This window comes from Caulobacter sp. GW821-FHT11E11 (assembly GCF_058808315.1).
Genome location: NZ_JBXARO010000005.1, coordinates 328,007 through 442,616, shown reverse-complemented (window position 1 = coordinate 442,616; position 114,610 = coordinate 328,007). Strand labels below are relative to the sequence as shown.

The following is a 114,610-nucleotide window of genomic DNA, read 5'->3' as shown; positions in this document are numbered from 1 at the left end:
ACTTCGACGCCGCCCTCTATGCCAAGTACCTGCGGGCCTATTCCGAGGCGCGCGGCGTCAAGCGCACCGAGGGCAGGATCGCCAAGGTCGAGCAGGACCCCGAAAGCGGCTTCGTCACGGGCCTGACGCTGACGGACGGCCGCCGGGTCGAGGGCGACTTCTTCGTCGACTGTTCGGGTTTCCGGGGGCTGCTGATCGAGCAGGCGCTGGAGGCCGGCTTCGAGGACTGGTCGCACTGGCTGCCCTGCGACCGCGCGCTGGCAGTCCCCTGCGAGAACGCCTATCCGCTGACCCCCTACACCCGCTCGACCGCGCGCGAGGCCGGCTGGCAGTGGCGGATCCCGCTGCAGCATCGCACCGGCAACGGCTACGTCTATTGCAGCAGCCACATCAGCGACGACGCGGCCGCCGACACCCTGCTGGCCAATCTCGACGGCAAGGCCCAGGCCGATCCGCGCCCGCTGCGCTTCACCGCCGGTCGCCGCAAGAAGAGCTGGAGCAGGAACGTCGTCGCCCTGGGCCTGGCGGGCGGCTTCATGGAGCCGCTGGAGTCGACCAGCATCCACCTGGTGCAGACCGGCGCCATGCGGCTGCTGTCGCTGCTGCCGATCGGCGGCTACGACCCGGCGGCCGAGGTCGAGTACAATCGGCTGACAGAGATCGAATACGAGCAGATCCGCGACTTCATCATCCTGCACTACAAGGCCACCGAGCGGGACGATGCGGAGCTGTGGCGCTACTGCCGAGACATGGCCGTCCCCGACAGCCTGGCTCACAAGCTCGAACTCTTCCAGAACCGCGCCAAGATCGCCCGTTTCGACGAGCAGCTGTTCGCTGAGCCCAGTTGGCTGGCGGTGTTCCTGGGGCAGGGGATTGAGCCCCACGACTACGACCGTTTGGCCGACGTGCCGGCCTATGACGATGTGGTCCGGGCGGTGCGCGGGATTGGGCAAACCAACGCCGGAATCGTGGCGCGGCTGCCCACTCACGACGCGTTTATCGCGGCGGCGTGTCGGGCGGATCCGATCGCGATGTAGAGGTGATGTTTCGCCAAACCCACCCCATCCGCTCGTCCCCGCGAAAGCGGGGACCCAAGCCGAGTTCGCGGGTTGGATCTCGGCCGCGCCAAGTCTTGAAAGGCAGCTTGGGTCCCCGCTTTCGCGGGGATGAGCGGTGTTGGGTTTTGTCGAGAAAACAAACGCTCAAACGACATGACAACGCTATCAAAACTGCTTGTTGGTGTGAATTATACGACTATAGTCTGACTAGCTTCGGCGGCGTGGCGAGGGCCTTTTGGTTCTCGGCCTTGCCTCGCGCGGCAGCCTCTCCCCGAGGTCGCGCGACGTCTTATCCCGCGCATCGTCTCCTGCGGCGGTGCGCGGATTTTTTTGACTGAGAAGACCGTTCAACCGGACTTGTCACGGCCCTTCGCCAAGGCAATCGTCCGACAATAAAATTGATAGCGCTAACACCGATTTGGCGCTCGCGTACGGAGGAGGCGGGATGGGACTTTCACGCGTCATAACGACCTTCGGAATGGTCTCGACTCTAGCTCTGGCCAGCAGCGCCATTGCTGCCGATCGCGACATCCCTCGCCTGGTCGAGAAGGATGGTCGCCACGCCCTGATGGTCGACGGCGCGCCGTTCCTGATCCTGGGCGCCCAGGTCAACAACTCGTCCGCCTGGCCCTCGCAGATGCCCAAGGTCTGGCCGGCCGTCGCCAAGATGGGCGCCAATACCGTCCAGGTCCCGATCGCCTGGGAGCAGATCGAGCCCGTCGAGGGCAAGTTCGACTTCTCGTATCTCGACCTGCTGCTCAAGCAGGCCCGCGAGCATGATGTGCGCCTGGTGCTGCTCTGGTTCGGCACCTGGAAGAACAGCTCGCCGTCCTACGCCCCCGAGTGGGTCAAGCTGGACGACAAGCGCTTCCCGCGCCTGAAGAAGGAGGACGGCGAGCGCTCGTACTCCATGTCGCCGCTGGCCCAGTCGACGCTGGACGCCGACCGCAAGGCCTTCGTCGCCCTGATGACCCACCTGAAGGCCAAGGACAGCGCCGAGCGCACCGTCATCATGGTCCAGGTCGAGAACGAGACCGGCACCTACGGCACGGTCCGCGACTTCGGCCCCGCCGCCCAGAAGGTGTTCGACGGCCCCGCGCCCGCCGCCCTCGTGAAGGCCGTCGGCGCAAAGCCCGGCACGTGGAGCCAAGCGTTCGGCAAGGACGCTGACGAGTATTTCCACGCCTGGCACATCGGTCGTTTCGTCGACCAGGTCACGGCGGCCGGCAAGGCCGTCTATCCGCTGCCGATGTACGTCAACGCGGCCCTGCGCGACCCGATCAAGCCGGGCGAGCCCAAGAGCTATTCGGCCGGCGGTCCGACCGACAACGTCATCGGCGTCTGGAAGGCCGCAGCGCCCTCGGTCGACCTGATCGCGCCCGACATCTACATGAAGGAGTCGGTCAAGTATTCGGCCGCCCTGGCCCACTACAAGCGACCCGGCAACGCCCTGTTCGTGGCCGAGACTGGCAACGATCCGGTCTATGCCCGCTACGTCTTCGACACCCTGGGCCGCCAGGGTATCGGCTTCTCGCCGTTCGGCATGGACTACACCGGCTACGCCAACTACCCGCTCGGCGCGGCCAAGATGGACGACGCCACGCTGGAGGCCTTCGCCGCCAACTACCGCCTGCTGGGCGGCATGGCGCGCGAGTGGGCCAAGCTGTCGTTCGAGGGCAAGGTGTTCGGTGGCTCCGAGCCCGACGACCGCAGCCCCCAGACGACCACGATGGGCGCCTGGACCGTCACCCTGCGCTACGGCAAGTGGCAGTTCGGGGCGTCCGACTGGGCCTGGCTCAAGGACCGTCCGCCCGGCCCGCAAGGTCCCGATGGCGGCGGCGTCGTCGCCCAGCTCAGCCCCGACGAGTTCCTGGTCACCGGCCGCAACGTCCGCTTCGAGTTCGGCCGGGCGCTGAAGGACAACAAACCGATGCTGCTGGCCCGCGTGGAAGAGGGTCACTTCGAGAACGGCCAATGGGTCTTCGACCGCCTGTGGAACGGCGACCAGACCGACTACGGCCTCAACTTCACCGGCGGCGCGCAGATCCTGCGCGTCAAGCTCGCCACCTACTGACGGAAGCTCGCCATGCGTATTCTTGCTCTCTCCGCCTTCAGCCTCGCGCTCATGGCCTCCACCTCGGCCCTGGCCCTCGACGGCGGCTTCGAGAAGACCGCCGACGGCGTCATCGTCACCCCCGCCTCGGGCCCGGCCAAGAAGGTCCGTCTGCAGGTGATGAGCGATCGCGCCATCCGCGTCACCGCCTCGCCGACCGACACGATCGACGCGCCGCAGAGCCTGATGGTCATCGCGCAACCCAAGACCAGCGGCTTCACGGTCACCGAGGCCGGCGGCAAGGTCGTGCTGAAGGCCGGCAAGGCCACCGCCGAGGTGACGCTGAAGGACGGCCAGGTCTCGTTCAAGGACGCGGCGGGCAAGACCGTCCTGGCCGAGCAGCCACGCCAGGCGTTCAAGCCGCACACAATCGACGGCAAGGGCTTCTACGCCATCAGCCAGCGATTCAATCCGTCTACGGATGAAGGCTTCTACGGGCTGGGCCAGCACCAGAACGGCCAGATGAACTACAACGGCCAGGACGTCGAACTGGCCCAATATAATCGCGACATCGCCATCCCGTTCGTGCTGTCGACGAAGAACTACGGCGTCCTGTGGGACAACAACGGCATCACCCGTTTCGGCGACCCCAGCCCCTACGCCCTGGCCTCGCGCGACCTGCAGATTACCGACGCCAACGGCAAGCCGGGCGGCTTCACCGCCAAGTACTACGTCAAGGGCGAGCTGAAGCTGACCCGGACCGAGAAGGACATCGACTACCAGCACCTGGACGACCTGCCCAACTGGCCGGCCGAGCTGCAGACGGCGGACAAGAAGCCGGTCAAGGGCGCGACCGTGGTCTGGGAAGGCTTCGTCGAGCCCAAGGCGAGCGGCGTCCAGAAGTTCAAGCTGTACTCGTCGAGTTACGCCAAGATCTGGGTCGACGGTCAGCTGAAGATCGACCGCTGGCGGCAGAACTGGAACCCGTGGTTCCACAATTTCACCGTCCCGATGAAAGCCGGCACGAAGCACAAGGTGCGGGTCGAGTGGGATCCCAACGACGGCTATGTCGCCCTGCTGCACAACGACCCGATCCCGGTCGCGCAGCAGAAGTCGCTGACCCTGACGTCGGAAGTCGCCCACACGATCGACTACTACTTCGTGGCCGGCGACAATCTGGACCAGGTCGTATCCGGCTATCGCGAGCTGACCGGCAAGGCCCAGGCCCTGCCGCGCTGGTCGTACGGCTTCTGGCAGAGCCGCCAGCGCTACAACACCCAGGACGAGCTGGTCGGGGTGGTCAAGGAGTACCGCAAGCGCCAGGTCCCGCTCGACAACATCGTCCTCGACTGGCGCTATTGGAAGGACGACAGCTGGGGCAGCCACAAGTTCGACGAAACGCGCTTCCCCGACCCGAAGAAGATGCTGAAGGACGTTCACGACGAGAACGCCCACTTCATGATCTCGATCTGGCCGAAGTTCTATCCGACCACCGACAACTACAAGGAGCTCGACGCCAAGGGCTTCATGTACCATCGCAACGTCGAGCAGGGCGCGCTGGACTGGGTGGGGCCGGGCTATCTGAACTCGTTCTACGACCCCTATACGCAGGAAGCGCGCGACATCTATTGGCGCCAGGTCAAGAAGAACCTGGGCGGCATCGGCATCGACGCCTGGTGGATGGACAGCGACGAGCCGGACATGCACTCCAACCTCGACATCCCCGAGCGCACCCTGCGCATGGGGCCGACCGCCAAGGGGCCGGGCGCGGAGTTCTTCAACTCGTATCCGCTGCTGCACACCCAGGCGGTGTTCGACGGCGAGCATGAGCGGAACCCGGACAAGCGCTCGTACATCTTCTCGCGCTCGGGCTTCGGCGGCATCCAGCGCCAGGGCGTGGCCCTGTGGAGCGGCGACGTCGTGGCCCGCTGGGACGACTTCAAGGACCAGATCTCGGCCGGCGTGAACCTGTCGATGTCGGGCATCCCCAACTGGACCACCGACATCGGCGGGTTCTCGGTCGAGGATCGCTACATCGCCAAGGAGGCCAAGCACTGGCCTGAGTGGCAGGAACTGAACCTGCGCTGGTTCCAGTTCGGCGCCTTTTCGCCCCTGTTCCGCAGCCACGGCGAGGAGCCCTTCCGCGAGATCTGGAACCTCGCCGACGAGGGGACCGAGGTCTATAAGAGCCTCGTCTGGTACGACGAGCTGCGCTACCGGCTGATGCCCTACACCCTGACCCTGGCGGGCGAGACCTATCACCGCGACGGCAGCATCATGCGCGGCCTGGTGATGGACTTCCCGAACGACCTGAAGGCCCGGGACGTCAATGACGAGTACCTGTACGGCTCGGCGTTCCTGGTCGCCCCGGTGACGGAGTTCAAGGCGCGCTCGCGCTCGGTGTACCTGCCGGCAGGGACCACCTGGTACGACTTCGAGACGGGCAAGGCCCACGCTGGCGGCCAGTCGATCAAGGCCGACGCGCCGCTGGGCCGCATGCCGCTGTTCGTGAAGGCCGGCGCGATCGTGCCGACCGCCGAGGTCCAGCAATATGTCGGCGAGAAGCCTGACCTGCCGATCACCCTGGTCATCTACACGGGCAAGGACGGCAAGTACGAGCTCTACGAGGACGACGGCCTGACCATGGCCTACCAGCGCGGGGCCTACAGCCGGATCCCGATCAGCTACGACAACGCGTCGGGCCGGGTCGTGATCGGTGCCCGCTCGGGCAAGTTCGACGGCATGGTCGGCAAGCGGACCTTCAAGGTCCGGTTCATCGGGGCGGGCGCCAAGCCGACGGACTTCGCCGCGGCGGCCGATGCGACGGTGGAGTATGCCGGTGACACGGTGGTGGTGACGCGGAAGTAAGAAGCAGGGGGCAGGCGCTAGTTCGCCTGCCCCCTGAACCGCTCGATCAGAAACGCCGTCGCCGGTCCCGGCGGCGTGTCGCTGCGATGGATGGCGTGCAGGGTATAGTGCGCCTCGACCACCTCGGCCATTTCCAGTCGCACCAGCCGGCCGGCCGCGATGTCCTCACTTACCATCGGCTCGGGCATGTTGCCCCAGCCCAGGCCCTCCTTCAGCAGGATGTGCTTGGCGCCCAGGTCGGCCAGACGCCACGTATGGGCGCTGGCGACGGCGAAGTCGCGGCCGTCGGTCAGCCTGGAGCGGTCGGTCAAGACGAGCTGGGTGTGGTCGCGGCCCGCGCCCGGCGCGTTGCGGCCCTGGGCCAGCGGATGGCCCGGCGCGGCGACGGGGATCAGCAGGGTGGCCCCGACCGCGATATAGTCCAGCTCGTCGCCGCCATTGACGACGTCCAGCGGCCCGGCCACGCCCAGGGTGGCGCGGCGGTCCAGCACCATCTGGGTCACGGCCCCCAGGCCCTCGACATGCAGGCGCAGGGTCACGGTCGGGAAGGCCTCGCGGAAGGCCCGCAGGGCGTCGACCACGCGCGCCGTCGGCAGCATGACGTCCAAAACCAGATGCACCTCGGCTTCGAGGCCCTGCAGCAGCCCCTTGGCCTGAGCCCTCAGGGCGGCGATGTCGCCGGCGATCACCCGGGCCCGCGCCAGCATCGCCTTGCCGGCCTCGGTCAGCACCGGGGTCTTGGCGGTGGTCCGGTCGAACAGGGCCAGGCCCAATTGGGCTTCCAGATTGGCGATCGCGTAGCTGATCACGGAATTGGCCCGGTTCAGCCGGCGCGCCGCCGCCGCGAAGCCGCCAGCCTCGACGATGGTCAGGAACACGGTCAGCTGGTCCAGGGTCGGCGTGCCGGGCTCGTTCATCGCCAATCTCTATCGTTCGAAAATATCGAACGTAGTAGACGATTTTATTCGGATATCGCGCAAGCCCAAGCGGCGCCAAAACCCACGCCAACGACGAGGACATGACGTCCCCGCCATAAGCATCAAGGCAAGCCGTCATGGCCAAGGTTCTGGTTCTCTACTATTCGTCCTACGGTCACCTGGAAACGATGGCCAAGGCTGTCGCCGAGGGCGCGCGCGAAGCCGGCGCGACCGTCGACATCAAGCGCGTGCCGGAAACCGTGCCGCTCGAGATCGCCAAGGGCGCTCACTTCAAGCTCGATCAAGACGCTCCGGTCGCGGCCGTGGAAGACCTGGCCAACTACGACGCCATCATCGTCGGCGCCCCGACCCGCTTTGGCCGCATGGCCTCGCAGGTCGCGGCCTTCTTCGACCAGGCCGGCGGCCTGTGGGCCCGCGGCGCGCTGCACGGCAAGGTGGCCGGCGCCTTCACCTCGACGGCGACCCAGCACGGCGGTCAGGAAACCACGCTGTTCTCGATCATCACCAACCTGCTGCACTTCGGCACGACGATCGTGGGTCTGGACTATGGCCACGCCGGCCAGATGACCCTCGACGAAGTCACCGGCGGCAGCCCGTACGGCGCGACCACCATCGCCGGCGGCGACGGTTCGCGTCAGCCCAGCGCCAACGAGCTGGACGGCGCCCGCTATCAGGGCCGCCGCATCGCCGAGACCGCGATCAAGCTGCACGGCTGATTTCGGTGAGTTTGTAACCGGTCGCCCATCCCCCACCGGCGACCGGCAGTAGAGGCCGGCTGGCTCCTTCCCCTCCCTCTCTCTTGAGAAGGAATGGGAGCCGGTCGGCCTTTCCTTCGTTCAACCTGAAAAGCAGGAGTCTCTCCCATGCGCCGTCGCAGCAGCCTTCTTGGCGATCTCTGGAAAGGGTTCGTCTTCGTGATCACCATCCGGGCGATCGCCAAACACTATCGTTCGCCCCGCCTCTACCTGGCCGATCGCTGACCTCCGGCAGGTCGCTCTATACCTTGAGGTGTACCCAAGTTGAGTTGAGGTTGTGCCATTTTGATACAGGTATAGAATTGATCTTCATTTAATAATTAACAAAATAATCCGGAATCTTAATTGTAAGATACTGAAATCTCAACGAACGCTTAGTCCTATTGTGTGAGGATGCACGTGAGCAAAACGCTCACCGGCCGTCAAAACGACGCCGGAACACCTCGAATAGGAGATGTTTCGTTATGGCGCTGAACAGCATCAACACGAACAGCGGGGCCATGATCGCCCTGCAAAACCTGAACACCACGAACAACGAGCTGCAAGTCACCCAACAGCGCATCAACACCGGCAAGAAGGTGGGCAGCGCCAAGGACAACGGCGCCATCTGGGCCATGGCCAAGAACCAGTCGGCCACCGCTTCGTCGATGAACGCCGTCAAGGACTCGCTGCAACGGGGTCAATCGACCATCGACGTGGCCCTGGCCGCCGGTGACACCATCACCGACCTGCTCGGCAAGATGAAGGAAAAGGCCCTGGCCGCTTCCGACACCTCGCTGAACACCTCGTCGTTCAACGCCCTGGTGTCGGACTTCAACTCGCTGAAAGAGCAGATCTCGAAGGCCGCTTCGAACGCCAAGTTCAACGGCATCAGCATCGCCGACGGCAAGACCAACAACCTGATGTTCCTGGCCAACACCGACGGTTCGACCTTCACGGTCAAGGCGCAGTCGCTGACCCTGGACGGCCTGGGCCTGGGCACCTCGGTCCCGACGTTCAGCACCGCGGCCGGCGCCAAGTCGATGATCGCCAAGATCGACAGCGCCATCGGCACCGCCACCAACAAGCTGGCCTCGCTGGGCACGGCCTCGACCGGTCTGGACACCCACCTGACCTTCGTCGGCAAGCTGCAAGACAGCCTGGAAGCCGGCGTTGGCAACCTGGTGGACGCCGACCTGGCCAAGGAAAGCGCCAAGCTGCAATCGCTGCAGACCAAGCAGCAGTTGGGCATCCAGGCGCTGTCGATCGCGAACCAATCCAGTTCGTCGATCCTCAGCCTGTTCCGCTAAGGCTGACTTCGACGATCTTGGTCGTCGAGAGGGGCGGGCCTTCGGGCCCGCCCTTTTTCTATGGCTACAATGTTGGTGAAGTAGAATGAGTCTAATCGGACTCACGTTTGAGTCTGATCAGACTCACCGTTAAAAGTACTTAACAGGTTGTTTGGGTTGTTAAGAAAGTAACTACAACTCATAAAGGGTATTGAAAGGTCAGCGTCATAGTGTCGCGGTGGGTAAAACGCCCACCGGCCGTCAAAACGACGCCGGAACACCTCGAATAGGAGATGTTTCGTTATGGCGCTGAACAGCATCAACACGAACAGCGGGGCCATGATCGCCCTGCAAAACCTGAACTCGACCAATGCCGAGCTGCAGACCGTCCAGCAGCGCATCAACACCGGCAAGAAGGTGGGCAGCGCCAAGGACAACGGCGCGATCTGGGCCATGGCCAAGAACCAGTCGGCCACCGCTTCGTCGCTGAACGCGGTCAAGGACTCGCTGCAACGCGGGCAATCGACCATCGACGTGGCCCTGGCCGCTGGCGACACGATCACCGACCTGCTCGGCAAGATGAAGGAAAAGGCCCTGGCCGCTTCCGACACCTCGCTGAACACCTCGTCGTTCAACGCCCTGGTGTCGGACTTCGACTCGCTGCGCGTGCAGGTCGAGAAGGCCGCCACGAACGCCAAGTTCAACGGCATCAGCATCGCCGACGGCAAGACCACCAACCTGATGTTCCTGGCCAACACCGACGGCTCGACCTTCACGGTCCAGGCGCAGTCGCTGACCCTGGCGGGTCTGGGCCTGGGCGTGACCGCGGTCCCGACCTTCACCAACGCCAGCGCGGCCAAGACGATGATCACCACCATCGACAAGGCCATCGGCACCGCCACCAACAAGCTGGCCTCGCTGGGCACGGCTTCGACGGGTCTCGACACCCACCTGACCTTCGTTGGCAAGCTGCAGGACAGCCTGGACGCCGGCGTCGGCAACCTGGTGGACGCCGACCTGGCCAAGGAAAGCGCCAAGCTGCAATCGCTGCAGACCAAGCAGCAGTTGGGCATCCAGGCGCTGTCGATCGCGAACCAGTCGTCGTCGTCGATCCTGAGCCTGTTCCGCTAAGCCAAGAACACCGCGCGGCCGCGTAAAAGGTCGCCTGGAAAGACTGGGGCGAGCCGCGAGGCTCGCCCTTTTTCGTGGCTTCAGGTCAGGCCCGGCCCCTCGATCTTTAGCGCCGGGGTGAACGCCGGCCGCCGCTGCGGCAGGTCCACGACCAGCCCGCCGGCCTCGCGGCGGAAGGGCAGGGGATCGACGCCGCCCAGCAGGGTGACGCGGCGCACCTCGCCCGGCGCATTGGCCAGGCTCTCGATCTTCAGGCTTCCCTCGGGCCAGGCCATCGGCAGGACGTAGAGCGCCCCGGCCTTGGTGGTGAAGCGGATGTCGGCGGCCTCGAACGGCTTGGCGCCGCCCTCGTTCTGCATGCCCTCGACCAGCTTGGTCGGACCCTCGCCGAATACGCGCCAGGGGCGGGTGGCGTAGATCGCCTCGCCATTGACCGCGATCCAACCGGCCATGTCGGCCAGGACCTTCTCTTCCTTGTCGTCGATCGAGCCGTCGCCGCGCTGGGGAATCGACAGCAGCAGGCAGCCGTTCTTGCTGACCACGTCGATCAGCCGCTGGATGACGTCGCGGCCCGACTTGTAGCCGCCGCGTTCGTATAGCGGCCGGCTGTAGTGCCAGTCGCCGATGCAGGTGTCGGTCTGCCAGGGCTCGGGCCGCAGCCGGTCGGAGAAGCCGCGCTCGACATCCTCGACGATGGCCCGGCGTTGCAGCGGCGACAGTTTCTTGCCCGTCACCACCACGTTCCCGCCGTGGCGGTTGTAGTAGTGCGCCGTGGCGTCCAGCCCCGCCTGGCCCAGCGGCAGGCCGTAATTGTCGAAATAGACCAGGTCTGGCCGGTAGCGGTCGACGAGATCGTTCTGGCGATCCAGCCAGTTCTTCACGAAGCCCGGATTGTTCGGCGGCGGGGTCTCGATCCACTCGCCGTCATGGGCGTCGTGCCAGGCGTTGGCGGCCTTGATTGTGTCGATCCCGTCGGGGATGACCATGTTCCGGCCGGTATACAGGTCCTGCGGATCCAGCCCCTGCCACCACTGGCCCCGGCCGCCGGCCTTGGTCAGGTTGAAGGCGTCGTAACGCTGGCCCTGGCGCGGCCCCTCCGCGTCGTAGCCATAGGCCGTCTGCCACCAGTGCCAGGCGTGGGCGCCGTGGTTGGACACCCCGAACTTCAAGCCGTGGGCCCGCGCGACCTTGGCCCAGGTCCCGACGATGTCGCGCCGGGGCCCCACCCGCGTGGTGTTCCAGGCGTGGTGGCGGCTGTCGAACATGTCGAGATTGTCGTGGTGGTTGGCCATCGACATGAAGTATTTCGCGCCCGCCGCGACGTACTTCTTCATCAGGTCCTGCGGATCCCAGCGGTCGGCCTTCCAGCGCGGGATGAACTGCATGAAGCCGAAGTCGGCCGGGTGGCCATAGGTCTTGAGGTGGTGCTCGTAGACCTTGTTGCCCTGCTGGTACATCTGGCGGCCGTACCAGTCGCCGAACTCGGGCACGCACTGCGGCCCCCAGTGCGACCAGATGCCGAGCTTGGCGTCGCGGAACCACTCCGGGACCTGGTAGCCCGCCGCCAGCGAGTCCCAGGACGGCTGGAAGCGCTGGGCGGCGAGGGCGGGGCTGGCGGCGAGGGCGGCGCCCGTGGCCAGCATGTCGCGTCGGGTGAAGGTCATCAGCGCACCAGGCTCAGATGGATGACGCCGCCGCCGCTGGGGGCGAGGCCTAAGGACAGGGTTTGCTTGGCGGTGACGCTCTGGCTGCGAGTCTTCAGCGCCGTCGGCTCCGCGCCATCCTCCCGGATCTCGGCCTTGAAGCCGCCGTTCCCCAGGAAACCCAGCGGGACCTTCACCGTCCGGCCGGTCTCGTTGGTCATCGCCCCGACCCACCAGTCGGTCCCCTTACGACGGGCGATGACGATGGACTGGCCGATCTCGCCAGACAGCACGCGGGTCTCGTCCCAGCTGGTCGGCACGGCGCTGATGAAGTCCAGGCCTGCGGGCGAGGCGGCGTAGGTGATCGGGCTATCCGACACCATGGTCAGCGGGCTGTCGAACACGACATACATCGCCAGCGCCTGGCCGCGCGTGGTCTGCACCGTCGGCAGCAGGAACTGGTCCTTGAAGGCAGCCGGCGCCACGTTCCGGAAGCCGCCGGGCGTGTAGTCCATCGGCCCGACCAGCATGCGCGTGAAGGGCAGGGTGACGTTGTGGGTCGCCGTCACGCGCGAGCTCCACTTGTTGTACTCCGCGCCCAGCACGCCCTCTTGGGTGACGTAGTGCGGATAGGTGCGGACCAGCCCCGTTGGACGATAGGCGCCGTGCAGGTCGACCATCAGCTTGTGCTGGCCGGCCTTCTCCAGCAGGCGGTGGTAGTAGTCGACGATCTGCTGGTCGTCGCGGTCCATGAAGTCGACCTTGATCCCCTTGACGCCCCAAGCCTCGTAGGCCGCCAGGGCTTCGTCCATCTGGGCGTCCAGCGCCTTCCAGTGGACCCACAGCATGATGCCGACGCCCTTGGCGCGGCCGTAGGCGATCAGGTCCTGGATATTGATGTCAGGGATAGCCTTGGTGACGTCCGTGCCCGGAAGAACCTTCGGCGCCTGGCCCGAGCCGGCGTACCAGCCGTCGTCGATCAGCATGTACTCCAGCTTGTTGGCGGCCGCGAAGTCGATGAAGCCCTTCATCGTGGCGTCGTTCATGCCTTCTGCGCCGGCGACCTTGGAGCCGTTCCACCAGTCCCAGGCGGCCTTGCCGGGCTTGATCCAGGAGGTGTCGGTCAAGGCGGTCGGCGGGTTGAGGCTGGTCATCAGGTTCGACGAGACGAGGTCGCCCGGCGTGTCGCCGACCATCACCACGCGCCAGGACGAGACTGTGTCGGTCCCGATCCGCGTGGTCACGGCCGTGGAGGGATCGTCGAGGCGCGGCGACAGCTTGGCTTGCAGGCCCGGGCCGCCGTCCTCGCGGCCGGTCAGGTAGAGGCCGGCCCAGTCCTTCAGGTCGGCTTCGGCCAGCGCGAAGGCTGCCGTCTTCGTCTGGCAGACCACCGGCAGCTCATACAGCGCCGAGGCCCGGAAGCTCTTGGCCGAGATCGGATCGTACTCGCCCTCGTGCGAGGTGCCGAAGCGTCCCAGGTTCAGCGCCCAGCAGCGGTCGTCACCGGCGATCTCGAACTTGGTCTCTTCGCCGCGCACCGCCACGCCGGCCAGATTCGGCTGGTCGGGCAGCACGTAGCGGAAGGCGACGCCGTCGTCATAGGCGCGGGCGACCACTTTCAGCCGCCGCTGCAAGCCGGTCGTTTCGAGAAATTCTACGGTCGTCTCGGTGTAGCGATCCCGCACCGTCCGTGTCTTGCCGACCACCAGCTCATAGGTTTCGTCGACCTTGCGGGTGCTGGCCGAGGCGATCTTGACGTTCCGCGACAGCAGCCCGCCCCTGTCCAGAACCAGGCCTAGGGGCGAGGGTGCGATCAGGGTCTGGCCCTTGAACTTCAACGAGAAATTGGCCTGACCGTTTTGGTCCGAGATGCGAATTTCTGTCTGGCCACTTGGCGAGGCGACGACCTGTTCGGCGGCCTCTGCTGATCCTGCGGCAGCGCCTGCCAGGGTCACGGCTGTTAGCGCTGTCAAAAAGTAGGCCGACGTCTTCATTAGGAGTTCCCAACCCGATCTTCTTCTGTCTATTTGTCATACAAACTAGGCGGCCTATGGATCGGCGTCCAGGGGTATGACAACGTTGTCCCAGCCGTACTTGGCGGCAACGAAAGAAGAGTTGGGGAGTATGAACACCAGGACCCTGTGCGTCGCCCTGTTGGCGTCGACCTTTCTGTCTGGCGCGGCCGCCGCGCAGACTGGCCCGCAAAATACCGCCAACCCGGCCAAGTGGCCCGCGGCCAAGAGCCAGGGCCTGGTCGATCCCGCGACCGAAGCCTTCGTCGACGGCCTGCTGGCCAAGCTGACTCTCGAAGAGAAGGTCGGCCAGCTGATCCAGGCCGACATCGGCCAGATCAAGCCGGAGGAGCTGAAGACCTATCCGCTGGGCTCGATCCTGGGCGGGGGCAGCTCGCCGCCGCTGGGCGCGCCCGACCGCTCGCCGCAGAAGCCCTGGGTCGACACCGCGAAAGCCTTCCGTGATGGCGCGGCGCAGCGCGAGGGCGGGACGCACATCCCGCTGATGTTCGGCATCGACGCCGTGCACGGCAACAACAACGTCGTCGGCGCGACCCTCTTCCCGCACAACATCGCCCTGGGCGCGGCGCGCGATCCCGAGCTGATCCGCCGCATCGGCAAGGCCACCGCGTTCGAGACCTCGGCCGCCGGCTTCGACTGGGCGTTCGGCCCGACCCTGGCCGTGCCCCGCGACGACCGCTGGGGCCGCGCCTATGAGGGCTATTCCGAGGATCCCCTCATTGTCCGCCAATATGCCGGCGAGATGATCCTGGGTCTGCAGGGCGCGGTGTCCCAGGGCGGTGTGATCCAGCAAGGCCACGTGGCGGCCAGCGCCAAGCACTTCCTGGGCGACGGCGGCACCGAGAACGGCGTGGACCAAGGCAATACCAAGGTGTCGGAGGCCGACCTCGTCCGCCTGCACGCCCAGGGCTACGTTCCCGCGATCAACGCCGGGACCCTGACGATCATGGCTTCGTTCAACAGCTGGAACGGCGTCAAGATGCACGGCAACAAGAGCCTGCTGACCGACGTCCTCAAGGGCAAGATGGGCTTCGACGGCTTCGTCGTCGGCGACTGGAACGGCCACGGCCAGGTCACGGGCTGCAAGCCCACCGACTGCCCGCAGTCGATCAATGCCGGCCTCGACATGTTCATGGCCCCCGACAGCTGGAAGGCGCTGTACGCCAACACCCTGGCCGAGGTGAAGTCGGGCGTGATCCCGATGGCCCGCCTGGACGACGCCGTCCGCCGCATCCTGCGGGTGAAGGCCAAGATGGGTCTGTTCCAGGCTGCCCGTCCCTATGAGGGCCGAGAGGGCGTGATCGGCAACGCCGAGCACCGCGCCGTCGCCCGCGAGGCGGTGCGCAAGTCGCTGGTTCTGCTGAAGAACAACGGCGTCCTGCCGGTCAAGGCCAGTGCGAACGTGCTGGTCGCTGGCTCGGGCGCGGACGACATCGGCAAGCAGTCGGGCGGCTGGACCCTGTCGTGGCAGGGCACGGGCAACACCAATGCCGACTTCCCCAATGCGGAGTCGATCTATGCCGGCGTGAAGACCGCGGTCGAGGCTGGCGGCGGCAAGGCTACGCTTGCGGTCGATGGTTCGTTCGAGACCAAGCCCGACGTCGCCATCGTCGTCTTCGGTGAAAATCCGTATGCGGAAGGTGTCGGCGACCTGAAGACCACGCTGGAGTACCAACCGGGCGCCAAGACCGACCTGGCCTTGCTCAAGAGCCTGAAGGCCAAGGGCGTGCCGGTGGTGGCGGTGTTCCTCACGGGGCGCCCGCTGTGGGTGAACCCGGAGATCAACGCCTCGGACGCCTTCGTCTCGGCCTGGCTGCCGGGTTCGGAAGGCGGCGGCGTCGCTGACGTCATCATTGGCGACAAGGCCGGCAAGCCGCGCACCGACTTCCACGGCAAGCTGTCGTTCAGCTGGCCCAAGACGGCTGCTCAGTTCTCGCTCAACAAGGGCGACAAGGGTTACGACCCGCTGTTCGCCTATGGCTATGGCCTGAGCTACGCGCGGCCCGGCAAGGTCGCGAAGCTGTCGGAAGTGTCGGGCGTCAAGCCGGTGGCCGACAACGCCGTGAACTACTTCGTGGCCGGCAAGACCCCGCCGCCGTTCGAGTTCAAGGCCTCGCCCTCGTCGTCGGTGCAGATCGCGCCGATCGACGCCGGCAACGTCCAGGAAGCCGGCCGCCAGATCACCTATGCCGGCGACAAGCTGGGCCGGGCGACGATCGTCGGCGAGAAGCCGCTGGACCTGTCGTTCCAGACCAATGCCGAGATGGCCCTGGCCTTCGAGTACCGCATCGACGCCCTACCGACCAAGCCGGTGATCCTGGCCATCGGCGCGGGCAAGCTGGACGCCACCCCGCCGCCTGGAACCCCGACCGGCCAGTGGGCCAGCGTCAAGATCCCGCTGAAGTGCTTCCAGGCCGCCGGGACCGACGTGACCAAGGTCACGGCGCCGTTTGACCTGGGCACGGCCGGGACCTTCCAGGTCTCGATCGCCAACGTGAAGCTGACGGCCGACCCGGCCGGGGCGGTCTGTCCGCCGAAAGCGCAGTAGGGAAATGGAGCAGGGATGCGGTTGAAAGTTCTGGCCCTAGCGGCCGCGTCCCTGCTTGCCAGCCCGGCTCTCGCCGGTCCGCTGGCGTCCGTCTTCAGCGACCATGCGGTGTTGCAACGCGACCAGCCCATCCGGGTGTGGGGTCGCGCGGCGCCGAACGCGGCGGTGGCCGTCGATCTCTCCGGCGCTGGCGCCAGCGCCACGGCCGGCGTTGACGGCCGCTGGAGCGCGGTGCTGCCGGCCCGCGCGGGCGGTGGTCCGGCCCTGACCCTGACGGTTCAGGCCGGGGCAGAGCGCCAGGTGGTCTCCGACCTCGTCATGGGCGACGTCTGGCTGTGCTCGGGCCAGTCGAACATGGAATATCCGCTGCGCCGCACCCTGGCCGGCGACAGCGAGGTGGCCGCCGCGGCCGACCCCAATATCCGCCTGCTGCAGACCGGCAAGATCAGCATGCCTGCGCCGCAGGAGGCCCTGCCGGCCAGCGTCGTCTGGAAGGCCGCCACGCCGCAAACAGCCGCCGAGTTCAGCGCCGCCTGCTTCTTCCTGGGCAAGGACCTGCGGAAGTCCACCAACGTACCGATCGGCCTGATCGACGCCACCTGGGGCGGCTCGGTGATCCAGGACTGGATCAGCCGCGAGGGGCTGGCCGCGCTGAAGTCCTATGACGAGGGCCTGACGGTCCTCGACGCCTATGCTCGCGACCCGGTCGTGGGCCAGGCCAAGTGGGCGGCGATGCTGGACCGCTGGGCGGCCGCCAAGCTGGGCGCGGCCAATGACGGCATGCGGCCGGACCTCGATGACCGGTCGTGGAAGACCGTGCCGATGGAGAACTTCTGGGAGAACTATCCCGGCCTGGAAGGCTTCGACGGCGTCGTCTGGCTGCGTACGGAGATCACCCTGACCAAGGCCCAGGCCGCCCAGGGCGCGATCCTGGCGCTGGGTCCGGTCGACGACATGGACACCACCTTCCTCAACGGCCGCGAAGTTGGCGCGACCCAGAGCTGGAACGGACCCCGGAACTACAAGATCGCGCCGGGCGTCCTGAAGGCCGGTCGCAACGTCCTGGCCGTGCGCGCCATCGACACCGGCGGTGGCGGCGGGACCTGGGGCAAGGCCGCAGACAAGGGTCTGAAGTTGGACGACGGGACCGTCGTGCCGCTCAGCGGAGCCTGGCGCTACAAGATCGCCGCGCCGCTGTCGCAGACCGCCTTGCCGCCCAACGCGCCGTGGCTGGGGGCCAGCGGCCTCAGCACCCTGCGCAACGGCATGATCGCCCCGCTGGTCCCGTATGGGGTCAAGGGCTTCGCCTGGTATCAGGGCGAGGCCAATGTCACCGAGGCCGGCGAATATGCCCGCCTGATGCCCGCCTTGATCGCCGACTGGCGCCAGGCGTTCGGCGCGCAGCCGTTCCTGCTGGTTCAACTGGCGGCTTTCGGGCTTCAGAAGCCCGGTGTGGCGAACTCCGACTGGGCCGCCTTGCGCGACGTCCAGCGCCGAGTGGCGGCGGCCGATCCGAAGGTCGGCATGGCCAGCGCGGTCGACATCGGCTCGCCCTACGACATCCACCCGGCCGACAAGACGCGGGTGGGGCAGCGGTTGGCCCTGCTGGCGCGGAGGATCGCCTATGGCGAAACCGTGCTGGCGGCCGGCCCGGCCCCACTCTCGGTTCGCCGTGATGGTGCGGACGTGGTGGTGACCTTGGACCAGCCGGCGGTCGTCTACGGCGCGGCCCGCCCGATCGGCTTCGAGCTGTGCGATACGACCTGCCGCTTCGTCGATGCGAGCGTGGAGGGGGCGACCGTCCGCCTCGCCGGCGCCGCCGGCGCGACCAAGGTGCGCTACGCCTGGGCCGACAGTCCGATCATCAACCTGTTCGGCGCGATGGGCCTGCCGGCGACGCCGTTCGAGCTGCCGCTGCCGTAGAAAGCTTCAGCACGATTCCTTGGTTACCCCGCCGTTAACCAGCAACCCCTTGTCGGCACTGACATTTCGATCCCTATAAAGGAGCGTGTCGGTGACCTTCGACGAGCGTCAGGAATGGATCGGTTTGTGGGAGGCGGTGTTCGGCGAGCCGCCGCCCATCGAGGCCGAGTCCGACGTGACCGGCCGGATCCTGATCGAGCACCTCCCGCCCATCCTGCCCTACGAACTCAAGTCCCGAACTGAGTGAACGGCACCCGGTTGAAGAACTCGCGCTCGGCGCCGCGCGGGTCGTCCTCCAGGCGCGAGACGTTGTCGAACACCATCGTCTGGCGACGGGGCAGGGTGTAGGGCTCCCACTTGGGCAGGGTCCCGCCATTGGGATCGCCCGTGGCGGCGAAGCGCACGAAGGCGTCGCTCATCGTGTTGGACATCGCCACCGACTCCGGCCCCGTGCCGACGATCGAGCCCTTGGCGTCCAGCGTGCCGAACACCAGGCCGATGTCGATGGTGTGCGGCGCGCCGAAGATCCCGCCGTCCTTGGGCGACTTCCAATCGACCTGGTAGGCGAAGGCGGGCGCGCCGGCCTTGGCGCGTTCCTCGTCCTGGATGATCGCGGCCTTCCACGAGCGGCCGGCGGTCGAGGCGGCGAAATAGACGTCCGACGGCGAATAGTTCGGATAGGTCTGGCGGTAGAAGGCGACCACCGTCTCGGGATCGATGTCGATGCGGCCGGCGAACTGGCTGGGCAGCCTGGCCAGCACCTCGTCCCAGGTCTTGGGGAAGGCCTTGGCGTCGAAGCCGATGAAGCCCTTGGTCTCGTCGTGGGTGTTCCCGCACATCATCGGCACGGACAGCCCCACCGGCGAGGCGTCGGGGAAGAACGGGTGGCGGGTCAGGCTGCGCTCGTCCAGCACCGGGCCCATATAGACGCTGCCCTGGCCGGCGATCGGGTCGACAGCCCGCAGGCCCTCGACCATCTTGTCGGCCGGCAAGGCGCGCAGGGAGGCCAGGTCCTTGGCGCCGGTCTTGTCCATGAACGCCTTCGCGCGCTTGGTGGCGTTGAACGGGCCGCCGGCGGTGACCTGCTGGCCGCTCATGGTGGCGGCGCGATGCAGCAGGCCCTTGGCGGCCGGCATGGCCATCAGAGTGGCGATCTTGGCGCCGCCGCCCGATTGTCCGAACAGCATCACCCGCTCGGGATCGCCGCCGAACTGGGCGATGTTGTCCCGCACCCACTGCAGGGCCAGGACCAGGTCCAGCTGGCCGGCATTGCCGCTGTCGGCCACCGACGGGTCGTTGAACAGGCGCGCCAGGTACAGATAGCCGAAGGCGTTCAGGCGGTGGTTCACCGTCACGACGACCACGTCGCTGCGCTTGGCCAGCTTCGTGCCTTCGTACCAGGGGCTCGAGCCCGAGCCGGTGTTGTAGGCGCCGCCGTGGATGTAGAACATCACCGGCCGCTTGCCGCCGTCGGCGAGGCCGGCCTTTGACGCCTTGGACGGGGTCCAGACGTTCAGGAACAGGCAGTCCTCGGACTGGACCTCGTCCTCGCCCTTACCCTGCGGGCACGACGCGCCGTAGGTCAGGGCGTCCTTCACATCGGTCCACGGCTCGGGCTTCACCGGCGCGGCGAAGCGGCGCTCGCCGCCGGTGTCCTGGCCGTAGCGCAGGCCCTTGAACACGCTGATCTCGCCGTCGACATAGCCGCGCACCTTGCCAGCGGTGGTCTTGATCACGGGCGAGCGCTTCTCGGCCGTGAAGCCCACGGTCGGCAGGGCGGCGAAGGCGGCCAGGGCGGCGGCCCCGGTGATCAGGGTGCGGCGAGTCTGAACGGTGTCCACGGGGCTTCCTCCGGCGCGTCTAACGCACGATTTGCCGGTAGCGGTAGCACGGGTGACACCGGTGACAATCCACTATTTCAGATGCTTGGGCAGAGGTGTCCGCGCCGGCAGCTGACCGAGGCCGGACCACCCTGGGCGATGATCCGGGCGCGCAGGACCGCCCATTCCGGGGCGAGCTCGGTCCAAGGCGCGCGCCGCCAGGCGGCCGACGCAGCCTCGGTGCGGGCCTGCTGCTTGGGCGTCAGCTGGGCCCAGGCGGCGTCACGCCGCGCGGCGAAGCGGACCGGCTGGTCGCGGGCGAGGTCGGCCAGCAGCGCGTAGTTATCCACAGGGTCGGGCAGGGCGCCGACCAGCTCCTCGCGGCAACCCTTGCCGGTGACCCGAACGCACAGGGCGGCGATCCGCCGGCCCAGCTCCGGATCGATCGGATACTGGTGCGCGCCGCCGCGGATATAGGTCGCCAGCATCGACAGCCCGCCGACCTCGCCGCGCGCGGCGGCCTGCTCGACCAGGTCCAGCGTCCGGGCGCGGTTGCGCTGGATGGCCGCGAAGCTGCCGTCGCCCTTGTCGTGCCAGGTCTCCATCATCAGTTCCAGCTGGGCGCCGGGTTCGCCGAGGTCGGCCGCGCAGTGCATCAGCCGGGTCCACTGCACCGGATCGGCGAAGCCGGAGTCGGCCGACTGGTACTGCCGGGCGACGGCGAAGATGGCGGAGGCATTGCCGTCCTCTGCCAGGGGCTTGAGCACCGCGAACCGCTCCTGGTGATACCGGCGCTGCAGGTCCAGGAAGCCCTGGGTCTGGGCGGCGGTCGTCAGGCCCTTGGCGGCGTCGAAGGTCTTCAGCCGCTCGGCCTGGGCCTGGTCGACCGGCGCCACCGCGCGGGTCAGCTCGGCCCGGTCGGCGGCCAGGTCACGAGGCTGGGCCGGGACGCAGGGGATGGCCAGCGCGGTGGCCAGGATCAGGGCGGGCAGCGGCATGCGCCCTACGCCTTCGGGTCCTGGAACACGATCGGCAGGCGGATCACCCCACCGGCGGTCGGTTTGCCGTCGCGGTCCTCGGGAGCCATCTGGAAGTGGCGGGCCAGCTTGATCGTGGCCTCGCCGAAGCCGTACTGGGCGGGGTCCTCCTGGCGGACCAGGCAGTTCTCCAGCCGGCCTTCGGCGGTGATCGAGCAGTCGACGGTCACCCGAGCGGCGGTGACGCCGGCCTCGTGTGCGGCTTGCGGATAGTAGCGGGCCATGTCTTCGCCGCCCGGACGCTGGGTCCAGACCGGCAGGCGGATGGTCGGCTCGGGAACATTGGCGGCCCACACCGCGCCGGCGGCGGCCAGGCCCAGGGTCCCGACCAGCAGGGCGCCCAGCAGCTTGCGGGCGGGAGGCGTCGAAGCGGTCCGCAGCATCATCAGTCTCTCCTTCAGGGGATGGACGCCGACAGCGGGCCAGTGGCAGCCGAACGGCGCGGACAAGGGGGTAAGGGCGCTGCCCAGCAGGGTCTCGGCATAGAGGCGGGCGGCGGCGGGATGGCGCTCGACCACGGCGGCGTCGCAGGCGATTTCCTGGTCGATCCGCAGCGACTTGGCGGCGACATGGACCAGCGGGTTGAACCAGGCGAGGCAACGCACGGCCACGACCAGGGCGTTCACGGCCGCGTCGCCGCGCGCCAGGTGGACGCGCTCATGGGCCAGGACGAGGTCGCGCGCCGGACCCTGGAAGCGGGCCTCGAAGTCGGCGGGCGCGACGATGCGCGGCCGGATCGCGCCCAGCAGCAGCGGTCCCGCTCCGGTGTGCTGGCCCAGCAGCAGGTCGGGATCGGCGGGCGAGGGGGTGAGACGTCCCAGACCGCGCACGAAATGGGCCTGGCGCAGGGCGAACAACACCGCCGCGCCGACCGCGCCGAAGGCCCATAGGATGGTCAGGATCTCCGACACCTTGTGCACCTGGCGCGAGACCGGATGCACTGACCAGGCCGCGTCGGCCGCCAGCGTGACCACGGGAGCCATCGCGCCGGTTGCGGCGGGCGCCGGCAGCAGGGCCGTGACCACGCACAGCGGCGCGACCAGCCAAAGGGCGTAGGCCGCCAGCGGGCCGAAGGCGCGGCGGACAGGTCGGCGCAGGGCCAGGACCAGCAGGATGCCGACCGCCAGGGCCAGCTCGCCGCGGATGATCAGGGTGAGGATGGTGTCGTTCATTTGCCGATCTTCTCGATCAGCGCCTTCAGGTCGGCGACGTCCTGTTCGCTCAGCTTGTCGCTGTCGGAGAAGTGGGCCACCAGCGGCGCCAGCCGGCCGTCGAACAGGCGGTCCAGCAGGCCCTGGCTCTCGCTGCCGACATAGGCCTCGCGGGTCACCAGCGGGGAATAGAGATAGCGCCGGCCCTCGGCGGTCGCGCCGATGGCCTTCTTCTTCAGCAGCCGGCTGATCAGCACCTTCACGGTGCCCTCGGTCCAGGCGTTGGGTTCGCTGACCTCGGCCATAATGGCCTCGGAGGTCAGGGGGCTGCGCCGCCACAGCGCCTCCATCACCACGCTTTCCGCCGCGCTGATCTTCATGCCTGCCATTGGGTCGCGCCTCATCGATGACAAGTGTCAACGAATCGACGTTGACACTTGTCATCGATACCGTCAACCGGCGTTCGGCGAGGTGGCTAGAGCGCCGCCACCGCCGCGGCGTGGCCCGCGATCACGGCCTTGGTCGAGGCGTCGTTGTCGAACACGCCGTACAGGCCCTGCTCCTCCTGGGGCGGGTCGCCGACGAAGCTCTTGTCGCCGTGCACGAACCAGGCGTCCGGATGCTGGGCGCGGCCTTCGCCGTTCCAGGCCCAGAAGTTGGTGCCCGCCACCGGGCCGCCGGCCTTCATGTCATCGAGCGCCAGGCCGTAGATGGTCTTGTAGAACCGGTCCTTGTCGGCCGTGGCCGAGGCGGGGACGAACGAACGGTCCTCGCGGATCAGGCCGAACTCCTCGATGACCAGCGGCTTGTTCAGTTGCTTGGCCAGGGCGATGTGGCGGGTGACGTATTCGCGGCACTTGGCCTCGCCGTCGGCATAGGTCGCCGGCTGGTTCTTGACGTCGATCCAGCCCCAGTTGTTGGGCCAGACGTGCAGGGTCAGGTAGTCGATGGTCGAGGGCTTGTGGGCCTCGACCACGCAGGCCTCGCTGTGCAGGCAGCCCATGCTGCCTTCGCTGCCGGTGCTGACCAGGTGCTTGGGATCCAGCGTCTTGATGATCGCCGAGACCTCGCTGATCCACTTGTAATAGGTCGGCAGGTTCTTGTTGCCGAACTCGTCCGTGCCGCCGGGGCGCGGTTCGTTGGCCAACTGCCAGGCCATGATGGTCGGATCGTCGCGATAGGCCTTGCCGGTGACGGTGTTCTGGCGGCCGACCAGGCCCAGCAGGTAACGACGGAACAGGGCGTTGGCCTTCTCGTCGCCATAGAAGCGGCCCGAATAGTCCGGGAACTCCGGCCACGGGTGGGCCGGGTCGCCCTGCTGGAACCAGGGGCCGTTGCCGACCCAGTTCAGATAGGCCGGCATGCCGCCCGACCAGTCCCAGAAGTTGTTGACGTAGATCACCGCCTTCATGTCGCGCGCGGCCATCTCGGCCAGCAGGACGTCCAGGCCCTTCAGCAGGTCCTGGTCGTAGACGCCGGGCTTTTCCTGGAAGGTCGGGGCGACGGCGGCCTTGGCCGGCGAGCGCTCGCCCGCGCCCAGGACCCGCAGATTGGTGACGCCCAAGGCCTTCAGCCTATCGAGCTCGCGCTTGAGCCGCTCGCGGTCGCCTGTGGCCCCGGGCGAACCCAGCCATGCGCCGTACCACAGGTTCGCGCCGGTGAAGCGGTAGGGCTTGCCGTCCAAGACGAGGCGGCCGTTCTTGACCGCCACAAAGCCCTTCCGCGGGGCGGGCGGTTTGTTGGTCGCGCCCAGAGCCGGCGCGGCGAGCAGGCCGGCGGCCGCGCCGCCCAAGAGAAAGCGTCTGCTGAGCATCTTCCTGAATTCCCCCGTAGAATTTGTATTTTGCGGGAGGGTAACCGAGCGCGGCCCTTGGCGGAAGCGGATTAAATAAAGATGATGTAGGAAATGGCCGTTCTAGCGCGGCTTCGCGTGGGCGACGGTCCAGTCGACGATCGTCGCCAGCGCGCTCGGGGCGATGGTCTCCTCGATATTGGCGTACTCCCCCGGCGCGCCGGTGCGGGCGGTCTGGAACAGGTGGTTCAGGTCCGGCAGCGCCAGGGTCGTGGCGTCGGCATTGCCGGCCAGGGCCGCCTTGATCGCCGGGATGTTCACCGCCGCCGAAACCTGGGTGTCCTTGGCGCCGTTGATCGCCAGCACCGGCGCGCGGACCTGGGCCAGGGCCTGGGCGGGGTCCACCGTCAGGAAGGTGCGGTACCAGGCCGAGTTGATCAGCGCGGCATTGCCCTCGGCGGCCTGCGGATTGCCGCCGCCGGCGAACAGCTTGAGCAGTTGCGGTTTGGCCTTGGCCGCGTCGGGTTCGGCCCGGACGAGGGCGTTGGCGGTCTCGACCAGCCTGGCCTGCTGGCTGGCGGCCTTCTCGCCGGCCCCGGAGGCGACGTAGATGTCGTGATACTGCCGGGGCAAGACCTGGTCGCCCGGCACGCCCGTGCCGGCCATCAGCACGATGAAGGCGATGCGCGGATCCTTGGCGGCGACCAGTGGCGCGATGATCCCGCCCTCGCTGTGGCCGATCAGGCCGACGCGCGCCGGATCAATGTCCTTGCGGCCGCGCAGATAGGCGACCCCGGCGGCGACATCGGTGGCGAAGTCCAGTGTGGTGGCCTTGGCGAAGTCACCCGGTTGCGAGCCGCCGACGCCGCGATCGTCGACGCGCAGCACCGCCACGCCGCGCCGGGTCAGGGCGTCGGCCAGCACCAGGAACGGCTTGTGGTCGAACAGGGTCTCGTCGCGATCCTGCGGGCCCGAGCCGGTGATCAGCAGCGCGACCGGGAACGGTCCCTCGCCCGGCGGCAGGGTCAGAGTCCCGGCCAGGGTCAGGCCCGAGGCCGGGTTCGTGTAGGCGACGTCCTCGGCGCGATAGGAGAAGGGCGGCTTGGGCGTCTGCGGGCGCTTGGGCGCGACGATGGCCTGAGGCGTGCGCTCCAGCCGCAACGGCAAGCGTCCGCCGTTCTGCACCCACTCGCCCGCGATCGACTTGCGATCGGCGGCGACCTTGCCTTCGTAGGCGGCGGCCGGCGTGGTCAGGGTGACGGTCAGCTGGTCGCCGGCCAGGGTCGCGCTCGCCTTCAGGCCGGTCGCCTTCTGGGCCGGACTGTCGACACTGGCGGTCCCGTCCGCCTGCAGGTGGAACACCAGCGGCAGCTTCACCCCGACGTCCAGCGTCCCGTACCAGTCACCGGCGATCGGCGCGATCTGGGCGGTGGCGACGGCGGGCGCGAGCAAGGCGGCGACGAATGCCGCGCGAGGCAGGAAACGCATGTGGCTGTAACTCCCCGGACTTTGCGCGGGAGGATGGCCACACGTTGAGCGCGTCGTCTACCTATGCTCCAGGCTGTGCCGGATCCGGGTGACGATCACGCGCGAGCCGCGGACCCTGTAGCGGATGATGTAGGCGTGACGGCCGAAGGGGACATTGATTTGCGGGTGGTCGGGCCGGTGACGCGACCGCGCAGCGGCGTCTCGGCCAAGCTGTCGAACGTCTCCAACAACAAAGGGCCCACGCGCGCCGCGGCGTTGAGATCATGCGCACAGAGCCAGGCCTCGAGACGGTCGACGTCTCTTTGAGCGTTCTCCGAAACGGAGACGATGAAGCTCAATCGCGACCGCCGAAGCGGCGCAAGCGTTCGCGGAATTCGGACAGAGGGATCGATGCCATCTCGCCGCGTTCGACGGCGTCGGCGATTGCCTCGTCGATGGCGGGATCTGGATCGGCAAACGCCGGAAGCGCGCCTGCCAGGCCCGCGTCGATCAGAGCCCTGGCGTACTCGGCCACGGACATACCCAGTCTGTCCGCCGCGACTTTCAGCTGAGCAGCCTGCTCATGATCAATGTGGATGTCGACGCCGTCGGCCATGGGCGAAGGGTCTCGCCCATGGCCTTCGAGGTCAAGATCACAGATTCAGCAGCGCCGGATCGCCGCCCTGGGCGGTGATGTTGACGCTGACCGCGCGCTCCACCGCGAAGCGGAGCAGGGCGTGCGGGCCGCCGGCCTTGGGGCCGGTGCCGGAGAGGCCTTCGCCGCCGAACGGTTGGACGCCGACGACGGCGCCGGTCATCGAGCGGTTGACGTAGGCGTTGCCGGCCGGGACCAGGCGCTGAACGTCGGCCGCGAAGCTCTCGATCCGCGAGTGGATGCCCAGGGTCAGGCCGTAGCGGCGGGCCGCCAGGGCGCCGGCCACCTGGTCCAGGTGCTCGGGCTTGTAGCGGACCACGTGCAGGATCGGGCCGAACACCTCGCGCTCGAGGAAGTCGGCGGCGGGGATCTCGGCCAGGACCGGGGCGAAGAAGGTCCCGCCAGCCGGAGCCGCCAGGGCGTGCAGCACCTTGGCTTCCTTCTTGAGGCGGACCTGGTGCTTGTCGAGCGCGTCCTTGGCCTCGGCGTCGATGACCGGGCCGACGTCGGTGACGGCCAGGGCCGGATCGCCGACCACGAGGGCGTCCATGGCGCCCTTCAGGCCGTCGATGATGCCTTCGGCGGTGTCCTCAGGCAGGAACAGCAGGCGCAGGGCCGAGCAGCGCTGACCAGCGGAGCCGAAGGCGCTGACGATGACGTCGTCGATGACCTGCTCGCGCTGGGCGGTGGTGTCGACGAACATGCCGTTGAGGCCGCCGGTCTCGGCGATGAACGGAACGATCGGGCCCTGGCGCTGGGCCAGGGTCTGGTTGATCCGCCAGGCGGTGTCGGTGCCGCCGGTGAAGGCGACGCCGTCCAGGCCCTCGTGGCTGGTCAGGGCCGCGCCGACGGTCTCGCCGCGCCCCGGCAACAGGGCCAGCAGGCGGCTGTCCAGGCCGGCGGCGTGATAGAGCTTCACGGCCTCGAAGGCGATCAGCGGGGTCTGCTCGGCGGGCTTGGCCAGCACGGCGTTGCCGGCGGCCAGGGCGGCGGCGATCTGGCCGGTGAAGATGGCCAGCGGGAAGTTCCAGGGGCTGATGCAGACGAAGACGCCGCGCCCGGCCAGGCGCAGGGTGTTGGTCTCGCCGACCGGGCCCTTCAGCACCTCACCGGCCCCGAACTGATCCTCGGCCAGCACGGCGTAGTAGCGGCAGAAGTCGACGGCCTCGCGGACCTCGGCGATGCCGTCCGACAGGGTCTTGCCGGCTTCGCGGGCCAAGATGGCGATCAGGCGGTCGATGTTGGTCTCGAGCGCGTCGGCCATGGCGCGCAGGGTCTTGGCGCGGGCCGGGCCGCCGGCCAGGTCCCAGGCGGGCTGCGCGGCGCGGGCCAGGCGGAAGGCCTCGTCGATCTGCGGGATCTGGGCTTCGGAGACCGCGCCGACCGTCTTGTGCTCGTCGGCGGGGGCGACCACGGCTAGCGGCGGGCCGCCGGCGCTGATCTTGCCGCCGATCAAAGGACCGGCCGACAGGGTGGCGCCGTCCAGGGTGGCGACGGCGGCTTGCAGGCGCTCGCGATCGGCCTTCACCGAGAGGTCCAGGCCAGCGGAGTTCTTGCGGCGCGGACCATAGACGTCGATCGGCGTCGGGATCTTGGCGTGGCGCTCGGGGTGGGCTTCGACGGTGTCGATCGGGTCGGTGACGACCTTCTCGACCGGCACGCGCTCGTCCAGCAGGGCGTGGACGAAGCTGGTGTTGGCGCCGTTCTCCAGCAGGCGACGGACCAGATAGGGCAGCAGGTCCTCGTGACCGCCCACCGGGGCGTAGGCCCGCAGGGTGATGCCGTCATAGAGGTCGTCGGCGGCCTTGTAGAGCGCCTCGCCCATGCCGTGCAGACGCTGGTGCTCGATCTTGACGCCGGCGTTCTTGGCCATGCGGACCACGGCCGCCAGGGTGTGGGCGTTGTGGGTGGCGAACTGGGCATAGAGGTGCGGGGCGGCCTCGATCAGGGCCTTGGCGCAGACCAGGTACGACAGGTCGGTGGCCGGCTTGGTCGTATAGACCGGATAGTCCGGACGGCCAGCGACCTGGGCGCGCTTGATCTCGCTGTCCCAGTAGGCGCCCTTGACCAGGCGGACCATCAGGCGACGGCCGGTCTCTTCCGACAGCGCCTTCAGGCGGGCGATCACTTCGCCGCAACGCTTCTGATAGGCCTGGACGGCGAGGCCGAGGCCCGTCCACTGGCCCAACTCCGGCTCACGGCACAGGCGGTCCAGCAGCTTCAGCGACAGGGCCAGGCGATCGGCCTCTTCGGCGTCGATGGTGAAGTTGATGTTGTGCTTGGCGGCGATCAGGGCCAGGCGCAGGGTGCGGGGATAGAGCTCCTCCCACACGCGGTCCTCGTGCGTGGCCTCATAGCGCGGGCACAGGGCCGACAGCTTGACGGACACGCCGTGGCCGGCTTCCGGACCGGCGGCCTTGGACAGCTTGCCGACTGTCTCGATGGCGTCGGTATAGGCCTTCTCATAGCGTGCGGCGTCGGCGGCGGTGCGGGCGCCTTCGCCCAGCATGTCGAAGCTGCACATGGTGTCTTCGTTGGCGGCGCGCTTGATGGCGGCTTCGATCGTCCGGCCCAGGACGAACTGCTCGCCCATGATGCGGATGGCCTGGCCGACGGCGGCGCGGATGACGGGCTCGCCCACGCGGCCGGCCAGCTTCTTGATGAAGCCCGGCAGGTCGTTCTTGGCCTCGTCGTCGGGCTCGACGATCTTGCCGGTCAGCATCAGGCCCCAGGTCGAGGCGTTGACGAACAGGCTGTCGCTGCCGCCCAGGTGGGACGCCCAATCCGCCGAGCCGATCTTCTCGGCGATCAGCTTGTCGCGGGTGTCGTCGTCGGGCGTGCGCAGCAGCGCCTCGGCCAGGCACATCAGGGCCAGGCCCTCGCGGGTGCCCAGGCTGAACTCCTGCAGGAAGCTTTCGACCACGCCTTGCTTGCGGACGCTACGGCGCGCGCCGCGGACCAGGGCCTCGGCCTCGGCGCGGACGGCGGCGCGGTCCTCGCTGGACAGGGGCTTGGCGGCCAGCAGGTCGGCGATCACGGCGGCTTCGTCGCGATACTTGCCGTTGTCCAGGCTGTCCCAGTGGGCCAAGTCGGTCATGATCGGTCCTTCGTTAGAATATCATCGGTCTAACTTGGCTTCGACAGAAGGTGCTTCGTTTGTTGATCGGGCAGTCCGTACGTTCTTCGGAGAAAGCGCGAAAAACATTCGTCCGCTCCAGCCCGCGCGACCGCATGGCGCGGCAAGCGCGCGGAGGACAATGCTCTGGAAGTGGGGAGGCCGAAAGTGGGGAGGGAGGAAGGGGCGCGGCTATTGGGGGGAGCGCACACGCCCCTTCCTCTCTTGCGCGACGCCCTGGGGGGAGGGGGATGGGCGTCGCGTAGGTTCCAGACTTCGGTGGCTGACCGATCCGCTCACGCCTTCAGGAGGAGGGGAGCGCAAGCGGCGCTGGAACGATCGAAGGTGTAACGCTAAGCTTGCCGAAGGTGCTCCGTTTGTGAGCGCTACTTTTCGAAGCTTCTTCGGTAAAATCGCGCCATGTCCATTTCTGCTCTAGATGACACCGATCGCCGACTGTTGAAGGTTCTGCAGGCCGACGGCCGCATCACCAACGCCGAGCTGGCCAAGCGCTGCAACCTGTCGCCGGCCGCCACCTTCGACCGCGTGCGACGTCTGCGCGAGCGCGGCTACATCACCGGCTACGCGGCCCTGCTGGATCCGGCCAAGGTCGACCGCGCCCTGCTAATCTTCGTCGAAGTGGTGCTGGAGCGCACGACCGGCGAGGTGTTCGAGGACTTCGCCGCCGCCGTCCGCCGCGCCCCCGAGATCCTGGAGTGCCACATGGTGGCCGGCGGCTTCGACTACCTGATCAAGGCCCGCGTGCGCGACATGGAGGCCTATCGGAACTTCCTGGGCGACATCCTGGTCAAGATGCCGGGCGTGCGCGAGACGCGGACCTATGCCGTGCTGGAAGAGGTCAAGAGCACGGTGCAGCTGCCGCTCTAGCCCTTCTCCCGCTCCCGAAACGCCGCCACCTTCGCCCTATTCCCGCAGGCGCTCATCGAGCACCAGCGGCGGTCGCCCTTGCGCGAGGTGTCCAGGAACAGGATGGCGCACACCGGCCCCTGGCATTGGCGGATGCGTGCGCCGTCGGGGCCGCCCAGGAGCTCGATGGCCTCGCGCGCCACGCTAGTCAGCAGGTCGCGGGCCGAGCCCTTCAGGCGCGGGCGCTCGGCGGCGTCCAGCCAGGGCGCGGCGGCGGGCCGGGCGGCGAAGGTGTTCAGGGCTTCACGCGGCGTTTCGGGCAGGGGGCGGTCTTCGGCGCGAGCCAGGGCCAGGGCGTAGAGCGTCTCGCGAAGCTCCCGCGCGCCCGAAAGATCTTCGGCGGAAGCGCCGGCCAAGCTGTCGGCCAGCCCCGCCGCGACCAGCCAGCGATCGAGGTCGCCCGGCGAGGCCAGGGCGTCGCGATGGGCGCCGCTGACCCGCCCCGCCAGGGTGGCCGGCAGATCCAGGGGCAGGCGGCCGCCCCGGAAGCGGAAGCCGTCACGGGTCTCTTCGAGTTTGGGCGTCACGAACATCTCACGGGAAACCGGATTGACAGGTTAGCGACGTTCGCCGAGTCTGCGCCAGTAACCGATTTAACAAGTTACATAGGGTGCGAGATGCTGACGACCATGACGGTGCTGGCCCTGCTGGCCGCCGATTTCCCGCTGGCTGGAACCTGGACCCTGACGGCCGCCGACCGGATCACCCCGGCGGGCGTGCGCGAGCACGACTATGGCGCAGCGCCCAAGGGCCGGCTGATCGTCGACGCCGCCGGCCGCTACAGCCTGCAGATCTTCAAGAGTGAGCGGACGGGCTTTGCCTCGGGCGACAAGAAGCGCGGGACGGCCGAGGAATATGCCGACGCCGCCCTCGGCTCCTCGACCCACTACGGGACGATCTCGATCGACGAGGCGGCCCACCAGTTGGTGTTCAAGATCGAAGGCGCGTCCTTCAAGAACTGGGAGGGGACCACCCAACGCCGCGCCTATGAGCTGAAAGGCGACGCCCTGGGCTGGCGCGTCCCGGCCGCGCCGGACGGCAATGTGCCGGTCTCGGAGTGGAAGCGGGAGCGGTAGGAGAAATGGGTGGAACGGGCGGCTCCAGGGATGGGGGGAGGAGCACGCCCGTTCCGTTCGCGACCATCGGGGGTGGGGGATGATGGCCAACGAACTTCCCCGGATGGGCCTCCGGGGAAGGGGAGGAGACTTACGAGGCGGCCGGAGCGCCGCCGCCGAGGGTCTTGTAGAGAGTGACCAGGTTGGTGGCCCGGGCCAGGCGCGCGGTGATCAGGCCCTGCTGGGCCGAATACAGCGTGCGCTGGCTGTCCAGCAGGGTCAGGGCGCTGTCGAGGCCGGCGTCGCGACGCTGCTGCGACAGGCTCTGGCTGCTGGTGGCGGCCACGACCAGGCGCTCCTGGGCGGCGAGACGATCGCCGACCGTCTGGCGCACCGACAGGGCGTCGGAGACCTCGCGGAACGCCGTCTGCACGGTCTTCTCGTAGGTCGCCACGGCGATGTCGCGGTTGGCCTTCGAGACGTTCAGATTGGCCACATTGGCCCCGCCGGCGAAGATCGGCAGGGTGATCGAGGGCGTGAAGCTCCAGGCCTTGGTGCCGCCCTTGAACAGCCCGTCCAGCTCGCCGCTGGCCGAACCGAACGAGCCGGTCAGGGCGATGCGCGGGAAGAAGGCCGCGCGGGCCGCGCCGATATTGGCGTTGGCGCCCTGCAGCTGGTGCTCGGCGGCCAGCACGTCGGGACGACGCGTCAGCACGTCCGAGGGCACGCCCGCCGGCAGCTCGGCCAGGATCTGGGCCCGGGCCAGGTCAGCGGACGGAAGCAGTGTGTCGGGCACATTGCCGCCGGTCAGCAGGGTCAGGGCGTTCAGGTCCTGGGCGACCTGGGCGGTGTAGACCGCCATGTCGCTGCGAGCCGTCTCGGCCTGGACCTGGGCGTTGCGCAGGGTGGCCAGCGAGCCGACGCCGCCGTCGACCTGCTGCTGGGTCAGGCGCAGCGTGTCTTCGCGGGTGGTCAGGGTGTCCTTGGCCAGGGCCAGGCGCTCCTGGTCGGCGGCCAGGGTCAGCCAGGCGTTGGCCGTCTCGGCGATCAGGCTGACGCGCACCGAGCGGGCGGTGTCCTGCTGGGCCAGGAAGGCCTGCAGGGCCTGGTTGTTCAGGCTGCGGATGCGGCCGAACAGGTCCAGCTCATAGGCCGTGAAGCCGATCGTGGCAGTATAGGCCTCGATCTCCATCGCTGTGCCGATCTGCGAGGTGGCGGCCGGGGTGTGGCTGCGTTGCTCGCTGAGCGTCCCGTTGATGGCCGGGAACAGGTTGGCGCGCTGAACGCCGTACTGGGCGCGGGCCTTCTCGATGTTCAGGACCGCCACGCGCAGGTCGCGGTTCTGCTTGAGGGCCAGGTCGACCACGCCTTGAAGGCGCGGATCGACCAGCACCTGGCGCCAGTCGAGGTCGGCGGCCGTGACCGAGCTGGCGGGCTCGGCGCTCGGCGTGGACCAGGCCTGGGCCACCGGCAGGGTCGGACGCTTGTAGTCCGGAGCCATGGTGCAGGCGCTGACCGCCGTGGAGGCCAGCAGGATCAGGGTGAGGTTACGCATCATGGTCAGTGAGCCTCGGCCGGAGGAACGGCCGCGGTTTCCTCGTGGCGTTTGTGCTTGGGTTTGAAGACCCGCTCGACGATCACGAAGAACAGCGGGACGAAGAAGATCGCGAGCAGGGTCGCCGAGATCATGCCGCCGATTACGCCGGTGCCGATGGCGTGCTGGCTGCCCGAGCCCGCGCCGTTGGAGATGGCCAGGGGCAGCACGCCGAACACGAAGGCCAGCGAGGTCATGATGATCGGCCGCAGGCGGATGCGGACGGCTTCCACCGTGGCCTCGATCAGCCCCATGCCCTTCTCGTGCAGATCCTTGGCGAACTCGACGATCAGGATGGCGTTCTTGGACGCCAGGCCCATGGTCGTCAGCAGGCCGACCTGGAAGTAGATGTCGTTGCTGAGGCCGCGGAAGGTGGTGGCCAGCAGGGCGCCGACGATGCCCAGCGGGATGACCATGATCACCGACAGCGGGATCGACCAGCTCTCATAGAGGGCCGCCAGCAGCAGGAACACGACCAGGATCGAGATGCCGTACAGGGCCGGAGCCTGGTTGCCGGACTCGCGTTCCTGGGCCGACAGGCCGGTCCACTCGAAGCCGATGCCGGGCGGCAGGGTGGCGGCGATCTTCTCCATCGCGGCCATGGCCTGGCCCGAGCTCTTGCCGGGAGCCGGCGAGCCCTGGATGTTCAGCGACGACAGGCCGTTATAGCGCTCCAGACGCGGCGAGCCGTAGATCCAGTGGGTGGTGGCGAAGGACGAGAACGGGGCCATCGTGCCGCTGCTTGTGCGGACGTACCAGTTGTTCAGGTCCTCGGGGCGCATGCGGAAGGGCGCGTCGGCCTGGACATAGACCTTCTTGACCCGGCCGCGATCGATGAAGTCGTTGACATAGGCCCCGCCCCACGCGGCGCTGAGCGCGGCGTTGATGTCGGCGGTGGTCAGGCCCATCGCCCCGGCTTTCGCCTGGTCGATGTCGATCTTCAGCTGAGGCGTGTCGTCCTGGCCGTTGGGGCGGACCCCGGCCAGGGTCGGATCCTGGGCGGCCATGCCCAGCACCTGGTTGCGCGCGGCGACCAAGGCGTCGTGGCCGACGCCGCCGACGTCCTGCAGCTGGAAGTCGAAGCCCGACGAGGTGCCCAGTTCCGGCACGGCCGGCGGCACGATCGCGAAGACCATGGCGTCACGGATCTGCATGAACTTGCCCATGGCCCGGCCGGCGACGGCCTGGGCCTTGCGCTCGGCGGCCTTGCGCTCGTCGAAGTCCTTCAGGCGGATGAAGGCCAGACCCGCGTTCTGGCCGGCGCCGGCGAAGCTGAAGCCGGCGACGGTGAAGACGGCCTGAACCGACTCCTTCTCGTCTTGCAGGAAGTGGTTGCGAACCTGGGTCAGCACGGCCTGGGTGCGTTCTTCCGGCGCGCCAGGAGGCAGCTGGACGATGGTGAACATCGTCCCCTGGTCTTCCTCGGGCAGGAAGGCGCTGGGCAGGCGGACGAACAGGAAGGCCATGGCCAGCAGCACCACGCCATAGGCCAGCATCCAGCGGCCGCCCTTGCCGAGCAGGTTGCGGACCGTGCCTTGGTAGCGGCCGCTGACGTCGTCGAAGCTGCGGTTGAACCAGCCGAAGAAGCCGGTCTTGTGCTCCTTGTGGCCCTTCTGGACGGGCTTGAGCATGGTGGCGCACAGGGCCGGGGTCAGGACCAGGGCCACGATCACCGACAGGGCCATGGCCGAGACGATGGTGATCGAGAACTGACGGTAGATCACGCCTTGCGAGCCGCCGAAGAAGGCCATGGGCACGAACACCGCCGACAGCACCAGGGCGATGCCGATCAGGGCGCCGGTGATCTCGTTCATCGACTTGCGGGTGGCTTCGACGGGCGACAGGCCCTCTTCTTCCATCACGCGCTCGACGTTCTCGACCACGACGATGGCGTCGTCGACCAGCAGGCCGATGGCCAGCACCAGGCCGAACATGGTCAGGGTGTTGATCGAGTAGCCGAACAGCGCCAGCACCCCGAAGGTGCCGAGCAGGACGACCGGCACGGCGATGGTCGGGATCAGGGTCGCGCGCCAGTTCTGCAGGAACAGGAACATGACGATGAAGACCAGCACGATGGCTTCGAGCAGGGTCTTGACCACTTCCTCGATCGACAGCTTCACGAACGGCGTCGAGTCGTAGGGGATCACATAGCGGAAGTTGGCCGGGAAGTTCTTCTCCAGCGTGGCCATCCGCGTCTTGATGGCGTCGGCGGTGTTCAGCGCGTTCGCGCCCGGGGCCAGGCGGATGGCCAGGCCGGCGGCGGGCTTGCCGTTGTACTTGGCGCCGAAGCCGTAGCTTTCCGCGCCCAGCTCGACACGGGCCACGTCACGCAGGTGGACGATGGCGCCCCCGGGGCTGTTGCGGACGATGATGTTCTCGAACTCGGCCGGAGTCGTCAGGCGCGACTGGGCCGTGATCGTGGCGTTCAGGCCGATGCCCGGCAGGTTGGGCACGCCGCCCAGCTGGCCGGCCGAGACCTGGGCGTTCTGGGCCCGGATGGCGGCGATGACGTCGGCCGGGGTCAGGTTGAAGCTGGTCAGCTGGTTGGGGTTCAGCCAGATGCGCATGGCGTATTGCGCGCCGAACAGCTGGACCTCGCCCACGCCGTCGACGCGGCTGAGGGGGTCTTGCAGGTTGCTGGCGATGTAGTCGGCCAGGTCGGTGTTGGTGGTCTTCGGGTCGTCCGAATACATGCCGACGATCAGCAGGAAGTTCCGCGCCGACTTGGCGACCGTCAGGCCCTGCTGCTGCACTTCCTGCGGCAGGAGCGCGGTGGCCGTCTGCAGCTTGTTCTGGACTTGCACCTGGGCGATGTCGATGTTGGTGCCGGCCTTGAAGGTCAGGGTCGTGGTGGCCGCGCCCGAGCTGTCGCTGGTCGACGACATGTAGTCCAGGCCGTCCAGGCCCTTCATCTTCTGCTCGATGACCTGGGTGACGCTGTCCTCGACGGTCTTGGCCGAGGCGCCGGGATAGATGGCGCTGACCGAGACCTGGGGCAGGGCGATGTCGGGATACTGGGCGATCGGCAGGCTGCGGATGGCGAGGCCGCCCGCCAGCATGATCACGATCGCGACGACCCACGCGAAGATGGGCCTGTCGATGAAGAAACGGGAAAGCATGACGGGCCGGCCTTAGCGTTGAGCTTGAGCGGTGATGGGGACGGCCTTGACCGGCGCGCCGGGACGGACCTTCTGCAGGCCCTCGACGACGACCTTGTCACCGGCGGAGAGGCCGGTGGTGATCAGCCACTTGTCGCCGACCGTCTGCGAGGCGGTGACGGGGCGCGGGGTCAGCCCGCCCTTGGCGTCGACCACCTGGACGATGGCGTTCCCCTTGGGGTCGCGGGTGACGGCGGCCTGCGGGATCAGGATGCCGCCGTTGGCCACGCCCTTGTCGAGCACGGCGCGGACATACATGCCCGGCAGCAGCACGCCGTTGGGGTTGTCGAAGATGGCGCGCAGCACCACCGAGCCGGTGGTCGGGTCGACGGTGACGTCCGAGAACTCCAGGCGGCCGGCGACCGGATAGGTCGAGCCGTCTTCCAGCTTCAGGGTGACGCGGGCCGAGCCCGAGCGGCCCAGCTTGCCGCTGTTGAACTGCGCCTGCAGCTTCAAGAGCTCGGCCGAGGTCTGGGTCAGGTCGACATAGACCTTCGACAGGTCCTGCACCGTGGCCAGGGCGCCCGCCTGGCTGGCGGTGACCAGGGCGCCGGGGGTCACCGAGCTCTTGCCGATGCGGCCCGAGATCGGGGCGGCGACCTTGGTGTAATTCAGGTTGATGCGGGCGTTGTCCAGATTGGCCTTCTGGACGGCGACGGCGGCGGCGGTCTGGGCCGCGGCCGCCTGGGCGTCGTCATTGTCCTGCTTGGAGACCGCGCCGCTCTCGACCAGGGTCTTGTAGCGGTCGGCCTTCAGCTTGGCGGCCGTGGCGCTGGCCTGGGCCTGGGCCAGGGCGGCGGCGGCGCTGTTGACGCTGGCCTGATAGATGGCGGGGTCGATCTGGTACAGCGATTGGCCGGCGCGGACGTACGAGCCTTCCTGGAACAGGCGCGACTTGATCACGCCGGTGACCTGCGGGCGCACTTCCGAGACCAGATAGGCCGAGGTGCGGCCCGACAGCTCGCTGGTCAGGCCGACCGACTGGCTCTGGGCGACGACATAGCCGACCTCGGTCGGGCCGCCCTGGCCCATGCCGCCGGCGCCGCCTTTCTGGCCACAGGCCGCGAGGGTGAGGGCGATGGCGGCGAGCGCCACGGCGGTCGTGGCTGCCGAGCGTTGGAATTGCATATTTGACCCCGGATGCGATGGCTGCGTGAGCTATTGCTCTTGACGAAGCCAGCATGATGAACAATCTGAGAATGAACGTTCATTCTCAAGCGGGCTGGACATAGGTGCGGTACTGGCGCAAGTCAACCTCTGCACCCCACAGCTTGGGCTGACCTAACGGAAATGTAATGCCGACCGGGATTTTCAATGCCTGACGAGACACATTCGAGCCGTCCGTCGCCAGAATCGCGCCGTCAGCAGATTTTGGACGCCGCGTGCGAACGCGTGAGGCAGTCGGGCTTCCATGGCGCCAGCATGGCGGACATCGCCAAGGCCGCCGGTCTCAGCGTCGGGCAGATCTACCGCTACTTCGAGAACAAGGAAGCGATCATCGCCGCCATCGTCGCCCAGGACCTGGCCGAGATGCGCGACAAGTTCGCCGAGATGGAAAGCCGCCCGGGCACCCTGGGCGACGCCATCGACGAGCACCTGCCCGAAGGCGTCGACAAGTGCTTCGATCCGCGCCGCGCGGCCCTGGCCCTCGAGGTCGTGGCCGAGGCGGCCCGCAATCCCAAGGTCGCCGCCATCGTCCGCGAGGCCGACCAGCAGGAGCGGTCCCTGGCCCGCACCATGATGGAACGCGACCGCAAGCCCGAGTGGAGCGAGGAAGAGTTCCAGGCCCGCTGCGAGACCATCGGCCTGATCTTCGACGGCCTGCTGATGCGCGCCGTCAACCATCCCGACCTCAACCGCGAGGCTCTGACGGCGGTCCTGCGCTCGACCATCCGGCACCTGCTGAACTAAGGATTGTGGCGGAAATTCGCCAATGAATTCATAGCTTAAGCATGGATTTTCGCGACGTCCGGTCGCATGGCGGAGGGCCATTAACCCCTCCATATCTGCCGGCCATTGGTTCAACGGCAGAAAGTCACCCATGACCGCATCGATCACGAAGACGTCCGCCGCCCTGCGCTGCGCCCTGGGTCTGACGGTTGTCTTCGCGCCGATGGTGGTGGCGGCCATGGAGCGGCCGGTCTCGCGCCAGCCGACCCGGCTGCCGATCGTCAAGCTGCTGGCCAGCATCGCGCCGGCCAAGGCGACGCCGCCGGTCATGGAGCTGGTCTGGAAGGGCGCCGACATCGACGGCGACGGGGCCAGCGACTTCGCCAATCCCACGGGCTCGGCCCCGCGCGGCCATGACGACTTCGGCGACGGCGAGTTCGGCGCCCGCCGCGACGGCGGAACCCGCGCCCACGAGGGCGTCGACTACGTCGCTCAGGCTGGCCAGGCCGTGCATGCCCCGATGTCGGGCTATGTCACCAAGATCGGCTACGCCTATGCCGGCGACACCGACCTGAAGTTCGTCGAGATCACCAATCCTGCCCTCGGCTATGCCGCCCGCGCCTTCTACGTGACGCCGGGCGTCGAGCTGGGCACGAGCGTCCGGCTGGGCGACACGATCGGCAAGGTCGAGAGCCTGCAGGGCCACTATCCCGGCATCACCAACCACGTGCACCTGGAGATCCTGGCCCCCGGCGGCGACCGCGTGAATGCGGCGGCGCTGATCACCCCGACGATGATGGCCAAGGCCGAGACCGGCGACACCGCCGCCGATTGATCGCGCGGCCCGATCGCGGTCTATCCTAGCGATCACTTGCAAGTGAATATCACATGCAATACTCGAAGCGCTCCGAAATTGGGTGGAGCGATCGATGTCCGGGACAACTTCTTCAAGGCTTGCGTGGGCGCGATCGGCGTCGGTGCTGACGCTGATGCTGGCGCTGCCTGCTGTGGCTTCGGCGCAGGAAGTCGCTGCCGCCGAGGACAAGGTCGCGGTCGATGAGCTGCTGGTCTACGGGCGCGGCGCGACCAAGAACGCGGCGGCCACCGGCCTGAACCTGACGCCGCGCGAGACGCCCCAGTCCCTCAGCATCATCACCCGCGAGCAGATCCAGGACCAGGCCGCCGCCAAGGTCACAGACGTGCTGGCCTACACCACCGGCGTCTCGGTGAAGGCCGTCGACCGGGGCCGCAACGGCCTGTCGGCGCGCGGCTTCGAGATCACCAACTTCCAGCTGGACGGCGTGCCGTTCGAGACCGGCAATATCGGCCTGGAAGAGACCAGCACCGCGATCTACGAGCGGGTCGAGGTGGTGCGCGGCGCGACCGGCCTGATGCAGGGCGCCGGCGAGCCCTCGGCCTCGATCAACCTGGTGCGCAAGCACGCCACCGCCCGCGAGCTGTCGGGCGAGCTGACGCTGGAGGCCGGGTCGTGGAAGCGCTTCTCGGGCACGGCGGACGTGTCGGCCCCGCTGACCCGCGACGGCGCCGTGCGCGGCCGCTTCGTCGCCGAGGTGTATGACGAGGAAGGCTTCATCGACCTGGAGGCCAACAAGGGCTTCACCCTGTACGGCGTGATCGACGCCGACCTCGGCGACCGCACGCGCTTCAGCGTCGGCGTCAGCCACCAGCGCGACGAGCGCAGCGGCGCCCTGTGGGGCCAGCTGCCCTATTGGTACAGCAACGGCGTGCGCACCAACTGGCCGCGCTCGCAGACCAGCGCCGCCAAGTGGAACCAGTGGGACACCACCGAGCAGGCCGCCTTCATCACGATCGAGCATTCCCTGAACGATCGCTGGTCCATCCGGGGCGACGCCGCCTATCACCGCCAGAAGGAAGACTCCAAGCTGCTCTGGATGTGGGGCGACCTGGACGAGAAGACCGGCGTCGGCATGAGCGCCTGGCCCTACTGGTACAAGACCGCCCCCAAGCAGTGGAACCTGAACCTCACCGTCAAGGGGACCTACGACCTGTTCGGCCGCGAGCACGAGCTGGTGCTGGGCGCGATGTACAACCGCCTGTCCACCGGCTGGACCAACCAGGATCCCGTCTCGACCGTGCCGGACTCGGGCGACTTCCGCCTGTGGGACGGCAGCTATCCGGAACCGACCTGGGGGCCGCGCTACGATATGTCGGGCCTGGGAACCACCAAGCAGGGCGCCGTCTATGGCGCGACCCGCCTGCAGCTGGCCGACCGCCTGAAGCTGATCGCCGGCGCGCGTCTCAGCTACTGGAAGCGTGACGAGGAGCTGGCGACCTATACGCCGGTGCCCTTCACCCTCAAGCAGACCAATGTCGTCACGCCCTATGTCGGCCTGATCTACGACTTCACGCCGAACTTGTCGGCCTATGCCAGCTACACCAGCATCTTCGATCCGCAGACCTACAAGGACCGCACCGGCAAGTACCTGGACCCGCTGGAAGGCGACAACTACGAGGCCGGTCTGAAGGCCGACTTCATGGACGGCCGCCTGCGGGCCTCGACCGCGATCTTCCGCGTCGAGCAGAACAACTTCCCGGTCGTCGACGACGGCTTCTTCGTGCCCGGCACCATCGATCCGGCCTATCGCGCCGCCCAGGGCACGGTGTCCAAGGGCTACGAGGTCGAGGTCCAGGGCCAGGTCACGGACGGTTGGGACGTCAGCATGGGCTGGAGCCAGTTCACGGCCAAGGACGCCGACGGCGTCAACGTCCAGGCCCACCACCCGCGCCGGGTCTTCCGCCTGTCGACCAAGTACGAACTGCCGGGCGCCCTGGAGCGCATCAGTGTCGGCGGGTCGCTGCGCTGGGAAAGCCGGCCGCCGCAGACCGGCGTGAATCCCGGCACCGGCAAGACCGAGCCCGTCGGCCAGCCGGCCTATGTGCTCGTCAACCTGATGGGGCAGTACAAGGTCACGGACCGCACCACGGTGCAGCTCAACGTCGATAACGTGTTCGACAAGACCTACTACAGCAACAACGTCTGGTTCGCGGGCTTCGTCTATGGCGAGCCGCGCCGGGCGCGCGTGACCCTGCGCCACGCGTTCTGAGGGTGAAGGCGGCTGCAGCCTCTAAGGCAGCAGCCGCCGCCCCAACTCCGGCACAGCCGCCGCTAGCGCCTTGGCCACGATGGCCGAGAAGACGTCCGCGCCTTCCGCTCCGACGTGGGTGTAGTCGAAGACCGGCTTGAAGCTGTCCATGGCCGAGGGCGGCGTCGGCGGCGCGGCCGGCGGACGGGGCGGGACCACGGCGCCGGGGATGGCCGGTTCGTAGAAGGCCGCGCCGGTGGTGGTGCCGGACTTGGCGGCGGCTGCGACCTCGGCCGGCGGCGGGGCTTCACCCAGCTTCAACGCCTCGACCGGGCCCATGGCCTGGACGGCGTCCTTCGACAGCTTGTGCAGGTCGACCAGCGGCGTCTTCGTCTCGGCCGCCACCTTGCGGATCGCGTCGGCCCAGGGGGCGAGGTCGTCATGGACCTGGCCGTCCTTGAACTGGCGGCGGATCAGCGGGGTGACCAGCACCGGCGTCGCGCCGGCCGCGCGGGCCTCGTCGACGAAGCGCTTGATGTTGACCGGGAACTCGGTGACGAGATCGGTCGAGCGCTCGGGCCGGCCCGGCTGGTCGTTGTGGCCCAGCTGGATCAGGACATAGGTCTTGGCGAAGCCGCCCGACGTCATCTCCTTCAGGGCCAGGGCCCAGGAGCCTTCCTCGCGATAGGTCCGGGTCGAGCGCCCGCCGCGTCCCAGGTTCACGCAGGCGACGGTCGAGCTGACGTGCTTGGCGCAGAAGCTGCCGCCCCAGCCGCTGTTCACGGCCGTGGTCGAGTCGCCCACGAGGACGATCTTCGGGGCCTTGAACATCGGCTCAGGCGTCTGGGCTTGAGCCGCGAACGGCGCCGCGATCAGCGCCGCCGCGAGGAGGGCGCCGCGCATCAGTCGAGCGCCCGGTACTTGAAGTTCTTGAACCGCGCCGAGCCCTTGCCCGCCGCGTACAGGCCCGGCTTCAGCATCAGGAAACCGCCGCGCACATTATGGTGGTAGCCGCTGACTTCCATGCCGCGGTCGAACCGCTTCCAGGTCTTGCCGCCGTCGCCGCTGGTGTGGAAGCTGACGATGTGCCGGGTGTTGATCAGCTTCATCAGCATCTTCGACCCGTGCGGGTTCGCAGGGCGCCCGCGCTCGATGCCGTACTGGTGGGTGACGAAGTTCTTCGCGTCGAAGCCCAGGCCGCAATAGAGCTGGCGGTCGTAGAACAGGATCAGGCCGGCGCGGGTGTCGGGATCGATGTCGATCTCGCACTCGATCTCATAGGCTTGGTCGCCATTGACGAAGATCAGCGGTGCGCCGCTGGACGGGGCCTCGCCCGCGCCCTTCAGGGTCATGACGCCGTTGGCGCGGCTCAGGCGCTGGTGCTCGCCCGGCTTGGGATCGAAGAAGTTCCACTGCACGCCGTACTTGTCGGTCGAGAAGTCGTCCGACAGCGCCATGCCGTGCGGGCCGGCCTTGCCGCCCTTGGGTTTCTTGATGGGCTGGGACAGGTCGCCGCCGCCTACGTCGAACCAGCCGTCGGCGGTCCAGGTGACCGGGGCCAGCAGGGTCTGGCGGCCCAGGGTGTAATAGCCGTTCTCGTAGCCGTGATAGACGGTCCACCAGTCGCCGGGCGTGGGCCCCTCGACCAGCGTGGCGTGGCCGCGCGACCACCACTTCTCGCTGTTGTCGACGGTGCGCACGAGCGGGTTGCGCGGATGGTCTTCCCACGGGCCGGCCAAGGACTTCGAACGCGCCACGATGACCATGTGGCCGGTCGGCGGACCCGCCGTGCCGCCCACGGCGGTGATCATGTAGAAGTACTCGCCGCGCTTCATGACCTTGGGGCCTTCGGGCGAGAAGCCCTCGACGTCCCAGGTGTCGGGATAGCGCCACGGATTGTAGACGTGCTCGGCCGCGCCGACCGTCGACAGGCCGTCGGGCGCCAGCTTGATGCGGTCGCCGCCCGACAGGAACAGCCAGCGCTCGCCCTTCTCGTCGACGATGTGGCCGGGGTCGATGTAGCGGGGAAGCTTGAGATCGACCGGCTCGGACCACGGGCCCTCGATCTTGTCGGCCCAGATCACGTAGCTGGTGTTGTTGTTGGGCATCTTGGCCGGCAGGTAGATGTAGTAGCGGCCCTTGTGCTTGCAGATCTCGGGCGCCCAGATCGAGCCGACATTGGTCTTCAGCGTCGTGGTGACCGGCGTCCAGTTCACCAGGTCCCTGGAGTGCCAGATCAGCAGGCCCGGATAGGCGTCGAACGACGAGTGGGTCATGTAGTAGTCGTCGCCGTCCTTCAGGATCGACGGGTCTGGGTGGTCGCCGGCCAAGATCGGGTTCAGGAACGTGCCGTCGCCCAGGTCGGCCTTGCGCTGGCCCTCGACGCCCTTGACCCAGGTCGGACCCGTGGTCGCCTTGGCGGGCAGCAGGCCCATCTGGCCCGTTCCTGCCATTGAGGCGGCTTCGCTGGTGGCGGGAATGGCGGCCAGGCCGGCGCCGGTCAGCAGCGAGCCCAGCGCGCCGCGACGATTGATATCGACCATGGGGTATTCCTCCCGACGAGTACTTTGGTTGCCGTCACTTAGCGGCAAGCGCGTCGCGCTGTCCACCGGTGTCATGCTTTGTTGCAATTGATTTCTATGACGTTTTTCCAAGGCGTCACAAAGGGCCGTAACAACGATGCGGCCCGGAAAATCCGCACAAAAAAACGCCCGGAGGATGACCCCGGGCGTTCGTTTTGTCGTCGGTGACGGCGAGCCTTAGCCCTCCATCGCCTCCAGTTCCTTGCCACGGGTTTCGTGGATCAGCTTCTGGACCAGGAAGAACGAGACCACGGCGCTGGCGGCATAGAAGCCGTAGGTCGCCGCCAGGCTCAGCTTGGCCATGGCCGGGAAGCTGAACGAGATGGCGAAGTTGGCCATCCACTGGGCGAAGCCGGCGACGGCCAGGGCCGAACCGCGCATCTGGTTGGGGAACATCTCGCCCAGCATGACCCACATGACCGGACCCCAGGAGAGGTTGAAGAAGATCACGTACAGGTTGGCGGCGATCAGGGCGATCGGGCCGACGCTGGCGTCCAGGTGCAGGGCGCCGTTGACCGTGGTGGCGGTCGAGAAGCACCAGGTCAGGACGCCCAGGGTCACGGCCATGCCGGCCGAGCCGATCAGCAGCAGGGGCTTGCGGCCGATGCGGTCGATCAGGGCGATGGCGGCCAGGCAGGCGATGATCGACAGCGCGCCCGACAGGATGTTGATCTTCAGGCTGTCGTCCTCGGTGAAGCCCACCGACTGCCACAGCACCGAGCCGTAGTAGAAGACGATGTTGATGCCGACGAACTGCTGGAAGATGGCCAGCACTAGACCGGCCCACAGGATCGGGCGGATCTTCTTGGTGGTCGGGTCCAGCAGGTCGGAGAATTTCGGCTTGTGGTCGGCGTTCAGCGAGGCGCGGATCTCGGCGACCTTGGCGGCGCCGGCGCCGGCGCCGAACAGGCGCGAGAGGACCTTTTCAGCCTCGGCTTCCTTGCCCTTGGCGACCAGGTAGCGCGGGCTTTCCGGGATGCCCAGCAGGCACACCAGGAACACGCCCGCCGGGATGACCTGCATCCAGAACATCCAGCGCCAGGCGGGCAGGCCCAGCCAGAACTCGGCGGTCGAGCTGCCGGCGGTGTGGGCCAGGATGTAGTTGGCCAGGAACGCGCCGGTCAGGCCGGTGATGATCATGATCTGCTGCACGGACGACAGGCGGCCGCGGATGTTCGCGGGCGTGACTTCCGAGATGTAGACGGGGCACAGCACCGAGGCCGCGCCGACGCCCAGGCCGCCGATCAGGCGGAAGATGACGAAGATCGTCGAGGTGTGGGCCGCGCCGGTGCCCAGCGCGCTGATGATGAACAGGATGGCCGAGATGATCATCACCGTGCGGCGGCCCCACACGTCGGCCAGGCGGCCGGCGGCGAAAGCGCCAATCGCGCAGCCGATCAGGATGGCGGCCACGTTCAGGCCGGTGCCGAATTCGGTGAGCTTGAAGGCGCTGTTCAGGCCTTCCTGCGTGCCGTTGATGACGCCGCTGTCATAGCCGAACATGAAGCCGCCGATCGTGGCGACGGCGACGATGCCGGCGACGAAGGCCATGTTGACCTTGCCCCCATCGGCGCTCATGCCGGCGCTCGGGCCAGCGTTGGAAACTGAAGCCACAGGTGTCCTCCCCGTTGGGCCTGTGCGGCCCGTTTGATGCCCTACGGTCCTTGTCGGACCCTGGTTGCCGGCGACATTAGTGTTACCGGTATCAGCGCGCAAGCGGAGGTTCTTAGGGCCTCCTGAAGCGCACGAGACTCACCCCTGCAGGTCCTTCGATAGCAGGTTCCGCTACGTCGGGGAGTAGGACGCGCGAGGCCGAACATTGCGGAAAAGATATTTGTCTCGCGGCCGGAAGCGGGGCCTAAGTGCGAGACGTTCAACTTTACACATGTACATTTTGTAATGATACCGGTGTCGCCTCTGACGCCGGTTCCGCTTCCTGGGGGACTATCCGTGCGTCTGAAGCTCGCTCTCTTCGCCGCCGCGACGGCGCTGCTGCCGGTCGTGGCGCACGCTCAGGCCACGCCTGCGCCTGCGACACAAGCCGCGCCCAAGAAGGACGCCTCCACCGCCGTCGAGGCCGTCACGATCACCTCGGACTCGACCGCCACCCGCACCTCGATCGACAGCCGCAGCTACAGCGTCACCAACGACCTGTCGGCCAAGACCGGCTCGATCGCCGACGCCCTGCGCAACGTGCCCTCGGTCGAGGTCGACGTGCGCGGCAATGTCAGCCTGCGCGGGGACGCCAACGTCACGATCATGATCGACGGCAAGCCCAGCAACCAGTTCACCGGCGAGGGCAAGGGCGACGCCCTGATGTCGATGCCGGCCGACCAGATCGACCGCGTCGAGGTGATGACCAATCCGTCGGCCGCCTTCCGTCCGGACGGCTCGGCCGGGATCATCAACCTGGTCACCAAGAAGACCATGAAGCCGGGCACCAACGGCACCTTCCGCTTCAATGTCGACACCCAGGGCCGCCACAACGGCGGCGTCAGCGCTACGCGCCGCAACGGCAAGCTGACCCTGTCGGGCGACGCCGGCTATCGCCACGACACCCAGGACGCCCGCCAGCTGATCCAGCGCGAGACGCTGGACACCGCCAGCGGTCGTTTCCTGCCCAGCACCCAGGACGCCGACGTCGACAACACCGGCGGCATGGTCAATCTGCGCGGCGGCGCCGACTACGACATCGACAAGCAGAACCGCATCAGCGGCGAGGTTCGCTATCGCCGCATCGCCTTCGACAGCGACATCCACGAGACCTATTCGGCCCAGAACGCCGCCGGCGCGACGGCCCGCGCCTATGTCCGCGACCTGGACGGCGAGATGACCCGCGACAACGCCGCGGTCAGCGCAGACTGGCGCCGGCAGCTGAAGGGCGCCGACCACCTGCTGACCTCGCACCTCGAGTACGAGGTCACCGACTTCCAGCGCGACTTCGACGCCCGCACCGCCAACACGCCGGGCGGCACGGTCTATGAGCATGTCGGCCTGGGCGTCGACCAGGAGCGGGTCAACTGGAAGCTGGACTACACCAAGCCGCTGCCCAAGAACGTCAAGCTGAAGACCGGCCTCGACTTCGAGCTGGCCAGCAACGACTTCACCAATTTCGGGGCCAGCGGCGCCAGCGCGGGCGGCCTGGTGACCGATCCGGCCCGCACCAACCGCTACCTGTACGACCAGGACGTCTATGCGGCCTACGTCACCTACGAGCGGCCGTTCGGCGACTTCACCGTCCAGGGCGGCCTGCGGGCCGAGCAGGTCCAGATCGACCTGAACGACGTCACCCACGCGGTGAAGGCCGACAATAGCTACTTCAAGGTCTATCCGACCCTGCACACCGGCTATCGCCTCAGCGACAGCCAGAACCTCAGCGCCAGCTTCAGCCGCCGCGTCCAGCGGCCGGGCGCTCAGGACCTGCATCCGTATCGGGTCTATATCGACCCGTTCAACTACCGGCAGGGCAACCCGAACCTGAAGCCCCAGATCACCGACTCGTTCGAGCTGGGCTGGCAGTACCGCAAGGGGCCGACGACCTACCTGGCCACGGCCTATTTCCGCGACGCCAAGGACGGGGTGACCGACGTCGTCAGCAACCTGGGCAACGGCGTCTTCCTGACCACCCGCGAGAACCTGGGCAAGAGCCGCAGCGGCGGCGTCGAGCTTGTCGCCAACGGCCGGCTGACCAAGACCCTGACCTACAACCTCTCGGGCAACGCCTTCTGGAACGAGATCGACGCGGCCAACCTGGGCTTTTCGGGCAACCGCTCGGGCACGACCCTGTCGGGCCGCGCCAACCTGAACTGGCAGGCCACGCCCAAGGACTTCTTCCAGGCCAATGTCTTCAGCTCGGGCAAGCGCATCACCCCGCAGGGCTATCGCGAACCGTTCAAGATGCTGAACCTGGGTTATCGCCGGAAGGTCAACGACAAGCTCTCGGTCGTGGTCACCGCCCAGGACGCGGCCAACTGGTTCCAGGACGTGGTGGTCACCGAGACCCCGACCCTGCGCGACCGCACCCGCCGCAGCGCCAATGTCCGCTCGGTGTTCTTCGGCTTCAGCTACGCCTTCGGTGGCGGCAAGGCGCGGCCCGAGCAGTTCGACTTCAGCGCGGGCGGGCCGGGTTAGGTCAGCCGCTTTTCGTAACGCCAGACCTCGAGCGGGAACAAACCCGCCGAGGTCTCGGTGGGCACGACCTCGGTCCGCGCCAGGCTCCAGCCGCTCTTCTCGTAGAACCGCGCCGCGCGGGCGTTGCCGATGGCGCAGGCCAGCCAGGGCGTGGTGATCCCCAGGTCCAGCAGCCGCGCCTCGGCGTCGGCCATCAGGGCGGCGGCCGCGCCCGTGCCGCGCGCCTCGCCTGCCAGGTAGAACTGGTTCAGCTCGTCGGCCTTGATGAAGTGGAAACCCAGCGGCGCGCCGACGGGACCGAGCACCCGGACGCGAGGCAAGGCTGCGGCCATGCGGTCGGTGAAGCTCTCGAGGGTGCGCAGGGCGACCAGGGCCTCGGGGACCAGCGTCAGGTGGGCGTCGCGCCAGCCCTGGCGCCAGAGGCGGGCCAGGGCGTCTAGTTCGGAAGGTTCGGCGGGACGGAGGTCCATGGCGTCACTCTGTGGAGGCGTTCCTCCGCCTGGGTAGCGCGTTCGGCGGCGTACCGCGACTGGAACAGCTCGTCCTCGGCGCGGTCCGCCCAGGCCGAGGGCTGGGCCAGCTGCTTCTCGTAGCGCCAGACCTTGAGCGGATACCAGCCGGCGGGGATCTCGGTCGGGATGGTCTGGGCGCGCGCCAGGGTCCAGCCGACCTTCTGGCAGAAGCGCGCGGCGCGGGCGTTGCCGATCGGGCAGGCCAGCCAGGGCGTGGTGATCCTGGCGGCCAGCAGGCGTTCCTCGGCGTCGACCGCCAGCATGGTGGCGATCCCCGCGCCCCGGTATTCCTCGTCGACATAGAGCTGGTTCAGCTCGTCGTCCTTGATCAGGTGGAAGCCGAGCGGCGCGCCGACCGGTCCCAGCGTGCGCACATGGGGCAGGGCCAGGGCCATGCGGTCGATGAAGCTGTCCAGGGTGCGCCGGGCGACCAGGGCCTTGGGCGCCAGCGACAGGTGGGCATCCCGCCAGCCTTGCCACCAGAGGCGGGCCAAGGGGGCCAGATCCGCGGCCTGGGCGATACGAACGCTCATCTGTCCGCCTCCACGGAGGGATGGGCGGCGGCTGTCTTGCGGAAGGCGGCGCGGATCAGTTTGAAGGTCAGAACCGTCAGGGCGGCGATCGCGGCGGGGATCAGGGCCAGAAGCCAGACCACCACGACGAGAGACAGCTGCAGCGCCGTCGTCACGACCACGAGGGTCAGCGATTCTCGACGTTCAACAGGGGCTCGGGTCACCGACAACATGCTGTCCGCACTACAAAAAACAGCCCCCGATACCGCAAACATAGCTCTGTTTTGAGTTTCAACCTAGGAGAGAATTTTACAATTGACTGCAGGTTTTTTAGGGAATTCTTAAGGGTCTTTATGTGGTCAGGCTTGTTTACTTTCAGGTTTTCGGCACTGAACGCCAGGCGGACAGCACGGCCTCCACCGTGATCTCGCCGTCGCGGTCGGTGGTCGCGGCCGAGGACACCGAAACCCGCATCACCCAGCGGCCCCGCCAGGTCGCCGCGCCGATGAAGGCGATGGCGTCGGCCTGGATGCGCTCGACCGTGGCCAATGTGGCGGCGTCATCGTCGCCGAAGCGGACCATGAACTGGTTCAGCACCACCTCGCAGACCAGTTCCACGCCGGGCTCGGCGGCCAGGGCGGCGGCCATGGACTGGGCGATGCGGCAGCCGCGCTCGACCAGCTCGGCGATGCCGCTGCGACCGTACTGGCGGAGCATGGCCCAGGTCCCCAGGCCGCGCGCCCGCCGCGACAGCTCCGGCACATAGGCCGAGGGCTCGCGGTCAGCCCCTTGGGCCGGCGGGAGATAGCTGGCCGAGATGGCCATGGCCCGGCGGTGAGCCTCCTGGTCGCGGACGATGGCGAAGCCGCAGTCATAGGGCGTCTGCAGCCACTTGTGGCCGTCGGTGGCCCAGCTGTCGGCCTGGTCGACGCCAATGAGCTGGTCGGCGCGGTTGGGCGTGGCGCGGCCCCACAGGCCAAAGGCACCGTCGACATGCAGCCAGGCGCCGGCGGCCTTGGCCATGGGCGCGATCTGATCGAACGAGTCACTGGCCCCGGTGTTGATCTGGCCGGCCTGGGCGATGGCGATGACCGGGCCCCCATTCGTTTCTTTGGCGCCCTGCTTGATGGCCCGCTCGAAGGCGGCGGGCAGCATGCGGCCCAGGGTGTCGGTCTCGACCGTCGTCACCCGCTTGGCGCCCAGGCCCAGATACTTGAGGCCCGAGAAGACGGTGGCGTGGGCGTCAGCGCCGATCAGCACCCGCACCGGCGGCGCGCCGATCAGGCCGTCGGCCTCGACGTCCCAGCCGACGCGGGCCAGCACCTCCGACCGTGCGGCGGCCAGGCAGACGAAGTTGGCGACCGTGGCGCCGGTCACGTAGCCGACCGAGGCCTCGCGCGGCAGGTCCAGGATCTCCAGCAGCCAGTTGGCCGCCACCGTCTCGATTGCCGCGGCGGCCGGGGCCGAGGTCAGGTTGCCGACGTTCTGGCCCCAGGCCGAGGCCAGCCAGTCGGCGGCCACGCCGGTCGGGTGCGAGTTGCCGATCACCCAGCCGAAGAAGCGCGGCCCGGTCGCGGCCCGGACGCCCGGCGTGGCGCGCGTGATCAGGTCCTCGATGATCGCGGCCGGTGCGCCCGGACCCTCGGGCAGGGCTTCGTCGAAGGCCGCCATCATCTCGCGATAGGTCGCCACGGGATGGGTCTCGGCCGCGGCCACCCCACGTCGATAGGTGATGGCCTCGCGCGCGGCCGCTTCCATGGCCGCGAGGCCGTCTTCCAGTTCCTGCGATGTCATGGACCCTCCGTTCACCATGAGGCGGTCCACAGGCCAAGCGGTCAAGCTGCCATGCTCTGGCCCAATTGAGGCTCGACCCTGGGTTCAGTCTCTCGAGTTTGAGTATGTCCGACCAGAACCGAAATCTTTCCGTCCGCCGCTACGGCGATCGCTGGGCCGTGGCGGTCGGCGACGAGGTCGTGCTGGTCTCGCGCTCGAAGCAGGATGCGGAGTCGGTCCTGGCGATCGCCAACGACGTGCTCGAGGAGAGCGGCATCAACTCCGAGCGGCGGTCTTTCGCGGAGGAGTAAGAAAAAAGCCCCGGAGCGATCCGGGGCTTTCTCTTTTAGTGGTTATGCCGGGGAAGCTTGGACGCCAGGTCCTGGTACTTCACGGCGAACTCCAGGACCCCGCCGGTTTCCAGCTGGCCCGTATGGGCGCGGTAGATTTCCTGCCAGGGGGTCATGGTCTCCGGTACGGCCGGGATGCCTTCCTTGCGGCGCTCGGCGATCGTCGCGTCGTCCACCAGCGCGTCGCAGCGGCCGGTGTTGATGTCGATGCGGATCGTATCGCCGGTGCGCAGCCACGACAGGCCGCCGCCGATGGCGCTTTCGGGCGAGGCGTTGAGGATCGAGGGGCTGTCGGCGGTGCCCGACTGACGGCCGTCGCCCAGCGTCGGCAGGGACATGATGCCCTTCTTCAGCAGGTGGTCCGGCGGCTGCATGTTGACCACCTCGGCCGAGCCCGGCCAGCCGATCGGACCGGCGCCGCGGATCACCAGGATGCAGCTCTCGTCGATGTTCAGCGCCGGGTCGTTGATCCGGTGGTGATAGTCGTCCGAGCCGTCGAACACGATGGCGCGGGCCTCGAACACGCCCTCGTGGCCCGGCTGGGACAGATAGCGCTCGCGGAAGTCGGCGCCGATGACGCTGGCCTTCATGATCGCGAAGTCGAACAGGTTGCCCTTCAGCACCAGGAAGCCGGCCTTTTCGGCCAGCGGCTCGGCGTAGGGGAAGATCACCTCGCGGTCGCCGGTTTCGCGGCCCTCGAGGTTCTCGGCCATGGTCTTGCCGGTGACGGTCAGCACGTCGCCGTGCAGGCGGCCCTGCTGCAGCAGTTCCCACAGCACGGCGGGGGCGCCGCCGGCGCGGTGGAAGCGCTCGCCCAGATACTTGCCGGCCGGCTGCATGTTGACGATCAGCGGAATGTCGTAGGCCGCGCGCCAGTCGTCGGCGGTGACTTCGAGCCCGGCGTGACGCGCCATGGCCGCGATGTGCGGCTGGGCGTTGGTCGAGCCGCCGGCCGCCGCCACCAGGGCGATGGCGTTCTCGAAGGCCTTCTTCGTCAGGATGTCCTTGGGCTTGATGTCCTCATAGGCCAGGTCGACGATCCGCTGGCCCGTGCGATAGGCCATCTGGCCGCGCTCGCGGTAGGGGGCCGGGATGGCCGCGCAGCCCGTCAGCGACAGGCCCAGGGCCTCGGCGACCGCGTTCATGGTCGAGGCGGTGCCCATGGTGTTGCAGTGGCCGGCCGAGGGGGCCGAGGAGGCCGCCCGGTCGATGAACTCGGCCTCGGTGATCTCGCCGGCGGCCAGCTTGCGGCGCGAACGCCAGATCACGGTGCCCGAGCCGACCAGCTCGTTCTCGTGCCAGCCGTCCAGCATCGGACCGCCCGACAGCACGATGGCCGGGATGTTGACCGTGGTGGCGGCCATGATGCCGGCCGGGGTGGTCTTGTCGCAGCCGGTGGTCAGGACCACGGCGTCGATCGGATAGCCGTGCAGGGTCTCGACGAGACCGAGATACGAGAGGTTCCGGTCCAGCGCCGCCGTCGGGCGACGGCAGTTCTCGAAGATCGGGTGGACCGGGAACTCCATGGGAATGCCGCCGGCGTCGCGGATCCCGTCGCGCACCCGCGTCACCAGATCGAGGTGAATGCGGTTGCACGGCGAGATGTCGCTGCCGGTCTGGGCGATGCCGATGATCGGCTTGCCGCTGCGCAACTCCTCCGGCGTGATCCCGTAGTTCATGAAGCGCTCCAGATAGAGCGCCGTCATGTCGATGTGGTCGGGGTTATCGAACCAATCGCGGGACCGGAACCGGCGGGGCGTGCGATCAGGCAAGGCGAACCTCGTATTGCGGCTGGCCCGCGACATCGACCTGGATCGCGAACAGACCACCCGCCAGCGGATACTGGGCCAGGGTCTCGTCGCTCAGGCCCTTGCGGGCGGTGGTGAAGAACAGGGTTTTCAGGTCGGGCCCGCCGAAGCAGACCTTGGTGACGTTGGGGGCCGGCATCTCGACGCGCGCGACCATCTCGCCGGTCGGCGAGACGCGGATGGCGCCGAAGCCGCCCCACAGGGCCACCCACAGATAGCCTTGGGCGTCGACGACCGTGCCGTCCGGATAGACGTCCTTGCTGATCTTGATGTTCACGAAGCGGCGCTTGTTCGACAGCGTGCCGTCTTCGGCCAGATCATAGGCCCAGATGACGTTTTCCAGGGTGTCGGTGTGGTAGAAGATCTTGCCGTCGGGCGAGACGCACGGGCCGTTGGTGATGCAGATGTCCTTGTCCATCCGCGCCACGCCGGTCGCGTCCATGCGATAGAGCGAGCCGCTCTTGTTTTCCTCGCCGTCGTGCATCGTGCCGAACCACAGGCGGCCCTGGGCGTCGACCGTGGCGTCGTTGGGACGGTTGTTCAGCGCCGCGTCCTCGACCTCGATCACCTTCTCGAAGCCGCTCACGGGGTGGAAGCGATGGATGCCGCTCTTCAGGCCGACGATGAAGCTGTTGCGCTCGCCCAGCGGGGCCAGGAAGGTGACCTGCTCGGGCGCGTCAAAGCTGACCGTTTCGCCGTTGAGGCTGTAGCGGTGGATCTTGTGGCCCTTGATGTCCACGAACCACAGGGCGTCGCCGTACCAGATAGGGCCTTCGCCCAGGGTGGCCTTCAGATCCCAAACGCAGGTGGCGGCGCTCATGCTCGCATAGTCTCCGTAAAACCGGTGTTGGCCGTTCGATAGGACGGGGAGGGCTTCCAGGGAAGTCCTCCTTTCGTCGAACGGCCTTTCCGGCCAGCGCCTGGGCCAGCTAGCGCCAGCCCGCGTCGATCCAGTACTCGTGACCGGTGCACAGCGCCGCGTCGTCGGACGCCAGGAACAGCACCAGCGAGGCGACGTTCTCAGGCACCAGGCGGCCCTTCAGGCACTGGGCCTTGACGATCTCGGCCTCGCCTTCCGGCGTGTACCACTTCTCCTGACGCTTGGTCTTGACGTTGCCCGGCACCACGCAGGTGACACGGATGTCGTCGGGACCCAGCTCCCGGGCCAGGGCGCGGGTCATGCCCTCGATGCCGGCCTTGGCGGTTTCGTAGAGGACCAGGTCTTCCAGGCCCAGGTGCCAGCTGATCGAACCGAAGTTGATCACCGCGCCGCCGCCACGCTTAGCCATGCCCGGCGCGACGGCCTGGGTGCAGAACAGCATGTGGCGCAGGTTGACGTTGATCCTCTCGTCCCAATAGGCGCCGGTGACGTCGCCCAGCTTGTGGCGGTCGTCATTGCCGGCGTTGTTGACCAGCACGTCGACGTCGCCGATCTCGGCGAACACCGCCTTGATGGCGTCCAGGTTCAGCAGGTCGCAGCGCTTGTAGACCGGCGGGATGGCCGAGCCCGAGAGCTCGGCTTCCAGCGCCTTGGAGTCCTCGTCGGCGATGTCGAGGAAGATCACTTCCGCGCCCTGGCGGGCGAAGCCGGCGGTCAGGCCGGCGCCGATCCCCGAGCCGCCGCCGGTGATGACGACGCGCTTGCCCTTAAGGCTGGGGTAGATGGCTGACGACATGCTGCTTACGACCACGAGTAGGAGGTTTTGGTCTGGGTGAAGAACTCGACCGCCGCGAAGCCCTGTTCACGGGCGCCGTAGCTGGAGCTCTTCGTGCCGCCGAACGGCACGTGGTAGTCGACGCCGGCGGTGGCCAGGTTGACCATGGTCATGCCGGCCTTGGCGTGGCGCTGGAAGTGGCGCGCGTACTTCAGCGAGGTGGTGGCGAGGCCGGCCGACAGGCCGAACTCGACGCCGTTGGCGATCTCCAGGGCTTCCTCGTACGAGCCGACGCGGATGGTCGAGGCGACGGGGCCGAAGACCTCCTCGTTGTTGATCCGCATGCCGGCTTGCGTGTCGGCGATCAGGGTCGGCTGCACGTACCAGCCCGGATTGTCGAGCTTCAGGCGATCGCCGCCGGTGACCAGGCGGCCGCCTTCGCCCTTGGCGATGTCGATGTACTTGTAGCTCGTCTCCATCTGGTCTTCGGAGACGGCCGGGCCGATCTGGGTGTTGGGGTCCAGAGCATCGCCGACGCGCAGGGCGGCGACCTTCTCGGCCAGCAGGGCCACGAACTTGTCGTGGATGCCGTCCTGGACGATCAGGCGCGAGCTGGCGGTGCAGCGCTGGCCGGTGGCGAAGAACGAGCCGTCCAGGGCGATGGCGACGGCGCGTTCCAGGTCGGCGTCGTCCAGGATGATCAGCGGGTTCTTGCCGCCCATCTCCAGCTGCACGCGGGCCTGGCGGGCCACGGCGGCGGCGGCGACCTGCGCGCCCACGCCCTGCGAGCCGGTGAACGAGACGCCGTCGACGTCCTTGTGCTTGATCAGGGCGTCGCCCATCGCGCCACGGCCGAACAGCATGTTGAACACGCCGGCCGGCGCGCCGCTTTCCTGGAAGATGTCAGCCAGGACGTTGGCCGTCGCAGGCGTCGGGCCGGCCGGCTTGATCACCACGGTGTTGCCGAAGGCCAGGGCCGGAGCCGCCTTCCAGGCCGGGATGGCGATCGGGAAGTTCCAGGGGGTGACCAGCGCGAACACGCCGACGGCCTGGCGATAGGTCTGGACCTCGACGCCCGGACGGGTCGATTCCAGGTTCTGGCCGTGGCGGCGCAGGGCCTCGCCGGCGAAGTACTTGAAGATGCGGCCGGCGCGGACGGTCTCGCCGATGCCTTCGGCGACCGTCTTGCCTTCTTCGCGGGCCAGCAGCTTACCGATGTCGGCGCTGCGGGCGATGATGGTGCTGCCGACCTTGTCCAGCAGGTCCGAGCGGACTTCCGGCGAGGCTTCCGACCATGAGGGAAAGGCTTTCTTGGCCGCGTCGACGGCGGCGTCGACCTCGGCCGAACCGCCGTTCGGAACCTGGGCGACGACGTCGTTGGTGTTCGACGGGTTCAGGCTCTGGGTCGGGGCGTCCGAAGCGACGCGTTCGCCGCCGATATAGTGGCGCAGGGTGTCGGTCATCGCGGGATCTTTCGGATTAGAGGAGGCCGCGGCCGGCCAGGTTGCGGATCAGGGCCGAGATGCCGAACGTCCACGGCTGGGCCTTGTCGCAGGTGGTGACTTCGTTCTCGAGCACGCCCAGCTTGGGGGTCGAGACGCGGACGCGATCGCCGACCTTGTGGGTGAAGCCCTGGCCGGGCGCGTCCCGGTCCTGGATCGGGGCGAACATGGTGCCCAGGAACAGGGCGAAGCCGTCCGGATACTGATGCTGCTTGCCGAAGGCCTGACCGGCCAGCACGGCCGGATCACGGCTGATCAGGCTCATGTTGCTGTGGCCATCCAGCACGAAGTTGTCGCGGCCGGTGATCTTCAGCTCGACCTCGGCCGAGCGGACGTCGTCCAGCGCGAAGGTGTCGTCGAACAGGCGGAAGAACGGGCCGATCGCGCACGAGGCGTTGTTGTCCTTGGCCTTGCTCAGCAGCAGGGCCGAGCGGCCTTCGAAGTCGCGCAGGTTGACGTCGTTGCCCAGCGAGGCGCCACGGATCTGGCCCGAACCGTCGCACAGCAGCACGACTTCCGGCTCGGGGTTGTTCCAGTGGCTGTCATAACGGACGCCGACATGGTCGCCCCAGCCCATCGAGGACAGGGTCGGGCCCTTGGTGAAGATCTCGGCGTCGGGGCCGATGGCGACCTCCAGGTATTGCGACCACAGGCCGTCCTTGATCAGGGTCTGCTTCAGACGCTCGGCGCCCTCCGAGCCCGGGTTCACGCTGCGCAGGTCGCCGCCCATGCTTTCGGACAGCTGCTCGCGGATCTTCAGGGCGGCGGCGGCGTCGCCGCGCGCGCGTTCCTCGATCACCCGTTCCAGGGTCGAGACGGCGAAGGTCACGCCGGCGGCCTTCAGGCACTGCAGGTCGACGGGGGCCAAGAGCTTCACGGCCGCCTGGCCATCGGCGTCTTCCCACACGGGGCGGATGTCGAGGGCTTCCAGCGGACCCTTGTCCTCGCCGCGCGGGATCGCGACGCCGGGGGCAAAGGCGTTCATCAGGTCGGCGACGGTGGGGGCGATCTTGGAGACATCCTCGACGCGGCCGCCGCGCACCAGCACGGGCGTCGGGCCATCGCCGAAGTCGATACGACCCAGCAGAGTCGCGTCTTTCCAGTCTTCCGGAAGGAATTCACTCACGCCCACGGCGTCGTCTCCCCTTTGTTCGAGCGTCTCAAGCCTGCCGAACCCTATCGGCGGCGCTCGTTCGTCAAATGCTTGGTAGCGCTAACATGTCGAGGCCGCAAGCACGTTGTCTGACCAATTTGATTATCACCCTCTCCCCTGGGAGTGCGTTGGTCAGGCCGCGAAGATGAAACTTGCCGGGATGGGCAGCACGTTCTGCGGAAAGTCCGTCACCAACGACCTGATGAGCGGCTCGGAGGTCGCCAGGAACATTAGAGGGGTGTCGTCGCGAAACCGGATGTACCAGCGGCTGTCCGACGGAAAGATCTCGATCTCCTCGGCAAGCCGCGCCCGCATTGCCGGCAGGGCGCCCGTGCATGGCGATGTTTCGAGGATGGGCTGGTCCCTGCCGGGTATGTGAAGGCGGAGGTGAACCGATGTCGCCTCGTCCGTCGTCAGAGCCCCCCAGAACGCTTCGGGCGGATCGCGGGGCTCGCTCTCGATAAAGGCGCCCGAGGCGCGCGCCTCGGTGATGGCGTCGAACGGCGAGGCCGTCGCCGTCGCGGCCTGGAGACCGGCAAAATCTCGGACCAAAATCCCGTTCAGCTCCGCACTCCAGAGGAGCGCCGCATATCGAAACACCGCGTTTCTCGGCAGTATATCAGCGACGGGTGTTTTTCGTCTGGCCGCGCTGTCTGTGAACTCGAAGGCGGCGTAGGGATTCATCGCGAGAGGGTGTTCTATTCCGGCGCCGGGCCCGAGGAATCCCGCACGATCAGCGTATGCGGATGCATCAGCTGGCGGGGCTCGCCGCCGCCGTCGCGGTGGCGGCGGATTTCTTCCAGGACCAGGTCGACGGCGGCGCGGGCCATGGCGGCGATCGGCTGGTGGACGGTGGTCAGGGCCGGCCAGATGTTGTCGGCGATCGAGGTGTCGTCGAAGCCGACGATCGAGACGTCGCCCGGCACGTCCAGGCCCAGGCGATGGGCCAGGCCCGCGGCCGCGGCGGCCATGTCGTCATTGCCGGCGAAGATGGCGGTGGGGCGCGGCTCGACGGCCAGCAACTTCTCGGCCGCCTCCAGGCCCGAGCGATAGGTGAAGTAGCCCTGCTCGACCCGGATGTCCTCCATCGGGATCCCGGCGGCCTTGAGGGCGCCCATGAAGCCGTCCAGGCGCTGCTGGCTGACGGTCTGGTTCGGGTGGCCCTTGATGAAGCCGAAGCGCTTGTGGCCCAGGCCGATCAGGTGCTGGGTCAGTTCGAAGGCGGCCGCCTCGTTGTCGATGCGAATGGTGGCCATGTCGGTGCTGGCCGCGCCGGGCGCGACGGCCACGGCGGCCGCGCCGGCGGCCTTCACCTCGGCCAGGACCTGGGGCGACTCGCACAGGGGCGGGGGCAGGATCAGGCCGTCGACGCCGGTCTTCAGCAGGCGGGTCAGGGTGGCGCCGGCCAGCTCGGGCTCGGCGCACTTCTCGATGACGATCTGGGCGCCGGTGCGGCTGCTCTCGTCCAGGGCCCCGACCAGGAACTCCGACAGGTAGCCGGTCGAGGGGTTGTCGTAGAGCAGGCCGATGCGGAACGGCGCGCTGCCGGCCAGGCTGCGGGCGGCGGGGTTGGGGGCGTAGTTGAGGTCGGCGATGGCCTTCTCGACCAGGGCTCGGGTCTCTTCCTTGACCGTGCTCTCGCGATTGATGACCCGCGACACGGTCATCGGCGAGACGCCCGCCCGCGCGGCGACGTCACGGATCGTGGCGCTCTGGGTCGTACGACGACGCTGGCGCTCGACAGGCTGGCTCATTCTTATTTCCGTCCCTTTGCGGGCGGGACACTAGACCGCTTCGGGCAGAGCTTGGAAGAGCAAGCGGAAATCCTGCTAAGACGCGGGCATGACCATGCTCGGCGCGATCATTCTGTGCGGCGGCGGCTCCCGTCGGATGGGCCGCGACAAGGCTCTGCTCGAGTGGGACGGCGTGCGGGCGGTGGACCGGGTGGCGGCCCTGGCGCGGGCCGTTGGCGCCGCGGCGCTGGTGACGGCCGGGGCGGATCTGGGCCTGCCGTGGGTTCCGGATGATGAGACAGGCGCGGGTCCGGTCGGCGGGGTGCTGGCGGGGGCGAAGGCGCTGGGCTGCGCGCGGCTGCTGGTGCTGGCCGTGGATGCGCCGACCCTGACAGCCGAGGATCTGACGCCGTTGCTGGCGGGCGGCGGCTGCTACGAGGGCTTGCCCGTGCCGATGGTGCTGGACGCCAGCGCGATACCGGCCGACGCCGAAGCCGGCTGGCCGTTGCGGCGCTTCGTGGAGCGGGCGGGGCTGGTGGCCTTGCCTGTGCCTGATGGAGCGATGGCGCGGTTGCGGGGGGCCAATACGCCGGAGGAGCGCGAGGCGCTGCGCTAGTAGACGTCCCGCCGATAGCGGCCTTCGTCCGTCAGCTTCTCCAGCGCCTCGGCGCCCAGCACCTCGACCAGCACGGCGTGGACGTCGCGCGACATGCCTTCCAGCGAGCCGCAGACATAGATCGCCGCGCCATTGGCCACCCAGCGGCGCAGGATGTCGGCCGCCGCGCGCAGGCGGTGCTGGACATAGATCCGCTCGGCCTGGTCGCGCGAGAAGGCCAGGTCCACGCGGTCCAGCAGGCCCGAGGCTTTCCAGTCCTCGATCTCGGCGCGGTGGAAGTAGTCGTGGGCGGCCGTGCGTTCGCCGAAGACCAACCAGTTCCAGCGGATGCCGGCGGCGGCGCGGGCCTTGAGGTGGGCGCGCAGGCCGGCCAGGCCCGTGCCGGAGCCGATCAGGATCAGCGGGCGGGCGTTGTCGGGTGCGTGGAAGCCACGGTTGGTCCGCACGCGGGCGTCGATGGTCCCGCCGACCTCGGCGAACCGGCACAGCCAGCCCGAGCCCAGGCCCGGCTGGCCGTCGGCGCGAGGCATCAGGCGGACGATCAGCTCGACCCCGCCGTCGGCCGGCAGCGAGGCGATCGAATATTCGCGGTGCGGCATGTCCGGATCGTTGTGCGGGCCGATCTCCAGGATGTCGCCGGCTTGCCAGGTCTCGTCACCAGGCGGCGTCAAACGGATATGCCAGGCTTCGCCGCCGGGGCTGCCAGGGTTGAGCAGGCGGCGCTCGGCCAGGGTCCAGCGACCGTAGGCCGGACGGCTCCAGTCTGGAGCGTCGGTGACGCCGGTCAGGAGGGATAGCTGCCCCTGCCAGTGACGCAGGGCGCCGGGATCACCGTCGTCGACCTCGACCCGGTCGAACAGCGGCTGCGCGCCCGAATGGGCCAGCCAGGCGTCCAGGCTGCGGCCGAAAGCGCAAAACTCCGTATAGGTCGAGTCCCCCAGGGCCAGCACGCCGTAACGCAACGCCGAGAGGTCGACGCCATCCTTCATCACGTCGCGGATGAAGGCGCGGGCCGGGTCGGGCGCGTCGCCCTCGCCGGTGGTGCTCACCACGAACAGGGCGCGGCCCGTGAGGTCGGCGGCGGTGACGGCGGAGAGCTCGCGCAGGGTGACGGGCGCGCCAGCTTCCGAAAGCGCCTTTGCGGTGGCGCTGGCCAGTTCCTCGGCGAAACCGGTCTGGCTGGCGAAGGCGACCAGCACGGGCTCGCCGGCGCCTTGCGACAGGGTCTTGGCTTCGCGGCGGACGGCGGCGGCGCGCAGGGCCTCGCGCACGGCGATGCCGGCGCAGAACAGGGCGTAGACCCCGGCCACCGCGCCGGCGGCGATCAGGCGGCGAGTTTCCGGCGCGAAGGCTTCGAGGTCCAGCATCAGTCCAGCATCGCCTGCAGGGCCGGCGACAGGCGTTCCTCGAGGCCGCTGGCGGACCGGCTGACGATCAGGGCAGCGAGGGCGTGCTCAGCGGCGAAGGCCAGGGCGGCGTCGGGGGCCATGACGGTCAGGGCCGTGGCCCAGGCGTCGGCGCTCATGCAGTCCTTGGCCAGCACCGTGACGCTGACGGCCCCGTTGGTCGTCGGCGCGCCGGTGGCCGGGTCCAGGGTGTGGGCGTAGCGGCGCCCATCATGGTCGAAGAACCGGCGGTAGTCGCCCGAGGTGGCGACGGCCAGGTCGTGCAGGGCGACCATGGTCTGCTCGGTGTCGTTGGCGCCAAAGCCCAGGGAAGTCGGGCGTTCCAGCTCGACCCACCATGGCTGGCCGTCGGGCTTGGCGCCCACGCCGCGCAGCTCGCCGCCGACCTCGACGAGGTAGCTCTTCACCTGGGCCCGATCGAGCGCGGCGGCGGCCTGGTCGACGCCGAAACCCTTGGCGATGCCGTTGAGGTCCAGGCGCAGGGCGCCCGGCTGGAACAGGGCGTCGCCGTCCAGCGTCAGGCGCTTCCAGCCGCCGGCGTCACGCAGGGCGGTGATGTCGGCGGCGTCCGGCGGACTGCCGGAGAAGGCGCGGGGGCCGAAGCCCCAGAGGTCAGTCAGCGCGCCCAGGGTCGGGTCGAAGGCGCCATGGCTCTGCTCGGCGACCGCGATCGCGCGGCGCAGGACGGTGGCGGTCGTGGCGGGCAGCGTCGTCCAGCTACCGGCGGCGGCGCGGTTGTAGCGCGAGAGGTCCGACAGCGGCTCCCACGGGCTCATCTCGCGCACGACTGTGTCGAGGGCGCGCTGAACCATGGCCTCAAGCGCCGGGAGGTCTGTGGTGGCCGGAAGCACCGCCTTCACCGACCAGGTCGTGCCCATGGTCGCGCCGCCGAACGCGCGCACGCTGCCGCCGACGGGGCGGGCAGGCGGCGTGGTCAGGGCGGGGACGAGGACGCGGGGCATTCGTGCAATCAGATCGAACCCTTCCCCCATGATGGGGGAAGGGAGCTTTTCTTACGGCCGTTGGGCTTCGATCACGGCGGTGTAGCTGGCGCTATAGCCGTCGCCGGCCAGGGGCTGGGCCGGGGCGGGGGCCGCCGGAGCCGCGCCCGGTGCGCCACCTGGACCGCCCATGCCGCCGGGGCCACCCGGACCACGGCCAGCCGTCGCGCCGGTGCGGACCGAAGCGTTGATCCAGTACATGCCGGCTTCCGGCAGGGTGAACTTCAGGACGCCGTCGGGGCCGGTCTTGACCTTGACGTCGGCGCGCGGGCTGTAGCGCGAGCCGCCTTCGGCGATCGTCACCTCCAGGTCGGCGGCGGGCTTGCCGTCGAGCAGGAACTTGAAGCTGGCGGCCTCGCCGGCGACCAGGTCGTTGGGGTGGGTGACCGGGACCAGTTCCAGGCCCTTGCCGGTCGGCTTGAAGACCTCGGTCGTCGGCTTGTCGCGGGTGACGAACACCTCGTTGCGGCCGAAGCTCTTGATGGTCTTCAGGTCGGCGGCGCCGGCCGGGACCTGCTTGGCGAAGTCGTCGGGGCTGCCACGGAAGCGCTTCACTTCACCGTTCTCGGTGTAGCTGGCCACGACGCTCTGGCTGGCCGAGCCGATCTTCCAGGTGCCCGGCTTGGTCAGGGCCACGTCGAAGGTCGAGCGGTACTTGCCGGTCGAACCGTTCTGGATCTTGTCGACCGAACCGTCCGGCGCGGTGACGTTCAGTCCGTCCAGGCGCATGGCGTTGTGGTCAGGATAGAACAGCTCGTTGGAGATGGCCGCGTCGAACGTCACCCAGACGTCGCCCGACAGCACGGTGGCCGACGGGACGATCCAGCCGCGGTGCGCCTCGGCGGCCAGCGGCAGAGCGAGGGCCGCGACGCCCAGGGCGGCGGCGAGCAGGCGCTTCTTGAAGGTCATGGCTTTTCTCACTTCACGGAAACGGTGACGGCGCCGAGTTCGGCAGAACCCTTGGCGGTGGCGGGCTTGCCGGGCTTGCCCCAGGTGAACGGCACGCGGACGGCTTCGTGGCCGCCGACTTCGCGGGCGGCCTCGACCACCAGGTTGTAGGCGCCGGGCTTGAGGCCCTTCAGCGCGGCCGAACCGCCGCTGAACACGACCTTCTGCGGGCCCGGCGCGCGGGTGGCGCCCGAGACGCCGTCGGCCGGGAAGCTCATTTCACGGCCGGCCTTGCGCCACCACTGGCGCATGTCCTTCAGCCACTTGGCGCCTTTGTCCTCGCGGTTGTCGGCGTCGTACCAGACGGCCAGGGTGCCGGCGGCGGTGCTGTCGGCCGGGTTCTCGATCCAGATGGCCACGTAGGGCTTGTGGTACTCGGCGACCGTCAGTTTCGGCACCTCGACGGTGACGTTCAGGTCGGCGGCCATGGCCGGGGCGCCAATCGCGGCGCCGGCGAAGGTGAGCAGGGAGATCGAACGCTTCACGGTGGTCTGCCTCTAAAGGTGGACGAACAGGATGATGAGAATGAGCGGGGCCGCCAGCCCCAGCGCCACCAGCGGCCAGGTCAGCGGCCGGGCGCGGGCGTGGAACTGCAGCAGGATCAGGCCGGTGACGGTGAAGATCACGCAGGCGGCGGCGAAGATGTCGATGAACCAGGCCCAGGCCTTGCCGGTGTTGCGGCCCTTGTGCAGGTCGTTGAGCAGGCTGACCGCGCCGCGCGTGGTCTTCTCGTGCTCGATCGCGCCGGTCTCGCGGTCGATCGACACCCAGGCGTCGCCACCCGGACGGGCCAGGGCGACATAGACCTCGTCGGCCGACCATTCGCCCTCGCGGCCCGCCACCTCGGCGCCGACGGCCTTGTCAAGGAACGGCTCCAGCTGGACGGGCAGGGGGCGCTTGCCCTCTTCGGGACCCTTGGCCAGCACGGCCAGCAGGTCGGGCGGCAAGGTCGCCTTGCGCGAGACGACAACGGGTTTGCCCTCGATCTGGCCGGCGTGGTTCAGGGTGATGCCCGTGATCGCGAACAGCATCATGCCGATCAGGGACATGGCCGCGCTGATCCAATGCCACTGATGCAACTGCTTCAGCCAGAAGGAGCGGCGATGCTGGTCGGCGGCGGATTTCACGAGCGTCTGACGGAGCCTTGGCGTTGGAGGCTCGTCCTTACTTGAGAACGAATTGCAATATCAAGCCACTAAACCGCAGGCGGGGGCTGGAAGCGCTTTTTCGATCACCCGCGACGGGTTCGACGATCAGACGACCACCGGCGCGCCACGCGCCAGGGCGCCCAGCAGGGCGCTGGTGGCCACGGGCTTGCGCAGGATCGGGCCGTCGTCGACGTCGGGCTCCTGGTAGCCGGTCAGGTAGACGAACGGGATGCGGCGCCGGGTCAGGGCGTTGGCGACCGGGGTGATCAGGCGACCGCCCAGATTGACGTCCAGCAGGGCGCGGTCGATCGGCTGGTCGTCCAGCAGGTGCAGCGCCTCCTCGATCGTGCCGACCGGACCCACGACCTTGGCGCCGGCGGCGGTCAGGACGCGGGTCAGCTCCATGGCCACCACGGCCTCGTCCTCGACCACCAGCACACGCTGGTCGCGCAGGGCGGGGCTTTCCTCCACTCCCAGGCCGGGGCGATAGGCCGGCGTGCTTTCGGCCGCGCGGGCCTGGGCGCCTCTCAGGATGTCGAGGCGGACCTTCAGGCCCTGTGGGCGCCAGGTCAGCTCGATGCGGCCGCCCACCTGCTTGACCGCGCTTTCGATCAGGGTCGAGCCGAAGCCTCGCCGAGCAGGCGGAACGATGGGCGCGCCGGCGTCCTCGCGCCAGATCAGGTGCAGGACGTCTTCGGCTCCCCAGATCCAGCTGACGTTCAGTCGGCCCAATGGCCGCGAGAGAGCGCCGTACTTGCTGGCGTTGGTGGCCAGTTCGTGGACGACCAGGGCCAGGGACTGGGCGGCCTGGGCGTCGATCAGGGCCGGCGGACCGTCGATGACCACCTGTCCGCCGTCGCCGCCGTAGGGGTCCAGCTCCAGCCGCAGCAGGTCGTGCAGGTCGACACCGCTCCAGCGGGTCGTCGACAGCAGGCTGTGGGCGCGGGCCAGCGAGCCGATGCGGCCCGACAGCGCCTGGACGTACTGGGCCTTGTCCTCGAACGGGGTCAGCTGGGCCAGCGACTGGACCACGGCCAGCACGTTCTTGGCGCGGTGGTCGACCTCGCGGATCAGCAGGCGCTCGGTCTCCTCGGCGCGCTTGAGGGCCAGGTCCGAGCGCGCTCGCTCGCTGGCCGTCCAGATCAGCTCGGCGACGTCGGCCACGAAGGCGGTCTCGTCGGCGGCGAAGGCGCGCGGCCCGTCGTGGGCCAGGAACAGATAGGCCGACAGCTGGCCGGCCTTGACCAGCGAGACGGTGAGGAAGGCGCGCACGCCGATGGCGCCATAGGCCTCCAGGGCGTCGGGGTCGTTGGTGCGCGGATCCAGGGCGACGTCGCCGACCTTCACCGTGTGGCCCGCATGCATGTCGGCGCTCATCGACGGTCCGAAATCGTCGAGGCGCAGGCTGCGGCCTTGCAGCCGCGCGACGCCGCTGTCGGGATGGCCGTCGTCGGCCACGATCTCGGCCAGGTCGCTTTCGGGGTTCATCTCGGCATAGCCGGCGCGGGCCACGCCCAACTGCTGGGTCAGCATGCGCGCGGCCTTCTGCGCGATGCAGATCGGATCGGCCTCGTCGCGCAGCTTCTGGCCCAGGTCCAGCAGGGCCGTGCGCCGCCGCTCGCCGACCAGCAGGCGCTCCAGCTCGACGGCGGTCTGCTTGCGATCCGAGATGTCGGTGACCAGGACGTAATAGCCGGGGATCTCGCCGCCACGGGCGATGTCGGGCACGTACTGGGCCTCGATGTAGCGCTCGCCGTGGCCCTGGTAGTCGAAGGAGCCCTCGAAGGTCACGGCCCGGCCCGAGAGCGCGCTGGCCACGTGGTGGCGCAGCCGGCCATAGGCCTCGTCGCCCATCACTTCCTTCAGGGTGCGGCCTTCGATCTGCGAGCGATCGACCCCGAACCACAGTTCATAGGCGCGGTTGACGAAGCGATAGCGCTCCTCGCGGTCGACATAGCCGATCAGGATGGGCACCGCGTCGGCCATCGCGCTGGAAAACACCGCGCGGCGTTCCCCAGGCAGATTGGCCAGAGGCGGGTAGGACGGCAAGGCGTGTTCGTCTCGAGACATGCGTGACGGACGCTCATTCCCACGGGGTGCGGAGCCTCACCGTGGCACGTCGTGATCACAGTCCGCATGCGACACGCGGTCGCAGCGGCAACCATGGCGAGAGTTTCCTTAAGCGGCGTCCTCGCGGCGATAGGTCACGACCAGCACGTCGCGGACGGCCGGCAGCGCCGGATCCAGCGGCCGGATCGCGGTCACGCCGTGCAGCACGCGGTGGTCGTCGAGGAACACCGCATCGCCCGGCGCGACCAGGGTGAACGAGCCCAGGCTCGTTCCGTCGGGCGCGAAGATGTCGGTGACGCCGCTGTCGACGTTCTGGCGGTCGACCAGCATGACGATCACCCAGTCGACGCCGTCGCGGTGCGCGCCCTCGGGCGTCGGCAGGCCCTGCTCGCCGACCCGGGCCTCGATGCGGAACTGGTGCAGCTCGACATGCCACGGCTGGTCCGAGGCGGGCGACAGCGGGTGGAAGAGCTCCAGACCCGCGCGGATCACGCCCTGCGTCACCGGGTGGTCGGCGATGGCCGGGGTGACGGGGTCGAACCAGCGCTGCACGCCGCCGTTCAGGGTGTTGTAGTCGCGACTCTGCCAGTGCGGCTGGTGCGGCTTGCGCGCGACCGCGCCGGGCAGGGCGGCGAAGGCCGCGAACCGCCGGCGACGATAGCGCCCTCCGTCGGCCATGAAGGTGTCCAGGCCCAGGTCGTTCCAGCTGTCGGCGAAGCTGGCCCAGTCCTCGGCGCCGATCAGGGCTTTTGTTTCCTCGGCCTCGAAGCGGACGAAGCCGTCCGTGGCCAGTCTTGCATTTATTGGCGCGCTCAAGCGACCGCACCCGGCTTGAAGAACAATCCGAGCTTCAGGCTGGCGGCGATGCGTTCGGCCTTCTGGCCGACGATGGCGGCGCGCGGGGCGTCGAACAGCTCGACGCAGGTCTGATGGAACAGGTTCAGCCACGGCATGAACAGGCCTTCGGTCAGGCCCTCCACATGCTGGTGCACGACCATCGGCTGGCCCTTGTAGCGGCCGGTGGTGTTCAGCACCGACGACCAGAAGTCCTTCAGCGTCGCCAGGTGCGCGGGCCAGCCGTCCTCGCCGATCGCGTTCTCGAAGATCGGCCCCAGGCGGTGGTGCCGGCGGATGCGCGCGTAGAAGGTCTCGACCAGCCGGTCGATCTCGTCGTCGGTAAACTGAGCAGGAGGAACAGCCATGGCCGGAACATGGGTCTTTCGGGCCGCTGACTGAACCCCGCCGAGATCAAACTTCACTTCGGATTCTTACTTAAGGGCGGCGCGGACGCTCTCCGGCGGGCCCAGATAGCTGTCCGGAACCGCTCCTCGCGACAGCACCAGGCGCTGGAACACCACGCCCGGATCCACCCGCCACAGCCGCACCTTGTGCGGGCCGGGCGTGCGGACGTTCAGCGTCGTGGTCTGGCTGCGGACATTGTCGGCGACGGCCTTGTCCCAGGCCTTGGTCGACAGGTCCGGCTGGCTGTTGACCAGCACCGGCGCGCCGTCGTCGATCGAGACGGCATAGGCCAGGCCCTTGCCGCCCCGGAAGTCCAGGGTGGGCGAGACCAAGACGGTCAGGTCGACGGGGCCGGCCTTCTCGAAGTCGACCAGATAGTCCAGCGACGGCGCGCCCTTGCCCGGCGTCGAAGCGGGCGCGGTCGAGGGATAGCTGGTCACGCCCGACAGGGTGCGGCCCAGGTTCGGGATCACCTTCCAGACGCCGCCCGTCGCGGCCGTATAGTGCTCGGCCTCGATCGCGGTCAGGCCGGCGGCCTCGACGAAGGCGCCCTTGGCCGGCTTGCGGTCGGGGTTGGAGACCGGGACGGCGATCGTCTTCGTCTCTCCGTCCACCAGGGTCACGGTGGCGGTGTGGTCCCCTTTCGGGGCCTTGGCCCAGTCGACCGAGACCTCCAGGCGCACGTCGCCGAAGCTGCTGGCCCGGCCCCTGGTCACCTTCACCCATGGCACGTCGACCGTCGGCCGGACATTGATCGGCACCCACTTGGTGAAGACGTCGATCCAGCGGCTCTGCGGGCCCCAGCGGGTCAGGGGCGGCAGGGCGTCGGCCCCGCCCTCCAGCGCCACGCCCCAGCCGCCAGTCGGGTCGGCGCGCTCGGTCTTGGGGATGATGTTCTTGTCCGGCTGCTGCCAGATCGTGTAGCCGATATGGGTCTGGTCCATCATGTGGACCCACTTGCCGCCGTTGATCGCGTCATGCTGGCGGGTCAGCTCGGCGTCGCGGTCGAACAGGTTCTGCACCAGCGTCGCCTGGGCGTTGGCGGCGATCCGGCCCTGGCTGGCATAGAGCCGATTGCGCCCCGTGGCGATGTACAGCCGGTTGAAGTTGGCGCTGGCCTTGATCGGAAACCAGACCAGCTGGAAGAAGGCGCTGTCCTGGTCCTTGGGGATCACGGCGCGGACGGCGTCGGCGCGTTTCTCCAGGTCGGCCCACTGCGCCTCGACCCGCTCGGCCTCGCGGAAATTGACCAGGCTGAAGGTCTTGTCGTCGATCAGCTCGGGCTTACGCCGGGCGTTGAGCCGGGTGTAGCCGTCCAGCAGCGCGGCGATCTCGGTCGCACGCTCGGGGCCGAACTGCTGGGTCGCCCAGCCCTTGGCGTAGGCCGGCAGCGCCTCGACCGGCATCGCGGCCGGGTTCCAGGCATAGTCCAGGAAGAACTCGGTCGGCAGCTCCATGGGCTTCAGGTCGCCGACATTGACGATCCACAGCTGGTCGGCGCCGTAGTCGGCGGCCAGTTTCATCTGCTCCCAGGTGCGCTCGATCTGGTTGGTGTTCAGCCACTTGTAGTTCCGGGGACCGCCGACATAGTCGAAGTGGTAGTAGATCCCGTAGCCGCCGGGACGTTTCTTCCCAGGCTCCGGCAGGCGCCGGATGTTGCCCCAGTTGTCGTCGGCGAACAGCAGGGTGACGTCGTCGGGCACCCGCATGCCGGCGTCGTAGTAATCTTGGACCTCCTTGTAGAGCGCCCAGACCTGGGGGGTCTTGGCGGGGTCCTTGCCGGTCACCTCGCCGATGATCTTGCGCTGGTCGGCGACGATGGTTTCTAGCAGCTGAGTGGCCGTGCCCTCGCTCATCGGCTCGTCGCCGTCGCCGCGCATGCCGACCGTGACCAGGCTTTCGTTGGCGTCCATGCGGGTGACGCCCTCGCGCCAGAACTGGCGCAGCTTTTCGGGGTTCTTGGCGTAGTCCCAGCGGCCCTGGCCGTAGCGTTCCCACTCGACGTGGGCGCGGCTCATCGGCTCGTGGTGCGAGGTGCCCAGCACGACGCCCATCTGGTCGGCCAGCGGCGCGCTCATCGGGTCGTCGTCATAGATCGACTTGCCCCACATGGCCGGCCACAGATAGTCGCCCTTCAGCCGCAGGATCAGTTCGAACACCCGCTCGTAGAAGGCGTGGTTGAAGCCGCCGAAGGTCTTGTTGGCCCAGCCGTACAAGGCCGGGTTCTCGTCGTTCAGGAAGATGCCGCGGTACTTCACCGCCGGCTTCTGGACGTTGGCGCCCGGGGCGACGAAGACGTCGGAGCGCTTGGGCACGGGCACATCGGCCCACCAGGTCCAGGGCGAGACGCCGGCCCGTTCCGACAGGTCATAGGCCCCGAAGATCGTGCCGCGCTTGTCGGCCCCGGCGATGACCAGGGCGCGGGCCACGCCGGGGCGCGGGTTCTCGACCACCTGCTGGACGAAGGCTTCCCACTCGCCGGTGACCTTCGACACATCCAATTTGCCCGAGGCGACCAGAGCGTCGATGGCGGCGCTCTTGCCGATCGTGCCGATGATCACGACCGGCGCGTCCTTGGCCGGGGCGGCGGTTCCGGACAGGGCAGCGAGGTCGTCGCGCAGGCCCTGGATGGCGCGGATCGCGCCGGGGAAGTCGGTCTGGTCGTACTCGATCCGCGCAGGTTTGCCGGCGGCGATCAGCGGGAAGGCGTCGGCGGCGGGGGACAGGGTGACGGCGGCCGGCTCGGCGGCAAAGACCGGGGCCGCGAGGACGAGGCTTGCGGCCAGGGCTAAGGCAGAGACGGCGTTACGCACTACTGAACCCCGATCTCGAACGGCCCCGCCGGCAGGCCCGACGCGTCGAACAGGTTGAAGGTCGGGCTGTCGGCCCAGGCGAAGCGGACCTTCGAGCCCGCGCCGGTCAGCACCACGGTGTTGCCGACGATCTTCCCGTCGGCCCAGTGGCAGGTCGCCTCGCACAGCTCGAAGCCGATCACCCGATCCGAGCCGCGCGCCACCAGGCGTCCGCCGACCTGGGCGAAGGTCACCACGACAGTGTCGCCGGTCCGCTTGGCCGAGACGACCTCTGGCCCGGTCGTCACGGTCTCGCCGTAAACCCGGCGGGCGGCCAGGGCCAGGCGGCGACCGACTTCCTGCTTCTCGCTCGGATGGATGTCATAGGGATTGCCGATGTCGTGCGTCACGGCCAGGCCGGCGTGGCCGTCGGCGACCACCGCGCGGCGCTGGGCGTCGCGCAGGGCGGCGGTGGCGAAGGCGCCGGGCTGTTCGGCGAAGGCGCCGTAGTCGGCCAGCTGCACCACCAGGAACGGGATGTCGGCGGCCTGGCCCTGGCGGCGCTCGGCCATGAAGGCGTTCAGCAGCGGGGCGTAGGTCTGGTCGCGGCCCACGTTCGTCTCGCCCTGGTACCAGGCGACGCCGGCGTAGGCGTAGGGGCCCATCGGCGCCAGCATGCCGTTGTATAGGGTCGAGACGCCGGCCAGGGTGTCCCACGGCGCGCGGGGCTGGTTGGGGCCGGCCTTGGGCTCGATCTGATAGGTCCAGGCAGTCAGCGGCAGGCGCGTTCCGTCGGCCAGGGTCAGGGCACGCTTGGCGCCGTCGCCGTACATCCCGCCATTGGCATAGGTGTCGTAGGCCGAGACCACGATGACGTTCTTGCCAGCCTTCAGCGACCCGGCCGCCAGCGGATAGGTCCGGTCGAGCCACGCACCCGAGGTCGCGCCGACGCCCACGCCGTTGAGGTAGGTGGTGTCCATCTCGTCGATCTGGCCGACGGTCAGAGTGGAGGCCTGCTTGGCCTGGGCGGCGGTCAGGGTGACCTCGGCCTTGAACCAGACCACGCCATTGAAGTCGGCCAGGGCGGGCACGCCCCAGCGTTCCCAGACGCCGAGGCTCTCGGGCGCGGCGGTCCAGGCGCCGCCGCCGGTCCATGGCGTGGCCGCCGAGCCGGGGTTCTTGGCGGTCCACCAGCCCTTGATGGTCTCGCCCCAGCGGCGGTTGGCGGCGACGGGGTCCTTGATCGAGAGGTTCAGGGTCTCGATGGCGTCGTCATAGCCGGCGACCTTGCGCAGGGCGGTCGGGGTCATCCAGGCCTCGAGGCCCGATCCGCCCCACGAGGCGTGGACCAGGCCCAGCGGGACCTTACGGGTCTTCTGCAGCTCGCGGGCGAAGTAGAAACAGGCGGCCGAGAAGGCGCCGACATTGTCCTTGTTGGTGGGCTTCCAGACGGGCGGCTTCTTGTAGTCGGCGGCCGGCGCGCGGCCGTCGGCCTTCTCGATCGTCGCCATGCGGATGGTGTCGTTGGGCGCGCCGTTGTTGATCTGGTTCCAGGCGTCGCCCGAGGCGCTGACCTGCATCTCCATGTTCGACTGGCCCGAGCACAGCCAGACATCGCCGACCAGGACGTCGGAGGCCGTGGCAGTGATCGAGGGGCTGGAGGCGGTGAGGGTGTAGGGCCCGCCGGCCGGCGTGGCCGGGAAGTCGACGCGCCAGGCGCCGTCCGGGCCGGCCTTGGCGGTCAGGGTCTGGCCAGCGAAGGCGGCGGTGACGGTCTCGCCGGGTTTGGCCGTGCCGAACACGGGCAGCGGCCGGTCGCGCTGGACGACGGCGTGGTCGGAGAACAGGCCGTTGAGGAGGGCCAAATTTCCTGAAGATTGGGCGGAGGCTGGCGAGGCGGCGAGGGCGGCAAGGCTCAGGCCGAAGATCAGGCGACGCATGTGTTCACTCCCCCTGCCGCCGTTGCTCGGCGGCTAACGTCTGGACGCCCCCTCCGTCACGCTGCGTATCCGCAGCGCGCCACCTCCCCCGTTTCACGGGGGAGGAGAAGAGCGCTCCCTCCTGCCCCGTAGCGAAGCGTGCGGGGGAGGTGGCGCGGCGTCGATAGACGCCGTGACGGAGGGGGCGCTCTTCCTTGCCTTAAGCCACCGTCAGCGTCGCCGTCTTCAGGTCCACCGAATTCGGACCGACCAGGATCTTGAAGTCACCCGGCTCCACAACCCGCTTCATGTCCAGGTTCCACATCCACAGGTCCGACGGCTTGATCTCGAACGTCACCGTGGTTTTCGCGCCCGCCGCCAGGGTCACGCGCTTGAAGTGCTTCAGCTCCAGCACCGGACGGGTGACCGAGGCCTCCTCGTCGTGGATGTAGAGCTGCACCACTTCGTCGCCAGCGACCTTGCCGGTGTTCACCACATCGACCTCAACCTTGACGCTCTCGGTCGTGCCGATCTTGGCCTTGGCCAGGCGCGGGGCCGAGATGTCGAAAGTCGTGTACGAGAGGCCGAAGCCGAACGGATACAGCGGGCTGGTGTCGCCCAGCAGATAGCCGCGGCGGGCCGTGGGCTTGCGGTTGTAGTAGATCGGCAGCTGACCGACGTCGCGGGCGATGCTGACCGGCAGCTTGCCGCCCGGGTTGGCGCGGCCGAACAGCACGTCGGCGGCGGCGAAGCCGGTCTGCTCACCCAGGTACCAGCCCTCGATGATGGCGTCGGCGCGCTGGGCCAGCAGGTTGATCGACAGCGGACGGCCGTTCAGCAGGAACACCACGGTCGGCTTGCCCAGGTCGAAGATCGCCTTGGCCAGGTCGTTCTGCTGGCCGATCAGGTCCAGGCTGTCGCGGTCGCCCAGGTGAGCGTCGGCCCAGGCCTCGCGGCTCGTCTGCTCGTTGTCGCCCAGCACCATGACCACCACGTCGGCGTTCTTGGCGACCTCGACGGCTTCGGCGATCAGCTTGGCGTTGACGGCCGGATCGACCAGCTTGACCTCGTCCTGCGCCCAGATCCGCGACTCCGTGATCCTCACGGCCTCTGCGTAGTCCAGGGCGAAGCCTTGCGCCTTCGCTTCAGCGGTCAGGCCCTCATGGATCGAGACCACATGGCGCGGCACGTCGGAATAGCCGCCGATCGGCGTGTCCTTGGCGTGGGTGCCCAAGAGGGCGAGGCGCTTGATCTTTTTGCCGTCCAGCGGCAGCAGGCCCCCACCATTCTTGCTGTCGTTCTTGAGCAGGACCACGGCCTTGCGGGCGGCCTCGCGGGCCAGGGCGACGGCGTCCGGCGTGGCCGTCTTGGCGTCGGCCGTCTTCTCGTCGCAGTAGGGGTTCTCGAACAGGCCGCCTTCGAACTTCATGGTCAGGACGCGGGCGACGGCGGCGTCGATCTCGAACTGCGGGATGCGGCCGTCCTTCACCAGCTGCGGGATCAGGGCGTAGGCCTCGCCATCGGGCAGCTCGACGTCGACGCCGGCATGCATGGCCATCACGGCGGTCTGGCCGAGGTCCGAGGTCAGCTTGTGGCGGGCGATCAGCTCCTTGATCGCGAAGTAGTCGCTCTGGATCGAGCCCTTGTAGCCCCACTCCTCGCGCAGGATCTTGGTCAGCAGCCAGCGGTTGGCGTGCGAGGGCACGCCGTCGATCTCGTTGTACGACGGCATGACCGCGCGCACCGGCAGCTCGGTGACCGCGCGCTCGAACGGCGGGAAGAAGTTCTCGCGCAGGGTGCGTTCGGCGATCTGGGCCGGGCCGACATTGGTGCCGTTCTCGGGCTGGCCGTGGCCGGTCATGTGCTTGAGGGTGACGAAGACCTTGTCCTTGGCCAGCGGCAGGGTCGTGCCCTGGAAGCCGCGGATGGCGGCCAGGCCGATCTCGGCGCAGACGTGCGGGTCCTCGCCATAGGTCTCCTCGATGCGGCCCCAGCGCGGGTCGCGGGCCACGTCGACCACGGGGGCCAGGGCCAGGTTCGAGCCCCGGGCGCGCATCTCGCGGGCGGCGACGGCGAAGATCTTCTCGGTCAGCTCGGTGTCGAAGGTCGAGGCCAGGGCGATGGCCTGCGGGAAGCTAGTCGCGTCGCGGGCGACATAGCCATGCAGGGCCTCGTCGTGCATCAGCAGCGGGATGCCCAGGCGGGTCTTCTCGACGGCCCACTTCTGGGCGGCGTTGGTGTAGCGGGCGGTTTCCTTGGCGTTGCGGTTGGTCGCGCCGTCGTCGGCGCCGGCGGCCGCGTCGACCACGGTGGCGGGCTTGAGGCCCTTGCGGTCCGACGGACGCGAGATCTGGCCCAGGCCGTTGGGGAAGTTCTTGGCCGCTTCTTCCGGCGAGAACTCGCCTTCCGAGGTCTGGATCTTGGCCTTGGTCAGCCAGATGCCGATCAGCTGGGCGGCCTTCTCTTCCAGCGTCATGCGGCCCAGCAGGTCCTGGACGCGGGCGTCGATCGCCTGGCTGGCGTCCTTGTAGAGCGGCTTGTCGCCCGACTTCTTCGCGGCCTTCTCGGCGGCTTGGACGAGGCTGGGCATGGCGGCCGCCGCCATACCCGTAGAGAGGGCGGCGAGGCTCGCGCCGAACAGGCGGCGGGTGAGGGTGGTGGTCATCCTGGTGTTTCCCCGAGGCTGCGCAATGGCTGGTGCGGCTCTGAGCGGCCGCGGTTGGCCGGCACTATGGGGGCAGTTGTCAGACCACTCAAGACAGAAATGGTACCGGTCTCATTCTAGTGTAGGATCGCTGGGGCTGGCGCGACTGATGCCGTCTGGGTCTCGTCCATCCAGGCGGGCCAAGCCGTCGTCGGCCAGGCGCCCACGACATACTGGTTGCGGACGATGCCCAGCCATTGCCGTAGGGCCTCGGTCGGCATCGGCAGGCTGGCCTGCCGCGCCTCGCCGTCGGACTTCAGGACCAGCATGACGCCCTCCGCGCCAGGGTTGATGTCGACGGTGACCACGCACCAGTCCATCTCCGGCGACGTCGCCCGCACCGGGGGCAGAGGCGTCAGCGCCGCCTCGGCGGCCTGCTGCACGAACTCCTGCAAAGCCTCGCCGCCCGCCGCGTCCCGCCGCTCCAGCCATCCGGTCAGCTTCGGCGCCAGCAAGTTCATCAGCCGCTGGGTCAGCCACAGCACCACGGTCCCGCCATCGGCCGTCTCGCCCGATAGCCGCAGGCGATCCTCCATGGCCACGTACTCGGTAGTGATGCGCTGAAGTTCCGGACGGTCCTGCATGGGCGACAGATACCGGTCTTGCCGGCCAAACGCCAAGGCCCAGGACCGCAACCTGCGCGAACCCGCAGCCGGTAGCGCTCCCTAGACGCGATGGAAGCTTGGCCTTAAGCCTTGAGCACAATTCCTTGGGGGGAAACCATGAAGATCAAACTCGCCGCCGCGCTCTGCGGCCTGATGCTGCTCGCGTCCACGCCGGCCTTTGCCGAAATCGTCATTCCGGAGGGCACGGAACTGGCGATGCGCCTGGAGGACGCGCTCTCCAGTTCGGTCGCCAAGGAAGGCGACCGCTTCACCATCAGCCTGGATGACGACGTCAAGCTGCCGGACGGCACGATCCTGCGCGCCGGCTATCGCGGCGTGGGCGAGGTCGTCGAGGCCCGCGACAACGGCATGCTGGGCAAGAACGGCAAGCTGAACGTCCGCCTGCTCTACATGAAGGTCGGCGACGACCGGGTTCGCCTGCGCGCCAACCGGGGCGCCAAGGGCGAGACGCGTGTGGGCGCCACCGTCGTGACGACGCTGCTGTTCTGGCCGGCCGCGCCCTTCATCAAGGGCAAGGATGTCGGCATGAAGAAGGGAACGGTCATGACGGCCTATGTCGACCAGGACGTGAAGTTGCCGTCCCCGCTGACGCCGCCGCCGGTCGTCGACTGAACCAACACTCCAAGCACAAAAAAGGGCCCGCTTGGGAGAGGCGCGGGCCCTTTTCGGTACGCGTTCAGAGGGATTGAACAGTCAGGAAGATGACAGATGTGTCGGCTTCCCGCCCTTCCCCAAATCGTCGCAGGCTGCGAACAGGTCGCAACCTGGCGACGAGGAGCTCGCGCCTTACTTGCGCGGCGCCAGGATGTCGTCGAGGCGCGACGGGACGCCGGCGATCTTCTCCAGGCGCGGGTAACGCAGGCCGCCGCGATAGTCGATCTTGACCATCTTGTATCGGCTGCCGTCCTTGATCAGCAACTCCACCAGCGGGTTCTCCGGCTTCACGGCGGCGGTGATGGCGGCCTTCAGCTTGTCGCCGTCGAAGGCCTCGCCGTTGACCGCGACCACCGTCAGGCCCTGGGTCAGGCCGGCCTTGAACGCCGGGCCGCCCCACTGCACGTCGCTGATCACGCCGTCCGTGCCGACGGTCAGGCCGACCGAGTAGTTCAGCGAGGTCGTCTTGGCCTTGGCTTCGACGGCCTTCATGAAGTCGGTGATCGTGTCGGTGTAGACCAGCTTGTAGCCGCCACGCGCGAAGCCATCCAGCGGACCCTTTTCCTGGACCTCCTGGATGCGTGTCTTGAGGAAGGTCGTCCAGTCATAGGCGTAGACGCCGTTCAGGGTGCTGGCCACGTCCTCGAACGTATAGGTGCGCGGGACGTAGGAGCCGTTGTCGACGCCGAAGAAGGCCTTGGCGAAGTCGTCCAGCGACTTCTTGCCGCCGGTCTTCTCGCGGATCAGGGTGTCGGCGTCGAGCCAGACCAGCAGGCCTTCGGAATAGTAGTCCTCGCTGCGCTGGTAGCTGAGCCACGACAGCGGCTTGCGGCTGGCGATGATCGGGTCGTTGGTGGTGTCCTGGACCGGGCGCCAGTCGCGGCCGCGACGGTTGTCGTAGAGGGCGGCGGTGGCGGCCAGGGACTCCAGCGCCTGTTGCTTGGTCAGCAGACCCGAGCGGGCGGCCAGGACGTTGCCCCAGTACTGGGTCTGGCCCTCATAGACCCACATCAGGCTGTCGCGCATCGGCACGTTCAGGTTCGGGGTCCACAGGTCGGCGCCGCGGCGGAACTTGCCGTTCCACGAGTGGGTGTATTCGTGGCTGAGCAGGTCGCGGCCGGGGAAGCTCTTGTCCCACTCGGTGAAGTACTTCGGGACCACGCGGTTCTCGGACGAGCGGTGGTGCTCCAGGCCGATGCCGCCGATCTTGTCCGACAGCGCGACCAGGAAGTCGTAGTGGTCGTAGTGGTGCGAGCCGTAGAGCTTGTAGGCCTGCTGCACGAGATCCTTGTGGATCTGGATGTGCTCGGGCTTGGCGTCCAGCAGCTCGGGGCTGTCGGCGACCAGGTTCAGGCGCACCGGCACGGGGCCGTTCGGATCCAGGTCGATCGACTTGAAGTACTTGCCGGCGAAGATCGGCGAGTCGACCAGGGTCTCGACCGTGGTGGTCTTGAAGGTCGTGGTCGCGCCCTCGGTCTTGGCGGTCTCCAGCGCCGTGGCCAGCTTCCAGCCGTCGGGCAGCTTGACGCTGGCGTCGATCGGGATCTGGCGGGTGTAGTAGCCGGCCGGGTACATGGCGACCTGCAGCCATTGCAGGTTCAGCATCTCGGGCGTGACTTCCGTGCGGCCGACCTTGGCCTCGACGGCGGTCAGGAACTGGTAGCTGATCGTAAGCTCGCTCGTACCGGTGGGGACGTCGACGTGGAAGGCGTTCACGGCGACGACGTCACGGGTCCAGGGGATACGCTTGCCATTGGCGGTGACCACCAGGCCGGCCAGCTTGTCCAGGTCGTTGCGCGGCGAGTGGCCGCCCGGGACCCACTGCGGATACAGGAACACGAAGTCTCCGGCCTTGCTGACCGGCATGGTCGTGGTGACGTTCCAGATCTTGCGGTCCAGGTCCGTGGCGTCGACGGTCAGCTTCAGCGTGCCGGCATAAGGCACGTCGCGCGGCGCTTCGATCGGCGGGGTGGCCGAAGCGGACTCCGGCATCGGCTGCGACGTCGCGGGGGTCGGGACTTGAGCCAGAGCGGCGGTCGCGACCAGCGACAGGACGGACACGGAGAAGAACAGCGCTTTCACGAAACACCCCAATGCGGCGCGCGGGTATGCGTCCCGCGGCGGAAGGCGGGATTTTTGTGGCGTTAATATTCGCTTGTCGAGGACAACTTGGCCCCGAAACGCAGAACGTGGGTACGCGGAGCGTGTTTCGTTTCTTGCGCGCAACAAAGCGTGGCGGCCGTAACGGAAACTTCCCGGCTTACGGGGGTTTCGGATACGACATAAAGATATGCATATATCTTTATGTCGTATGGGGGTGTGATGAGCGCTGTTCTATTCTTGCTGGCGGCGACGGCGCTGCTGGGCTCACCGGGGCCGGGGATCGCGGCGCTGATCGTGGCGGGACGGACCCTGGGTCTGGTCGGAGGTCTGCGGTTCTATGCGGGGCTGCAGGTCGGCCTGGCCCTGGCCGCCGGACTGAGCGCGGCGGGGCTGGCCTCGCTGCTGGGCGCGGCGCCGATGCTGCGGCTGATCCTGACGGTGGTGTCGGTCGTCTATCTCGCCTGGCTGGCCTGGAGCGTGGCGACCGCGCCGGTGGGCGACGATGCGATCGGGGCCGAGAGCTCGGCCAGCCTGACCTTCGCTGGCGGCTTCTTGCTGGGCGTTGCCAATCCCAAGGCCTACCTGGCGTTCATGTCGCTGTTCGGCGCGTTCGTGGTGGCGGGGCCGCGCTGGGACGCCGCCGCGAAGTGGGCGCTGTGCGTGCTGGTGATGGTGGTGGTCGACATCGCCTGGCTGGCGCTGGGCGTATTGCTAGGCCGGGTGCGCCTGGGCGCGAAGGGCCAGAGGGTCATGAACCTGGCCATGGGCGGCGCGATCCTGGCGGCGGCCGGACTGGCGCTGGCGGGGTAGGCCCCGGCGCGTGGCCGGGGCCCTCCGTAGATTAAAGCGGATCCGACAGCGGCACGGTGGTCGCCGTCGCGCCCGTCCCGCGATCGACGCGCAGGTTGTTCTGGACGTTGTCGACGCCCGTCACGCTCTCGGCCAGGGCCTCGGCGCGCTTCTTGTCCTCGCGCGAGCGGACCGAGCCGGTCAGGGTGACGTCGCCGTCCGAGACCGCGACCTCGACGCCGTTGGCGTCCAGCCAGCTGTCGTCGGTCAGGCGGTCATTGACGTCGTCGCGGATGCGCTCGTCCGAGCGGCGGTAGCCCTTGGGGCCACGCCCGCGATGGGCGCCATCGTCCTGGCGGCGGTGCAGGGCGTCCTGGTCGCCCATCCACGACGAGACCTCGTCACGGGCCCGGTCGAACCAGGTGCGCTCTTCTTCAGGATGACGGCCGGGACCGAACGACCGGTAAGGATCGTGCTGGCCATAGGCGCCGCGATAGCTGCGCTCGCGGGCCTCGCGATCGTGGTCGCGGTGCTGGAAATAGCGCTCGTCGCCATAGTCGGCCGTGCGGCTGGAATAGCCGCTGGAGCCGTAGTCGCCCGGCGCGCGGAAGCCGGCCGCGCCGTAGTCCGCGCTGGCGTGCGAGCGGCCATAGCCGATGTCGCCGCCCTGTTGGGCGGCGCGCAGGAACTCGCCGCCGTGGCGGCGCGGGCCACGATCGCTGCGATAGCCCTCGCGGCCGCCATCCTGTCCATACGAGCGGTCATAGCCGGAATTGGCGTAGCTGGATCGCTCTGGGGCGCGGCCCACATCGCGTCTGGGCTGTGGGTCGCCGCCATAGGTGCGGTTGCGGTCGAAATCGCCGTCCGCCTCGACATCGAAGCGGCCTTCGCGGTCATTCCATCTCTGGGGCATGGGTCTTCTCCGTGGCGTTCTTGAAAGCTTGGGGCGCGTCGAGGCGCCCCGGCGATCAAAACGGACGGCGGGAGTCGGTGTTCCTAGTGCCCAGCTTGTGGCCAGCTTGTGGATTGCCTCTGTTTGGGACGTGCGCGGCGGCCGCTGGGCGCATATGTTAAAGGGCTCATCCCAGCCCTGGTCCTCAATCCCGCCTAGATGCGTTTCGACGATCGTTTCCTCGAAGAACTGAAGTCCCGCCTTCGCCCGTCCGACGTCGTCGGCAAGTCGGTGAAGCTGCGGCGGCAGGGGCGTGAATATGCGGGGCTGTCGCCGTTCACCAAGGAGAAGAGCCCGTCGTTCTTCGTGAACGATGAGAAGGGCTTCTATCACTGCTTCTCCAGCGGCAAGCACGGCGACATCATCAGCTTCCTGCAGGAGACCGAGCGGCTGACCTTCGCCGAGGCGGTCGAGCGGCTGGCGGCCGAGGCCGGCATGAGCCTGCCCGCCGTCGACCCGCACATGGCGCGCGAGGAGCAGAAGCGTTCGTCCCTGGGCGACTGGATGGAGCTGGCCGCCGCCTGGTTCGAGAGCGAGCTGCGCCGGCCCGTCGGCCAGGCGGCCCGCGCTTATCTGGAAAAGCGCGGCCTGCCCGAGAGCGAGTGGGCGCGCTTCCGCGTCGGCTTCTCGCCCAACAACCGCACGGGCTTGAAGGACTACCTGATCGCCAAGGGCGCCAAGCCGGGCGACCTGGTGGACGCCGGCGTGCTGATCTCGCCCGAGGACGGCGGCCAGCCCTATGACCGCTTCCGCGACCGGATCATCTTCCCGATCACCGACAGCCGCGGGAAGGTGGTGTCGTTCGGCGGTCGGGCCATGGATCCCAACGCCCGCGCCAAATATCTGAACGGCCCCGAGACCGGGCTCTTCCACAAGAGCCGGGTGCTGTACGGCCTGTTCGAGGCTCGCAAGATCCTGCACGCCAACCAGAGCGCCTCGCCCCACGAACGCACGCCGATGGTGGTGGTCGAAGGCTATATGGACGTCATCGCCTGCCAGCGCGCCAACGTGCCGGCCGTGGCGGCCATGGGCACGGCTCTGACCGAGGAGCAGATGGAGGCCCTGTGGCGCCTGCATCCCGAGCCCACCCTGTGCTTCGACGGCGACAAGGCCGGCCAGCGGGCCGCCGATCGCGCCATCGACCGCGCCCTGCCGCTGCTGAAGCCCGGCCGCTCGTTCCGCTTCTCGATGCCGGTCGGCGGCAAGGACCCCGACGACGTTCTGCGCGACCAGGGTCCCGACGCGCTGCGGGCCCAGCTGTCGGAGACCAAGCCCTTCGTCCAGGCCCTGTTCGAGCGCGAGCGGGACCTGGAGCCGCTGGACACGCCCGAGCGTAAGGCCGGCCTGCGCCAGCGCCTGCGCGCGGCGGCCACGACCATCGCCGACAAGGACCTGGCCCAGGCTTATAAGGACGATCTGCGCGACCGCTATGACGAGCTCTTCCAGCGCTCACGAGGCGGTCCGCCGCAGGACGGCGGCGGCTACGGAGGCGGCTATGGCGGCGGGGGCGGTGGTTTCCGCGACCGGCCGTTCACGCCCCGCAGCGGCGGGACCTGGAAGAACGGCAAGCGCGAGCCGCCGGATCCGGGCCTGCGTCCCACCGCGCGGGTGCAGATCGTCGGCCGTATCAAGCCGTTCAACGCCGCCGTCGCCCTGGCCGCCATCGACCATCCGGGCTGGGCGCGGTCCTATGACGAGGCGATCGAGCGGGTCGGCTTTGGCGACCCGCGCCTCAAGCCCCTGTCGCACGAGCTGTTCCTGGCCCTGTGCGACGACCATGGCGACGACGTCTCGATGCGCGAGCGCCTGTCGCGCAAGGGTCTGTCCGAGCCCCTGGCCGAGATCGAGCGCCTGGCCCAGGCCGATGCGCCGTTCCTGGACGCCCGCTTCGATCCGGCCAAGGCCCGCGCCCTGTGGGCCGCCTGCTACGAGGCGGTGATCGAGATCGCCGACGCCGAACGGGCCCTGGACGGCATGCGGCGCGAGGAGGTGACGGCCGGCAGCCTGACCGCGACGCGCGACCTGCGCGACCGGATCGCGGTCCTGCAACGGCAGATCAGCAACCTCGAGTTCTGGCGAGAGCAGTAATAAAGCCCACCCGTTTCCCGGCCTTGCCGGGAAATAGGCGACGCGGAACACTGCAAATCTTTGCGTTGAATGTCCGTGCCATCTTGACACCGGCGTCACCCAAAGCCACATGCCGACTCAAGGAACTGCCAAGCAACTGACTGACATCGCTCGGGCCGCCGCCGCGCGCGCCCTATACCGAAACAGGATGTCACCCTCGTTTGCCGCACCAGGTCCCCAGCGGTCGTCGACCCGATCAGGGAAGACGCCAGGCCGCGCCCACGCCTTTGGGCCTCCGCCGGGTTTCCCGCGGAGCGTTCGTACATGGCGGAAAGGGCGCGCTTAGGCGACTTCTGACGGGAACGTGATCTCTGGGCGCGCGCTGAGTCACAGCGTCGACCGGCGAAGACAGTCCTTTTCGAACGGATTTTTTCGGCGCCGCTCTTGCTAGAGCCAGCGGTGTCGATTTCGGAGAGCTTGATGAGCAACAATTCCTCGGCCGAGACGGAAGCGCCAGAATCCACCGGTGGTGACGGCCCGCTGCTCGACCTGACCGACGCTGGCGTAAAGAAGTTCATCAAGCAGGCGAAAGCCCGCGGCTACGTCACGATGGACGAGCTGAACAAGGTGCTGCCGTCCGAGGAAGTCAGCCCCGACGCCATCGAAGACACCCTCGCCATGCTGAGCGAGATGGGCGTCAACGTGGTCGAGGCCGAAGAAGACGCCGAGGGCTCGGAAGGCGGCGAAGTCGCCACCCGCGACGAGAACACCACGGTCATCACCAGCGACAAGCCGGCCGCCTATGACCGCACCGACGACCCCGTGCGCATGTATCTGCGCGAGATGGGTTCGGTCGAGCTGCTGTCGCGTGAAGGCGAAATCGCCATCGCCAAGCGCATCGAGGCCGGCCGCGACACCATGATCCGCGGCCTCTGCGAGTCCGCCCTGACCTTCGAAGCCATCATGGTGTGGCGCGAGGAACTGGGCACCGGCCGCATCCTTCTGCGTGAAGTCATCGACCTGGAAGGCACCTACGCCGCCATCAACGGCGTCGCCGCCCAGCCGGCCGCCGAAGAGGACGAAGGCGAACCCGCCGAGCCCGTCGACCAGGAAGCCGGCGGCGAGCCCAAGCCCGAGGGCGAAGGCGAAGATGACGACGACTTCGACGATGGCGCCGGTCCGACCGTCAGCGCCATGGAAGGCGAGCTGCGCGAAGGCGTGATGGCCATCCTGGACGCGATCGCCAGCGAGTTCGAAAGCTTCCGCAAGCTGCAGGACAAGCTGGTCGGCAGCCGCCTGAAGGGCGAGGATCTGACCGACGCCGACCGTAAGGCCTATGAGGGCCTGTCGCAGACGATCATCCAGCACCTGAAGACGCTGAAGCTGAACAACAACCGCATCGAGGCTCTGGTCGAGCAGCTCTATGCGATCAACAAGCGCCTGATCGGCCTGGAAGGCCGCCTGCTGCGCCTGGCCGACAGCTACGGCATCAGCCGCGGCGAGTTCCTGAAGGCCTATTTCGGTTCGGAGCTGAACCCGAACTGGGGCGATCAGGTCAAGGGCATGGGCGTGCGCTGGACCAAGTTCGTCGAGAACGACAGCCAGTCGGTGACCGACATCCGTGGCGAGATCGCCGCCCTGGCCACCGAGACCGGCGTGCCGATCGACGACTATCGCCGCATCGTCCAGACGGTCCAGAAGGGCGAACGCGAAGCCCGCCAGGCCAAGAAGGAAATGGTCGAGGCCAACCTGCGCCTCGTGATCTCGATCGCCAAGAAGTACACCAACCGCGGCCTGCAGTTCCTGGACCTGATCCAGGAAGGCAATATCGGCCTGATGAAGGCCGTCGATAAGTTCGAATATCGCCGCGGCTACAAGTTCTCGACCTACGCCACCTGGTGGATCCGCCAGGCGATCACCCGCTCGATCGCCGACCAGGCGCGGACCATCCGTATCCCGGTGCACATGATCGAGACGATCAACAAGATCGTCCGCACCAGCCGCCAGATGCTGCACGAGATCGGCCGCGAGCCGACCCCGGAAGAGCTGGCCGAAAAGCTGGCCATGCCGCTGGAAAAGGTCCGCAAGGTCCTGAAGATCGCCAAGGAGCCGATCTCGCTCGAAACGCCGATCGGCGACGAGGAAGACAGCCACCTGGGCGACTTCATCGAGGACAAGAACGCCATCCTGCCGATCGACGCGGCCATCCAGAGCAACCTGCGGGAAACCACCACCCGCGTGCTGGCCTCGCTGACCCCGCGTGAAGAGCGTGTGCTGCGCATGCGCTTCGGCATCGGCATGAACACCGACCACACCCTGGAAGAAGTCGGCCAGCAGTTCTCGGTCACCCGCGAACGCATCCGCCAGATCGAGGCCAAGGCCCTGCGCAAGCTGAAGCACCCGTCGCGGTCGCGGAAGCTGCGGAGCTTCCTGGACTCGTAAGGGGCCCGCGACTGGCTCCGAGCCTTCCCAAAACAGAGACGCCCCGGTCGCAGGACCGGGGCGTTTTTGTTTCTGGGTTTCCGCTAGGGCCTCAGCTCATGTCGCGGATCTTGTCCGCCAGGCGCTCGGCCTGGCGTTCCAGGTCGTCGGCCTGGCCGGGCAGGCGGCGGGAGAGGTCGATCAGTTCCTCGTCGGTGACCTCGCGGTTACCCCGGGCGCGGTTCTCGGCGATCTGCTTGGCGCGGTAGGCGGGGTCGCGCAGGCGGGCGGCTTCCTCACGCATCTGGCGGGCGCCGGCGCGCATCTGGCCGACGCCTCGGGTCATCTCGACGCTGGCCTGCTTCATGGCCTGGATCCGGATGCGTTCGCCGTCGCGGCGGGCTTGCTCACCCGTGCGGCGGGCGTCGTCGGCGGCCCGGCGGGCCTGGTCGCTGATGCGGCGGACGTCGTCAGCCGACAGACGCGCCTGCTCGGCGGCGATGCGGGCGGCGGCTTCGATCTCGCCGCGATGGGACTCGACCTCGCGACGGGCGTCCTCGGCGATGCGACGCACGTCCTCGGCGCTCAGGCGGGCCAGCTCGGCCTCGGCGCGGGCGTGCTCGGCCTGGTGGCGGGCGTGCTCGACGGCCTTGATGTCTTCGTCGCTCAGCCAGCGGTGCGTGGAGAAAGCGAACTCCCAGCCTTTGGCGGGGGCCGCCGGCGGGGCCGGAGCGGCGGGCGGGGCGGGGGGCGCGGCTTCCGCCATCGGCGCGGGCGCGGCCGGCGGCGCGGGAGGCGCCGGCGGGACTTGCTCGGCGATAGCGGCCGGCGGCGCCGGCGGAACGGGCGGCAGCGGCGCGACCTGGCGGCTCAGGCCGAACGCGGCCAGCGGGGTGGCGACGATGGCCAGGGCGGCGACGGTGAGGCCCACGGTCAGCGGACGGCGGCGGTCGGGCGTGTCGGTCATCAGGCAGGCGATCCTTGTCTTGAGCGTCTTGGCGTCGGCCGCCATCGCGGTGGCGCCGAACGGGACGGGAGAGGCGGCCAGGCGCACCAGGGTGCGGGCGTAGAGGGTGCGGTCCACGCTGCCGACGGCGGCGGCGTCGGCCGCTTCCTCGGTGCGTTCGGCCAGCACCGCGTGCAGGCGCCAGACCAGCGGATTGAACCAGAAGATGGCCAGGGCCAGGCGCGACAGGATCAGGAAGATCCAGTCATGGCGGCGCAGGTGCGCCAGTTCGTGGGCCATGATGGCGGGGGCGGTCTGCGGCTCGGCCAGGGTGGCCGGGTCCAGTAGGATGGCGCCGGGCGCGACGCCCCAGCTGAGCGGGCCAGCGACGCGGTCGCTTGCGACCAGGCCCGGACGGTCGGCGAACGGCAGGTCCTCGATGGGCGCCAGCCAGGCCGGGTCGGTCACCGGCTGCCCCTTGCGCGTCCAGCGCTCGAGGGTGCGCAGGCCCAACGCCAGGCGGCCGCCGATCAGCGCCGCGCCCAGCAGCCACAGGCCGCCGGTGATCGCGCCGGGCGACATCCACCAGGGATTGGGGTCCAGTTCGACGCCGGGCGTGGCGACCGGCAGCACGACCGGCTCGGCCGGCAGCGGCGGCAGCAGGGCCAGCTCCAGCGGCGGCAGCATGTTCATGATCGCCGGCAGGGCCAGCAGCAGGCAGACCGTGCCGCGCAGGATGTCGACACGCTCGACCGGTCGGCGGGTCATGTGGTGCGAGCACAGCAGGCCCGCGCCGGCCACCAGGCTGGACTTGGCCAACAGCGAGATCAGCAGAATCCAGGTCACGACTTAGCCTCCACGGTCTCATCGATGATGGCTTCCAAGGCGGCTGCTTCCTCGGGGGTGAGGCGCTGCCCCATGCCCAGCAGGGCCGTGGCGGCGCTGGCGGCCGAGCCGGCGAAGAAGGTGTCGATCACCCGGCGCAGGGCGCTGACGGCCACCGTCTCGGTTTCTTGGACCGGGCTGAAGCGCACGCCGTCCGGGCCGCTGGCTCGCTCGACCAGGCCCTTGGCCTCCAGCCGCGAGAGCATGGTGCGCACGGCGCTGTCGCTGAGCGGATCCGACAGCGCGCCCCGCACCTCGGCGGTCGTGCCGGCCTCGAGCCGGCACAGGGTCTCGAAGACCTCGCGTTCGCGTCTGGGCAGGGCGTCGATCACGGGAGAGCTCCTTGTTCGCTACAGGTGTAGCGCTACGTCTGTAGCGATGGAAGTGAACTCGTCGTAATGCGTGGATTGCGCTGCGCGGCGTCGATAAGCTGCCGGCCCTGATCCTCACTCTTGCGGAAAACGGTAGGCCGAATGGATCGTATCGAGGCGATGCGGGTGTTCGTGGCGGCGCTGGACGAGGGCAGCCTGGCCGGGGCCGGCCGCCGGCTGAACCGCTCGCCGGCTGCGGTCAGCCGGGCCATCGCCTTCCTGGAGCAGCATGTGGGGGCCGAGCTCTTGCACCGCACGACCCGCTCGCTGCGGCTGTCCGAGGCCGGCGAGCGCTACGCCGCCGCCTGCCGTCGCATCCTGACCGACCTGGAGGAGGCCGACCTGGCGGCCCTGGGCGAGCGCTCGGCCCCGCGCGGCATGCTGACCATCACCGCCCCGCCGATCAGCGGCGAGGACGTGCTGCGGCCGATCGTCGACGCCTATCTGGACGCCTATCCGGCCGTGTCGGTGAACCTGGTCCTGCTCGACCGTCACACCAACCTGGTCGAGGAGGGCTTCGACGTCGCCCTGCGGGTGGGCCAGCTGCCGGACAGTTCGCTGGTCGCCACGCGGGTGGGCGGCGACGTGCGGCGGGTGATCGTCGGGGCGCCGCGCTACCTGGACCAGCATCCGCATATCGTCGAGCCGGCGGACTTGGCCAAGCACCAGGTCGTCACCACCACCCACTTTGGCCACGACACCTGGGTGTTTCCGCCCGCGCCCGGCCAGACCATCGCCCGAGCGGTGCACTTCAAGCCGCGCCTGGTGGTCAACAGCGTCCGCGCGGCCCTGGCTTCAGCGGTCGAGGGGCGGGGCGTGACGCGGCTCTACACCTATCACGTGGCCGAGCGGGTTCTGGACGGCAGCTTGCGGATCGTGCTGCGCGACGCCGAGCCCGTGCCTCTGCCAGTGCACCTGCTGACGCCCCAGGGCCGCACCGCCACCCCCAAGGTCCGCGCCTTCCTGGACTTCGCCGCACCCAGGCTGAGGGCCATCTTCGCGCGGCTGTCGGCGGACGCGGAGGTGCTGGGCCATTCCGCCGTTTGACGGAAGACTGACTGCCAATCAGCATCCATTCACCCGATAGACGATCGATCCGACATTCCTGCTCATCGGGCGACGATCTCCGCCGCCCCGGCAACGTCAAAGAGGCAAGTCATGAGCAACGAACAGAAGGTCGCCATCGTCACCGGGGCCTCGCAAGGCATCGGCGAAGCGCTGGTGAAGGCCTATCGTGACCGCAATTACCGTGTGGTCGCCACCTCGCGGTCGATCAAGCAGGGCGCCGACCCCGACATTCTGGCCGTCGCCGGCGACATCGGCGATCCGGCCACCGCCGAGCGTGTGGTCACCGAGGCCCTGGCCCGCTTCGGACGCGTCGACACCCTGGTCAACAACGCCGGGATCTTCATGGCCAAGCCGTTCACGGCCTACACGGAAGAGGACTTCCAGACCAAGATCGCCACCAACCTGGCCGGCTTCTTCCACATCACCCAGCGCGCCTCGGCGGAAATGCTGAAGCAGGGCGCGGGCCACATCGTCAGCATCACCACCACCCTGACCGACCACGCCCTGGCCGACGTGCCCTCGGTGCTGGCCAGCCTGACCAAGGGCGGCATCAACTCGGCCACCAAGTCGCTGGCCATCGAGTTCGCCAACAAGGGCGTGCGGGTCAACGCCGTCTCGCCGGGCGTGATCAAGACCCCGATGCACGCGCCCGAGACCCACGCCTTCCTGGCCGGCCTGCACCCGGTGGGCCGCCTGGGCGAGATCCGCGACGTGGTCGAGGCCGTGCTCTATCTGGAAACCGCCGGCTTCGTGACGGGCGAGATCCTGCACGTCGACGGCGGCCAGAGCGCGGGGCACTAAGCCATGCCGATGGTCAATATCCAGGTCACTCGAGAAGGCTCCGCCCCTGGCCGCTCGGCCGTCACCGCTGAAGAGAAGGCCAAGCTCATTGCAGGCGTCAGCCAGCTGCTGCTGGACGTGCTGGGCAAGCCGCTGGACTCGACCTTCGTGGTGATCCAGGAGGTCGAGCTGGAGAACTGGGGCTGGGGTGGCATGCCCGTGCCCGAATATCGCCGGCGCGTCGCGGCCGGCGAGCTGTAGGAGGTTCCGCCATGACCCGCGTGCTCGATCTGCTGCGCGTCGACCTGCCGATCATCCAGGCCCCGATGGCCGGCTCGACCTCGCCGGCGATGGTGGTGGCGGTCAGCAATGCAGGGGGCCTCGGCTCCCTGCCCAGCGCGCTCTATTCCGAAGAGCAGCTGCGGACGGCGCTGGACGCGGTGCGGACCGGCACGACGAAGCCGATCAACGTCAACTTCTTCAGCCACCAGAACCCCGACGATGCGCCCGCCGCCCAGGCGGCGTGGCGCGAGCGGCTGGCGCCCTACTATGTCGAGGAGGGCCTGGATCCCGACCAGCCGATCCCCGCCGCCGGCCGCGCGCCGTTCAACGACGCCTTCGCCAAGGTGGTCGAGGACTATCGCCCCGAGGTGGTCAGCTTCCACTTCGGCCTGCCGTCGCCGGAGCTGGTCGAGCGGGTCCGGCGCACGGGCGCCAAGGTCATCTCGTCGGCGACGACGGTGGCCGAGGCCCAGTGGCTGGAAGCGCGGGGCGTCGATGCGGTGATCGCCATGGGCTTCGACGCCGGCGGCCATCGCGGTAACTTCCTGACCCACGACATGAGCCAGCAGGTCGGCACCTTCTCGCTGGTCCCCCGGATCGTCGACGCCGTCTCGGTCCCGGTGATCGCGGCCGGCGGCATCGCCGACCGGCGCGGCGTGCTGGCCGCCTTCGCCCTGGGAGCCGAGGCCGCCCAGGTCGGCACCGCCTATCTGCTGACGCCCGAGGCGGCGATCTCGGATGTGTATCGTGACGCCCTGACGTCGGCCGAGGAGGCGACGACTGTCACCAACCTCTTCACCGGCCGCCCGGCGCGCGGCATCGTCAACCGGCTGATCGCCGAGGTCGGCCCGTTGTCGGACCTCGCCCCGGCCTTCCCGACCGCCGGCGCGGCGGTGCTGCCCCTGCGCAAGGCCGCCGAAGCCGCCGGCCGCGGCGACTTCAGCTCGCTCTGGGCCGGCCAGGCGTTCCGCGCCAGCCAGCCGATGAGCTCGGCCGAGCTGACGCGGAAGCTGGCTGGGGTCTAGGCGTTTTCCAGCGTCTTGGCCTGGGGCTGGTGATCGACCAGCGCCTTGTTGGGGTCGGCCATCTGCGTCACCACGCCGGCGAAGGTCAGGTACTCAGCGGCGAAGTCCAGCGGCAGCACCTCGACCAGCCAGGTGTTCTCGATCCACACCTCGATGACGTGGAAGTGGCCGCCGCGGTCGCAGACATAGGTCTCCCAGCCCTTGGCCGCGGCCTTGGCCATGACCTCCTCGCGAGCCATCGAGACGCTGAGGGCGAAGTGGGTCGGCGAGCGGCGGTCGCTGCCGTCCGGCTGGCGCACGAAGATCGAGCCCGGCTCGCCGTTCGGGACCATGACCGTGCCGGCCGGATAGACCTCGATGGCGGTGCCCATGCCGTCGGCCTTGAACACCATGAAGCTGCCGGGATTGGGCGGGAAGTCGACGACGACGCCGTCCATGATGTCGGCGAAGAAGTGGGCCGCACCTTGGGGATCGGCGGCGCTGACGGACAGGTGGTGGATCATTTCAGGTCTTGCTCTGTGATGCAGGCGCACCCGTCCGCGCGGCGCGCAACAGCCGTCGCGCGCGGTTCGGATACGCTGGTGATGGGAAAAAGAACGGCGTTACTTCGCCGAGGCCGCGCGATGTACGGGCGGTCGAGGTAAGTCTCAACTTACAAGATTGTCATGAGGTCGAATTAACCCTGGGCTGGACGCGCGATGGGCGGGGCGTAGTCCGCGCGGAGCCCTGGCGTCCTGTCGATCGCGACAGGGGGCGCCGCCGATGAGACCAGGCGACGAGAGCAGGCGATGAAAGCTACGCGCGCGCGCTATCCGGGCGGCTGTCGGGCGTCCGTTCCAGCGCCCGGGCAACGGCGGCGATCAGTTCCTCGCGGCGGATCGGCTTGGCCACGTGGTCGTCCATGCCGGCGGCGCGGCAGCGGGCGATCTGTTCGGGCAGGACGTCGGCGCTGAGCGCCACGATCGGGATGGCCGCGATCGGGCCAGGCAGGGCGCGGATGGCGCGGGTGGCGGCCAGGCCGTCCATTCCCGGCATGTGCACGTCCATCAGCACGAGGTCGAAGTCGCCGGCCTGGACGGTGTCCAGCGCCTGATGGCCGTCGTCGGCGGTGATCACCTCGCAGCCGGCCAGGGTCAGCAGGGCCTTGCCCAGCTCGCGGTTCATCGGGTGGTCGTCGACCAGCAGCACGCGGGCCGCGCGTTCGGGCGCTTCTGGGGCGGGGCCGGTGTCGGCCACTGGAATGGCGGCGGGCTCGGCGGCCAGGGTGATCCAGAAGCGCGCGCCTTGGCCCAGGTCGCTCTCGACGCCAATCGCGCCGCCCATGCGGGTGATCAGGGCCTTGCTGATCGCCAGGCCCAGGCCCGTGCCGCCATAGCTGCGGCTGATCGAGCTGTCGGCCTGGGAGAAGCGCTGGAACAGTCGCGCCTGCACCTCGGGCGCGATGCCGATGCCGGTGTCGATCACCTCGAACCGCAGGGCGCCGGGCGCGGGGCCGGCGGTCAGGCGGACGGTGACGCCACCCTGGCTTGTGAACTTCAGGCCGTTGGCCAGGAGGTTCAGCAGCACCTGGCGCAGGCGGGTCTCGTCCAGCGACAGCGGCTGGTCGACATCGGCGTCGCCCTCGGCCTGGCAGACGGTGCGCAGATACAGGCCCTTGGCCGCCGCCTCGGGGGCGATGATGGCCACGGCGTCGCGCAGCAGGGCCGACGGCGAGGCTGGGGTGAGGGTCAGGTCCAGGCGGCCGGCCTCGACCTTGGCGAAGTCCAGCAGGTCGCCGACGATCTCGGCCAGGGAGCGGCCGGCGCGGCCGACCAGGTCCAGGCGGCGGCGGTTCTCAGGCGACAGGTCCGGGTCGTCGGCGACCAGGGACGCGAAACCCAGGATGCTGTTCAGCGGCGTGCGGATCTCGTGGCTGATCGTGGCCAGGAAGTCGGACTTGGCCTGGCTGGCGGCCTGGGCGCGGGCCTGGGCGGCGCGGGCAGCGGCCTGGCGGCGCAGCAGCAGGGCCTGCAGGCGCGCCTGGCGGCTCAGGGCCAGGGCGGCCACGAAGCTGACGGCGTACAGCACGACGTGGAACAGCAGGGCGTGGCGCAGCGGCGACAGGGCCACCTTGATGTCGATGCCGGTGCGATGCAGCACCGCCGGAATGGCCACGGCCAGCGAGGTGGTGACGATCACCGCCACGGCGCGCGGCCCGCCCCGGAACGCGGCCAGCAGGGCCGGGGCGAACAGCAGCACCTGCAGGCTGGCGTCGTTGACGAACACCCAGGACGAGGCGGCGATGACCAGCAGCAGGGTGGCGGCGGCCTCCAGCGGCCGGACGTGGAAACCCTCGCGGTGGCGATGGTCGGTCAGGATCAGCACCACGGGCAGGATGACGGCCACGCCCAGCACGTTGGACGTCGTCCAGTCGTCCCAGCCGTGGAAGAACGCGCGCCCGCCGCTCACCGCCAGCAGGCCGTGGACCAGGATCGAACTGATCGCCGTCAGGACCGAGGCCACGACGATGACCGTGAACAGGCTGCGCGGATCGCGCACCTTGGTCGGCACCCGCATCCAGCGCAGCAGCATCGCGGTGCCGGCCGTCTGGATGGTGTCCAGCACGGTCACGACCAGGACGAAGCGTATCGGCGCGCCGATCATCAGCTCCAGCACGATATGCAGCACGCCGGTGGCGACCATGAAGGCCAGCGCCTGGCGCCGGTTCAGGATCATGAAGGCGGCGATGGCGACGGCGTTGGCCGTCCAGATGGTCGGGATGTTGTGCGTGGCGCCGGCCAGGAACAGGCTGTAGGCGAGCCCAGCGACATAGGCGCAGACCAGGGCGACCGCATTGGTCGCGCCATTGGAAGCCGCCTTGTGCTGTACCCCAGCCGTCACTTCGCCCCACCTCTCCCCGATGCTCGAAGGTCTGCGACTATGGGCCGCAAAAGGTCGGTGTTTCGTTAAGGGGGTACGCACGGCGTGAGGCTGGACGCTGGACGGGTTTGCTGGCTGTGAGAAGCTGCACTCCGTGAGAGCGAGCCGCCAGTTTTCTGGAATGGCTCAGGCGCGTCGCGCGAACACATCCGCCAGCGCGCGACACGTCGCCTTCGCCTTACCCGCCTCGTCGAACAGCAGCGGCTGGTCCTTCGGGCGCTGTCCGGAATCCCCCCGCAGCCAGGTGTCGCTGTCGCGCAGGCCCCAGATGGTGAAGGCGAAGCGTTGGCGGGCGGGGAGAGCCATGAAGGCCTCGGCGACTTCCGCATACTTGGCGATCTGGCGTTTGACGCGGTCGCCGGGGATCGCCGGGACGTAGTGGTCGCCCAGCGAGATATCCAGCTCCGACAGGTGGATCGGCAGGCCGAAGCTGGCCAGGTCCTTGATCGCCGCCTCGACCGCGCCGGCTGGCAGGTCGTAGTCGATGTGGGTCTGGGTGCCGATGCCGCTGAGCGGCGCGCCGCGCTTCAGCAGGCGTTCGATCAGCCGCATGAAGGTGGCGCGTTTGTTGGGCTTCAGTTCCAGGTGGTAATCGTTGAGGAACAGCACCGCGTGCGGGTCGGCCTCGTGGGCGTGCTCGAGAGCCAGGGCGATGTGATCGTCCGAGCCCAGGTTGCGTGACCACAGGCTTTCACGGAGATGGTCGCCGTCGTCGGCCACCGGCTCGTTGACCACGTCCCAGCTGCGGGCCTGGCCCTTGTAGCGGCCGGCGACCGCCAGGATGTAGTTGCGATAGGCGTCGGCGAAGGGCTTGCCCGACCCGTCCAGGCGCTTGAAGGCGTCGTTCTCGTTGGCGAACCAGATCAGCGAGTGGCCGTGCAGGGCCATGTCGCGGGCCTTGGCGAACGAGGCGATGCTGTCGGGCCGGTCGAACTGGAAGCCGCCATCCTCGCGCAGGATGTATTCCATCTTCATCTCCCACTCGGCGGTGAGTTGGGAGAACTGCTCGGCGAGAAGGTCGATGTATTCGGGCTGGTGCAGCCAGCGTTCCTGCACGCAGCAGCCGACGGGGAAGGGCGTCAGGGTCCGCAGCGGCGGAGGCGGCGTCAGGGCTGGCTGGCTCTTGGCGCCCTGGCTGCAGGCGGAGAGCGCGAGCGCCGAGGCGATCGCGGAGCGGCGCGTCAGCCGCTTCATGGGCTTAGCGCCCGGCCATGGCGGCGCGGCGGATGCTCAGTTCGTCCATCTGGGCGCTTTCGAACACGCCAAGCTTCTTGGCCGCCAGCACCTTGGCCTGTTCGGCGACGTGTTCGTACTTCTTGAGGTTCTCGAAGGCCTCGGACAGGGCGTCGCGGGCGCCGACCTCTTCGGCGTGGCATTGGTCGATCTGGACCAGCATGTCGGCCTTGCGGCGCTTGTGGCCCTCACGATAGCCGATCATGTACCAGCCGGCCGAGGCGTCGCCCTCGGCGTTCTTGGCTTCGGCTTCGGCCTCGGCGTCCAGCATGGTGATGCGCAGTTCAGCCGCCATGCGGCGTTCGGTGATCTCGGCGAGGCGCTTTTGCAGCGTCTCGACCTCGTGGTTGGAGATCCGGATAAGCGAGGCGGCCCACTTGGTCATCAGTACTCACTCGCCAGGATCTGCCCCAGGTATCCGAAAGAGTCGTCCAGAGAAGTTGCTTCTTCCTTATCCTGGCTAAGGAAAGCTTCGATCGCCGGGTTCAGGCGGATCGCGCGGTCGACCACGGGGTCGGCCCCGGCGCGATAGGCGCCGATGCGGATCAGTTCTTCCATGTTGGCGTAGGCGGCCATGACCTGGCGCGCGCCCTTGACGACGTCGCGCTCGTGCGGGTGCTGGCAGCCCGGCATGGTCCGGCTGATCGACTTCAGGACGTTGATCGCCGGGAAGCGGCCGCGCTCGGCGATGGCGCGCTCCATGACGATGTGGCCGTCCAGGATACCGCGCGTGGCGTCGGCGATCGGCTCGTTGTGGTCGTCGCCGTCCACCAGCACGGTGAAGAGGGCGGTGATGGGCGCGGCGGTGGTGCCGTCGGCGCGGATCGGGCCGGGACCGGCGCGCTCCAGCAGCTTGGGCAGCTCGGTGAAGACGGTGGGCGTGTAGCCCTTGGTGGTCGGCGGCTCGCCCGCGGCCAGGCCGATCTCGCGCTGGGCCATGGCGAAGCGCGTGACGGAGTCCATCAGGCACAGGACTTCCAGGTCCTGGTCGCGCATGTATTCGCTGATCGCCAGGGTCATGTAGGCGGCCTGGCGGCGGGTCAGGGCGGGCTCGTCCGAGGTGGCGACCACGACGACGGCGCGGCGCAGGCCTTCCTCGCCCAGGGTCTCTTCCACGAACTCGCGGACCTCGCGGCCGCGCTCGCCGATCAGGCCAACGACGACGGCGTCGCAGGTAGCCTCTTTGGCCAGCATGGAGAGCAGCACCGACTTGCCGACGCCCGAGCCGGCGAAGATGCCCAGGCGCTGGCCGCGGCAGGTGGTGGTGAAGACGTTCATCGAACGCACGCCCAGGTCGAGGCGCTCGCCCACCCGGCCACGGGCGTGGGCCGGCGGCGGAGAAGTCTTAAGGGGATAGGGGACTTCGCCTTGCGGCAGCGGGCCCAGGCCGTCGATCGGCTCACCGAAGGCGTTGACGATGCGGCCCAGCCACGCCTTGGTCGGGCGGACGACCGCACCTTCCGGAGCGATGCGGATCTCCGCGCCCGGGGCCACGCCCTCGACGGGACCGAAGGGCATGAGCAGGGCGCGGGTCTCGCGAAAGCCGACGACCTCGGCCGGCAGCGGATCCAGGCCCAGCCGGCTGATCTCGACGCGGGCGCCGACCGACAGTCGGGTCAGGCCGCCACGGACCTCGATCAGCAGGCCATTCACGGCGGCGACGCGGCCATAGATGGTCAGCGGATCGATACGTTCGACGGCGGCGATGAGGCTACGCAAGACAGCTCCTAATGACCTGCGCAGACTCGGCGATCGTGGTTAATCAGGTGTGAAATTACTGGCCAGGGGGCGACTTCACCGGTGCGACCAATTGGTCGGTGAAGAACCGGGTGACCGCCGTGTTGAGGTCGCGGTGGAAGGCCACGCGGTCGAAGCCGGGCGCGCTGGCGCACAGGATCTCTACGCCCTTGCTGTTGGTGCAGGGCGTCAGGAAGTCGAAGTGTCGCGCCCCCTGCACGACGCGATAGTCGTGCGGCCGTCCCAGGTTGCGGTGCACGAACTCGGCATAGTCGTCGCCGGGCAGCACCTCGTCGTCGCTGGCCTTCCACAGCTGCAGCGGGACCTTGATCCCCTTCAGGCCCTCGGTCCCGAAGGTGAAGCCCAGGGCCGGCGCGGCCGAGACCACGGCCTTGATGCGGGCGTCATGCGTCCACTTGGCCGTCAGGATGTCGGCCGGGATCGGATGGTTGGCGGTCAGCTTGCAGTCGTAGTTGGCCGGATGGGCCTTGCAGTGGCTGGGCACCTTGCCGATGTCGGGCTCGCCGCCGGCCGCCGCCAGCACGGTGAAGCCGCCCGACGAGAAGCCGAACGCCCCGACCTTGGTCGGATCGATCTTCGTCTTGAGGGGGGAGGCGTCCAGCATCCAGCCGATCAGGTCCGACAGGGCGGCCGGGCGATCGGCCATGGCCGTGGCGCGGCTCTGGTCCTTGTAGTTGTCGCCGGGATGGGTGAGGGCGGCGACCACGAAGCCGGCTTCCGCCAGCGCCTGGGCGGTGTCGGCATGGCCGCCGAAGAAGCCGCCATTGCCGTGCGACATGACGATCAGCGGCAGATGCTCGCCGGTAATCGGCGCGCCGGCCGCCACGGTGTGACCCCAGCCGCCCAGCGCCATGAAGGCCGGCTTGGCGTCGGTGGGATACCAGACCCCGACCTGGACCGGCGGCCCATCGGGGCGAGGCTCCTGCAACACCATGAAACCGGCGTTGGCCGCGAGGGCGGGGGAGGCGACGGCCGTCGCGAGCAGAGCGGCGGCGAAGAGATGGCGGAGCGACATGGCGGTCCTTCAGCGAATGACGATGCCGTCGCTGTGAGGCTCGTGGCGCACCGTCGCCAGCGCTCTTGCGTGAATGGGCGAATGGGTTCGCGACCGGGCGAACGGTCGCTATACGTCGTTCGATGACCGCCCAAGCTTCCAAGCCGCCGCTGCTGGGGACCGCCCGTGAATGGGCGATCGACCTTGGCGTGGGCGTTGGGATCGGCGTGCTCCTCGGCCTGATGGGACCTTTCGGTAGCTTCTTCAACGACCGGGCGTCGGTGCGGATCGCCTACTGGTGCGGCAGCATCTTTAGCGGGATGGTGCTGTTCGGCTGCCTGGTGCGACTGGCGGCGGCGGGCGCGCGGCGGTTGGGCTGGCCGGACTGGACGTTGATCCTGCCCATCACCCTGATCGGAGCTTTCATCCAGGGCGCGCCGCTGCGCCTGGTCGCCATCGCCCTGTGGCCGCCGATCGAGCAGGCCGTGTCGCCGCTGGAGTGGTACGGCCAGTGCGTGGCGATCACGACGCCGATCGTGCTGGCCTACTATTTTCTCCGCGTGCGCTCACACACGCGTACGCCCGCGCGCGAGCGGCTCGTTCCTGTCGAAGCCGTCGCGCCGGCGGCCGATCCGGGGGCGGTGCTCTATCTGAAGATGGAGGACCACTATGTCCGGATCCGCACCGAGCACGGCGCGCGGCTGGAGATGGGACCGCTGGCGCGGGTGACGGCGGGACTGTCGGGCGTCGAGGGGCTGCAGGTCCATCGCTCGTGGTGGGTGGCCCGGCGAGCGATCGAGGGCGTCGAGAGGGACGGCCGCAACCTGCGTCTGCGGCTCGTCGACGGCGAAACCGCCCCCGTCAGCCGCGCCTCGGTGGCCAAGCTTAGGGCCGCCGGCTGGCTGGCCGAAGAAAATCCCGCCTAGGGCCTGCGGCGGGGCGTCGCGGCCTACCCGGAATGGTCAAGCTTCAGCCTCCGGATCGCCACCCGCCAAGCGCGAGCATGGCGTTCAAATTCCCGCGACGGAACGCCGCAATCTCGCCTCAAAAGCGAACGCCGTTCGACCTTGGCCTTAACGCGGTAACGACGTTCGGACCGCTTTGTGGGCACGGTTTTAAGAGATTTGCGTTGGTTAACAGGAGCGTCCGAGGGCCTGCCTGCGACGCGTGCGACCAATGTGACCAAGGCCCCCGGCGCGGCTTGCGCCCGATTCGCAAATCATATTAACCATTCGACCAACGGAAACATTCACCATTAACCAGTCTTAAATTAACTCTACGCCACAGTGGCCGCAGGGTTTATCGGCGGACTTCCGCCTAAGACGTTCGAATACGCCAGATTGGCGTGGAGGGGCTCATGCGCGTACTGTTGATCGAGGATGACAGCGCGACGGCGCAGACCATCGAACTGATGCTGAAGTCTGAAGGCTTCAACGTCTATACGACGGATCTGGGTGAGGAAGGCGTGGATCTGGGTAAGATCTACGACTACGACCTCATTCTGCTCGACCTCAATCTTCCCGACATGAGCGGCATCGATGTTCTGCGCACCCTGCGGGTCGCGAAGATCAACACGCCGATCATGATCCTGTCGGGTTCGTCTGAGATCGACACGAAGGTGAAGACCTTCTCGGGCGGCGCCGACGACTATATGACCAAGCCGTTCCACAAGGACGAGATGATCGCCCGCATCCATGCGGTGGTCCGTCGTTCGAAGGGCCACGCGCAATCGGTCATCAAGACCGGCGACATCATCGTCAACCTGGACGCCAAGACGGTCGAAGTGAACGGCAACCGCGTTCACCTGACCGGCAAAGAGTACCAGATGCTCGAGCTGCTCTCCCTGCGTAAGGGCACGACCCTGACCAAGGAAATGTTCCTGAACCACCTGTACGGCGGCATGGACGAGCCCGAACTGAAGATCATCGACGTCTTCATCTGCAAGCTGCGCAAGAAGCTGGCCGCTTCGGCGCACGGCAAGCACCACATCGAGACGGTCTGGGGCCGCGGCTACGTGCTGCGCGACCCGAACGAGCAGGTCAACGCCGCTTAAGTCTCGCGAGCTTAGTAAGCGTAACAGTAAAAGCGTACCCAAGGCGCCCACCGGAAACGGTGGGCGTTTTCTTATTGGGATCATATGGTTACGTTTGGGCTATTAACCGACGTTAACCATGCCGTGACAAAACGACCGAAGCGCCGAATAGTCCTTGCCGCCGGGAGCGCGCCTCGCGCATGTTCCGGCCCGACAGTTGCTGGGGGGCTACCCGGCCGTGTCATTTTGACTTGCGCGGCATCGAACCGACGGGGGCACGATGCAGGAATTTGATCCGCGACGCAGCGCGACGCGCTGGGCGCCGAGGGTGTTCACCGCCGTAGCCGGCCTGGCTGCTCTGAGCCTGGGCTGGAAGCTGACCGCCGACGACGCCAAGACTCCGGGCACGGAGAAGGCCGCTCTGGATCCGGCCGCTCTGGTCGCCCTGCAGCATGTCGCCTTCGCCAGCGCCGAGGCCCAGCCGGGCTTCGAGCGTCCCGAGAATATCGCCGTCAAGGTGCGCCCGGGCGAGACCCTGCAAGGCGCCGTGCAGCGCGCCGGCGTGGCGCCGGAAGACGCCCAGGCCGTCGTCGCGACCCTGCAAGGCGCGATCGACACCGTGAACATCAAGGCCGGCATGGCCTTCGAGGCCGCCATCGCCCAGCGCCGCGGCCAGCGTGGCCCGGCCCGCCTGATCGGCCTGTCCATGCGCGCCAGCCCGTCCTCGACCCTGACCGTCTCGCGCACCTTCGACGGCGCCATGCGCCTGCGGGAGCTGGAGGAGAAGGTCCGCGACGAGCAGAAAGTCGCTTGTGGGGAAATGAACGGCTCGTTCTACGAGAGCGTGGCCAATGTCGGCGGCACGCCGGCCATCATCAGCCAGGCCGCCAAGCTGTTCTCGCACAAGATCGACTTCTCGCGTGACATCAAGGAAGGCGACCGCTTCTGCCTGGTGTTTGACCGCAAGGTCACCGAGAGCGGCCGCACCATCGAAGCCGGCGATCTCGAATATGCCGAGGTCAAGGGCCAGAAGTTCTACGCCTTCGACCGTAAAGATGACGACGGCAAGAGCCAGTTCTTCGACGAGTTCGGCAAGAACATCAAAGGCTTCCTGCTGCGCACCCCGGTGGACGGCGCGCGGATCACCTCGGTGTTCGGCACGCGCAAGCACCCGGTGCTGGGCTACACCCGCGCTCACAAGGGCGTCGACTTCGGGGCCGGCACCGGCACCCCGATCCTGGCCGCCGGCGACGGCGTGGTTCTGGAGGCTCGCCGCTGGAGCGGCTACGGCAACTGGCTGCGCATCCGCCACTCGGGCCAGTGGGACACCGGCTACGGCCACATCTCGCGCTACGCCCCCGGCATCAAGGCCGGCACGCGCGTGCGCCAGGGCCAGGTCGTGGCCTATGTCGGCTCGACCGGCCTCGCGACCGGCCCGCACCTGCACTATGAGGTCTGGCTGAAGGGCGAGCGCGTCAATCCGATCGGCGCCAAGGTCCCGCAAGGCACCATCCTGGGCGGCTCCGAACTGGCCTCGTTCAAGTCGCAGAAGTCGCGGATCGATCGCATGCTGGCGGCGGGTGGTGAGGCGGTGAGCGGCGAAGACACGCCGAAACTGGCCCAGGCGGATCTGGACAAGGTCAAGCTGCGGTAGGAACTCCCCTTCTCCCCTTGCGGGAGAAGGTGGCGCGTAGCGCCGGATTGAGGGGTCGATAGGCCTATCCGGCAAGCGGAGCGCAACCCCTCACCCGACCCGCTTCGCGGGCCACCCTCTCCCGCAAGGGGAGAGGGGAATTCACCCCATCGCCGCCTGGATCCCCGCCAGCAGGTTCGCCGCCGTGATCGGCTTCGACACGTGCAGGTCCGCGCCCGCCGCCAGGGTCTGTTCCCGGTGCGCCGTCAGGGCGTTGGCGCTGAGCATGATGATCGGGGTGCGGATCGCGCCGGCTTCCAGCTCCAGGGCCCGGATGGCGCGGGTGGCGGCCAGGCCGTCCATGCGCGGCATCTGCATGTCCATCAGCACCACGTCGAAGGTCCCGGCCTTGAAGGCGTCGATGGCGTCCAGGCCGTCGCCGACGGTGACGACGTCCGCGCCCTGGGTGGCCAGGATCAGCTGGGCGACGCGCTGGTTGGTCGGATGGTCCTCGACCAGCAGCACCCGCAGGGGCGCGTCGGAGGCGGCGACCGGCTCGGCCGCGGCGTCGCGGTCGCTCTGCGCCTGATCGGGCGCGCGCGGCAGGACCAGCGAGACCACGAAGCGGCTGCCGGCGCCGGGCGTCGAGGCGGCCGAGATCTGGCCGCCCATCATCTCGACCAGCGAGTGGCAGATCGACAGGCCCAGGCCCGTGCCGCCGAACCGGCGGCTGATCGAGGCGTCGGCCTGGTGGAAGCGGGCGAACAGGCCGGCGGCGTGCTCGGCGTCGAAGCCGATGCCGGTGTCGGCGATCTCCAGGGTCAGGCCGACATCCTCGGTGGCGATGCGCAGGGAGACGCCGCCGGTCTCGGTGAACTTGATGGCGTTGGACAGCAGGTTGCCGACCACCTGGCCGATCCGCGTGGCGTCGCCCAGGTAGCGGCCATCCAGCGCGCCGATGACCTGGAACGCCAGGCCCTTCTCCTCGGCGCGGTAGCGCATGACTTCGATGCAGGGACGCAGCGCGTCGCCCAGGTCGAAGGGCTGCTCCTCCAGCCGCAGCTGGCCGGCCTCGATCTTGGCGACATCGAGAAAGTCGGAGACCAGCCGCTCCAGCGTCGCGCCGGAATCGCGGATCAGCCCGACCATCTCGGCCTGATCGGCGCTGAGCGGCGTGCGGGTCAGGGCGTCGACGATGCCGATGACGCCGTTCAGCGGCGTGCGGATCTCGTGGCTGATATTGGCCAGGAAGTCGGTCTTGGCGCGGTTGGCCGCCTCGGCCGCGGCCTTGGCCTCGACCAGGGCCCGCTCGGCCGCCACGCGCTCGGTCACGTCTCGGGCCACGCCATAGATGCGGTCGCCCAATCGCTGGGCGCGCCATTCCAGGGTCAGGTAGTGGCCGTCCCTGTGGCGATAGCGGTTGACGTAGCCCAGGACCGGATCGCCGTCCTTGCGGTTCTCGACCTCGACCACGCTGTTGAGCGTGCCGGGCATGTCCTCGGGATGCACCAGGCGCAGCAGCTTCTGGCCTTCCATCTCTTCGGGACGCTGGCCCAGGGTGGCGTACCACGAGCGGCTGGCCTTCAGCACGCGGCCTTCGATGTCGCGGATGATCAAGAGGTCCAGCGAGACGTCGAAGAAGGCGCTGATGTCTTCGGACAGGGTCTTGTGGACTGTCGTCGCTGTCATCGCAGTCGAATTCCTCGCTAGCGCCGAACAGTCCGGATGGCCAAGCGTCCGGACAGAACATGGATATCAGTCAAGCTCGGAAACCAGGAACAACCCTGGGGAGATTGCCTGAAAAGACTTTTCGACTGCGACGAAAGGCGTCGTTTTGATAACGGCGTTATTTAAAATGGCGTCAGCGAATATTTACGTAAGCGTCAAGCGGCGGCCGTGATTGAAGCGCGGCGTCCCACGCCATAGAAGCGGCGCTTCACCTTGCGCCGAGACGCCGTTTGTCCAGTTCCTCGACCGACCTCTACCAAGACAAGCGCTTCGTCATCGGCATGGCCGTGCTGTGCTGTTTGCTGTGGGGCAGCGCTTTTCCGGCGGTGAAGGCCGGCTACGCCCTGCTGCACGTGGCGAAGACCGACACGGCGACGCAGATGCTGTTCGCCGGCTGGCGGTTCCTGGCGGCGGGGGTGATCCTGCTGGTGCTGGCGCTGCTAAACCGCAAGCCGGTGGCCGTGCCGCGTGACCAGGTCGGGCGGATCATCGGCCTGGGTCTCTTCCAGACCACCGTGCAGTACGTGTTCTTCTATGTCGGTCTGGCCCACGCCACCGGCGTGAAGTCGTCGATCATGAACGCCACCGGCGCGTTCTTCGGCGTGATCCTGGCCCACTTCCTGTTCAAGGACGACCGCCTGACGCCGCGCAAGGTCGCCGGCTGCCTGCTGGGCTTCGCGGGCGTGCTGGCGGTGAACCTGGGCGGCCCAAGAGGTTTTGGGGGCCTGGACTTCGAGTTCAGCCTGCTGGGCGAGGGCTTCGTGGTCGTCGCCGCCTTCGTGCTGGCCGCCGCCTCGATCTGGGGCAAGAGCATCTCGCAGACCGTCGACCCGATGGTGATGACCGGCTGGCAGCTGGCCATCGGTGGCACGGTGCTGCTGGCCATCGGCGAGGTCGCGGGCGGGCATCTCTCCGGCTTCGACATCCGCTCCCTGACCCTGATGGCCTATATGGCGGCGCTGTCGGCGGCGGCCTTCGCGCTGTGGAGCCTGCTGATCAAGCACAACCCGGTGGGCATGCTGGCGGTGTTCAACTTCCTGATCCCGGTGTTCGGGGTGCTGCTGTCGGCGGTGTTCCTGCACGAGCCGGTGCTGGCCTGGAAGAACGCCGCCGCCCTGGCGCTGGTGTGCGCGGGGATCTGGCTGGTGACGCGCAAGCCCCGAGCGCGCGCTTAGTCGACGCCGGCCACGGCCAGCAGCGCCGCCAAGCCGACCTGCATGCCCTTCAGGCTCGAGGCCTTCTCGACGTCGATCCATTCGTCCAGGGCGTGGGCGCGACCGGCCTTGCCGCCCGAGCCGATGGTGACGGCGGGGATGCCCAGACTCATCGGCACATTGCTGTCGGTCGAGCTGTCCTCGTGCTGCGGCGTGAAGCCCAGGGCGGTGATCGCGCCGGCCGTCAGTTTCACGATGTCGGCCGTCTCCGGCGTGTTGCCCGCCGGCCGCTCGCCGATCACCTTGGCCTCGTAGCTGACCTTGCCGTCGCGGGTGTCGCGGGCAGCGTTCTCGCCGGCGACAGCCTTGTCCAGGATGCCGACCAGGGTCTGGTCCAGCCTGGCCAGCTCGGCGGCGCTTTTCGAGCGCATGTCGAATTCCATGAAGACGCTGTTCGGGATCGAGTTCACCGACGTCCCGCCGCCGGTGACGCTGGCCGAATAGGTGGTCTTCGGCGCCTTGGGCGTCTGCACCGCGTAGAGGTCGGTCACCGCCCGGGCCATGGCCGCCATCGGATTGACGATGCCGAACGCGCCATAGCTGTGGCCGCCCGGCCCCTTGAAGGTGACCCGGTAGCGCTTGGAGCCGACGCCCTTGTCGACGATCCGCGACGGGTCCGAGCCGTCCATCGAGAAGAAGGCGGTGATCCGGCCCTTGTACGGACCCTTGTTGAACAGGAACCGCGTGCCGCGCAGGTCGCCGGGGCCTTCCTCGCCGACATTGCCGACGAACAGGATGTCGGCCTTGGTCTTGATGCCGGCCGCGTCGAGGGCGCGCAGATAGGCCAGCAGGGTGGCCAGCGAGCGGGTGTCGTCGCCGATGCCGGGGGCCATCAGCTTGGTGCCCTCGCGTTTGACCTTCACGTCCGTGCCTTCGGGGAAGACGGTGTCCAGGTGGGCGGCGATGACCACGAACGGGCCCTTGCCCTTAGTCGCCGTGCCCGGACGCACGCCCATGACATTGCCCTCGGCGTCCATCTCGACATTGCTCAGGCCGTGGGCCTTCAGCATCTCGAGGTAGGCCTTGGCGCGCGCCTCTTCCTTGAACGGCGGGGCCGGGATCTCGGTCAAGGTCACGATGTTGGCGACCGTGCGGTCGTAGTCGGCGTCCAGCTTGGCCACGGCCTTCTTGAACGCCGGCGAGACGACCAGCTTGGCCGGATCGGTCGCGGCCGAGGCGGGCAGGGCGACCAGGGCAAGCGCCAGGGCGAGCAGGGACGGACGGAGCATGCGGCGAATCCTTAGGCTTCGCCGCCACCCTAACGCGCTGCGGATCAGAGCGTCAGCCGCGCCGCCCCGCCCATCAGCGGATCGCTGATCGAGTCCTTGCCCGTCTCGACCCGCCCGGCCAGGCGGCGCACCCAGGTCGGGTCGTCGTCGCGGCGGATGGTCAGGTCGTACCAGCCCTGCCTGGTGGCGAAGGCCTGGGCGCGGGTCTCGCTGGCCGCCAGGGTGACGCGCCAGGGCGCGGCGCCCTCGACGCTGACGATGCGGGGCTCGCGGCTGGTGTTGCTCAGGGTCAGGACCATCGCCCCTCCGTCGGGGCGGGCGGTGACCTCGACGCCCGTCGCGGTCCCGGCGAAGCGGCGGTGGAAGCCGTTCGGGCCCAGCACCCACAGGTCGTGCGGTCCGGCCGGCCAGGCGTCTTCCACCCAGGCCTTGGGGCCGACGGTGTAGCGGCGCGGCACCGTGTCCAGCCGCAGCTGGTCATAGACATGGATCACGGCGGCCTGGGCGCCGCTGTTGGCGACGCTGAGGGTCATGGCGCCGTCCTTGACCCGGCCGTCCACGGCCAGGGCGTAGGGCAGGGCGCGCGACGGGCGGGTCCCCTTGTCCTGGATCGGCGCGACCACCGTGGTCGGCGTCGGCGGCTTGGTCTCCGGCAGCTTGGCGGCGCGGGCGGCCGTCTCGGCGGTCGGCGGCAGCGGCGCGAACGGCTTGTCGTTGGGCGTGCGGAAATCGAAGCACGAGGTCAGGTCGCCGCACACCGCCCGCCGCCACGGCGAGATGTTGGGCTCCATCACCCCGAACCGCGTCTCCAGGAAGCGGATCACCGAGGTGTGGTCGAACACCTGGCTATTGGCCCAGCCGCCCCGGCTCCACGGCGAGATGGCGTACAGCGGCACGCGCGGGCCCAGGCCATAGGGCCGGTTCATCAGGTCGTCGCGCTCGGCCTTGGCCTCGGTGGGATTGCGCACCGCGTGGTGCTCGCCGGTCAGGTCGACGGTCGAGTCGCCCAGCAGCTTGCCGTCCGGCCCCTTCGACGGCGCGGCCGGCGGCGGCATGTGGTCGAAGAAGCCGTCGTTCTCGTCGAACATCACCAGGAACACCGTCCGCGCCCAGACCTTGGGATCGGCGGTCAGGGCGTCGATGACCCGGGCGGTGTAGTCCGCGCCCTGGGCCGGGCTGGAGGGGCTGGGGTGCTCGGAGGCGGCGGCCGGAGCGATGATCCACGAGATCTGCGGCAGGCGGCCGGACGTGACGTCCTCGCGCAGCTTGTCCAGGTGCCAGGTGGTCAGCGCCAGGTCCTTCAGGCGCTTGTCCGAGCCCGGAACGTCCTTGCGGGCGTCGCGATAGGCCTTGAAGCCGGCCAGGGGGTTGTCGGTGAAGTTGTCGGCCATGTCCTGGTAGATCCGCCAGGTCACGCCCGCGTGCAGCAGCCGCTCGGGATAGGTGGTCCAGGTGTAGGACTCCGCCGCCCCGCCCTTGTCGGGGAAGTCGTCGTGCGAGTTCGAGATCGACGGGCCGCCATGCGTGCCGGCCGGGTTGTTGGTCCCGGTCCACAGGAACAGGCGGTTGGTGTTGGTGCCGGTCTGGGTCGAGCAGTGATAGGCGTCGCAGAGCGTGAAGGTCTCGGCCAGGGCGAACTGGAACGGGATGTCGACCCGCTCGAAATAGCCCATCGACCAGGGCTCCTTGGACTCGGGCCAGCGGTCCATGCGGCCCTGGTCCCAGGCGTCCTGGGCGTTGGTCCAGCTGTGCGGCGTGCTCTCGACCCGCATGTGGGCGAAGGTCTTGGTGGTCTCCAGCGGGAACGGGGCCAGCAGCTGGTCCTTGTAGGCCTGGGTGAAGACCGAACCGTGCTTGCGCTTGTCGTTGTCGCGCACCGGGATGGGGAAGCGGTCGCCAAAGCCCCGCACGCCATTCAGCGTCCCGAAATAGTGATCGAAGCTGCGGTTCTCCTGCATCAGGATCACCACGTGCTCGACGTCCTTGATGGTGCCGGTGCGCACGTCGGCGTCGATCGCGGCCGCCTTGGCCAGGGCCGGCGGCAAGGCCATGGCGCCGATGGCGGCGAGCAGGCTGCGGCGGTCAAGCTGGGGCATGGCGAGGCTCCGGTGAAACTGCGCCGGAGCTAGCACGCCTGTTTGGTCAGTGATGTGACAACTGGACTAGACCAATCGCTTTTCGAGGGATCAATCAAACACGATCACCGACCGCGCCAGCTCGCCGCGCTTCAGTTCGTCGAACGCCGAATTGACGTCTTCCAGCTTGATCCGGCGCGAAATCAGTTCGTCCAGCTTCAGCTTGCCGTTCATGTAGAAATCCACCAGCCGCGGCATGTCAACCGGGAAGCGGTTGGAGCCCATGTAGCTGCCCTGGATCCGGCGCTCGCCCAGGAAGTCGACGCCGTGCAGCTCGATCTTGACGCCCACCGGGATCATGCCGATCACGTTGGCCGTGCCGCCCCGACGCAGCATCTTGAACGAGGCTTCCGCCGTGGCTTTTAGGCCGATGGCCTCGAAGCTGTGGTGGACGCCGCCGCTGGTCAGCTCGACCACGGCCTTGGCGATGTCGTCGACGGACGAGGCGTCGATCACATCGGTGGCGCCGAACTGCCGGGCCAGCTCCAGCTTGGAGGCGAAGCGGTCGATGGCGATGATCCGGCCAGCGCCAGCGATCGCCGCGCCGTTGATGGTGGCCAGGCCCACGCCGCCGCAGCCGATCACGGCCACGGTCTCGCCCGGCCGGACGTTGGAGGTGTGCATCACCGCGCCCACGCCCGTCATCACCGAGCAGCCGATCAGGGCGGCGCGGTCGAACGGCATGTCCTTGCGGATGGCGACGCAGGCGTGCTCGTGCACCAGCATCATCTCGGCGAAGGACGACAGGTTCAGGAACTGGGCCATCTTGCCGTTGGCGCCCCCACTTCCATTGGCGCCCAGGTCTTCCTTGAACAGGCGGGGCTCGGCGTCCTTGGGCCGCTTGGTCTCCGGGCTGATGCACAGGTTCATGTGCCCGGTCAGGCAGACCTCGCAGTGGCCGCAATAGGGGTTGAGGCAGGTGATGACGTGGTCGCCGACCTTGACCGTGCGGACCTCGCTGCCGACCGCCTCGACGACGCCGGCGCTCTCGTGGCCCAGCACGGCGGGCAGGGGGTGGCTGTAGGAGCCTTCGACGAAGTGCAGGTCGGAGTGACAGACGCCGGCGGCCTTGGTGCGGATCAGCACCTCGCGCGGGCCGGGCTTGCCGATGGCCACGGTCTCGATCTCGAGGGGCTTGCCCACCTCGCGCAGAACAGCGGCCTTCATGCGTGTCTCCCTTTGGTTGGTGGGAGACTAGCGGGCGGGTGGGGCGGAGCGGAAGAGGAAATTCGAACAAATGTTTGGCGGGGCGCCCGCTGTACCAGAACGGGATGACCGGCTCAATCTTGGACACTGGGCGCTAAAAACACTCGCCTTTCGGTCGATCCCGCCGGGCCCGGCTCTTGCAGTCCCCGGGTCACGCTGAAGTTGCAGCCTGTTTCTGGGACGGTCGAAGATGGAATTGCAAGGTACGCAAGGCGCTGACGTCCTGACGGGCGGCGCGGACAACGACACGCTCTACGGCTTCGGCGGCGCCGATACGCTGAAGGGCGGGGCGGGCGACGACGTCCTGGCCGGCCACGACGGCAATGACATCCTGCAAGGCGGCGACGGCGACGACTACATCCTGGGCGGGGCCGGCGCCGACACCATCGACGGCGGCGTGGGCAACGACTGGGCGGCCTACGAGGACGCTGCGGCCGGTGTGAAGGTCGACCTCAACATCACCGGTCCGCAGAACACCGGCGGCGGCGGGACCGACAAGCTGACCGGCATCGAGAACGTCTACGGCTCGGCGTTCAACGACATCCTGACCGGCAATGCGGACCACAACATGCTGGTCGGCGACGCCGGCAACGACACCATCAGCGGCGGGAAGGGCGACGACACCCTGTGGGGCGACGCCGGCAATGACACGCTCGATGGCGGCGACGGCGACGACTACATGGTCGGCGGCGCGGGCGACGACATCATCAAGGGCGGCGCCGGTTCGGACTGGGCGGCCTACGAGAACGCCACGGCCGGCGTGAAGGTCGACCTGAAGCTGACCACGGCCCAGGACACGATCGGCGCCGGCAAGGACTCCCTGAGCGGCGTCGAGAACCTGCTGGGCTCGAACTATGCCGACACCCTGCAGGGCGACGCCAAGGACAACTACCTGACCGGCGGCGCGGGCGCCGACAACCTGTACGGCGGGGCCGGTGACGACCACCTGGAAGGCGGGGCGGGCGACGACTTCATCGACGGCGGCGACGGCTTCGACGTGGTCAGCTACGAGGACGGCATCGAGGGCGGCGTCTATGTCGACCTGCGCATCCCGATCCAGCATGAATTCCTCAGCACCGCCCACGGCAAGGACCGCCTGATCTCGATCGAGGCCCTGTGGGGCTCGGCCGGCGACGACACCTTCATCGGCAATGCGTCCGAGAACTACCTGGCCGGCAACGGCGGCGCCGACACCCTGGTCGCCATCGGCGGCCACGACACTCTGGACGGCGGCGACGGCAATGACGTGCTGACCTCCAGCGTCGATGGCGACGGCGACCTGCTGGTCGGCGGCGCGGGGAACGACACCCTGGTCATCGGCGGGACCACGGGGACGACCACCCTGGAAGGCGGCGAGGGTTCAGACACCCTGCGCTTCACCGGCACGGTCGGGGTCACCTACGACCTGTCCAAGGCCGGCCCGCAAGAAGTCGCGCTAGGCCTGAAGGTCGATGCGCAAGGGGTCGAGAACCTCTGGGGCGGGGCCGGCAATGACCACCTGACCGGCGACGCCCACGACAACGTCCTGACGGGCGGCGCCGGCGACGACGTGCTGGACGGCGGCGCGGGCTTCGACATCGTCAGCTACGAGGGCGACGACATCCTCGCCGGCGTGACGATCGACATGAGCCAGGCCAAGCAGGGCAACGCCCTCTACGGCACGGACACCTTCATCTCGATCGAGGGCGTGCGCGGCTCGCGCTTCGCCGACGTCCTGTACGGCAACGAAGGCAGCCACCTGTTCGGCGGCGGCGGTGACGACACCCTGTCCGGCAAGGGCGGCGGGCTGCTGGATGGCGGCGACGGCAACGACATCCTGACGGCCCTGGTCGGCGGCGACGACCTGTATGGCGGCGCGGGCAATGACAGGCTGGTGCTGGCGATGGGGGGCAGCGAAATGCTCACCGCGCCGCTGGCCGACGGCGGCGCTGGCGATGATTACATCAGCTTCCAGACGGCCTACGGCAATTTCATCGTCGACGGCGGCGAGGGCGCGGACTGGCTGGATCTGTTGTCGGTCGACAACGCCATCGGCCGCAACACCGTGATCGACCTGCGGATCGCCGGCCCGCAGGCCGTGATCGCCGACCGGTTCTACCTGGATATCCGCAACATCGAGAACGTCCGCGGCTCGAACGGGGCGGACCACATCATCGGCAACGCCGGCGACAACATCATCGAAGGCTTCAGGGGCGACGACATCATCGACGGTGGCGACGGCTTCGATATCGCCAGCTACGCGGCCAGCATGGGTGTCACGGTCGACCTGCGCCAGGAGGTCCAGGACCACAGCGTGGCCGGCTCCTCCGGCTCGGGCGTCGACCACCTGATCTCGATCGAGGGCGTGATCGGCAGCGTGATCGCCTCCGACACCCTGACCGGCAACGACGGCAAGAATTATCTGAGCGGCCTGGGCGGCAACGACACGCTCAAGGGCCTGGGCGGCGACGACGTCCTGGTCGGCGGCAGCGGCGCCAACCTCCTGGACGGCGGCGAGGGTTCGGACACGGCCGACTATGCGAACGCGACCAACGGCATGAACCTCGATCTGGGCGTCGTCGACCAGTCGATCGCCAACGCCTTCGCCACCAACCGCCTGATCTCGATCGAGAACCTGGTCGGCTCGAAGTTCGCGGACGTCTTCTACGGCAACGCCTCGGTGAATACGCTGTCGGGCGGGGCGGGCGATGACGCGCTCTATGCCATCGGCGGCGGCGACACGCTGGACGGGGGCGAGGGCGCGGACGTCCTGCGCGCCTCGGCCAGCGCCGACGGCGACGTGCTGATCGGCGGCAAGGGCCAGGACGACCTGTGGGGCGGCGCGGGCCGCAACAGCTTCAAGTTCGCGGTCGGCGACTCCGTGGCCAATGACGACGGCTCGGGCGCGGACGTGATCCACGGCTTCCAGATCACCGATCGCCTGGTCTTCAAGACCGGCTCGTTCGCCTGGAGCTATACGGAAAAGACGGCGGCGACCTATGGCGAGGCCTTCGGCCTGGCGCAGGAGCGGCTGGCCACGGGCGAGGCGGGCATGAACTTCACGGCGGTGAAGGTCGGCGCGGACGTGTTCGTGTTCGCCGGCGAGATCGACGCGGCGGGCGGCCAACTGCAGAACGTGGTCAAGCTGGCCGGCGTGGGCCTCGATGCGATCGAGTACTACGACGTCCTGGGCGGCTAGTTAGGCCGCGAGGGCGACCTGGCGCTCGGGCAGGATGCGGCTGACGGCCAGCAGGACCGTCATGTCGCCTTCGCCCGAGGTGATCACGGCCGAGACCAGCGGCGAGTCCTCGCCGTCGCCCAGGGCCGGCGGCGGATTGATCTGGTCGGCCTCGACGGTGAAGCTGTCGCAGACGGCGTCGACCAGCAGGCCGGCGACGTCGTTCTGGTTCTCGACCACGATGATCACCTGGCGGGCGCCGTCCTGCGCCGCGCCCTTGCCCAGGCGCCACGACAGGTCGATGACCGGCATGACCTGGCCACGCAGGTTGATGACGCCGCGCACATAGGGCGGAGCCTCGGGCAGCGGGGTCGGCGGGGTGACGCCGCGGATCTCGCGGACGGCGCTGACGGGAACGCAATAGGTCTGGGCGCCAACTTCGAACGACAGGACCTGCAGGGCCTGACCTTGGGCGTACGACACGGTGCTGGACATGGCGATCTCCGTAGCGCGGAGGCCGCTTGGAACCCCCGTTCGACACCACCCTGGCGCAAAAAGGTGAACAAACCGGTTCCGCCAACCGTTGAATGGATCTGTTCAGGCGCCGTTCAGGCAGGAAGTCCGATCGTCCCTGTGACGCTGGACGACGCGAAGGGCGCCGGGAAGCGAAACCCAAGGAGGGCATCATGGCCCGCAACCTGTTCAGCTCGATCGGCAAGATCGCCGCCGGCGCGGCGGTCGTGTCCCTGGTGGTGGCGACGAGCGCCTCGGCTGATCCCCGTCACTACCGCCGCCATCATGACCGTGGCGGCGACACCGCCGCCGTGGCCATCGCCGCCGGCATCGTCGGCCTGGCCGTCGGCGCCGCCATCTCGGACGGCAACCGCAACGACCGCTACGACGATCGTTATTACGGCCGCCGCGCCTACGCCCCGCCGCCGCCCCCGCGTTACGGCTATGGCTACGGCTACGCCCCGCGTCCCTACTATGGCGACCGCGAGTGCTGGACCACGCGCGACTACGATCGCTACGAGGGCGTCTACCGCGAGCGGACTGTCTGCCGCTAAGCCCGTCTGAGATTGGGCGGCCGTTGTGAGCCGGCCGCCTGATACGCGTAGGTCCGCCCCGACCGCGCAGCCCCGAGGCCCTAGGTCTCGGGGTTTTTCATGTCCCGAAATGGGGACTCGACTCTCTTGCGTAATGAGAACAAAAAAGGAACATTACTGCCGACTGCAGGAGGTTCTCATGTCGCTCGCCGCTGAATATCCCGTCTGCCCGAGCCCGTTCGGCGCGGGCCTCGCCCTGGCCGACGATCGACTGGACATTGCCGAGGCCGTACTGGCCGGCGCCTGGCGCACCCTGCGCGCGGCGGGGTTCGGCGAGGCCGAGGTCCAGGCCCTGTTCGACCAGATCGCCGACCGGCCCGAAGACCTCGCGCGGCGACTGCGAAAGATGGCGAACGCGGCGGGGTGAAGCCGCCGCTGGAAGATGAGGGTGTCCCGTTCCGGGATGCCTAGTGCAGCCGCTCCAGCAGCGCGCGCAGGATCTCGGCGCGTTGGGCGGTGTCCACCCCGATACGACCGGCCAGTTCGCGGATGCCGGCCGGATAGGCCTCGCCGCCGTCGGCGATCGTCTTGGCCTGGTCGGCCAGCCTGCGGAGGTCGCGGTCCAGGCGCTCGACCTCTTCGCGGGCCAGCATGCGGGCCTCGTTCTGAAGGCGTTTGACGCGTTGGGCGGTGGACTCGGGACCGCGTCCCAGGTCGTAGACTTCCGCCACGCCCGAGACGGGCGGCACGATGTGCAAAGGCTTGCCGGCCATGGATTTGGGCTCCTTGATCCGGGTTGGTTCACGCCAACCCACACCATAACAAAGCCCGGCTTAGCGTGAGCGTTCCGCCGGTTTCCGCGAAAGCGGAACCGCGTGGCCGCCGCGCCACAGAGAGCGGCGCGGCGCCTGAAAACCCATCAGAACCTTAGTGCGAGACGTGGCTGTAGGGCGTCTGCGAGGCGGACGGCGCACCTGCCGGAGCCGCTTGCGGCGCGGCTTGCTGCGGAGCCGACGCCTGCGGCGCGTGACCTTGCGGTTGCGGCGCGATCGGGCGGCGGAACTTCAGGCTGCGGCCCTGGAACTCGGCGCCGGTCTCCATGGCCAGCTGCTCATGGGTGATGTCGCCGTCGACGCGGGCGGTGCCGTACAGACGCACGGTCTGGGCGGTGACCGCGCCGATGACCAGGCCGTGGACCTCGATGGCCTGGGCGATGATCGAACCCTCGATGCGAGCGTTGGGACCGACCACCAGCTTGCCCACCTTCACGTCGCCCAGCACCGCGCAGTCCACGTGGACCTCGACGTCGCCGACGATGTCGCCGCGAACGGTCAGGCCTTGCGAGAACAGCGAGGCGGGCTTGGGACGCACGGGCGCCGGGGCGACCGGTTGCGGCTGGACCTGGGGCGCCGCCGGGCGCGATTGGTCCAGCGGGGTCAGGGCCAGCGACGCGGGGGCTTCTTTCTTCTTGGCGAACATCGGCGGCGACCTTGTCTCAAAATGGGCTTTGGGAAGCTTCGTGCCGCAAGATCAGGGCCAATTTCCGAACGGGACTATTCAGAGTCCCGAACATGGGTGGTCGGACGGTCGTCGCCGGACGCGACCTCGCCGTGCCAGACGGCGTTCTTGTCTTCGTAGACGATGCCTTCGGTCTCGCCGGGCTGGCGCTGCTCGGCCGCCGCGGTCTTGGCCGCCTTCAGCGCCGCGTCGTGCGACGGGAAGGTCTCGGAGAAGGTGTCGCCCACCTTGTAGGCCCAGCCGCCGTCGTGTTCGACGATGGTGTAGGTGATGTCGGTCATGGGGCGTCTCCGAAAAGTGTCAGGATCGAACGGACCGCCAGTAGAGGCGGTTCCGATGACGCTGTCTTGTCGGAAACGCGCCGAGCCTTAAGCCACCTTCACTCGCGCCGCGCTTTCCGGCAGGTCCGTCCCGAACGCGCGCTGGAAGAACTCGGCCACCGTGGGGCGTTCCAGTTCGTCGCACTTGTTCAGGAAGGTCAGGCGGAAGGCCAGGGCCACGTCGTGGTCGAAGATCTCGGCGTTCTGGGCCCAGGTGATCACCGTGCGTGGGCTCATGACGGTCGAGATGTCGCCGTTCATGAAGGCGTTGCGGGTCATGTCGGCGACGCGGACCATGGCGGCCAGGGTGCGCTTGCCCTCGGCGGTGTCGTATGACGGGTTCTTGGCCAGCACGATGGCGGCTTCGACGTCGTGCTCGAGATAGTTCAGCGTCGTGACGATCGACCAGCGGTCCATCTGGCCTTGGTTGATCTGCTGGGTGCCGTGATAGAGGCCGGTGGTGTCGCCCAGACCGATGGTGTTGGTCGTCGAGAACAGCCGGAAATACGGATTGGCGCGGATGACGCGGTTCTGGTCGAGCAAGGTCAGCTTGCCGCCGGCTTCCAGCACGCGCTGGATCACGAACATCACGTCCGGACGGCCGGCGTCATATTCGTCGAACACCAGGGCGATCGGGCGCTGCAGGGCCCAGGGCAGGATCCCTTCGCGGAATTCAGTGACCTGCTTGCCTTCCTTCAGGACGATGGCGTCCTTGCCCACGAGGTCGATACGCGAGACGTGGCTGTCCAGGTTCACGCGGACCAGCGGCCAGTTCAGGCGCGCGGCGATCTGCTCGATGTGGGTCGACTTGCCGGTGCCGTGATAGCCCTGGACCATCACGCGGCGGTCCTTGGCGAAGCCGGCGCAGATGGCTTTCGTCGTCTGCGGATCGAACTTGTAGGCCGTGTCGATCTCGGGGACGTGCGCGTCGCGCTGCGAGAAGAACGGGATCTTCATGTCGCTGTCGACGCCGAACGCGTCGCGGAGCGTCACCCACTTGTCGGGGACCAGGGTGATC

General features: G+C 68.3%; 89 protein-coding genes and 5 pseudogenes (2 of these 94 cut by a window edge). 32 read left to right on the top strand and 62 right to left on the bottom strand.

What is annotated here, in order from left to right:
- The 3 genes and pseudogenes from AC1RR5_RS15320 to AC1RR5_RS15310 form a co-directional block, all read left to right on the top strand.
- Positions 1 to 1,037, top strand: the 3' portion of a protein-coding gene (locus AC1RR5_RS15320) for a tryptophan halogenase family protein (protein ID WP_492922562.1). The gene continues 475 nt to the left of window position 1, outside the view; 1,037 of the gene's 1,512 nt are visible here — the last part of the coding sequence; the start codon falls outside the window, past its left edge; its stop codon occupies positions 1,035 to 1,037.
- Between the two features lie 466 nt (positions 1,038 to 1,503).
- Entirely contained in the window at positions 1,504 to 3,132 is a 1,629-nt protein-coding gene (locus tag AC1RR5_RS15315; protein ID WP_492922560.1) for a GH35 family beta-galactosidase, read from the top strand.
- Positions 3,033 to 5,979, top strand: a pseudogene (locus AC1RR5_RS15310) (TIM-barrel domain-containing protein). Before AC1RR5_RS15315 ends, AC1RR5_RS15310 begins: the two are co-directional and overlap by 100 nt.
- 17 nt (positions 5,980 to 5,996) lie before the next feature.
- Here AC1RR5_RS15310 and AC1RR5_RS15305 read toward each other — a convergent pair.
- Complete coding sequence (locus tag AC1RR5_RS15305; protein ID WP_492922558.1) at positions 5,997 to 6,896, bottom strand: LysR family transcriptional regulator; 900 nt, start codon at positions 6,894 to 6,896, stop codon at positions 5,997 to 5,999.
- A 137-nt stretch (positions 6,897 to 7,033) separates the two neighbouring features.
- On the opposite strand from AC1RR5_RS15305, the gene wrbA reads away from it, so the two are divergent.
- The 3 genes from wrbA (at position 7,034) to AC1RR5_RS15290 (ending at position 10,071) form a co-directional block, all read left to right on the top strand.
- Positions 7,034 to 7,633, top strand: a complete 600-nt coding sequence (wrbA, locus tag AC1RR5_RS15300) for an NAD(P)H:quinone oxidoreductase (RefSeq protein ID WP_492922556.1) — start codon at positions 7,034 to 7,036, stop codon at positions 7,631 to 7,633.
- 503 nt (positions 7,634 to 8,136) lie between these two features.
- On the top strand, positions 8,137 to 8,961 hold the full coding sequence (locus AC1RR5_RS15295; RefSeq protein ID WP_492922554.1) for a flagellin: 825 nt from the start codon (positions 8,137 to 8,139) through the stop codon (positions 8,959 to 8,961).
- Positions 8,962 to 9,243: 282 nt separating this feature from the next.
- Positions 9,244 to 10,071 carry a flagellin gene (locus AC1RR5_RS15290; RefSeq protein WP_492922552.1) on the top strand — a complete coding sequence of 276 codons (828 nt, stop codon included), beginning with the start codon at positions 9,244 to 9,246 and terminating at the stop codon, positions 10,069 to 10,071.
- Between the two features lie 80 nt (positions 10,072 to 10,151).
- On the opposite strand, the gene AC1RR5_RS15285 is transcribed toward AC1RR5_RS15290, so the two are convergent.
- Positions 10,152 to 11,735 (bottom strand): alpha-L-fucosidase, encoded by a 1,584-nt coding sequence (locus AC1RR5_RS15285; RefSeq protein WP_492922550.1) that lies wholly within the window; start codon positions 11,733 to 11,735, stop codon positions 10,152 to 10,154.
- Positions 11,735 to 13,708, bottom strand: a complete 1,974-nt coding sequence (locus AC1RR5_RS15280; RefSeq protein ID WP_492922548.1) for a glycoside hydrolase family 97 protein — start codon at positions 13,706 to 13,708, stop codon at positions 11,735 to 11,737. Before AC1RR5_RS15280 ends, AC1RR5_RS15285 begins: the two co-directional genes overlap by 1 nt.
- A 121-nt stretch (positions 13,709 to 13,829) precedes the next feature.
- On the opposite strand from AC1RR5_RS15280, the gene AC1RR5_RS15275 reads away from it, so the two are divergent.
- The 3 genes from AC1RR5_RS15275 to AC1RR5_RS15265 all read left to right on the top strand — a co-directional run bounded on the left by AC1RR5_RS15275 (position 13,830) and on the right by AC1RR5_RS15265 (position 18,465).
- Entirely contained in the window at positions 13,830 to 16,295 is a 2,466-nt protein-coding gene (locus AC1RR5_RS15275; RefSeq protein WP_492922546.1) for a glycoside hydrolase family 3 protein, read from the top strand.
- A 15-nt stretch (positions 16,296 to 16,310) separates the two neighbouring features.
- Positions 16,311 to 18,218 (top strand): sialate O-acetylesterase, encoded by a 1,908-nt coding sequence (locus AC1RR5_RS15270; protein ID WP_492922544.1) that lies wholly within the window; start codon positions 16,311 to 16,313, stop codon positions 18,216 to 18,218.
- Positions 18,219 to 18,309: 91 nt separating this feature from the next.
- Positions 18,310 to 18,465, top strand: a complete 156-nt coding sequence (locus tag AC1RR5_RS15265; protein ID WP_492922542.1) for a hypothetical protein — start codon at positions 18,310 to 18,312, stop codon at positions 18,463 to 18,465.
- Here AC1RR5_RS15265 and AC1RR5_RS15260 read toward each other — a convergent pair.
- From AC1RR5_RS15260 to putA, 9 genes and pseudogenes are all read right to left on the bottom strand, one after another.
- Complete coding sequence (locus AC1RR5_RS15260) at positions 18,446 to 20,059, bottom strand: carboxylesterase/lipase family protein (protein WP_492922540.1); 1,614 nt, start codon at positions 20,057 to 20,059, stop codon at positions 18,446 to 18,448. The genes AC1RR5_RS15265 and AC1RR5_RS15260 overlap by 20 nt on opposite strands.
- Positions 20,060 to 20,136: 77 nt before the next feature.
- Positions 20,137 to 21,036: an SEL1-like repeat protein gene (locus tag AC1RR5_RS15255; RefSeq protein ID WP_492922538.1), complete on the bottom strand. Its 900-nt coding sequence runs from the start codon at positions 21,034 to 21,036 to the stop codon at positions 20,137 to 20,139.
- Positions 21,037 to 21,041: 5 nt separating this feature from the next.
- Positions 21,042 to 22,247 carry a TonB family protein gene (locus tag AC1RR5_RS15250; protein WP_492922536.1) on the bottom strand — a complete coding sequence of 402 codons (1,206 nt, stop codon included), beginning with the start codon at positions 22,245 to 22,247 and terminating at the stop codon, positions 21,042 to 21,044.
- A complete protein-coding gene (locus AC1RR5_RS15245) occupies positions 22,244 to 22,606 on the bottom strand; it encodes a BlaI/MecI/CopY family transcriptional regulator (protein ID WP_492922664.1) in 363 nt (120 codons plus the stop codon). The genes AC1RR5_RS15250 and AC1RR5_RS15245 overlap by 4 nt, the downstream gene beginning before the upstream one ends.
- A gap of 95 nt (positions 22,607 to 22,701) precedes the next feature.
- A complete protein-coding gene (locus tag AC1RR5_RS15240) occupies positions 22,702 to 24,039 on the bottom strand; it encodes a glycoside hydrolase 5 family protein (RefSeq protein ID WP_492922534.1) in 1,338 nt (445 codons plus the stop codon).
- A gap of 102 nt (positions 24,040 to 24,141) precedes the next feature.
- On the bottom strand, positions 24,142 to 25,506 hold the full coding sequence (locus tag AC1RR5_RS15235) for an alpha/beta hydrolase family protein (RefSeq protein WP_492922532.1): 1,365 nt from the start codon (positions 25,504 to 25,506) through the stop codon (positions 24,142 to 24,144).
- Between the two features lie 57 nt (positions 25,507 to 25,563).
- Positions 25,564 to 25,844: pseudogene (locus tag AC1RR5_RS15230) on the bottom strand (type II toxin-antitoxin system RelE/ParE family toxin).
- Positions 25,841 to 26,101 (bottom strand): antitoxin, encoded by a 261-nt coding sequence (locus AC1RR5_RS15225; protein ID WP_492922530.1) that lies wholly within the window; start codon positions 26,099 to 26,101, stop codon positions 25,841 to 25,843. The pseudogene AC1RR5_RS15230 and the gene AC1RR5_RS15225 overlap by 4 nt, the downstream one beginning before the upstream one ends.
- Positions 26,102 to 26,138: 37 nt before the next feature.
- The gene (putA, locus tag AC1RR5_RS15220) at positions 26,139 to 29,228 is read right to left on the bottom strand and encodes a bifunctional proline dehydrogenase/L-glutamate gamma-semialdehyde dehydrogenase PutA (RefSeq protein ID WP_492922662.1); all 3,090 of its coding nucleotides are present in this window, start codon (positions 29,226 to 29,228) and stop codon (positions 26,139 to 26,141) included.
- Between the two features lie 447 nt (positions 29,229 to 29,675).
- On the opposite strand from putA, the gene AC1RR5_RS15215 reads away from it, so the two are divergent.
- Positions 29,676 to 30,143, top strand: coding sequence for an Lrp/AsnC ligand binding domain-containing protein (locus AC1RR5_RS15215; protein ID WP_454714191.1), 468 nt, complete (start codon positions 29,676 to 29,678; stop codon positions 30,141 to 30,143).
- Here the strand turns inward: AC1RR5_RS15215 and AC1RR5_RS15210 are convergent.
- Entirely contained in the window at positions 30,140 to 30,709 is a 570-nt protein-coding gene (locus tag AC1RR5_RS15210) for a CGNR zinc finger domain-containing protein (RefSeq protein WP_492922528.1), read from the bottom strand. The two genes, AC1RR5_RS15215 and AC1RR5_RS15210, sit on opposite strands and share 4 nt — an antisense overlap.
- 90 nt (positions 30,710 to 30,799) lie before the next feature.
- Between AC1RR5_RS15210 and AC1RR5_RS15205 the strand changes: the two genes are divergently transcribed.
- Positions 30,800 to 31,258 (top strand): lipocalin-like domain-containing protein, encoded by a 459-nt coding sequence (locus tag AC1RR5_RS15205; protein ID WP_492922526.1) that lies wholly within the window; start codon positions 30,800 to 30,802, stop codon positions 31,256 to 31,258.
- A 130-nt stretch (positions 31,259 to 31,388) separates the two neighbouring features.
- Here AC1RR5_RS15205 and AC1RR5_RS15200 read toward each other — a convergent pair whose 3' ends face one another.
- The 3 genes from AC1RR5_RS15200 to AC1RR5_RS15190 are packed head-to-tail and all read right to left on the bottom strand — an operon-like array spanning position 31,389 to position 37,117.
- Positions 31,389 to 32,795 carry an efflux transporter outer membrane subunit gene (locus tag AC1RR5_RS15200; protein WP_492922524.1) on the bottom strand — a complete coding sequence of 469 codons (1,407 nt, stop codon included), beginning with the start codon at positions 32,793 to 32,795 and terminating at the stop codon, positions 31,389 to 31,391.
- A 2-nt stretch (positions 32,796 to 32,797) separates the two neighbouring features.
- Positions 32,798 to 35,950 (bottom strand): efflux RND transporter permease subunit, encoded by a 3,153-nt coding sequence (locus AC1RR5_RS15195; RefSeq protein WP_492922522.1) that lies wholly within the window; start codon positions 35,948 to 35,950, stop codon positions 32,798 to 32,800.
- 12 nt (positions 35,951 to 35,962) lie between these two features.
- On the bottom strand, positions 35,963 to 37,117 hold the full coding sequence (locus AC1RR5_RS15190; protein ID WP_492922520.1) for an efflux RND transporter periplasmic adaptor subunit: 1,155 nt from the start codon (positions 37,115 to 37,117) through the stop codon (positions 35,963 to 35,965).
- Between the two features lie 186 nt (positions 37,118 to 37,303).
- Between AC1RR5_RS15190 and AC1RR5_RS15185 the strand changes: the two genes are divergently transcribed.
- The 3 genes from AC1RR5_RS15185 to AC1RR5_RS15175 all read left to right on the top strand — a co-directional run bounded on the left by AC1RR5_RS15185 (position 37,304) and on the right by AC1RR5_RS15175 (position 40,965).
- The gene (locus AC1RR5_RS15185) at positions 37,304 to 37,900 is read left to right on the top strand and encodes a TetR/AcrR family transcriptional regulator (protein ID WP_492922518.1); all 597 of its coding nucleotides are present in this window, start codon (positions 37,304 to 37,306) and stop codon (positions 37,898 to 37,900) included.
- Positions 37,901 to 38,030: 130 nt separating this feature from the next.
- On the top strand, positions 38,031 to 38,714 hold the full coding sequence (locus tag AC1RR5_RS15180; RefSeq protein ID WP_492922516.1) for a M23 family metallopeptidase: 684 nt from the start codon (positions 38,031 to 38,033) through the stop codon (positions 38,712 to 38,714).
- Positions 38,715 to 38,856: 142 nt separating this feature from the next.
- Positions 38,857 to 40,965: a TonB-dependent siderophore receptor gene (locus tag AC1RR5_RS15175; RefSeq protein WP_492922514.1), complete on the top strand. Its 2,109-nt coding sequence runs from the start codon at positions 38,857 to 38,859 to the stop codon at positions 40,963 to 40,965.
- A gap of 21 nt (positions 40,966 to 40,986) precedes the next feature.
- Here the strand turns inward: AC1RR5_RS15175 and AC1RR5_RS15170 are convergent, their stop codons facing one another.
- The 3 genes from AC1RR5_RS15170 to AC1RR5_RS15160 all read right to left on the bottom strand — a co-directional run bounded on the left by AC1RR5_RS15170 (position 40,987) and on the right by AC1RR5_RS15160 (position 45,140).
- Positions 40,987 to 41,847, bottom strand: a complete 861-nt coding sequence (locus tag AC1RR5_RS15170) for a rhamnogalacturonan acetylesterase (protein WP_492922512.1) — start codon at positions 41,845 to 41,847, stop codon at positions 40,987 to 40,989.
- Entirely contained in the window at positions 41,847 to 43,487 is a 1,641-nt protein-coding gene (locus tag AC1RR5_RS15165) for a family 43 glycosylhydrolase (protein ID WP_492922511.1), read from the bottom strand. Before AC1RR5_RS15165 ends, AC1RR5_RS15170 begins: the two co-directional genes overlap by 1 nt.
- 216 nt (positions 43,488 to 43,703) lie before the next feature.
- Complete coding sequence (locus tag AC1RR5_RS15160) at positions 43,704 to 45,140, bottom strand: sugar porter family MFS transporter (protein ID WP_492922509.1); 1,437 nt, start codon at positions 45,138 to 45,140, stop codon at positions 43,704 to 43,706.
- A gap of 336 nt (positions 45,141 to 45,476) precedes the next feature.
- Here AC1RR5_RS15160 and AC1RR5_RS15155 point away from each other — a divergent pair, with 336 nt between their 5' ends.
- Entirely contained in the window at positions 45,477 to 47,657 is a 2,181-nt protein-coding gene (locus AC1RR5_RS15155) for a TonB-dependent receptor domain-containing protein (RefSeq protein WP_492922507.1), read from the top strand.
- Here the strand turns inward: AC1RR5_RS15155 and AC1RR5_RS15150 are convergent.
- From AC1RR5_RS15150 to AC1RR5_RS15135, 4 genes and pseudogenes are all read right to left on the bottom strand, one after another.
- Positions 47,654 to 48,121 (bottom strand): annotated as a pseudogene (locus AC1RR5_RS15150) (GNAT family N-acetyltransferase); the annotation flags it as partial. The gene AC1RR5_RS15155 and the pseudogene AC1RR5_RS15150 overlap by 4 nt on opposite strands.
- The gene (locus AC1RR5_RS15145; RefSeq protein WP_492922660.1) at positions 48,094 to 48,564 is read right to left on the bottom strand and encodes a GNAT family N-acetyltransferase; all 471 of its coding nucleotides are present in this window, start codon (positions 48,562 to 48,564) and stop codon (positions 48,094 to 48,096) included. The gene AC1RR5_RS15145 and the pseudogene AC1RR5_RS15150, both read right to left, overlap by 28 nt.
- A gap of 134 nt (positions 48,565 to 48,698) precedes the next feature.
- Positions 48,699 to 48,914, bottom strand: coding sequence for a hypothetical protein (locus AC1RR5_RS15140; protein WP_492922505.1), 216 nt, complete (start codon positions 48,912 to 48,914; stop codon positions 48,699 to 48,701).
- A gap of 142 nt (positions 48,915 to 49,056) precedes the next feature.
- Entirely contained in the window at positions 49,057 to 50,475 is a 1,419-nt protein-coding gene (locus AC1RR5_RS15135) for a pyridoxal phosphate-dependent decarboxylase family protein (protein WP_492922503.1), read from the bottom strand.
- Between the two features lie 104 nt (positions 50,476 to 50,579).
- On the opposite strand from AC1RR5_RS15135, the gene AC1RR5_RS15130 reads away from it, so the two are divergent.
- Positions 50,580 to 50,765, top strand: coding sequence for a hypothetical protein (locus AC1RR5_RS15130; RefSeq protein WP_492922501.1), 186 nt, complete (start codon positions 50,580 to 50,582; stop codon positions 50,763 to 50,765).
- Positions 50,766 to 50,800: 35 nt separating this feature from the next.
- On the opposite strand, the gene xylD is transcribed toward AC1RR5_RS15130, so the two are convergent.
- From xylD to xylR, 7 genes are all read right to left on the bottom strand, one after another.
- Complete coding sequence (gene xylD / locus AC1RR5_RS15125) at positions 50,801 to 52,576, bottom strand: xylonate dehydratase XylD (protein WP_492922499.1); 1,776 nt, start codon at positions 52,574 to 52,576, stop codon at positions 50,801 to 50,803.
- Positions 52,569 to 53,432 carry a D-xylonolactone lactonase gene (gene xylC, locus AC1RR5_RS15120; RefSeq protein WP_492922497.1) on the bottom strand — a complete coding sequence of 288 codons (864 nt, stop codon included), beginning with the start codon at positions 53,430 to 53,432 and terminating at the stop codon, positions 52,569 to 52,571. The genes xylD and xylC overlap by 8 nt, the downstream gene beginning before the upstream one ends.
- A gap of 109 nt (positions 53,433 to 53,541) precedes the next feature.
- On the bottom strand, positions 53,542 to 54,288 hold the full coding sequence (xylB, locus tag AC1RR5_RS15115) for a D-xylose 1-dehydrogenase (protein WP_492922495.1): 747 nt from the start codon (positions 54,286 to 54,288) through the stop codon (positions 53,542 to 53,544).
- Positions 54,289 to 54,293: 5 nt separating this feature from the next.
- Entirely contained in the window at positions 54,294 to 55,730 is a 1,437-nt protein-coding gene (locus tag AC1RR5_RS15110) for an aldehyde dehydrogenase family protein (protein WP_492922493.1), read from the bottom strand.
- A gap of 16 nt (positions 55,731 to 55,746) precedes the next feature.
- A complete protein-coding gene (locus tag AC1RR5_RS15105) occupies positions 55,747 to 56,901 on the bottom strand; it encodes a fumarylacetoacetate hydrolase family protein (RefSeq protein WP_492922491.1) in 1,155 nt (384 codons plus the stop codon).
- 153 nt (positions 56,902 to 57,054) lie between these two features.
- Positions 57,055 to 57,606, bottom strand: coding sequence for a hypothetical protein (locus tag AC1RR5_RS15100; protein WP_492922489.1), 552 nt, complete (start codon positions 57,604 to 57,606; stop codon positions 57,055 to 57,057).
- 14 nt (positions 57,607 to 57,620) lie between these two features.
- Entirely contained in the window at positions 57,621 to 58,676 is a 1,056-nt protein-coding gene (gene xylR / locus AC1RR5_RS15095; RefSeq protein WP_492922487.1) for a transcriptional regulatory XylR, read from the bottom strand.
- A gap of 88 nt (positions 58,677 to 58,764) precedes the next feature.
- Here xylR and mobA point away from each other — a divergent pair, with 88 nt between their 5' ends.
- Positions 58,765 to 59,271 carry a molybdenum cofactor guanylyltransferase gene (mobA, locus tag AC1RR5_RS15090; protein WP_492922485.1) on the top strand — a complete coding sequence of 169 codons (507 nt, stop codon included), beginning with the start codon at positions 58,765 to 58,767 and terminating at the stop codon, positions 59,269 to 59,271.
- Here mobA and AC1RR5_RS15085 read toward each other — a convergent pair.
- The 13 genes and pseudogenes from AC1RR5_RS15085 to AC1RR5_RS15025 form a co-directional block, all read right to left on the bottom strand.
- The gene (locus AC1RR5_RS15085; RefSeq protein ID WP_492922483.1) at positions 59,268 to 60,638 is read right to left on the bottom strand and encodes a sulfite reductase subunit alpha; all 1,371 of its coding nucleotides are present in this window, start codon (positions 60,636 to 60,638) and stop codon (positions 59,268 to 59,270) included. The genes mobA and AC1RR5_RS15085 overlap by 4 nt on opposite strands.
- A complete protein-coding gene (locus AC1RR5_RS15080; RefSeq protein ID WP_492922481.1) occupies positions 60,638 to 61,639 on the bottom strand; it encodes an FAD:protein FMN transferase in 1,002 nt (333 codons plus the stop codon). Before AC1RR5_RS15080 ends, AC1RR5_RS15085 begins: the two co-directional genes overlap by 1 nt.
- A 51-nt stretch (positions 61,640 to 61,690) precedes the next feature.
- Complete coding sequence (locus AC1RR5_RS15075; RefSeq protein ID WP_492922479.1) at positions 61,691 to 62,587, bottom strand: DUF4198 domain-containing protein; 897 nt, start codon at positions 62,585 to 62,587, stop codon at positions 61,691 to 61,693.
- A gap of 8 nt (positions 62,588 to 62,595) precedes the next feature.
- Complete coding sequence (locus tag AC1RR5_RS15070) at positions 62,596 to 63,111, bottom strand: DUF2271 domain-containing protein (protein WP_492922477.1); 516 nt, start codon at positions 63,109 to 63,111, stop codon at positions 62,596 to 62,598.
- Positions 63,112 to 63,123: 12 nt separating this feature from the next.
- Complete coding sequence (locus tag AC1RR5_RS15065) at positions 63,124 to 63,753, bottom strand: PepSY-associated TM helix domain-containing protein (RefSeq protein ID WP_492922475.1); 630 nt, start codon at positions 63,751 to 63,753, stop codon at positions 63,124 to 63,126.
- Positions 63,754 to 63,879: 126 nt separating this feature from the next.
- Positions 63,880 to 64,875 (bottom strand): annotated as a pseudogene (locus AC1RR5_RS15060) (HWE histidine kinase domain-containing protein); the annotation flags it as partial.
- A gap of 42 nt (positions 64,876 to 64,917) precedes the next feature.
- Positions 64,918 to 65,760: pseudogene (locus AC1RR5_RS15055) on the bottom strand (PAS domain-containing protein); the annotation flags it as partial.
- A gap of 192 nt (positions 65,761 to 65,952) precedes the next feature.
- Positions 65,953 to 66,648 (bottom strand): 2OG-Fe dioxygenase family protein, encoded by a 696-nt coding sequence (locus AC1RR5_RS15050; RefSeq protein WP_492922658.1) that lies wholly within the window; start codon positions 66,646 to 66,648, stop codon positions 65,953 to 65,955.
- An 8-nt stretch (positions 66,649 to 66,656) separates the two neighbouring features.
- A complete protein-coding gene (locus AC1RR5_RS15045) occupies positions 66,657 to 67,046 on the bottom strand; it encodes a group III truncated hemoglobin (RefSeq protein WP_492922473.1) in 390 nt (129 codons plus the stop codon).
- A gap of 66 nt (positions 67,047 to 67,112) precedes the next feature.
- Positions 67,113 to 69,899: a glycosyl hydrolase 115 family protein gene (locus tag AC1RR5_RS15040; RefSeq protein ID WP_492922471.1), complete on the bottom strand. Its 2,787-nt coding sequence runs from the start codon at positions 69,897 to 69,899 to the stop codon at positions 67,113 to 67,115.
- Positions 69,899 to 71,818 carry a sialate O-acetylesterase gene (locus AC1RR5_RS15035; protein WP_492922469.1) on the bottom strand — a complete coding sequence of 640 codons (1,920 nt, stop codon included), beginning with the start codon at positions 71,816 to 71,818 and terminating at the stop codon, positions 69,899 to 69,901. The genes AC1RR5_RS15040 and AC1RR5_RS15035 overlap by 1 nt, the downstream gene beginning before the upstream one ends.
- 199 nt (positions 71,819 to 72,017) lie before the next feature.
- On the bottom strand, positions 72,018 to 74,462 hold the full coding sequence (locus tag AC1RR5_RS15030) for a glycoside hydrolase family 3 N-terminal domain-containing protein (RefSeq protein WP_492922467.1): 2,445 nt from the start codon (positions 74,460 to 74,462) through the stop codon (positions 72,018 to 72,020).
- A 116-nt stretch (positions 74,463 to 74,578) separates the two neighbouring features.
- Positions 74,579 to 75,085, bottom strand: a complete 507-nt coding sequence (locus AC1RR5_RS15025; RefSeq protein WP_492922465.1) for a hypothetical protein — start codon at positions 75,083 to 75,085, stop codon at positions 74,579 to 74,581.
- Positions 75,086 to 75,223: 138 nt separating this feature from the next.
- On the opposite strand from AC1RR5_RS15025, the gene AC1RR5_RS15020 reads away from it, so the two are divergent.
- A complete protein-coding gene (locus tag AC1RR5_RS15020; protein WP_492922463.1) occupies positions 75,224 to 75,739 on the top strand; it encodes a hypothetical protein in 516 nt (171 codons plus the stop codon).
- Between the two features lie 174 nt (positions 75,740 to 75,913).
- On the opposite strand, the gene AC1RR5_RS15015 is transcribed toward AC1RR5_RS15020, so the two are convergent.
- On the bottom strand, positions 75,914 to 77,875 hold the full coding sequence (locus AC1RR5_RS15015; RefSeq protein ID WP_492922461.1) for a M61 family metallopeptidase: 1,962 nt from the start codon (positions 77,873 to 77,875) through the stop codon (positions 75,914 to 75,916).
- A 228-nt stretch (positions 77,876 to 78,103) separates the two neighbouring features.
- Between AC1RR5_RS15015 and AC1RR5_RS15010 the strand changes: the two genes are divergently transcribed.
- Positions 78,104 to 78,694 (top strand): LysE family translocator, encoded by a 591-nt coding sequence (locus AC1RR5_RS15010; RefSeq protein ID WP_492922459.1) that lies wholly within the window; start codon positions 78,104 to 78,106, stop codon positions 78,692 to 78,694.
- 31 nt (positions 78,695 to 78,725) lie between these two features.
- Here the strand turns inward: AC1RR5_RS15010 and AC1RR5_RS15005 are convergent, their stop codons facing one another.
- Entirely contained in the window at positions 78,726 to 79,586 is an 861-nt protein-coding gene (locus tag AC1RR5_RS15005; protein WP_492922457.1) for a BON domain-containing protein, read from the bottom strand.
- A gap of 198 nt (positions 79,587 to 79,784) precedes the next feature.
- Here AC1RR5_RS15005 and dnaG point away from each other — a divergent pair, with 198 nt between their 5' ends.
- Both dnaG and rpoD read left to right on the top strand, forming a co-directional pair.
- Complete coding sequence (dnaG, locus tag AC1RR5_RS15000; RefSeq protein WP_492922455.1) at positions 79,785 to 81,713, top strand: DNA primase; 1,929 nt, start codon at positions 79,785 to 79,787, stop codon at positions 81,711 to 81,713.
- Between the two features lie 459 nt (positions 81,714 to 82,172).
- Positions 82,173 to 84,134 (top strand): RNA polymerase sigma factor RpoD, encoded by a 1,962-nt coding sequence (rpoD, locus tag AC1RR5_RS14995; RefSeq protein WP_492922454.1) that lies wholly within the window; start codon positions 82,173 to 82,175, stop codon positions 84,132 to 84,134.
- 91 nt (positions 84,135 to 84,225) lie between these two features.
- On the opposite strand, the gene AC1RR5_RS14990 is transcribed toward rpoD, so the two are convergent.
- The gene (locus tag AC1RR5_RS14990) at positions 84,226 to 85,905 is read right to left on the bottom strand and encodes a M56 family metallopeptidase (RefSeq protein WP_492922452.1); all 1,680 of its coding nucleotides are present in this window, start codon (positions 85,903 to 85,905) and stop codon (positions 84,226 to 84,228) included.
- Positions 85,902 to 86,276 carry a BlaI/MecI/CopY family transcriptional regulator gene (locus tag AC1RR5_RS14985; protein WP_492922450.1) on the bottom strand — a complete coding sequence of 125 codons (375 nt, stop codon included), beginning with the start codon at positions 86,274 to 86,276 and terminating at the stop codon, positions 85,902 to 85,904. The genes AC1RR5_RS14990 and AC1RR5_RS14985 overlap by 4 nt, the downstream gene beginning before the upstream one ends.
- A 141-nt stretch (positions 86,277 to 86,417) precedes the next feature.
- Here AC1RR5_RS14985 and AC1RR5_RS14980 point away from each other — a divergent pair, with 141 nt between their 5' ends.
- The 4 genes from AC1RR5_RS14980 (at position 86,418) to AC1RR5_RS14965 (ending at position 89,470) form a co-directional block, all read left to right on the top strand.
- A complete protein-coding gene (locus AC1RR5_RS14980; RefSeq protein WP_492922448.1) occupies positions 86,418 to 87,362 on the top strand; it encodes a LysR family transcriptional regulator in 945 nt (314 codons plus the stop codon).
- 111 nt (positions 87,363 to 87,473) lie between these two features.
- Positions 87,474 to 88,184 carry an SDR family NAD(P)-dependent oxidoreductase gene (locus AC1RR5_RS14975; RefSeq protein ID WP_492922446.1) on the top strand — a complete coding sequence of 237 codons (711 nt, stop codon included), beginning with the start codon at positions 87,474 to 87,476 and terminating at the stop codon, positions 88,182 to 88,184.
- Positions 88,185 to 88,187: 3 nt separating this feature from the next.
- Positions 88,188 to 88,424 (top strand): tautomerase family protein, encoded by a 237-nt coding sequence (locus AC1RR5_RS14970; RefSeq protein WP_492922444.1) that lies wholly within the window; start codon positions 88,188 to 88,190, stop codon positions 88,422 to 88,424.
- Positions 88,425 to 88,435: 11 nt separating this feature from the next.
- Positions 88,436 to 89,470: an NAD(P)H-dependent flavin oxidoreductase gene (locus AC1RR5_RS14965; protein ID WP_492922442.1), complete on the top strand. Its 1,035-nt coding sequence runs from the start codon at positions 88,436 to 88,438 to the stop codon at positions 89,468 to 89,470.
- Here AC1RR5_RS14965 and AC1RR5_RS14960 read toward each other — a convergent pair.
- From AC1RR5_RS14960 to AC1RR5_RS14935, 6 genes are all read right to left on the bottom strand, one after another.
- Entirely contained in the window at positions 89,467 to 89,973 is a 507-nt protein-coding gene (locus tag AC1RR5_RS14960; RefSeq protein ID WP_492922440.1) for a VOC family protein, read from the bottom strand. The genes AC1RR5_RS14965 and AC1RR5_RS14960 overlap by 4 nt on opposite strands.
- Positions 89,974 to 90,265: 292 nt before the next feature.
- Positions 90,266 to 92,350 (bottom strand): hybrid sensor histidine kinase/response regulator, encoded by a 2,085-nt coding sequence (locus AC1RR5_RS14955; protein ID WP_492922438.1) that lies wholly within the window; start codon positions 92,348 to 92,350, stop codon positions 90,266 to 90,268.
- A gap of 165 nt (positions 92,351 to 92,515) precedes the next feature.
- Positions 92,516 to 93,583 carry an endo-1,4-beta-xylanase gene (locus tag AC1RR5_RS14950; protein WP_492922436.1) on the bottom strand — a complete coding sequence of 356 codons (1,068 nt, stop codon included), beginning with the start codon at positions 93,581 to 93,583 and terminating at the stop codon, positions 92,516 to 92,518.
- A 4-nt stretch (positions 93,584 to 93,587) separates the two neighbouring features.
- Positions 93,588 to 94,007: a flagellar export protein FliJ gene (locus AC1RR5_RS14945; RefSeq protein WP_492922434.1), complete on the bottom strand. Its 420-nt coding sequence runs from the start codon at positions 94,005 to 94,007 to the stop codon at positions 93,588 to 93,590.
- On the bottom strand, positions 94,007 to 95,341 hold the full coding sequence (gene fliI / locus AC1RR5_RS14940; protein ID WP_492922432.1) for a flagellar protein export ATPase FliI: 1,335 nt from the start codon (positions 95,339 to 95,341) through the stop codon (positions 94,007 to 94,009). The genes AC1RR5_RS14945 and fliI overlap by 1 nt, the downstream gene beginning before the upstream one ends.
- A 55-nt stretch (positions 95,342 to 95,396) precedes the next feature.
- On the bottom strand, positions 95,397 to 96,395 hold the full coding sequence (locus AC1RR5_RS14935; RefSeq protein ID WP_492922430.1) for an alpha/beta hydrolase family protein: 999 nt from the start codon (positions 96,393 to 96,395) through the stop codon (positions 95,397 to 95,399).
- A gap of 122 nt (positions 96,396 to 96,517) precedes the next feature.
- Here AC1RR5_RS14935 and AC1RR5_RS14930 point away from each other — a divergent pair, with 122 nt between their 5' ends.
- The 3 genes from AC1RR5_RS14930 to AC1RR5_RS14920 all read left to right on the top strand — a co-directional run bounded on the left by AC1RR5_RS14930 (position 96,518) and on the right by AC1RR5_RS14920 (position 100,060).
- Positions 96,518 to 97,300 carry a LytTR family DNA-binding domain-containing protein gene (locus AC1RR5_RS14930; protein WP_492922428.1) on the top strand — a complete coding sequence of 261 codons (783 nt, stop codon included), beginning with the start codon at positions 96,518 to 96,520 and terminating at the stop codon, positions 97,298 to 97,300.
- 431 nt (positions 97,301 to 97,731) lie between these two features.
- Positions 97,732 to 98,427: a response regulator transcription factor CtrA gene (ctrA, locus tag AC1RR5_RS14925; RefSeq protein WP_047407858.1), complete on the top strand. Its 696-nt coding sequence runs from the start codon at positions 97,732 to 97,734 to the stop codon at positions 98,425 to 98,427.
- A 259-nt stretch (positions 98,428 to 98,686) separates the two neighbouring features.
- Positions 98,687 to 100,060, top strand: a complete 1,374-nt coding sequence (locus tag AC1RR5_RS14920; RefSeq protein ID WP_492922426.1) for a M23 family metallopeptidase — start codon at positions 98,687 to 98,689, stop codon at positions 100,058 to 100,060.
- A 141-nt stretch (positions 100,061 to 100,201) separates the two neighbouring features.
- Here AC1RR5_RS14920 and AC1RR5_RS14915 read toward each other — a convergent pair whose 3' ends face one another.
- Positions 100,202 to 101,728 carry an ATP-binding protein gene (locus AC1RR5_RS14915; RefSeq protein ID WP_492922424.1) on the bottom strand — a complete coding sequence of 509 codons (1,527 nt, stop codon included), beginning with the start codon at positions 101,726 to 101,728 and terminating at the stop codon, positions 100,202 to 100,204.
- Between the two features lie 320 nt (positions 101,729 to 102,048).
- Here AC1RR5_RS14915 and AC1RR5_RS14910 point away from each other — a divergent pair, with 320 nt between their 5' ends.
- Positions 102,049 to 102,942 carry a DMT family transporter gene (locus AC1RR5_RS14910; RefSeq protein ID WP_492922656.1) on the top strand — a complete coding sequence of 298 codons (894 nt, stop codon included), beginning with the start codon at positions 102,049 to 102,051 and terminating at the stop codon, positions 102,940 to 102,942.
- Here AC1RR5_RS14910 and AC1RR5_RS14905 read toward each other — a convergent pair.
- From AC1RR5_RS14905 to AC1RR5_RS14895, 3 genes are all read right to left on the bottom strand, one after another.
- Entirely contained in the window at positions 102,939 to 104,210 is a 1,272-nt protein-coding gene (locus tag AC1RR5_RS14905) for a M20/M25/M40 family metallo-hydrolase (RefSeq protein ID WP_492922422.1), read from the bottom strand. The two genes, AC1RR5_RS14910 and AC1RR5_RS14905, sit on opposite strands and share 4 nt — an antisense overlap.
- Positions 104,211 to 104,254: 44 nt before the next feature.
- On the bottom strand, positions 104,255 to 106,306 hold the full coding sequence (locus AC1RR5_RS14900) for a phosphocholine-specific phospholipase C (protein WP_492922420.1): 2,052 nt from the start codon (positions 106,304 to 106,306) through the stop codon (positions 104,255 to 104,257).
- 90 nt (positions 106,307 to 106,396) lie between these two features.
- The gene (locus AC1RR5_RS14895) at positions 106,397 to 107,512 is read right to left on the bottom strand and encodes a Zn-dependent alcohol dehydrogenase (RefSeq protein WP_492922419.1); all 1,116 of its coding nucleotides are present in this window, start codon (positions 107,510 to 107,512) and stop codon (positions 106,397 to 106,399) included.
- A gap of 229 nt (positions 107,513 to 107,741) precedes the next feature.
- Here AC1RR5_RS14895 and AC1RR5_RS14890 point away from each other — a divergent pair, with 229 nt between their 5' ends.
- A complete protein-coding gene (locus tag AC1RR5_RS14890) occupies positions 107,742 to 110,729 on the top strand; it encodes a beta strand repeat-containing protein (protein WP_492922418.1) in 2,988 nt (995 codons plus the stop codon).
- Here the strand turns inward: AC1RR5_RS14890 and AC1RR5_RS14885 are convergent, their stop codons facing one another.
- Positions 110,730 to 111,203, bottom strand: coding sequence for a chemotaxis protein CheW (locus AC1RR5_RS14885; protein ID WP_492922417.1), 474 nt, complete (start codon positions 111,201 to 111,203; stop codon positions 110,730 to 110,732).
- 191 nt (positions 111,204 to 111,394) lie between these two features.
- Here AC1RR5_RS14885 and AC1RR5_RS14880 point away from each other — a divergent pair, with 191 nt between their 5' ends.
- Both AC1RR5_RS14880 and AC1RR5_RS14875 read left to right on the top strand, forming a co-directional pair.
- Positions 111,395 to 111,775: a hypothetical protein gene (locus AC1RR5_RS14880; protein ID WP_492922416.1), complete on the top strand. Its 381-nt coding sequence runs from the start codon at positions 111,395 to 111,397 to the stop codon at positions 111,773 to 111,775.
- 178 nt (positions 111,776 to 111,953) lie between these two features.
- Positions 111,954 to 112,181: a hypothetical protein gene (locus AC1RR5_RS14875; RefSeq protein ID WP_492922415.1), complete on the top strand. Its 228-nt coding sequence runs from the start codon at positions 111,954 to 111,956 to the stop codon at positions 112,179 to 112,181.
- 40 nt (positions 112,182 to 112,221) lie between these two features.
- Here AC1RR5_RS14875 and AC1RR5_RS14870 read toward each other — a convergent pair whose 3' ends face one another.
- From AC1RR5_RS14870 to cobS, 4 genes are all read right to left on the bottom strand, one after another.
- Positions 112,222 to 112,527 (bottom strand): hypothetical protein, encoded by a 306-nt coding sequence (locus tag AC1RR5_RS14870; protein WP_454714261.1) that lies wholly within the window; start codon positions 112,525 to 112,527, stop codon positions 112,222 to 112,224.
- 154 nt (positions 112,528 to 112,681) lie between these two features.
- On the bottom strand, positions 112,682 to 113,233 hold the full coding sequence (locus tag AC1RR5_RS14865) for a bactofilin family protein (RefSeq protein WP_492922414.1): 552 nt from the start codon (positions 113,231 to 113,233) through the stop codon (positions 112,682 to 112,684).
- Between the two features lie 74 nt (positions 113,234 to 113,307).
- Positions 113,308 to 113,553: a DUF2188 domain-containing protein gene (locus tag AC1RR5_RS14860; RefSeq protein ID WP_492922413.1), complete on the bottom strand. Its 246-nt coding sequence runs from the start codon at positions 113,551 to 113,553 to the stop codon at positions 113,308 to 113,310.
- Positions 113,554 to 113,640: 87 nt separating this feature from the next.
- Positions 113,641 to 114,610: the 3' portion of a cobaltochelatase subunit CobS gene (gene cobS, locus AC1RR5_RS14855; protein WP_492922412.1), read on the bottom strand. Its footprint extends 41 nt past the window's final position; 970 of the gene's 1,011 nt are visible here — the last part of the coding sequence; its start codon lies beyond the right edge, outside the window — the gene reads right to left on this strand; the stop codon is at positions 113,641 to 113,643.

What these genes read in the sequence shown, in the direction of transcription:
- AC1RR5_RS15315 (WP_492922560.1), top strand. Translation starts at nt 1,504, where the DNA reads ATGGGACTTTCACGCGTCATAACGACCTTCGGAATGGTCTCGACTCTA.
- AC1RR5_RS15305 (WP_492922558.1), bottom strand. Translation starts at nt 6,896, where the DNA reads ATGAACGAGCCCGGCACGCCGACCCTGGACCAGCTGACCGTGTTCCTG.
- wrbA (WP_492922556.1), top strand. Translation starts at nt 7,034, where the DNA reads ATGGCCAAGGTTCTGGTTCTCTACTATTCGTCCTACGGTCACCTGGAA.
- AC1RR5_RS15295 (WP_492922554.1), top strand. Translation starts at nt 8,137, where the DNA reads ATGGCGCTGAACAGCATCAACACGAACAGCGGGGCCATGATCGCCCTG.
- AC1RR5_RS15290 (WP_492922552.1), top strand. Translation starts at nt 9,244, where the DNA reads ATGGCGCTGAACAGCATCAACACGAACAGCGGGGCCATGATCGCCCTG.
- AC1RR5_RS15285 (WP_492922550.1), bottom strand. Translation starts at nt 11,735, where the DNA reads ATGACCTTCACCCGACGCGACATGCTGGCCACGGGCGCCGCCCTCGCC.
- AC1RR5_RS15280 (WP_492922548.1), bottom strand. Translation starts at nt 13,708, where the DNA reads ATGAAGACGTCGGCCTACTTTTTGACAGCGCTAACAGCCGTGACCCTG.
- AC1RR5_RS15270 (WP_492922544.1), top strand. Translation starts at nt 16,311, where the DNA reads ATGCGGTTGAAAGTTCTGGCCCTAGCGGCCGCGTCCCTGCTTGCCAGC.
- AC1RR5_RS15255 (WP_492922538.1), bottom strand. Translation starts at nt 21,036, where the DNA reads ATGCCGCTGCCCGCCCTGATCCTGGCCACCGCGCTGGCCATCCCCTGC.
- AC1RR5_RS15250 (WP_492922536.1), bottom strand. Translation starts at nt 22,247, where the DNA reads ATGAACGACACCATCCTCACCCTGATCATCCGCGGCGAGCTGGCCCTG.
- AC1RR5_RS15245 (WP_492922664.1), bottom strand. Translation starts at nt 22,606, where the DNA reads ATGAAGATCAGCGCGGCGGAAAGCGTGGTGATGGAGGCGCTGTGGCGG.
- AC1RR5_RS15240 (WP_492922534.1), bottom strand. Translation starts at nt 24,039, where the DNA reads ATGCTCAGCAGACGCTTTCTCTTGGGCGGCGCGGCCGCCGGCCTGCTC.
- AC1RR5_RS15235 (WP_492922532.1), bottom strand. Translation starts at nt 25,506, where the DNA reads ATGCGTTTCCTGCCTCGCGCGGCATTCGTCGCCGCCTTGCTCGCGCCC.
- AC1RR5_RS15225 (WP_492922530.1), bottom strand. Translation starts at nt 26,101, where the DNA reads ATGGCCGACGGCGTCGACATCCACATTGATCATGAGCAGGCTGCTCAG.
- AC1RR5_RS15215 (WP_454714191.1), top strand. Translation starts at nt 29,676, where the DNA reads ATGTCCATTTCTGCTCTAGATGACACCGATCGCCGACTGTTGAAGGTT.
- AC1RR5_RS15205 (WP_492922526.1), top strand. Translation starts at nt 30,800, where the DNA reads ATGCTGACGACCATGACGGTGCTGGCCCTGCTGGCCGCCGATTTCCCG.
- AC1RR5_RS15200 (WP_492922524.1), bottom strand. Translation starts at nt 32,795, where the DNA reads ATGATGCGTAACCTCACCCTGATCCTGCTGGCCTCCACGGCGGTCAGC.
- AC1RR5_RS15195 (WP_492922522.1), bottom strand. Translation starts at nt 35,950, where the DNA reads ATGCTTTCCCGTTTCTTCATCGACAGGCCCATCTTCGCGTGGGTCGTC.
- AC1RR5_RS15190 (WP_492922520.1), bottom strand. Translation starts at nt 37,117, where the DNA reads ATGCAATTCCAACGCTCGGCAGCCACGACCGCCGTGGCGCTCGCCGCC.
- AC1RR5_RS15185 (WP_492922518.1), top strand. Translation starts at nt 37,304, where the DNA reads ATGCCTGACGAGACACATTCGAGCCGTCCGTCGCCAGAATCGCGCCGT.
- AC1RR5_RS15180 (WP_492922516.1), top strand. Translation starts at nt 38,031, where the DNA reads ATGACCGCATCGATCACGAAGACGTCCGCCGCCCTGCGCTGCGCCCTG.
- AC1RR5_RS15170 (WP_492922512.1), bottom strand. Translation starts at nt 41,847, where the DNA reads ATGCGCGGCGCCCTCCTCGCGGCGGCGCTGATCGCGGCGCCGTTCGCG.
- AC1RR5_RS15165 (WP_492922511.1), bottom strand. Translation starts at nt 43,487, where the DNA reads ATGGTCGATATCAATCGTCGCGGCGCGCTGGGCTCGCTGCTGACCGGC.
- AC1RR5_RS15145 (WP_492922660.1), bottom strand. Translation starts at nt 48,564, where the DNA reads ATGGCCCTGGCCCTGCCCCATGTGCGCACGCTGGGACCGGTCGGCGCG.
- AC1RR5_RS15140 (WP_492922505.1), bottom strand. Translation starts at nt 48,914, where the DNA reads ATGTTGTCGGTGACCCGAGCCCCTGTTGAACGTCGAGAATCGCTGACC.
- AC1RR5_RS15135 (WP_492922503.1), bottom strand. Translation starts at nt 50,475, where the DNA reads ATGACATCGCAGGAACTGGAAGACGGCCTCGCGGCCATGGAAGCGGCC.
- AC1RR5_RS15130 (WP_492922501.1), top strand. Translation starts at nt 50,580, where the DNA reads ATGTCCGACCAGAACCGAAATCTTTCCGTCCGCCGCTACGGCGATCGC.
- xylC (WP_492922497.1), bottom strand. Translation starts at nt 53,432, where the DNA reads ATGAGCGCCGCCACCTGCGTTTGGGATCTGAAGGCCACCCTGGGCGAA.
- xylB (WP_492922495.1), bottom strand. Translation starts at nt 54,288, where the DNA reads ATGTCGTCAGCCATCTACCCCAGCCTTAAGGGCAAGCGCGTCGTCATC.
- AC1RR5_RS15110 (WP_492922493.1), bottom strand. Translation starts at nt 55,730, where the DNA reads ATGACCGACACCCTGCGCCACTATATCGGCGGCGAACGCGTCGCTTCG.
- AC1RR5_RS15100 (WP_492922489.1), bottom strand. Translation starts at nt 57,606, where the DNA reads ATGAATCCCTACGCCGCCTTCGAGTTCACAGACAGCGCGGCCAGACGA.
- xylR (WP_492922487.1), bottom strand. Translation starts at nt 58,676, where the DNA reads ATGAGCCAGCCTGTCGAGCGCCAGCGTCGTCGTACGACCCAGAGCGCC.
- mobA (WP_492922485.1), top strand. Translation starts at nt 58,765, where the DNA reads ATGACCATGCTCGGCGCGATCATTCTGTGCGGCGGCGGCTCCCGTCGG.
- AC1RR5_RS15085 (WP_492922483.1), bottom strand. Translation starts at nt 60,638, where the DNA reads ATGCTGGACCTCGAAGCCTTCGCGCCGGAAACTCGCCGCCTGATCGCC.
- AC1RR5_RS15080 (WP_492922481.1), bottom strand. Translation starts at nt 61,639, where the DNA reads ATGCCCCGCGTCCTCGTCCCCGCCCTGACCACGCCGCCTGCCCGCCCC.
- AC1RR5_RS15075 (WP_492922479.1), bottom strand. Translation starts at nt 62,587, where the DNA reads ATGACCTTCAAGAAGCGCCTGCTCGCCGCCGCCCTGGGCGTCGCGGCC.
- AC1RR5_RS15045 (WP_492922473.1), bottom strand. Translation starts at nt 67,046, where the DNA reads ATGGCTGTTCCTCCTGCTCAGTTTACCGACGACGAGATCGACCGGCTG.
- AC1RR5_RS15035 (WP_492922469.1), bottom strand. Translation starts at nt 71,818, where the DNA reads ATGCGTCGCCTGATCTTCGGCCTGAGCCTTGCCGCCCTCGCCGCCTCG.
- AC1RR5_RS15030 (WP_492922467.1), bottom strand. Translation starts at nt 74,462, where the DNA reads ATGACCACCACCCTCACCCGCCGCCTGTTCGGCGCGAGCCTCGCCGCC.
- AC1RR5_RS15025 (WP_492922465.1), bottom strand. Translation starts at nt 75,085, where the DNA reads ATGCAGGACCGTCCGGAACTTCAGCGCATCACTACCGAGTACGTGGCC.
- AC1RR5_RS15020 (WP_492922463.1), top strand. Translation starts at nt 75,224, where the DNA reads ATGAAGATCAAACTCGCCGCCGCGCTCTGCGGCCTGATGCTGCTCGCG.
- AC1RR5_RS15010 (WP_492922459.1), top strand. Translation starts at nt 78,104, where the DNA reads ATGAGCGCTGTTCTATTCTTGCTGGCGGCGACGGCGCTGCTGGGCTCA.
- AC1RR5_RS15005 (WP_492922457.1), bottom strand. Translation starts at nt 79,586, where the DNA reads ATGCCCCAGAGATGGAATGACCGCGAAGGCCGCTTCGATGTCGAGGCG.
- dnaG (WP_492922455.1), top strand. Translation starts at nt 79,785, where the DNA reads ATGCGTTTCGACGATCGTTTCCTCGAAGAACTGAAGTCCCGCCTTCGC.
- rpoD (WP_492922454.1), top strand. Translation starts at nt 82,173, where the DNA reads ATGAGCAACAATTCCTCGGCCGAGACGGAAGCGCCAGAATCCACCGGT.
- AC1RR5_RS14980 (WP_492922448.1), top strand. Translation starts at nt 86,418, where the DNA reads ATGGATCGTATCGAGGCGATGCGGGTGTTCGTGGCGGCGCTGGACGAG.
- AC1RR5_RS14975 (WP_492922446.1), top strand. Translation starts at nt 87,474, where the DNA reads ATGAGCAACGAACAGAAGGTCGCCATCGTCACCGGGGCCTCGCAAGGC.
- AC1RR5_RS14970 (WP_492922444.1), top strand. Translation starts at nt 88,188, where the DNA reads ATGCCGATGGTCAATATCCAGGTCACTCGAGAAGGCTCCGCCCCTGGC.
- AC1RR5_RS14965 (WP_492922442.1), top strand. Translation starts at nt 88,436, where the DNA reads ATGACCCGCGTGCTCGATCTGCTGCGCGTCGACCTGCCGATCATCCAG.
- AC1RR5_RS14960 (WP_492922440.1), bottom strand. Translation starts at nt 89,973, where the DNA reads ATGATCCACCACCTGTCCGTCAGCGCCGCCGATCCCCAAGGTGCGGCC.
- AC1RR5_RS14950 (WP_492922436.1), bottom strand. Translation starts at nt 93,583, where the DNA reads ATGAAGCGGCTGACGCGCCGCTCCGCGATCGCCTCGGCGCTCGCGCTC.
- AC1RR5_RS14945 (WP_492922434.1), bottom strand. Translation starts at nt 94,007, where the DNA reads ATGACCAAGTGGGCCGCCTCGCTTATCCGGATCTCCAACCACGAGGTC.
- AC1RR5_RS14935 (WP_492922430.1), bottom strand. Translation starts at nt 96,395, where the DNA reads ATGTCGCTCCGCCATCTCTTCGCCGCCGCTCTGCTCGCGACGGCCGTC.
- AC1RR5_RS14930 (WP_492922428.1), top strand. Translation starts at nt 96,518, where the DNA reads ATGACCGCCCAAGCTTCCAAGCCGCCGCTGCTGGGGACCGCCCGTGAA.
- ctrA (WP_047407858.1), top strand. Translation starts at nt 97,732, where the DNA reads ATGCGCGTACTGTTGATCGAGGATGACAGCGCGACGGCGCAGACCATC.
- AC1RR5_RS14920 (WP_492922426.1), top strand. Translation starts at nt 98,687, where the DNA reads ATGCAGGAATTTGATCCGCGACGCAGCGCGACGCGCTGGGCGCCGAGG.
- AC1RR5_RS14915 (WP_492922424.1), bottom strand. Translation starts at nt 101,728, where the DNA reads ATGACAGCGACGACAGTCCACAAGACCCTGTCCGAAGACATCAGCGCC.
- AC1RR5_RS14910 (WP_492922656.1), top strand. Translation starts at nt 102,049, where the DNA reads ATGGCCGTGCTGTGCTGTTTGCTGTGGGGCAGCGCTTTTCCGGCGGTG.
- AC1RR5_RS14905 (WP_492922422.1), bottom strand. Translation starts at nt 104,210, where the DNA reads ATGCTCCGTCCGTCCCTGCTCGCCCTGGCGCTTGCCCTGGTCGCCCTG.
- AC1RR5_RS14900 (WP_492922420.1), bottom strand. Translation starts at nt 106,306, where the DNA reads ATGCCCCAGCTTGACCGCCGCAGCCTGCTCGCCGCCATCGGCGCCATG.
- AC1RR5_RS14895 (WP_492922419.1), bottom strand. Translation starts at nt 107,512, where the DNA reads ATGAAGGCCGCTGTTCTGCGCGAGGTGGGCAAGCCCCTCGAGATCGAG.
- AC1RR5_RS14890 (WP_492922418.1), top strand. Translation starts at nt 107,742, where the DNA reads ATGGAATTGCAAGGTACGCAAGGCGCTGACGTCCTGACGGGCGGCGCG.
- AC1RR5_RS14885 (WP_492922417.1), bottom strand. Translation starts at nt 111,203, where the DNA reads ATGTCCAGCACCGTGTCGTACGCCCAAGGTCAGGCCCTGCAGGTCCTG.
- AC1RR5_RS14880 (WP_492922416.1), top strand. Translation starts at nt 111,395, where the DNA reads ATGGCCCGCAACCTGTTCAGCTCGATCGGCAAGATCGCCGCCGGCGCG.
- AC1RR5_RS14875 (WP_492922415.1), top strand. Translation starts at nt 111,954, where the DNA reads ATGTCGCTCGCCGCTGAATATCCCGTCTGCCCGAGCCCGTTCGGCGCG.
- AC1RR5_RS14870 (WP_454714261.1), bottom strand. Translation starts at nt 112,527, where the DNA reads ATGGCCGGCAAGCCTTTGCACATCGTGCCGCCCGTCTCGGGCGTGGCG.
- AC1RR5_RS14865 (WP_492922414.1), bottom strand. Translation starts at nt 113,233, where the DNA reads ATGTTCGCCAAGAAGAAAGAAGCCCCCGCGTCGCTGGCCCTGACCCCG.
- AC1RR5_RS14860 (WP_492922413.1), bottom strand. Translation starts at nt 113,553, where the DNA reads ATGACCGACATCACCTACACCATCGTCGAACACGACGGCGGCTGGGCC.